Annotated in this window: 104 protein-coding genes, 1 tRNA gene and 1 pseudogene (2 of these 106 running past the window's edge); 56 read left to right on the top strand and 50 right to left on the bottom strand. The window is 66.2% G+C overall.

The window, feature by feature from the left end; all coding sequences use genetic code 11:
• The 4 genes from CFB24_RS06025 to CFB24_RS06010 form a co-directional block, all read right to left on the bottom strand.
• Window positions 1-1,128: the 5' end (the start) of an efflux RND transporter permease subunit gene (locus CFB24_RS06025; RefSeq protein ID WP_088519689.1), read on the bottom strand. 1,218 nt of this gene lie to the left of the window's left edge; only the first 1,128 of its 2,346 coding nucleotides appear in the window; the start codon lies at window positions 1,126-1,128; the stop codon falls past the left edge of the window.
• A gap of 193 nt (window positions 1,129-1,321) precedes the next feature.
• Entirely contained in the window at window positions 1,322-3,091 is a 1,770-nt protein-coding gene (locus tag CFB24_RS06020; RefSeq protein ID WP_088519688.1) for an ABC transporter ATP-binding protein, read from the bottom strand.
• Window positions 3,092-3,173: 82 nt separating this feature from the next.
• A complete protein-coding gene (locus CFB24_RS06015; protein WP_088519687.1) occupies window positions 3,174-4,418 on the bottom strand; it encodes an MFS transporter in 1,245 nt (414 codons plus the stop codon).
• The gene (locus CFB24_RS06010; RefSeq protein WP_088519686.1) at window positions 4,415-4,924 is read right to left on the bottom strand and encodes a PRC-barrel domain-containing protein; all 510 of its coding nucleotides are present in this window, start codon (window positions 4,922-4,924) and stop codon (window positions 4,415-4,417) included. Before CFB24_RS06010 ends, CFB24_RS06015 begins: the two co-directional genes overlap by 4 nt.
• A 107-nt stretch (window positions 4,925-5,031) precedes the next feature.
• Between CFB24_RS06010 and CFB24_RS06005 the strand changes: the two genes are divergently transcribed.
• The 3 genes from CFB24_RS06005 to CFB24_RS05995 are packed head-to-tail and all read left to right on the top strand — an operon-like array spanning window position 5,032 to window position 7,461.
• Entirely contained in the window at window positions 5,032-5,307 is a 276-nt protein-coding gene (locus CFB24_RS06005) for a hypothetical protein (protein WP_244593085.1), read from the top strand.
• A gap of 9 nt (window positions 5,308-5,316) precedes the next feature.
• Window positions 5,317-5,895 carry a type 1 glutamine amidotransferase domain-containing protein gene (locus CFB24_RS06000; RefSeq protein ID WP_088519684.1) on the top strand — a complete coding sequence of 193 codons (579 nt, stop codon included), beginning with the start codon at window positions 5,317-5,319 and terminating at the stop codon, window positions 5,893-5,895.
• 45 nt (window positions 5,896-5,940) lie between these two features.
• Window positions 5,941-7,461 carry a cryptochrome/photolyase family protein gene (locus CFB24_RS05995; protein ID WP_088519683.1) on the top strand — a complete coding sequence of 507 codons (1,521 nt, stop codon included), beginning with the start codon at window positions 5,941-5,943 and terminating at the stop codon, window positions 7,459-7,461.
• On the opposite strand, the gene CFB24_RS05990 is transcribed toward CFB24_RS05995, so the two are convergent.
• From CFB24_RS05990 to ubiT, 4 genes are read right to left on the bottom strand one after another with little or no spacing between them, the layout of a single operon-like run.
• Complete coding sequence (locus CFB24_RS05990) at window positions 7,462-9,003, bottom strand: acetolactate synthase large subunit (protein WP_088519682.1); 1,542 nt, start codon at window positions 9,001-9,003, stop codon at window positions 7,462-7,464.
• A gap of 16 nt (window positions 9,004-9,019) precedes the next feature.
• The gene (gene ubiV, locus CFB24_RS05985; RefSeq protein ID WP_088519681.1) at window positions 9,020-9,928 is read right to left on the bottom strand and encodes a ubiquinone anaerobic biosynthesis protein UbiV; all 909 of its coding nucleotides are present in this window, start codon (window positions 9,926-9,928) and stop codon (window positions 9,020-9,022) included.
• A gap of 18 nt (window positions 9,929-9,946) precedes the next feature.
• Window positions 9,947-10,939, bottom strand: coding sequence for a ubiquinone anaerobic biosynthesis protein UbiU (gene ubiU, locus CFB24_RS05980; protein ID WP_088519680.1), 993 nt, complete (start codon window positions 10,937-10,939; stop codon window positions 9,947-9,949).
• Window positions 10,936-11,490 (bottom strand): ubiquinone anaerobic biosynthesis accessory factor UbiT, encoded by a 555-nt coding sequence (gene ubiT / locus CFB24_RS05975; RefSeq protein WP_170068140.1) that lies wholly within the window; start codon window positions 11,488-11,490, stop codon window positions 10,936-10,938. Before ubiT ends, ubiU begins: the two co-directional genes overlap by 4 nt.
• Window positions 11,491-11,571: 81 nt before the next feature.
• Here ubiT and CFB24_RS05970 point away from each other — a divergent pair, with 81 nt between their 5' ends.
• Both CFB24_RS05970 and CFB24_RS05965 read left to right on the top strand, forming a co-directional pair.
• On the top strand, window positions 11,572-13,095 hold the full coding sequence (locus tag CFB24_RS05970; RefSeq protein WP_088519679.1) for a UbiD family decarboxylase: 1,524 nt from the start codon (window positions 11,572-11,574) through the stop codon (window positions 13,093-13,095).
• Entirely contained in the window at window positions 13,092-13,661 is a 570-nt protein-coding gene (locus CFB24_RS05965; RefSeq protein ID WP_244593086.1) for a UbiX family flavin prenyltransferase, read from the top strand. The genes CFB24_RS05970 and CFB24_RS05965 overlap by 4 nt, the downstream gene beginning before the upstream one ends.
• A gap of 14 nt (window positions 13,662-13,675) precedes the next feature.
• Here CFB24_RS05965 and CFB24_RS05960 read toward each other — a convergent pair whose 3' ends face one another.
• The 11 genes from CFB24_RS05960 to CFB24_RS05910 form a co-directional block, all read right to left on the bottom strand.
• Window positions 13,676-14,188 (bottom strand): MarR family winged helix-turn-helix transcriptional regulator, encoded by a 513-nt coding sequence (locus CFB24_RS05960; protein WP_088519677.1) that lies wholly within the window; start codon window positions 14,186-14,188, stop codon window positions 13,676-13,678.
• Window positions 14,181-15,152: a 4-hydroxybenzoyl-CoA reductase subunit beta gene (gene hcrB / locus CFB24_RS05955; RefSeq protein ID WP_088519676.1), complete on the bottom strand. Its 972-nt coding sequence runs from the start codon at window positions 15,150-15,152 to the stop codon at window positions 14,181-14,183. Before hcrB ends, CFB24_RS05960 begins: the two co-directional genes overlap by 8 nt.
• Window positions 15,149-16,885, bottom strand: a complete 1,737-nt coding sequence (locus tag CFB24_RS05950) for a xanthine dehydrogenase family protein molybdopterin-binding subunit (RefSeq protein ID WP_206605435.1) — start codon at window positions 16,883-16,885, stop codon at window positions 15,149-15,151. Before CFB24_RS05950 ends, hcrB begins: the two co-directional genes overlap by 4 nt.
• Window positions 16,882-17,376: a (2Fe-2S)-binding protein gene (locus CFB24_RS05945; RefSeq protein ID WP_088519675.1), complete on the bottom strand. Its 495-nt coding sequence runs from the start codon at window positions 17,374-17,376 to the stop codon at window positions 16,882-16,884. Before CFB24_RS05945 ends, CFB24_RS05950 begins: the two co-directional genes overlap by 4 nt.
• 122 nt (window positions 17,377-17,498) lie before the next feature.
• Window positions 17,499-18,116: a nucleotidyltransferase family protein gene (locus CFB24_RS05940; RefSeq protein WP_088519674.1), complete on the bottom strand. Its 618-nt coding sequence runs from the start codon at window positions 18,114-18,116 to the stop codon at window positions 17,499-17,501.
• The gene (locus CFB24_RS05935) at window positions 18,106-19,113 is read right to left on the bottom strand and encodes an XdhC family protein (protein ID WP_088519673.1); all 1,008 of its coding nucleotides are present in this window, start codon (window positions 19,111-19,113) and stop codon (window positions 18,106-18,108) included. Before CFB24_RS05935 ends, CFB24_RS05940 begins: the two co-directional genes overlap by 11 nt.
• Before the next feature lie 74 nt (window positions 19,114-19,187).
• Window positions 19,188-19,796, bottom strand: coding sequence for a GNAT family N-acetyltransferase (locus tag CFB24_RS05930; protein WP_425332117.1), 609 nt, complete (start codon window positions 19,794-19,796; stop codon window positions 19,188-19,190).
• 15 nt (window positions 19,797-19,811) lie between these two features.
• Window positions 19,812-20,384: a sarcosine oxidase subunit gamma gene (locus CFB24_RS05925; protein ID WP_088519672.1), complete on the bottom strand. Its 573-nt coding sequence runs from the start codon at window positions 20,382-20,384 to the stop codon at window positions 19,812-19,814.
• Window positions 20,377-23,337 carry a sarcosine oxidase subunit alpha family protein gene (locus tag CFB24_RS05920; protein WP_088519671.1) on the bottom strand — a complete coding sequence of 987 codons (2,961 nt, stop codon included), beginning with the start codon at window positions 23,335-23,337 and terminating at the stop codon, window positions 20,377-20,379. The genes CFB24_RS05925 and CFB24_RS05920 overlap by 8 nt, the downstream gene beginning before the upstream one ends.
• Complete coding sequence (locus CFB24_RS05915; protein ID WP_088519670.1) at window positions 23,334-23,603, bottom strand: sarcosine oxidase subunit delta; 270 nt, start codon at window positions 23,601-23,603, stop codon at window positions 23,334-23,336. Before CFB24_RS05915 ends, CFB24_RS05920 begins: the two co-directional genes overlap by 4 nt.
• Complete coding sequence (locus tag CFB24_RS05910; RefSeq protein WP_088520093.1) at window positions 23,603-24,856, bottom strand: sarcosine oxidase subunit beta family protein; 1,254 nt, start codon at window positions 24,854-24,856, stop codon at window positions 23,603-23,605. The genes CFB24_RS05915 and CFB24_RS05910 overlap by 1 nt, the downstream gene beginning before the upstream one ends.
• Window positions 24,857-24,966: 110 nt before the next feature.
• On the opposite strand from CFB24_RS05910, the gene CFB24_RS05905 reads away from it, so the two are divergent.
• Window positions 24,967-25,935, top strand: coding sequence for a GlxA family transcriptional regulator (locus CFB24_RS05905; protein ID WP_244593087.1), 969 nt, complete (start codon window positions 24,967-24,969; stop codon window positions 25,933-25,935).
• 37 nt (window positions 25,936-25,972) lie between these two features.
• On the top strand, window positions 25,973-26,635 hold the full coding sequence (locus CFB24_RS05900) for a helix-turn-helix domain-containing protein (protein WP_425332116.1): 663 nt from the start codon (window positions 25,973-25,975) through the stop codon (window positions 26,633-26,635).
• Between the two features lie 114 nt (window positions 26,636-26,749).
• Here CFB24_RS05900 and purU read toward each other — a convergent pair whose 3' ends face one another.
• Complete coding sequence (gene purU, locus CFB24_RS05895; protein ID WP_088519669.1) at window positions 26,750-27,616, bottom strand: formyltetrahydrofolate deformylase; 867 nt, start codon at window positions 27,614-27,616, stop codon at window positions 26,750-26,752.
• 43 nt (window positions 27,617-27,659) lie between these two features.
• Window positions 27,660-28,958, bottom strand: a complete 1,299-nt coding sequence (gene glnT, locus CFB24_RS05890) for a type III glutamate--ammonia ligase (protein ID WP_088519668.1) — start codon at window positions 28,956-28,958, stop codon at window positions 27,660-27,662.
• A gap of 300 nt (window positions 28,959-29,258) precedes the next feature.
• Here glnT and CFB24_RS05885 point away from each other — a divergent pair, with 300 nt between their 5' ends.
• The 8 genes from CFB24_RS05885 to CFB24_RS05850 all read left to right on the top strand — a co-directional run bounded on the left by CFB24_RS05885 (window position 29,259) and on the right by CFB24_RS05850 (window position 42,017).
• On the top strand, window positions 29,259-30,155 hold the full coding sequence (locus tag CFB24_RS05885; RefSeq protein ID WP_088519667.1) for a class II glutamine amidotransferase: 897 nt from the start codon (window positions 29,259-29,261) through the stop codon (window positions 30,153-30,155).
• Window positions 30,143-32,092 carry a glutamate synthase-related protein gene (locus CFB24_RS05880; RefSeq protein ID WP_088519666.1) on the top strand — a complete coding sequence of 650 codons (1,950 nt, stop codon included), beginning with the start codon at window positions 30,143-30,145 and terminating at the stop codon, window positions 32,090-32,092. The genes CFB24_RS05885 and CFB24_RS05880 overlap by 13 nt, the downstream gene beginning before the upstream one ends.
• Before the next feature lies 1 nt (window position 32,093).
• Window positions 32,094-34,577 (top strand): FAD-dependent oxidoreductase, encoded by a 2,484-nt coding sequence (locus CFB24_RS05875; RefSeq protein ID WP_088519665.1) that lies wholly within the window; start codon window positions 32,094-32,096, stop codon window positions 34,575-34,577.
• 454 nt (window positions 34,578-35,031) lie between these two features.
• Entirely contained in the window at window positions 35,032-37,260 is a 2,229-nt protein-coding gene (locus CFB24_RS05870; protein ID WP_158255126.1) for a TonB-dependent receptor, read from the top strand.
• 12 nt (window positions 37,261-37,272) lie between these two features.
• Window positions 37,273-38,271, top strand: coding sequence for an ABC transporter substrate-binding protein (locus CFB24_RS05865; protein ID WP_088519663.1), 999 nt, complete (start codon window positions 37,273-37,275; stop codon window positions 38,269-38,271).
• Window positions 38,268-39,329 carry a FecCD family ABC transporter permease gene (locus CFB24_RS05860; protein ID WP_088519662.1) on the top strand — a complete coding sequence of 354 codons (1,062 nt, stop codon included), beginning with the start codon at window positions 38,268-38,270 and terminating at the stop codon, window positions 39,327-39,329. The genes CFB24_RS05865 and CFB24_RS05860 overlap by 4 nt, the downstream gene beginning before the upstream one ends.
• On the top strand, window positions 39,322-40,065 hold the full coding sequence (locus tag CFB24_RS05855; RefSeq protein WP_088519661.1) for an ABC transporter ATP-binding protein: 744 nt from the start codon (window positions 39,322-39,324) through the stop codon (window positions 40,063-40,065). Before CFB24_RS05860 ends, CFB24_RS05855 begins: the two co-directional genes overlap by 8 nt.
• Before the next feature lie 308 nt (window positions 40,066-40,373).
• Window positions 40,374-42,017: a fatty acid--CoA ligase gene (locus CFB24_RS05850; RefSeq protein WP_088519660.1), complete on the top strand. Its 1,644-nt coding sequence runs from the start codon at window positions 40,374-40,376 to the stop codon at window positions 42,015-42,017.
• Between the two features lie 322 nt (window positions 42,018-42,339).
• Here CFB24_RS05850 and CFB24_RS05845 read toward each other — a convergent pair.
• Window positions 42,340-42,416: transfer RNA gene (locus tag CFB24_RS05845), tRNA-Arg, on the bottom strand.
• A 300-nt stretch (window positions 42,417-42,716) separates the two neighbouring features.
• Here CFB24_RS05845 and rpmH point away from each other — a divergent pair.
• From rpmH to CFB24_RS05800, 9 genes are all read left to right on the top strand, one after another.
• Entirely contained in the window at window positions 42,717-42,851 is a 135-nt protein-coding gene (rpmH, locus tag CFB24_RS05840) for a 50S ribosomal protein L34 (protein WP_088519659.1), read from the top strand.
• 87 nt (window positions 42,852-42,938) lie between these two features.
• Complete coding sequence (gene rnpA, locus CFB24_RS05835; protein ID WP_425332118.1) at window positions 42,939-43,316, top strand: ribonuclease P protein component; 378 nt, start codon at window positions 42,939-42,941, stop codon at window positions 43,314-43,316.
• A 2-nt stretch (window positions 43,317-43,318) separates the two neighbouring features.
• Window positions 43,319-45,115, top strand: coding sequence for a membrane protein insertase YidC (gene yidC / locus CFB24_RS05830; protein ID WP_088519657.1), 1,797 nt, complete (start codon window positions 43,319-43,321; stop codon window positions 45,113-45,115).
• A gap of 71 nt (window positions 45,116-45,186) precedes the next feature.
• Window positions 45,187-45,873 carry a ribosome biogenesis GTP-binding protein YihA/YsxC gene (gene yihA / locus CFB24_RS05825; RefSeq protein WP_088519656.1) on the top strand — a complete coding sequence of 229 codons (687 nt, stop codon included), beginning with the start codon at window positions 45,187-45,189 and terminating at the stop codon, window positions 45,871-45,873.
• 65 nt (window positions 45,874-45,938) lie between these two features.
• Window positions 45,939-46,841 carry an acetylglutamate kinase gene (argB, locus tag CFB24_RS05820; protein WP_088519655.1) on the top strand — a complete coding sequence of 301 codons (903 nt, stop codon included), beginning with the start codon at window positions 45,939-45,941 and terminating at the stop codon, window positions 46,839-46,841.
• 52 nt (window positions 46,842-46,893) lie between these two features.
• Window positions 46,894-47,604, top strand: coding sequence for a pyrimidine 5'-nucleotidase (locus CFB24_RS05815; RefSeq protein ID WP_088519654.1), 711 nt, complete (start codon window positions 46,894-46,896; stop codon window positions 47,602-47,604).
• 83 nt (window positions 47,605-47,687) lie between these two features.
• Complete coding sequence (gene dapD / locus CFB24_RS05810; protein WP_088519653.1) at window positions 47,688-48,542, top strand: 2,3,4,5-tetrahydropyridine-2,6-dicarboxylate N-succinyltransferase; 855 nt, start codon at window positions 47,688-47,690, stop codon at window positions 48,540-48,542.
• 1 nt (window position 48,543) lies between these two features.
• Window positions 48,544-49,707: a succinyl-diaminopimelate desuccinylase gene (dapE, locus tag CFB24_RS05805; protein ID WP_088519652.1), complete on the top strand. Its 1,164-nt coding sequence runs from the start codon at window positions 48,544-48,546 to the stop codon at window positions 49,705-49,707.
• 45 nt (window positions 49,708-49,752) lie between these two features.
• Complete coding sequence (locus tag CFB24_RS05800; protein ID WP_088519651.1) at window positions 49,753-50,298, top strand: DUF1003 domain-containing protein; 546 nt, start codon at window positions 49,753-49,755, stop codon at window positions 50,296-50,298.
• A 118-nt stretch (window positions 50,299-50,416) separates the two neighbouring features.
• Here CFB24_RS05800 and CFB24_RS05795 read toward each other — a convergent pair whose 3' ends face one another.
• A complete protein-coding gene (locus CFB24_RS05795; RefSeq protein WP_088519650.1) occupies window positions 50,417-51,385 on the bottom strand; it encodes a polyprenyl synthetase family protein in 969 nt (322 codons plus the stop codon).
• 127 nt (window positions 51,386-51,512) lie between these two features.
• Between CFB24_RS05795 and CFB24_RS05790 the strand changes: the two genes are divergently transcribed.
• Window positions 51,513-52,301: a tRNA1(Val) (adenine(37)-N6)-methyltransferase gene (locus CFB24_RS05790; RefSeq protein ID WP_244593088.1), complete on the top strand. Its 789-nt coding sequence runs from the start codon at window positions 51,513-51,515 to the stop codon at window positions 52,299-52,301.
• Between the two features lie 3 nt (window positions 52,302-52,304).
• Here the strand turns inward: CFB24_RS05790 and CFB24_RS23000 are convergent, their stop codons facing one another.
• Window positions 52,305-52,700 carry a hypothetical protein gene (locus CFB24_RS23000; RefSeq protein WP_425332115.1) on the bottom strand — a complete coding sequence of 132 codons (396 nt, stop codon included), beginning with the start codon at window positions 52,698-52,700 and terminating at the stop codon, window positions 52,305-52,307.
• A gap of 189 nt (window positions 52,701-52,889) precedes the next feature.
• Here CFB24_RS23000 and CFB24_RS05780 point away from each other — a divergent pair, with 189 nt between their 5' ends.
• Window positions 52,890-53,807, top strand: coding sequence for a glycine--tRNA ligase subunit alpha (locus CFB24_RS05780; protein ID WP_088520089.1), 918 nt, complete (start codon window positions 52,890-52,892; stop codon window positions 53,805-53,807).
• A gap of 5 nt (window positions 53,808-53,812) precedes the next feature.
• Window positions 53,813-56,089, top strand: coding sequence for a glycine--tRNA ligase subunit beta (gene glyS / locus CFB24_RS05775; RefSeq protein WP_088519649.1), 2,277 nt, complete (start codon window positions 53,813-53,815; stop codon window positions 56,087-56,089).
• 65 nt (window positions 56,090-56,154) lie between these two features.
• Here glyS and CFB24_RS05770 read toward each other — a convergent pair whose 3' ends face one another.
• Window positions 56,155-56,616 carry an endonuclease domain-containing protein gene (locus tag CFB24_RS05770; RefSeq protein ID WP_088519648.1) on the bottom strand — a complete coding sequence of 154 codons (462 nt, stop codon included), beginning with the start codon at window positions 56,614-56,616 and terminating at the stop codon, window positions 56,155-56,157.
• A 52-nt stretch (window positions 56,617-56,668) separates the two neighbouring features.
• Entirely contained in the window at window positions 56,669-58,264 is a 1,596-nt protein-coding gene (locus CFB24_RS05765; RefSeq protein WP_158255127.1) for an ArnT family glycosyltransferase, read from the bottom strand.
• A 138-nt stretch (window positions 58,265-58,402) separates the two neighbouring features.
• Between CFB24_RS05765 and CFB24_RS05760 the strand changes: the two genes are divergently transcribed.
• The gene (locus tag CFB24_RS05760; RefSeq protein ID WP_244593089.1) at window positions 58,403-59,488 is read left to right on the top strand and encodes a glycosyltransferase; all 1,086 of its coding nucleotides are present in this window, start codon (window positions 58,403-58,405) and stop codon (window positions 59,486-59,488) included.
• 78 nt (window positions 59,489-59,566) lie between these two features.
• Here the strand turns inward: CFB24_RS05760 and CFB24_RS05755 are convergent, their stop codons facing one another.
• A complete protein-coding gene (locus CFB24_RS05755) occupies window positions 59,567-60,856 on the bottom strand; it encodes a DUF3422 family protein (protein WP_088519645.1) in 1,290 nt (429 codons plus the stop codon).
• 103 nt (window positions 60,857-60,959) lie between these two features.
• Between CFB24_RS05755 and modA the strand changes: the two genes are divergently transcribed.
• Both modA and CFB24_RS05745 read left to right on the top strand, forming a co-directional pair.
• On the top strand, window positions 60,960-61,769 hold the full coding sequence (gene modA / locus CFB24_RS05750; protein ID WP_088519644.1) for a molybdate ABC transporter substrate-binding protein: 810 nt from the start codon (window positions 60,960-60,962) through the stop codon (window positions 61,767-61,769).
• An 83-nt stretch (window positions 61,770-61,852) separates the two neighbouring features.
• Window positions 61,853-62,671, top strand: a complete 819-nt coding sequence (locus CFB24_RS05745; protein WP_088519643.1) for an SHOCT domain-containing protein — start codon at window positions 61,853-61,855, stop codon at window positions 62,669-62,671.
• Between the two features lie 16 nt (window positions 62,672-62,687).
• On the opposite strand, the gene CFB24_RS05740 is transcribed toward CFB24_RS05745, so the two are convergent.
• Window positions 62,688-63,074: a hypothetical protein gene (locus CFB24_RS05740; protein ID WP_088519642.1), complete on the bottom strand. Its 387-nt coding sequence runs from the start codon at window positions 63,072-63,074 to the stop codon at window positions 62,688-62,690.
• A gap of 202 nt (window positions 63,075-63,276) precedes the next feature.
• Window positions 63,277-63,735, bottom strand: a complete 459-nt coding sequence (locus CFB24_RS05735) for a nucleoside deaminase (RefSeq protein WP_088519641.1) — start codon at window positions 63,733-63,735, stop codon at window positions 63,277-63,279.
• A gap of 125 nt (window positions 63,736-63,860) precedes the next feature.
• Between CFB24_RS05735 and CFB24_RS05730 the strand changes: the two genes are divergently transcribed.
• The 7 genes and pseudogenes from CFB24_RS05730 to CFB24_RS24045 all read left to right on the top strand — a co-directional run bounded on the left by CFB24_RS05730 (window position 63,861) and on the right by CFB24_RS24045 (window position 69,412).
• On the top strand, window positions 63,861-64,286 hold the full coding sequence (locus CFB24_RS05730) for a DUF2267 domain-containing protein (protein WP_088520088.1): 426 nt from the start codon (window positions 63,861-63,863) through the stop codon (window positions 64,284-64,286).
• Window positions 64,287-64,338: 52 nt separating this feature from the next.
• On the top strand, window positions 64,339-65,991 hold the full coding sequence (locus CFB24_RS05725; protein WP_088519640.1) for a pseudouridine synthase: 1,653 nt from the start codon (window positions 64,339-64,341) through the stop codon (window positions 65,989-65,991).
• Window positions 65,991-66,569, top strand: coding sequence for a 16S rRNA (guanine(966)-N(2))-methyltransferase RsmD (gene rsmD / locus CFB24_RS05720; protein WP_088519639.1), 579 nt, complete (start codon window positions 65,991-65,993; stop codon window positions 66,567-66,569). The genes CFB24_RS05725 and rsmD overlap by 1 nt, the downstream gene beginning before the upstream one ends.
• 15 nt (window positions 66,570-66,584) lie before the next feature.
• On the top strand, window positions 66,585-68,045 hold the full coding sequence (locus tag CFB24_RS05715) for a Stf0 family sulfotransferase (protein ID WP_088519638.1): 1,461 nt from the start codon (window positions 66,585-66,587) through the stop codon (window positions 68,043-68,045).
• A 157-nt stretch (window positions 68,046-68,202) separates the two neighbouring features.
• Window positions 68,203-68,436 carry a 30S ribosomal protein S21 gene (rpsU, locus tag CFB24_RS05710; RefSeq protein WP_088519637.1) on the top strand — a complete coding sequence of 78 codons (234 nt, stop codon included), beginning with the start codon at window positions 68,203-68,205 and terminating at the stop codon, window positions 68,434-68,436.
• Window positions 68,437-68,575: 139 nt separating this feature from the next.
• Window positions 68,576-69,193: pseudogene (locus CFB24_RS05705) on the top strand (tetratricopeptide repeat protein); the annotation flags it as partial.
• Window positions 69,194-69,208: 15 nt separating this feature from the next.
• Entirely contained in the window at window positions 69,209-69,412 is a 204-nt protein-coding gene (locus CFB24_RS24045; RefSeq protein WP_425332095.1) for a tetratricopeptide repeat protein, read from the top strand.
• An 81-nt stretch (window positions 69,413-69,493) separates the two neighbouring features.
• On the opposite strand, the gene CFB24_RS05700 is transcribed toward CFB24_RS24045, so the two are convergent.
• Both CFB24_RS05700 and CFB24_RS05695 read right to left on the bottom strand, forming a co-directional pair.
• The gene (locus tag CFB24_RS05700; RefSeq protein ID WP_088519635.1) at window positions 69,494-69,718 is read right to left on the bottom strand and encodes a DUF2093 domain-containing protein; all 225 of its coding nucleotides are present in this window, start codon (window positions 69,716-69,718) and stop codon (window positions 69,494-69,496) included.
• Window positions 69,719-69,775: 57 nt separating this feature from the next.
• Window positions 69,776-71,191 (bottom strand): serine/threonine protein kinase, encoded by a 1,416-nt coding sequence (locus CFB24_RS05695; protein ID WP_088519634.1) that lies wholly within the window; start codon window positions 71,189-71,191, stop codon window positions 69,776-69,778.
• Window positions 71,192-71,301: 110 nt separating this feature from the next.
• On the opposite strand from CFB24_RS05695, the gene CFB24_RS05690 reads away from it, so the two are divergent.
• On the top strand, window positions 71,302-72,522 hold the full coding sequence (locus tag CFB24_RS05690) for a 6-phosphofructokinase (protein WP_088519633.1): 1,221 nt from the start codon (window positions 71,302-71,304) through the stop codon (window positions 72,520-72,522).
• 53 nt (window positions 72,523-72,575) lie between these two features.
• On the opposite strand, the gene CFB24_RS05685 is transcribed toward CFB24_RS05690, so the two are convergent.
• Window positions 72,576-73,565, bottom strand: a complete 990-nt coding sequence (locus CFB24_RS05685) for a glycosyltransferase (RefSeq protein WP_088519632.1) — start codon at window positions 73,563-73,565, stop codon at window positions 72,576-72,578.
• A gap of 109 nt (window positions 73,566-73,674) precedes the next feature.
• On the opposite strand from CFB24_RS05685, the gene CFB24_RS05680 reads away from it, so the two are divergent.
• Entirely contained in the window at window positions 73,675-74,826 is a 1,152-nt protein-coding gene (locus CFB24_RS05680; protein ID WP_088519631.1) for a UDP-galactopyranose/dTDP-fucopyranose mutase family protein, read from the top strand.
• A gap of 82 nt (window positions 74,827-74,908) precedes the next feature.
• The gene (locus CFB24_RS05675) at window positions 74,909-75,283 is read left to right on the top strand and encodes a COG4315 family predicted lipoprotein (protein WP_088519630.1); all 375 of its coding nucleotides are present in this window, start codon (window positions 74,909-74,911) and stop codon (window positions 75,281-75,283) included.
• 48 nt (window positions 75,284-75,331) lie between these two features.
• Here the strand turns inward: CFB24_RS05675 and CFB24_RS05670 are convergent, their stop codons facing one another.
• Together CFB24_RS05670 and CFB24_RS05665 are read right to left on the bottom strand one after the other, a co-directional pair.
• Window positions 75,332-76,450 (bottom strand): S-(hydroxymethyl)glutathione dehydrogenase/class III alcohol dehydrogenase, encoded by a 1,119-nt coding sequence (locus CFB24_RS05670; protein ID WP_088519629.1) that lies wholly within the window; start codon window positions 76,448-76,450, stop codon window positions 75,332-75,334.
• Window positions 76,451-76,576: 126 nt separating this feature from the next.
• Complete coding sequence (locus tag CFB24_RS05665) at window positions 76,577-76,813, bottom strand: hypothetical protein (protein ID WP_088519628.1); 237 nt, start codon at window positions 76,811-76,813, stop codon at window positions 76,577-76,579.
• Window positions 76,814-76,956: 143 nt separating this feature from the next.
• On the opposite strand from CFB24_RS05665, the gene CFB24_RS05660 reads away from it, so the two are divergent.
• From CFB24_RS05660 to CFB24_RS05630, 7 genes are all read left to right on the top strand, one after another.
• Window positions 76,957-77,865 carry a quinoprotein relay system zinc metallohydrolase 2 gene (locus tag CFB24_RS05660; RefSeq protein ID WP_425332296.1) on the top strand — a complete coding sequence of 303 codons (909 nt, stop codon included), beginning with the start codon at window positions 76,957-76,959 and terminating at the stop codon, window positions 77,863-77,865.
• A 291-nt stretch (window positions 77,866-78,156) separates the two neighbouring features.
• Window positions 78,157-79,959, top strand: coding sequence for a lanthanide-dependent methanol dehydrogenase XoxF5 (xoxF5, locus tag CFB24_RS05655; protein WP_088519626.1), 1,803 nt, complete (start codon window positions 78,157-78,159; stop codon window positions 79,957-79,959).
• A gap of 203 nt (window positions 79,960-80,162) precedes the next feature.
• Window positions 80,163-80,645, top strand: coding sequence for a c-type cytochrome, methanol metabolism-related (locus tag CFB24_RS05650; protein WP_425332097.1), 483 nt, complete (start codon window positions 80,163-80,165; stop codon window positions 80,643-80,645).
• Window positions 80,646-80,649: 4 nt separating this feature from the next.
• Window positions 80,650-81,492, top strand: coding sequence for a quinoprotein dehydrogenase-associated putative ABC transporter substrate-binding protein (locus CFB24_RS05645; protein ID WP_088519625.1), 843 nt, complete (start codon window positions 80,650-80,652; stop codon window positions 81,490-81,492).
• The gene (locus tag CFB24_RS05640; protein WP_088519624.1) at window positions 81,489-82,025 is read left to right on the top strand and encodes a PQQ-dependent catabolism-associated CXXCW motif protein; all 537 of its coding nucleotides are present in this window, start codon (window positions 81,489-81,491) and stop codon (window positions 82,023-82,025) included. The genes CFB24_RS05645 and CFB24_RS05640 overlap by 4 nt, the downstream gene beginning before the upstream one ends.
• 52 nt (window positions 82,026-82,077) lie before the next feature.
• Window positions 82,078-82,872 (top strand): quinoprotein dehydrogenase-associated SoxYZ-like carrier, encoded by a 795-nt coding sequence (locus CFB24_RS05635; protein WP_158255128.1) that lies wholly within the window; start codon window positions 82,078-82,080, stop codon window positions 82,870-82,872.
• A 110-nt stretch (window positions 82,873-82,982) separates the two neighbouring features.
• Window positions 82,983-83,735, top strand: a complete 753-nt coding sequence (locus CFB24_RS05630) for a DUF1236 domain-containing protein (RefSeq protein WP_141098365.1) — start codon at window positions 82,983-82,985, stop codon at window positions 83,733-83,735.
• A gap of 42 nt (window positions 83,736-83,777) precedes the next feature.
• On the opposite strand, the gene CFB24_RS05625 is transcribed toward CFB24_RS05630, so the two are convergent.
• The 6 genes from CFB24_RS05625 to CFB24_RS05600 form a co-directional block, all read right to left on the bottom strand.
• Window positions 83,778-84,131: a hypothetical protein gene (locus tag CFB24_RS05625; RefSeq protein ID WP_170068142.1), complete on the bottom strand. Its 354-nt coding sequence runs from the start codon at window positions 84,129-84,131 to the stop codon at window positions 83,778-83,780.
• Window positions 84,127-84,783, bottom strand: a complete 657-nt coding sequence (locus CFB24_RS05620; RefSeq protein ID WP_141098364.1) for a hypothetical protein — start codon at window positions 84,781-84,783, stop codon at window positions 84,127-84,129. Before CFB24_RS05620 ends, CFB24_RS05625 begins: the two co-directional genes overlap by 5 nt.
• A 60-nt stretch (window positions 84,784-84,843) precedes the next feature.
• Window positions 84,844-85,548, bottom strand: a complete 705-nt coding sequence (locus CFB24_RS05615) for a response regulator transcription factor (RefSeq protein WP_088519620.1) — start codon at window positions 85,546-85,548, stop codon at window positions 84,844-84,846.
• 219 nt (window positions 85,549-85,767) lie between these two features.
• Window positions 85,768-86,373 (bottom strand): hypothetical protein, encoded by a 606-nt coding sequence (locus CFB24_RS05610; protein ID WP_088519619.1) that lies wholly within the window; start codon window positions 86,371-86,373, stop codon window positions 85,768-85,770.
• Between the two features lie 17 nt (window positions 86,374-86,390).
• A complete protein-coding gene (locus tag CFB24_RS05605) occupies window positions 86,391-87,365 on the bottom strand; it encodes a PQQ-dependent catabolism-associated beta-propeller protein (RefSeq protein ID WP_088519618.1) in 975 nt (324 codons plus the stop codon).
• On the bottom strand, window positions 87,362-88,579 hold the full coding sequence (locus CFB24_RS05600; RefSeq protein WP_088519617.1) for an ABC transporter substrate-binding protein: 1,218 nt from the start codon (window positions 88,577-88,579) through the stop codon (window positions 87,362-87,364). Before CFB24_RS05600 ends, CFB24_RS05605 begins: the two co-directional genes overlap by 4 nt.
• A gap of 370 nt (window positions 88,580-88,949) precedes the next feature.
• Here CFB24_RS05600 and gfa point away from each other — a divergent pair, with 370 nt between their 5' ends.
• Together gfa and fghA are read left to right on the top strand one after the other, a co-directional pair.
• Window positions 88,950-89,522: an S-(hydroxymethyl)glutathione synthase gene (gene gfa / locus CFB24_RS05595; protein WP_088519616.1), complete on the top strand. Its 573-nt coding sequence runs from the start codon at window positions 88,950-88,952 to the stop codon at window positions 89,520-89,522.
• 77 nt (window positions 89,523-89,599) lie between these two features.
• A complete protein-coding gene (gene fghA / locus CFB24_RS05590) occupies window positions 89,600-90,433 on the top strand; it encodes an S-formylglutathione hydrolase (RefSeq protein WP_088519615.1) in 834 nt (277 codons plus the stop codon).
• Between the two features lie 11 nt (window positions 90,434-90,444).
• On the opposite strand, the gene CFB24_RS05585 is transcribed toward fghA, so the two are convergent.
• The 6 genes from CFB24_RS05585 to CFB24_RS05560 all read right to left on the bottom strand — a co-directional run bounded on the left by CFB24_RS05585 (window position 90,445) and on the right by CFB24_RS05560 (window position 94,573).
• Entirely contained in the window at window positions 90,445-91,296 is an 852-nt protein-coding gene (locus tag CFB24_RS05585) for a glycosyltransferase family 2 protein (RefSeq protein ID WP_088519614.1), read from the bottom strand.
• A 76-nt stretch (window positions 91,297-91,372) separates the two neighbouring features.
• Window positions 91,373-91,720, bottom strand: coding sequence for a hypothetical protein (locus CFB24_RS05580; RefSeq protein ID WP_088519613.1), 348 nt, complete (start codon window positions 91,718-91,720; stop codon window positions 91,373-91,375).
• A gap of 54 nt (window positions 91,721-91,774) precedes the next feature.
• Entirely contained in the window at window positions 91,775-92,215 is a 441-nt protein-coding gene (locus CFB24_RS05575) for a PilZ domain-containing protein (protein WP_088519612.1), read from the bottom strand.
• Between the two features lie 65 nt (window positions 92,216-92,280).
• The gene (locus tag CFB24_RS05570) at window positions 92,281-92,820 is read right to left on the bottom strand and encodes an adenine phosphoribosyltransferase (protein WP_088519611.1); all 540 of its coding nucleotides are present in this window, start codon (window positions 92,818-92,820) and stop codon (window positions 92,281-92,283) included.
• Window positions 92,821-92,926: 106 nt separating this feature from the next.
• On the bottom strand, window positions 92,927-93,859 hold the full coding sequence (locus tag CFB24_RS05565; RefSeq protein ID WP_088519610.1) for a ribose-phosphate pyrophosphokinase: 933 nt from the start codon (window positions 93,857-93,859) through the stop codon (window positions 92,927-92,929).
• Window positions 93,860-93,988: 129 nt separating this feature from the next.
• Window positions 93,989-94,573, bottom strand: coding sequence for a hypothetical protein (locus tag CFB24_RS05560; RefSeq protein WP_141098363.1), 585 nt, complete (start codon window positions 94,571-94,573; stop codon window positions 93,989-93,991).
• A gap of 101 nt (window positions 94,574-94,674) precedes the next feature.
• Between CFB24_RS05560 and uvrC the strand changes: the two genes are divergently transcribed.
• The 3 genes from uvrC (at window position 94,675) to moaD (ending at window position 97,570) form a co-directional block, all read left to right on the top strand.
• On the top strand, window positions 94,675-96,657 hold the full coding sequence (gene uvrC / locus CFB24_RS05555) for an excinuclease ABC subunit UvrC (protein ID WP_088519608.1): 1,983 nt from the start codon (window positions 94,675-94,677) through the stop codon (window positions 96,655-96,657).
• Window positions 96,658-96,731: 74 nt separating this feature from the next.
• On the top strand, window positions 96,732-97,325 hold the full coding sequence (pgsA, locus tag CFB24_RS05550) for a CDP-diacylglycerol--glycerol-3-phosphate 3-phosphatidyltransferase (RefSeq protein WP_088519607.1): 594 nt from the start codon (window positions 96,732-96,734) through the stop codon (window positions 97,323-97,325).
• On the top strand, window positions 97,322-97,570 hold the full coding sequence (moaD, locus tag CFB24_RS05545; RefSeq protein ID WP_088519606.1) for a molybdopterin converting factor subunit 1: 249 nt from the start codon (window positions 97,322-97,324) through the stop codon (window positions 97,568-97,570). Before pgsA ends, moaD begins: the two co-directional genes overlap by 4 nt.
• Window positions 97,571-97,640: 70 nt before the next feature.
• Here moaD and CFB24_RS05540 read toward each other — a convergent pair whose 3' ends face one another.
• The 3 genes from CFB24_RS05540 to CFB24_RS05530 form a co-directional block, all read right to left on the bottom strand.
• On the bottom strand, window positions 97,641-98,660 hold the full coding sequence (locus CFB24_RS05540) for a class I SAM-dependent methyltransferase (protein ID WP_088519605.1): 1,020 nt from the start codon (window positions 98,658-98,660) through the stop codon (window positions 97,641-97,643).
• A gap of 386 nt (window positions 98,661-99,046) precedes the next feature.
• Window positions 99,047-99,847, bottom strand: coding sequence for a DUF4142 domain-containing protein (locus CFB24_RS05535; RefSeq protein ID WP_141098362.1), 801 nt, complete (start codon window positions 99,845-99,847; stop codon window positions 99,047-99,049).
• Between the two features lie 99 nt (window positions 99,848-99,946).
• Window positions 99,947-103,255: a transglutaminase family protein gene (locus CFB24_RS05530; protein ID WP_088519603.1), complete on the bottom strand. Its 3,309-nt coding sequence runs from the start codon at window positions 103,253-103,255 to the stop codon at window positions 99,947-99,949.
• A gap of 118 nt (window positions 103,256-103,373) precedes the next feature.
• On the opposite strand from CFB24_RS05530, the gene CFB24_RS05525 reads away from it, so the two are divergent.
• Window positions 103,374-104,132 (top strand): BglII/BstYI family type II restriction endonuclease, encoded by a 759-nt coding sequence (locus CFB24_RS05525; RefSeq protein ID WP_244593094.1) that lies wholly within the window; start codon window positions 103,374-103,376, stop codon window positions 104,130-104,132.
• 205 nt (window positions 104,133-104,337) lie between these two features.
• Window positions 104,338-105,672 carry an NAD(P)/FAD-dependent oxidoreductase gene (locus CFB24_RS05520; RefSeq protein ID WP_088519602.1) on the top strand — a complete coding sequence of 445 codons (1,335 nt, stop codon included), beginning with the start codon at window positions 104,338-104,340 and terminating at the stop codon, window positions 105,670-105,672.
• 39 nt (window positions 105,673-105,711) lie between these two features.
• Here the strand turns inward: CFB24_RS05520 and CFB24_RS05515 are convergent, their stop codons facing one another.
• The gene (locus CFB24_RS05515) at window positions 105,712-106,554 is read right to left on the bottom strand and encodes an MT-A70 family methyltransferase (protein WP_088519601.1); all 843 of its coding nucleotides are present in this window, start codon (window positions 106,552-106,554) and stop codon (window positions 105,712-105,714) included.
• A 215-nt stretch (window positions 106,555-106,769) separates the two neighbouring features.
• On the opposite strand from CFB24_RS05515, the gene CFB24_RS05510 reads away from it, so the two are divergent.
• Window positions 106,770-111,824 (top strand): chemotaxis protein CheB, encoded by a 5,055-nt coding sequence (locus tag CFB24_RS05510; RefSeq protein WP_158255129.1) that lies wholly within the window; start codon window positions 106,770-106,772, stop codon window positions 111,822-111,824.
• A gap of 150 nt (window positions 111,825-111,974) precedes the next feature.
• Window positions 111,975-112,083, top strand: the beginning of a protein-coding gene (locus tag CFB24_RS05505) for a response regulator (RefSeq protein WP_158255130.1). Its footprint extends 368 nt past the window's final position; only the first 109 of its 477 coding nucleotides appear in the window; the start codon lies at window positions 111,975-111,977; its stop codon lies beyond the right edge, outside the window.

Genomic DNA, 112,083 nt, shown 5'->3' with positions numbered 1-112,083 from the left:
CGCGATCAGGATCGACAGCGCCCCGGCGTGGCCGAAGGCGCGGATCATGTCGGAATCGGAGAAGAACAGGCCGAACATCGAGAGGCCCGCCGCGCCATGGGTGAGCACGCAGGCGGGGCCGACGATGCGCACGGCGTCGCCGAACGCCTCGCGCGGCGACGCGCCGGCGATGATCCGGTCGCGCGCGGCGAAGGTCATCTGCATGCTGTCGGAAAAACTGATCACCATGATCAGCGGCGTCATCACGTTCAGGAACATGTTGAGCTGGAAGCCGAGCCAGCCCAGCGCCCCCAGCGCCAGCAGGATCGCCGCCAGCGGCGGCGCCGCCGCGATGATCATGAACGAGACGCGGCGGAAGAAGAAAATCGCGATCAGGCAGCCGGCGGCGAGGCCAAGCGCGTTATAGGCGATGCGATCGCGCTCCAGCGCCTTGCGGATCTGCAGCTGCATCACGGGAACGCCGGACAGCTGCGCCGTCACCGGCGCGCCGGCAAGATCCTCGTCGAGCGTTCGTCGGATTTCGTCCACCGCCGGGCCGAGCGCGCGCCCATCGACGATGTCCGGCTCCAGCGACAGCACGATCAGGGTGAAATCGCCGTTTTCCGACAGCAGCTTGCCGCGGATCAATTCGTTGCCGACGACCTTGGCCGTCAGATCCTGGTATGCCGCGCCCTCCGGCAGCGGATCGGGAAACAAGGGCGTGGGCAGGCCGCCGTTGCGCGCCGGCTGGCGCGCCGAAAACATCGAAATGACGCCGCGCGCGCCCTCCACCAGCTGAAGGTCGGTCACAGCGGCGCGCAGTTTCTCCACCGTCTCGCGCTGCAACACGTCCTTGCCGTCGATCACGACGAGCACGTCATATTCGGAGGAGGGGAATTGGCGCGAAATCTGCTCGAACTGGCGGAATTCCGCCGTATCGTTGCGAAAGAGCTGGCTCAGGGAATCGTCGATGGCGATGCGCTGGATGCCGAAGGCGGCGACAATGGCGATCAGGACCGCGGCGACGACCGTCGCCCAGGGCGCGCGCAGGCCGATCAGGCCAAGGCGTTCGAAGCCGAAGGCGATCGAACGCTGCGCCTGAGCGCCCTTCCGCACGTCTCCGGCGGTGTTCGGTTTATCATTGTTCATACCCGGCCGGTCCGGAATGGCGCGGCGTCCGCCGCATCTGAAAGCTAAACGCTGGACACGGGGTTTCGATCCCCGAAACCAATAGTCACCTTATGTTCTCCTGGATTAGAAGGGCAGACTTGGCCTTTGTCAACGCCGCGGATGGCCTTGGTCTTGACTTTTTCAAAAAGCCGTTTTGGACCAATGCCTAGGCTCAGGCCGCGCTTTGTTTCTCGTTGAGACGGTCGATCTCGTCGCGCACCAGGCGGCGATAGAGCCCGTCGCGCGCCATCAGCTGATCCGGCGCGCCGTCTTCGACCAGGCGGCCCGATTGCAGCACCAGAATGCGGTCGAAGGCGCGCAGAGTGGCGATGCGATGCGCGATCATGATCACGGTGCGGCCGGCCATCAGCGTCTCCATCGCGCCGCGAATCGCTTCCTCGGAGGCGCCGTCGAGCGCGGAGGTGGCCTCGTCGAAGATCAGCAGCGGGGCGTTTTTGAGAAAGGCGCGGGCGATGGCGATGCGCTGGCGTTGGCCGCCCGACAATTTGACGCCGCGGTCGCCGACGATCGTGTCCAGGCCCGCTGGCAGACGCTCGATAAAGCCGCCGCAACGGGCGGCGCGGGCGGCGGCCCAGACCTCCTCGTCGCTGGCGTCCGGCCGGCCGTAGCGGATGTTCTCCATCAGCGTCCGGTTGAGCAGGGCGGTGTCTTGCGGCACGAAGGCGATGGCGGCGCGCAAGCTGTCCTCGGTGGCGTGGGCGATGTCGTGGCCGTCGATCAGGATGCGGCCCTGGCGCAGCGGATACATGCGCTGGGCCAGCGCCGCCAGCGTGGACTTGCCTCCGCCCGACGGCCCCGCAAGGCCGACCCGTTGTCCCGGGGCGATGTCGAGGGAAAAACCCTCGAAAACCTGCGCGCCGCCAGGATAGGCGAAGGCCACGTTCTCGAAGGTCATTCGCGCGCCGCGCGCGACCAGCGCCGAGGCTTGCGGATGGTCGCGCATTTCGTGCGGCGACAACAGCAAGCGCAGCGCCTCGGCGAGCCGGGCGAAATGCTGGGCGACGTCAACCAGGGCGACGGCGAGATCGCGCGTGGCGCTGAGCACCGCCAGCCCCAGCGTGCAGACCAGCACGACGTCGCCGGGGCTGGCGCGTCCCGCGCGCCACAGCAGGATCGCCCAGGCCAGCAGCGCCAGCGTTCCCGCCACCACGGTCAGCGCATGGGCGGTGCGCAAGGTTTCGAGATAGCGCAGGCTGCGGCTGCGCGCGCGCATCTCGTCCGCGACGGCGCCGTCGAACCGGCGATGTTCGCGCCCGATGGCGCCAAATGTCCTCACCAGCTGCATGTTGCCGACGACATCCACCATTTCTCCATCGACTTTCGCCGCCGCGTCCGCGAAAGCGCCGTGCAGCGGGGCGCCGGCGGCGGACCCATACAGCATGGCCGCCATCACCAGCCCCGCCGCCGCCGCGACGCAGGCGGCCATGGTCCCGTTGACCGAAGCGAGGAAACCGATGGCGCCGAAGGTGGCGACGCAAGGCGGCAGCACGTTCCAGGCGAACATGGTCTCCATCTGGTAGACGGCGTTGGAGGCGGCGGTGATGCGGCCGGTCAACGCGCCCGGCAGGCGGTCGGCGAAATAGGCCGGCGCATGTCCGGTGAGATGGCGGAACAGGTCTGAGCGCAGATCGCCGGTCACGCGCACGAAAACGGAGCTGGCGATCCAGCCGCCGGCGCGCCACAGCAGATTGTCGCCGGCGATGAAGCCGACCAGCAGCAGGTAAGCCGGCCAGGGGTCGCCGGCCGGGCCGCCCGTGAGGGAATCCACCAGCCGTTTGACGCCATATTGCACGCCGATCGAACAGAACACGGCGCCGAGCACCGCGACGACAATGAAACCGTGAGCGACCGGGCGGCGGGCGATGGAACGGCCGATCAGCGCCAGCGGCCGATCGCGATAGTGGCAAAGGTCTGTCGGCAAAACTCATCGGTCCTTTGCGGCTGGCCGGACACCAATGCGCGATGGCGGCGCGGGTTCCGCGCGGGATTGGCTTCTCTGGATTTTATCGCCCGCGCGGCTTCTGCTCCTCCGGCTCGGTTTCCGCGAAGATCAGGGCGACGGCGGCGACGCCGAGCAGCGCCACAAGCGTCAGCGTGTCGAAGGCGGCGCGCGCGCCGAACTGGTCGTTGATCCAGCCGGCCATCACGGTGCTCAATCCTGCGCCGACGGCCATGGCGCCGCCGGCCAGCCCCTGCGCCAAATTGAAATGCCCGCTCTCGCGGGTGAGATCGACGATGACCAGCGGAACGATCACGGCGAGAACGGCGGCCGACACGCCGTCGAGCGCCTGGACCGCCGCCAGCGCCACCGGATCCCCGGTGAGGGAAAACAGCAGGCCGCGCGTCGTGAGGGCGGCGAAGCCGAGCAGCAGCAGACGCCGGCGGCCCCACAGACGGGCGCCGCGCCCGACGAAAGGCGCCAGCGCCGCCGCGAGGAACTGCGGCGCCAGCAGCGCGGCGGCCACCATCAGCGTCGCCTGCTGGCTGCTGGAGCGCTGCGTCACCAGACCTGCCGCCAACGGCAGCATGGCGGCGTTGGCGAGATGAAACAGCGCGAGGCAGAGGCACAGCGCCAGGAAATTCCGTCGGCCCGCCAGTTGGCGCAGGCCGCGCCCGAAGGCGCGGGCGTTGGTCGGGGCGCCGCGCGCGGCGTCGGAGACGGGGCCGAGTTCGCCGGGCTGGATGCGCCACAGCGCGGCCAGGGCCGGAACGACCAGCGCAGCGGCGAGGAAGAACGCCGCCTGGCTCGAGATGCGAAAGCCCACCAGCCCCATCAGCGCGGCGGCGACGCCCGATCCGGCGGAGGCGAAGGCGGCGTTGCGGGCGAGCCTTTGGTCGGCTCGGTCGGGGCCGGCCAGGCCCAGCGCCAGCGAGATCAGCGCCAGATTGAGCACGCAGCTCGCCGCGCCATGGACGAAGCGCGCGGCCAGCGCGACGCCGAAAATGGGAAAGGCGGCGAAAACCAGCGCGCTGGCGCCGATGGCGACGAGGCAGACCCCGGCGACCAGCCGCGTCGAGCGCACGGAATCCACCAGCACGCCGGCGGGAATTTGCCCGAGCAGCCCGACCAGGGTGCCCGTGGTCAGCAGCAGGCCGATATCGGCTTGCGTCCATTTCTGCTCGGTGAGGAAAACCGCGACGAACGGCCCGAACCCCGTCTGAATGTCCGCGACGAAGAAGATCAGCCAGTCGAGCCCGCGCTCGGCGCCGCGATGGGCGTTTCCCGGTCGGTCTCCGGGGTCGGTCACGGCTTCGGCGGCGCCGGCGCGGCTTCGAGCGGCTGGACCGGGGCTCCGAGCACCACAATGGGCTCGCCCTCCTTGTAAACCGGCGCCGCGCGCAACTGGTCGCGCGGCAGGTCGGCGATCAGCCGGTCCATGCCGCCTTTTTCCGGAAAGTGCAGGGCGCGCCAATCGACGGCGATCTTGCGGGCGCCCACGCCGAGATAGCCGCCGAAGTCGATCACCGCCGCGCGCAACAGGCCGCTGCGGTCGGTGATGACGTCGACGACGCGGCCGAGGTCCTCCGCCTTGAGGCTCTGCACGGGCTTGCCGAGCAGGGCGACCGCGCCGGCGTCGTTCAGCACGGTCGCGGGCGTTTCCGGCGGGGCGGCGTCGTCGGGTTTGGCGGGGGCGGGTCTGGCTTCGTTCGGGGGCGCGACCGCGCCCTCCTGCGCGCGCAGGAGGGCCGAAAGAGGAATAGGCGCGACCCATAACGACAGGACCGCACAGGCGAAGGCGAAAATTTTGCGCAAGGGCGGTCTCCTGTTGCGGCGACAACCGCGCGCCCCGCCGGACGTTCCCGGATACGGAACGAAACCGCCGTTTCCGGGGTTGAACGCATCCCATGTCGAGGTCGCCGATGCGAAGACAAGCTTTGTTGCGCGCGCTGATCGCGCTGGCGTTCGGCTGTCTGGCGGGCGCGGGGGCCTGGGCGCAATCGCAGGCGCCGGGCTCGGAAGCGCCCGCACGCGACGGCGGCGCGCTCAGCGACAGGCTGGACAAATCAAATGGCGTGATCACGCCGGAGCGCAATCTCGATCCGGCCATGGGCCGCAAGCCGCCGCCGGTGAACGATCCCACCGTGATCCCGCCGCCGGGCGCGCCGGGCGGCGACCCCAATGTGCGGCCGAAATAGGAGCAGACCATGACGGGCAGACTTGAGGGACAAAAAATCGCCGTGCTCGCGACCGACGGCGTCGAGGAAGTCGAACTGACCAATCCCGTCGAGGCGCTGAAGCGCGAAGGCGCGGAGGTGCAGGTTGTCTCCAACAAGAGCGGGACCATCCAGGCGTTCCGGCATTATGACAAGGCCGGCCAGATTCCCGTGGATACGGCGCTGGAATCCGCCGATGCGCGCGATTACGACGGACTGGTCTTGCCGGGCGGGGTGATCAATCCCGACGCGCTGCGGCTGGCGCCGCAGGCCATTGACTTCGTGCGGCGGTTCGTCGATGAGAACCGCCCCATCGCCGCGATCTGCCACGGTCCCTGGACCCTGATCGACGCCGGCGGCGTGAGCGGCAAGCGCATCACCTCCTGGCCTTCGCTGAAGACCGATCTCGCCAACGCCGGCGCGACCTGGGTGGACGAGCAGGTGGTGGTCGACGGCAATCTGGTGACCTCGCGCAAGCCCGACGACCTCGATGCGTTCGACGCGCAAATGGTCGAGCTGTTCGCGCAAAGGGTCACGGCGCGCCCCGACCCGGCGACGCTGCAGGGGTGACGCTGCAGGGGTGACGCGTCAGAGAATCGGAATCGAGGACGAAACGTGCGCAATCTGGTTCTCGTTCTCGGCGATCAACTCGACAGCGAATCCGCCGCCTTCGACGGGTTTGACCCGTCGCAGGACGCGGCCTTGCTGATCGAGGCGCGGGAGGAGGCGACTTATGTGCCCCAGCACAAGATTCGCCTCGTCCTGTTTTTCTCAGCCATGCGCCATTTCCGCGAGCGTTTGCGCGCGAAAGGGTGGCGCACGCATTACAGCCGGCTCGACGATCCCGATAATCTCGGCAGCCTTCCCGACGAGTTGCGGCGCTATTACAACAGGTTGAAGCCGCAAGGCGTCGTCGTGCTCGCCCCCGGCGACTGGCGGGTGCAGGCCGCGCTGTCGAGCCTGCAACTGCCGCTCGACATCCGTCCCGACCGCAGTTTTCTGTGTTCGCGCGAGACCTTCGCGGCCTTCGCCGGCGAGCATCCCAACATGGCGATGGAAACCTTCTATCGGCGGATGCGGACGGAGACCGGCGCGCTGATGGACGGCGACCAACCGCGCGGCGGCGAATGGAATTTTGACAAGGACAACCGCAAGCCGTTCCCGCGCAAGGGCGGCCCGCATATTCCGCCGCCATGCTATTTCTCGCCCGATGAAATGACGCGGGCGGTGATGCGGCTGGTCGAGCAGGATTTTGCGCACGCGCCGGGAAAACTCGGCGGCTTCGACCTGCCGGTCACGCGCGAACAGGCGCTGGAGGCGCTGGAGGATTTCACCGCCCGCCGCCTCGCCCAGTTCGGCCCGTATCAGGACGCCATGGTCGGCGGCGCGCCCTTCATGTTTCACTCGCTGCTGTCGGCGCCGCTCAACCTGCATCTTTTGCGCCCGCGCGAGGTGCTGCAGGCCGTGCTGGAGGCCGAGGCGCCGCTCGCCTCGGTCGAAGGGTTCGTGCGCCAAATCCTAGGCTGGCGCGAATTTGTGCATGGATTCTACTGGCTGCTGATGCCCGATTACGCCGGCCGCAACGCGCTCGACGCGCAATTGCCGATGCCGCGCTTCTACTGGACCGGCGAGACCGACATGCGCTGCCTGTCCGAGGCGATCCGTCACACCATCGACCACGCCTACGCCCACCACATCGAGCGTCTCATGGTCCTCGGCCTGTTCGCGCTGCTGCTCGGCGTCAGGCCCTACGACGTCCACCGCTGGCATATGTCGATGTTCCGCGACGCCATCGACTGGGTGTCGCTGCCCAACACGCTGGGCATGAGCCAGCACGCCGACGGCGGCGTGGTCGGGACCAAGCCCTATGTCGCCAGCGGCAATTACATCAACAAGATGAGCGACCACTGCCGCAAATGCCGCTACGATCCCAACAAGGCCGACGGCGACGACGCCTGCCCGTTCACCACGCTCTATTACGACTTTCTGGCGCGGCATAAGCCGCGCTTCGCGCGCAATCTGCGCATGAAGCCGCAATATCTCAATTTCGAGCGCAAGGACGCCGACGAGCTGCAGGCGATCCGCCGCCGCGCCGACCGGTTGAAGGCCGAGCTGACGGCGAAAACTTTTCTGTAATCAGAGACAGACTTCGATCAGCATCGGGCCGGGCTCGGCGCAGGATTTTTGCAGCGCGCGGAAAAACGCCTCGGCGCTGGCGACCTTCAGGCCGGGGACGCCCATGCCCTTGGCCAGCGCGACAAAGTCGAGCGTGGGGCGGTCGATCTCCATCATCGCCGCCGCCCGCGGACCAAGCTCGGGGAACCCCATATTGGCATATTCGGCCTTGAGGATCTGATAGGCGCGGTTGGCGAAGATGATCGTGGTGACGTTGAGGTTTTCGCGCGCTTGCGTCCACAACGACTGGATCGTGTACATGGCGCTGCCGTCGCCGGTCATGCTGATCACCCGGCGGTCCGGGCAGGCCAGCGCCGCGCCGGTGGCGACCGGCGTGGAAAAGCCGATCGAGCCGCCCATGTTTTGCAGCATGTCATGCGGCGCCGCGCCCAGGGTGAAGCCGGCGGCGTTGCGGCCGGTGGTCAGCGATTCGTCGACGACGATGGCGTTTTCGGGCAGCGCGGCGGCGAGCGCCAGGGCGATGGTCTGCGGGTCGAGTTTGCCGGACGGAACCGGCGTTTCGATGCGTTCTTGCCTTTTGGGCGCGACGGTCCGGGCGCCAAGAGCGTCGAGCAGCATGTCGAGCCCCGCCGCGCCGTCCTCGTCCTTTTCCGCGAGGCCATGGACGTCGCAGGATTCGGGTTTCAGCAGGCTCGGGCTGTCGGGATAGCTGAAGAAGGCGACGGGCTCGCCGGTCTCGACCGTGACGATGTGGCGGAAATCTTTCAGAAATTCCAGGGCGGGCGCGACGAAATAGGGAATGCGCTCCAGCGGCGTGCGGCCCGCGCCGCGCGCGATGCGGCCGGTGAAGAATTGCGTGGCGAGCCGGCAGCCGGTCGCCGCCGCCAGTTTCCCCGCGAGCTTCAAACCTTCGCCCTGGCAGGCGCGACCGCCGAGGATCACCAGAATCGGGCCTTCCGGGTTCTTGAAGATTTTCGCCACGGCGTCCACGCGGCCGGGTTTGGGCGCGTGGAACACGGGCGTTTCGATGGGACAGTCCGGCGGGTCGCCGGCCTCGCCCCAGGACGCATCGCCCGGCAGGATCAGCGTGGCGATCCGGCCTTTGCGCGCGGCTGTCGTGGCGCGCGCCACATCCGTCGCGATGGTGTGCGGGCCGTCGGCGCGCCTGAGCCAATGACTATAGGGGCGGGCGAGACCGTCGAGATCCGAGGCCAGCGGCGCGTCATATTTGAGATGGCTTGTCGCGTGGTCGCCGACGACATTGACCATGCCCGACCCGGCTTTGCGGGCGTTGTGGACATTGGCGAGGCCGTTGGCCAGCCCCGGCCCGAGATGCAGCAGGGTCGAGGCCGGCGTGTCGTTCATGCGGAAATAGCCGTCGGCCGCGCCGGTCGCCACGCCTTCGAACAGGCACAGCACGCTGCGCATCGCGGGATTGTCCAGCGCCGCCAGAAAATGCATTTCTGACGTGCCGGGATTGGCGAAACACATGTCCACGCCCTGGGCGAGCAGGGTTTTGACGAGGCTTTGCGCGCCGTTCATGATCCGCCTCGCAAAATCAGGCGGGCGTCAGCTCCGCCGCGCCGCACGACCCGAACAAAAAGCCGTTGGAGAAGGTCGCGTCCGGCGCCGCCGCCTTCAGCCGCGCCAGACCATCCGCGCCGGACATAACGCCGGAGGCCACGTCGGCGAAAGTCTTGCAAACGGCGACGAAATCGCCGGTGTGGGGCGACAACCGCAGCGACTTGACGCCCGCCGACGCCAGCTTGTCCAGGTCGGCGATCAGGTTACAAAAATTCTGCGACATGGTCTGCACGCCGTTGACCGCCAGGAATTGCTGGCCTTCGAGCGTGTTGACCGTCAACCCGTCCGGATCCTTGTCGCAGACGAACTGACAAGAATCCTTGCTCAGGCCATGCACGCGGGCGTGATAGCAGCGGGCGGAAATGGCCAGCGGAATCCGGCCATAGGCCCAGATTTCCGCCACGGCGTCGCATTGGTTCGCGGCGTGAGCCAGCTTTTCCACCGAGGCGAACGGGATTTCCGGCGGCAGGCAGAACAGTTTGGCGCCCTGTCCGGCAAGGTACGCCAGCGTCGCCTCATTATAGACGTTGATCAGCGGCCCGATGGAGAAGGGCGGGCGCGCCCAGTTCATCAGCGTGAGATCGTTGATCTCGACCTCAAGCGCGGTCTGCTCGAACAGTTCGCGCGCGGCGCGCTTTTCGCGCTCCAGCGTCACCATGCCGAGCGAACCGAGCACGACGGTCTTGCCGCCGGCCTGCAGCCGCTCGATGGCGGCGGGGATGCGGTCCTCATAGAACGGCGTGCGCTTGGAGCAGACGGTTTCGCCGATCACCACGCGATCCACCGGCGCCTCGTCGGCGATCCGGGCGTAGAAATCGGAAAAAGCGTCGGCGCTCCAGTTGAACTGCAGCGGTCCAACAGTCAGCGAGAAATTCTTGGTCATTTTACCGCCAAAGTCCTGTCAACGCCACGTCTTGCGATACGAGCCTGCGGTGGTGGTCTGGCCCTCGGTCAGGCCGCGCAGGGCGCCGGCGACGACCGGACGGCCCGCCGCGTAATCGTCCACGGCCTTGCGGAAGTTGCGCACCACCGATTCCGTGTAGGAACGGCTGCGCTGCCGTCCCTCGATCTTCAGCGCGGTGACGCCGGCTTCGGCTAGTTGCGGGATGAGTTCGGCGGCGTCGAGGCTCGACGGATCCTCGAACACATGGCCTTTGTAGTCGCCCGCTTCAAAGCAGCCCTTGCACAAAGTGGGGTAGGGCGCGGCCTCGCCGGCATGCACGCGATGGATGGCGAAGCCGCCGAGGCGCGACACGAGATCGCCGTCCTCCTCGCGATATTCGACATGACTCGCCGGCGAGCAGGCGCCGTTCATATTGGGCGATTTGCCGGTGGCGTAGGAGGACAGCGAGCAGCGCCCTTCCGCCATCACGCACAACCCGCCGAAGATGAACACTTCGGTCTCGATTTCGATGTCGCGGTTCACAGCCGCGATTTCCTGCACGGTCAGCACGCGCGGCAGCACCACGCGCTTGACGCCGAAGGCCTTGGCGTAGAAGCGAATCGCGTCGGCGTTGGCCGCCGCCGCCTGCACCGACAGATGCAGCCGCAGGTCGGGGTGTTTTTTCGAGGCGTAATCCAGCAGGCCGATGTCGGCGAGGATCACCGCATCGGCGCGGAGACGCGCGGCGTCGTCGACGCGCCTGTGCCACAGTTCGACCGCGCCGGCGCGCGGAAACGTGTTGATGGCGACCAGCGCATGCGCGCCCTTCTTGTGGGCGTAGGCGATCGAGGTCGCCAGTTCGTCGGCGGAGAAATTCAGGCCGGGGAAATTGCGGGCGTTGGTTTCGTCGTTAAAGCCGCAATAGACCGTGTGGGCGCCGGCGTCGATCGCCGCGCGGAAGGCCGCGGGCGTGCCGGCGGGGCAGACCAGTTCAAGCTGGGGGCGGCTCATGCGTGGCTCTCGTCTTCGCGGGTCAGGGCGACGCCGAACCAGGCGCCGACGAGCGAGGAAACGCGCCGGGCGGGGGCCGAGGCGACATGTTCCAGCGGGCCGAACAAGGCGGCGACTTCGGAGGCGAGGTCGATCTCCTCGTTGTCGATGGCGTTGCGCAGGGCCAGCACCGCTTCCGTGTCGCCCTCGATCACCAGATCGCGCGAGAAGAACAGGGCGTCGCCGTCATAAACGCCATGCACCAGCCCGAGCAGCGCGGCGAGCGGGCCGCCGATGCGCGCGTCCCAGAAGCCGGCGTCCTCGCGGCGCACGGCTTCAAGGCTGGGGGCCTCGCCATGCGGCTGCAGCCGGAAGGCGAAAGGCAGATCGGTCGGGTCGATCAGGAAGGTCTTCTCCGCCTGCTCGCCCAGCCGCGAAAACAGCGAGGGGTGGCGTTGGACCAGGGTCTTCACCAGATGCGCGCCGGCCATCGACAGGGGCGTGAGCGGCGCGAATCGCAGCACGGCGGCCCCGGCGGCGGGGAAAAGAGGGATGTCTTTAGCGTTCCACATTATCCCACCAAATCAGAAAATGTTCAGCGTCACATTGACTTTTGTCAATGCGAAGGCGCGGCTTTCCAAGCACGACAGGTTATGACTTTTCGAGAACTGCCGCCTTTCCGCGATCTTCGCGCCTTCGCCAAATACCTTGAGCAGGAGCGTCTGTTAGCACGCGTCGGCGAAAAGGTCAGCCTCGTTCACGACATGACCGAGCTGCACCGCCGCGTCCTGGTCGCGGGCGGCCCCGCCCTGATGTTCGACAAGGCTGTTTCGCCCGCAGGCCCCGCCGCCATGCCGGTGCTCACAAACCTGTTCGGCACGCAGGAGCGCGTCGCCGCCGGCTTCGGCGTCGCTTTGTCGCGCATCGGCGAATTGGGCGAAATGCTCGCCGCCTTGCGCGAGCCCGCGCCGGTCGATGGCTTTAAAGACGCGATGAGCCGCTGGCCGATGGTGCGGGCGGCTTTGTCCACCCGGCAGCAGGTGATTTCCCGCCCGTCCTGCCAGGCCGAGGTTTTTAAGGGCGACGACGTCGATCTCGGCCGGATTCCCGTGCAGACCTGCTGGCCCGGCGAGCCGGCGCCGCTGATCACCTGGGGGCTGGTGATCACCCGTCCGCCGGACACCGACGCCGACGAGACCGCCAAGATCAATATCGGCGTCTATCGCATGCAGGTGCTCGGCAAGAATCGCCTGATCATGCGCTGGCTGGCGCATCGCGGCGGCGCGGCGCATCACCGGCTCTGGGCCAAGCAGGGCAAGGACATGCCGGTCGCCATCGCCATCGGCGTCGATCCCGCCACCATTCTGTCCGCCGTGCTGCCGCTGCCCGAAACCGTTTCGGAACTGCGGTTCTCCGGCGTGCTGCGCGGCGAGCGCCCGCATGTGGCGCAGGCGCTGACCGTGCCGATGATGATCCCCGCCGATGCCGAAATCGTCATCGAGGGCCATGTCTCCGTGACCGAGACGGCGCCCGAGGGTCCCTATGGCGACCACACCGGCTATTACAACAGCGTCGAGCAGTTCCCGGTGCTCACCGTAAGCGCGATCACCACGCGGCGCGACCCGATTTACCTCAGCACCTTCACCGGCCGCCCGCCGGACGAGCCGTCGGTGATCGGCAGCGTGCTGAACGATCTGGCGCTGCCGACCATGAAGCGGCAGTTGCCTGAAATCGTCGACGTCTGGCTGCCGCCGGAGGCGTGCTCCTACCGCATGGCCATCGTCGCGATCCGCAAGACGTATCCGGGGCAGGCGCGGCGGGTGATGATGGGACTGTGGGGCATGTTGCCGCAGTTCAACTACACCAAAACCGTGATCGTGGTGGACGAGGACATCAACACCCGCGATTGGAACGATGTCGCCTGGGCCTTGGCGACGCGCATGGATCCCTCGCGCGATCTCACCGTCATCAGGGACACGCCGATCGACTATCTCGATTTCGCTTCGCCGGAATCGGGCCTCGGCGGCAAGCTCGGCATTGACGCCACCAACAAGATCGGGCCGGAAACGCACAGGGAATGGGGCGTGAAGCTCGACACCACGCCGGAGGTCAAGACGCGGGTGGACGCGCTCTGGCCGCAGGTGATGGCGGGGTTCAAGCGCGACGGCGTCAAGTGAATCCGCGCGTCGTCGTTGGATTGAGCGGCGCCTCGGGCGCGGCCATCGGCCTGCGCATCGTTGAAATTCTCGACGAACGCGGCGCGGACGTGCATGTGGTGGTTTCGCGCGCGGCGGAACTCACGCTGCGCGAGGAGGTTGGGCCGGACGCGCTGTCGCGCCTGCGCGAACGCGCCAGCAAAGTGCATGACATCGACAGCATCGGCGCGACCATCGCCTCGGGTTCGTTCCCGACGCGCGGTATGATCGTCGCGCCCTGCTCGATGCGCACGCTGGCGTCCATCGCCAACTGCCTCGCCGACAATCTTTTGACGCGCGCGGCGGATGTGCATTTGAAGGAGCGACGGCCGCTGATCCTGCTGGCGCGCGAAACGCCTCTGCATCTCGGCCATTTGCGCGCCATGACGGCGGCGACGGAAGCCGGCGCCATCATCATGCCGCCGGCGCCCGCCTTCTATTTAAAACCGCAGAGCGTCGCGGACATTATCGACCAGATCGCCCGGCGCGCGGTCGATCTGCTGCGCCTGTTCGAGCCCACCGCCGCGCAATGGCGCGGCGAGGCCTGACGCTCTGACGCGCCTCAGGCGAGGCAGGCCGGATCGGCGGCCCCATGCAGCCGCTCCAGCAGGCCCATCAGGGTTTCGACCTCCTCGGCCGACAGGCGCGCCTGCAGGAACACCGCCTCTTGCGCCAAAAAGCGTTCGCGCAGCCGCGCGCAGGTGGCCCGTCCCGCCGGGGTGAGGCACAGGCGATGCCGCCGCCTGTCGCGGTCGGAGGGCAGGCGCTGGATCAGGCTGCGCGCCTCCAACTGGTCGATCGCCTTGACGATGCTGGAACGGTCGACGCCCATGGCCTTGGCGAGGTCGCTTTGCGCCAGCCCCTCATTGGCGGCGATCACCTCCAGCGCGCCGAACAGGCCGGGGGTGATCGCGTCCTCGGGATTGACGCGATCCATCACATGCGCCGCCACCGCCGTCTGGCTGCGCCGCAGGTGAAAGCCGAGCAACCGCCCGAGCACGCCATAGGAGACGGGCGGGGGCTCGGCGGCGTCGCGATGTTGCGACGCCAGCCGGCCGACGCGTGCGTCAGCCATGGGCCCACACCTGGTCCATCAGCCGGCGCGCCAGCCCCTGCATGGCGCGGCGGCGGTATTTCGGACCGGCGAGGGTGGTGGCGAGCGCGGTCGCCCGGCTGCGCAGCGCGTTCGACAGCAGCGTCGCCGTCTCGTCGTTCCAGGGCTTGCCGATCAGCTTGCTGACATCGACCATCAGCGGCGCCGAATTCATGCCGGTGATGGCGACGCGCAAAGCCGCGATGACGTCGCCTTCGCGCTTGAGAGCGGCGGCGATGCCGGTGAGGGGGAAATCCACGGATTCGCGCACCCGCCCCTTCACATAAGCGGCGCGGCCGTTCAGCGGCGGTAGGGCGATGGCGGCCAGAATCTCGTCGGGCGCCAGCGTGAGGTAATGGGCGCCGTCCTCGCGGAACAGATTCTCCACCGGCAGGCGCCGCAGGCCCCCCGCCCGCGCCACGATGGCGCTGGCGCCGAGCGCCATCAGCACCGGCGCGAGATCGCCGTGATAGGTGGCGTAGCAGCGGTCGCTTTTGGCGACGACGTGGCATTTCTCACCGCAATGCTTGAGGCAATAGGCGTTGCCATCGCGCCACCATTCGCTCTGGTTGTAATAGACGCAGCGCGTGTCCTGGCACAAATTGCCGCCGAGCGTGGCGGCGGCGCGATGGGTGGGGCCGGCGACCGTGGCCGCCGCCTCCGCCAGCGCGGGATAGGCCGCAGCGACGGCGCCGTCGCGGGTGAGCCGCGCCAGCGTGGTCAGCGCGCCGATCCACAACTCGTCGCCGATGCGCTCGATGGCGTCGAGGTCGCGCAGGCCCGAAAGGTCGATCAGGTCGCCGGGCTTGGCGAGGCCGCGCCGCAGATTGACCAGGATGTCGGAGCCGCCGGCGACGCAGGCCGGGTGTTCGATCTGGGCTTTCAGGCGCACGGCCTCGTCCAGCGTGGCCGGCCGGTGCAGGCGGAAGTCGGGAAGAGCGTTCATTTTTTCACCCTGTCGCGCGCGTCGAGGAGATCGCTGACGCGGTCGGGCGACAGCGGCAAAGTGTGCGGCCACACGCCGGCGGCCTCATGGACGGCGCCCATCAGCGCGGGCATGACGGCGGCGCTCAAGCCGGCGGCCCAGTTCGCGCCCGTCCGCGGATCGACGGGGGAGGCGTCGGCGGGGGCGGCGTCGGCGGCGCCGATCACGACGACCTCGACGTCCGGGCTTTCGACCAGGGTCGGCATGCGGTAGTCGAGCAGATTGCCGTGCAGCATCTTGCCGTCGACATAGCGCGTCTCTTCGGACAAAGCCCGGCCCAGGCCCATCCAGACGCCCGTGCGAATCCGGCTTTCCGCCGCGCGCGGGTCGAGCGCGCCGCCGACATGGGCGGCGATCCAGAGCTTGTGCGCCGTCGCCTTGCCCGTGACCTCGTCCACCGAAACTTCCAACGCCAGCGCCGCGACGCCGCCGTCGTCGCCTTCCGTCAACCGCCCGCAGGCGAGGCCGAGGCCGCGTCCTTTGGGCGTCTGGCCGCGCCGCTCGGCCCAGCCCGAAGCCTGCTTGACCGCCTCAAGACAGTCCGCCAGTTCGCGCGGCGCGTTGAGCGCGCGGACAGCCAGCGGATCGAGGCCAAGTTCCCCGGCCATTTCGTTGATCAGCGCCTCGACGCCGGCGATGGATTCGGCCGCGCCCGCCGCGCCGCCGCAGGGCGGCAGGTTGGCGCAGGCGCGCAACAGGTCGTGCTGGCGGGCGTGCAGCGCATAGAGTCCCGGCGCGGCGCCGTCGGCGGCGCTCCGGCTGGCGTAGGCGCCGCCGGTCTGGGTGGTCTGGACCTGGCAGGCGGTGAACCGGCCGTCCTTCATCATGCCGAGCTTGACGGCGACATGGGTCTCGGGGCGACCGCGATGGCCGAGAAACGTTTCCTCGCGCGTCTGCTTTAGGCGCACGCTGCGCTTGGCCTTGCGCGCCAGCAGCGCCGCAATGATCTCAAAAGGCGCGCACTCCGACCGTGCGCCAAAACCGCCGCCGACATACGCGTTTTCGACGCGAATCTGCGCTTCGTCCATGCCGAGGCCTTGCGCTACGCACGCCCGCACGTCCTGCGGCGCCTGCGTCGCGGCGTGCAGGATCAGCCCGCCGTCGCGGCCAACTTCGACCAGCGTCGCGTTCGGCTCCAGCTGCGCCGGATTGACCTCGCCGAATTTGATGCTTTTCTCGCGCGTCAGTTCTGCGGCGGCGAAACCGGCTTCCACATCGCCGGAGGTGGCGTGCGCCTCGCGCAAAATATTGCCGGGCTTGTCGGCGTGGATCGCCTCGGCGCCCTCGCCCATGGCCTTTTTGGCGTCGAAATACGCGGGCAGCTTTTCATATTCGACGCGGATCAGGCGGATCGCCTGTTCGGCGGTGGCCTCGTCGCGCGCGGCGACGGCGGCGACGGCTTCGCCGCGATAGCGCGCCTTGTCGCGCGCCAGCGGGAATTCGGTCGCGGCGCCGCCGAGCGGGGCGGGGCAGTCCGCGCCGGTGCAGACGGCGGCCACGCCCTCAAGCGCCAAAGCCTGCGACACGTCGATCGAGACGATGCGCGCATGGGGAATTTTCGCGCGCAAAATGCGGCCGACCAGCGCGCCGTTGGCGGGAATGTCGGCGGCGTAGCGCGCCTTGCCGGAAACTTTGGCCGCGCTCTTGTCTTGGGAGGCGTCGGCGCGGGGGATACGCATGTCTTGCGTGTTCATCGCGCGCCCTCCATCGCTGTTTCATTCTTGCGGGATTCGGCGGCGGTCTCGACCGCCGCGACGATCTGCGCGTGACCGGCGCAACGGCACAGATTGCCGGACAGAGCCTGCTTGATCTCCTCGCGGCCGGGATGCGGATTGCGGCGCAGCAGCGCCTCGGCCGCCAGGATCATGCCGGGCGTGCAAAAACCGCATTCGGTCCCGAGCTTGTCCTGAAAGGCGCGTTGCAGCGGGGTGAGGTCGCCGTCGCCGGCCAGCCCCTCAATGGTTTCGACGCGGCGGCCCTGCACCTGCAGCGCGAGCGTCGAACAGGCCAGACGCGGCTCGTCATCGACCAGAACCGTGCAGGCGCCGCATTCGCCGCCGTCGCAGCCCTGCTTGGTTCCCGTCAGGCCCAGCCCATCGCGCAGATAATCGATCAGCAGCAGATTGTCAGGAATGGCGTCTTCGCGCCGCCGTCCGTTGACGGTGACGGAAAGGATTGATTTCATTGGCTCAAGAGCGCGAACCCGCGCTTCCTCTCGGCCGGCTTTCGGCCTGTTCAGAATTGTTTGCCTAGGAAACAGTTTTCAATTTTCACCACATTGATCCCCGTCAAAACAGCGGGCAAGCGTCAGACGCCGGCGGAAAAACGCCGCCGCGCCCAATCCTGCGGCGTATCGAGATCGGTCAGGACGCCCGCGTCGTCCGCCTCGATTTCATGCACCCGCCTGGCGAATTCGCCGATCAGCCGTCTGGCGCCGCAATCGCCGGTCGTGCGCGACAACAATGCCGGGAAGAAGGCGCGCGCCCAGAGAACGGGATGGCCGCGCCGGCCCTCATGCGTGGGAACGACGATGGCGCGGGCGGCCGGGTCGAAGGCCGCGATCATCCGGCGGATCAAAGCGGGGCCGACGTCGGGCATGTCGGCGAGGAAGATCATGGCGGCGTCCATATCGTCCGCCAGCGCCCGCAGGCCCGTTTGCAGCGAAGTCGAAAGCCCCTCGGCGAAGCGCGCGTTGACCGCCACCCGCGCCGTCGCGCCCGCGCACAGCGCGCGGGTTTGATCGGCGCAGGCGCCGGCGACCACGACCACATCCGCGAAGCCCACCGCGTCCGCCGCGTCGAGCACATGGCGCAGCAGCGGCTTGCCGTCGAGCTCGAGCGCCGGTTTGTGCGCGCCCATGCGGCTGGAGCGCCCGGCGGCGAGAATGACGGCGGCGACCCGCACCCCAAGCGCGTCAGGAGGCATGCGCGACCGCCGCCGCCGGGACGCGCCGCCGCAGGCTCAGGGTGATCTCGGCCATGATCGACACGGCGATTTCGGCCGGCCCGGCCGCGCCAATGTCCAGCCCGACCGGCGCGTGAATGCGGGCGAGATCGGCCTCGCCAAATCCTTTGGCGCGCAGGCGCTCCCGCCGGGCCTGCGCGCTCTTTTTCGAGCCGAGCGCGCCAATGTAAAAGGCGGCGCTGCGCAGCGCCGCGGCCAGCGCGCGATCGTCGATCTTCGGATCGTGGGTGAGCGCGACCACGGCGCAGCGGGCGTCGAGGCCGCAGTCGGCCAGAAACGCGTCCGGCCAGACGGGCGCCAGCGCCACGCCCGGAAAACGCTCCGGCGTCGCAAAGGCGGTGCGCGGATCGACAATGGTGGTCTGGTAGCCGCAAGCCGACGCCATCGGCGCCAGCGCCTGGGCGATATGCGCCGCGCCGATCAGCATCAGCCGCAGATCGGGGCGCCAGACTTCGACGAAATAATCGCCGGCCTCGGTCGAGACGCGGGCGCCGCTCTGTCGCCGCGCGGCTTCTTGCACGGCGGGCGGCGCGTCGGGGGCGTCGGCGCGCAGCCGCGCGCCGTCCGACAGGCGGGTCGCCAGGAAAACTTCGCCGCCGCGCTGTTGCTCCGCCGCCGCCGCCTCCAGCGGATCGCCGGGGCGCAAGGGTTCGACCAGCAAGGAGATTCGCCCGCCGCAGGACAGGCCGGCGCTCCAGGCTTTTTCGTCGCTGACGCCGAAGTCGAGCGTGCGGGGCCGTCCGTCCGCGATGACTTCGAGCGCCTCCGCGATCACGTCGCCTTCGACGCAGCCGCCGGACACTGAGCCGAGAAAATCGCCGTCCGCGTCGATGACGAGGCGCGCGCCCACCGGGCGCGGCGACGAGCCCCAGGTTTCGATCACCGTCGCCAGCGCCACGCGCCGGCCCTGCGCCAGCCAGTCGAACCCCGCCGCCAGGGTTTCGGTCGTCTCGCTCATCCGCTGTCCTTGAAGTTAGGAACCTTGCGGAGCTGAAACGCGCGGCGGCGGCGGAAGTTTGCGCGGCGTTCAGGTCAGGCGCCGGGCTGCGGCTTGTCGACCTGCCATTGCAGATGGGCGCGAATGGTCGGCCATTCCGACTGAATAATGCTGTAAACGCAGGTGTCGCGCAGCGTGCCGTTGCGCGCGCGCTGGTGATTGCGCAGGACGCCGTCGAGTTTGGCGCCCAGCCGTTCGATGGCCTTGCGGCTTTGGAAGTTGAGCGCGTGGGTGCGCAGCTCCACCGCGATGCAATCAAGTGTTTCAAAGGCGTGGGTCAGCAGCAGCAGCTTGGCCTCGGTGTTGATCCCGGTGCGCTGGGCGCCGCGCGCCAGCCAGGTCGAGCCGATTTCGACGCGCCAATGCTTGCGGTCGATCGCCATATAGCTGGTCATGCCGACGGCCTTGCCGCCGGCGTCGAAGACGGTGAACGGCAGCATGGATTTTTCCGCCAGCAGCCCGAGGCGCCGGTCGACGTCGGCCGCCATCCGCTCCGGCTCGGGCGCGGTCGTGTACCAGTGGCGCCAGATTTCGCCGTCGCGCACCGCCGCGATCAACGCGTCGCAATGGTCTTGCGACAGCGGCTCCAGCCGGACGGCGCGGCCCGTCAGCGTCGCCGGCTCGACCGGCATCAAAGTCGTCATCTGTTGCGCTCCGCTTCAGCCGGCCCAATCCAGCCCATATTCGGCCGCTGCGCAAGCGAAGGCGCGCAGGAACGCCGCGAAATAAGAGCGGCCGAGCGCGAAACGCCAGTGCGTCGCGTCATGCCGCCACAGCGTCAGATTGATATGGGCGGCGGTGACGGTCGCCGCGTCGTCGTCGGCGAAAGTCGCGAGATCGAGCGGAACCAGTTTCGCCAGCACGGCGGGCAGCGTGGGGCCGGAGGCTTCCAGCACGACGAGGCCGCCGCCTTGTTCGAACGTGGACGCTTCCGGGGCGAATGCCGCCTCCAGCCGTGCGGCGAGGCCGCTCGCGGACGACAGGACCAGCCAGCGGCCGGGGCCTGTTCCGATCAAGGCGCAATCGTCGCCGCCGCTGCGGCGCGGGCCGTCGCACAGATCGACGCCCAAAACCTTGGCCTTTTCGATCACGGCCGCGACGTCGCGGCCGGCGACCAGAGCGCAGGCGTCCACGGGCAGGCGGCACAGGGCGACGCGCTCAAAATTTTGCGCGCCATAGAGGCCGGCGGGCAGCGGCTTGCCGAGCGGCAAAGCGGCGAGAAAATCAGCCATGGAGACGCTCTCCCTTGGGGTCGTAGAAGGCGGGGGCGCAGATTTCGACCGGAATATCCGTTCCGCGCACGCCGTCCCAGGCGCGGACGATCTCGCCGATTCGGGCGGCGCCCCCCTTGATGAAGCCGAGCGCGATGGCGCCGCCGAGCGTGGGCGAAACCGTGGCGCTGGTGAGATAGCCGAGGTCGTTGGCGGTGGTCGCCGCCGCGCCCTGGGCCAGCACATGCGCGCCGGCGCGCAAAACCTCTTTCGGGTTCACCGGCTTGAAGCCGACGAAACCCATGCGTTCCGGGTCGGTCAGCGCGGGGCGGCGCGCCATCACCGCGCCGATATAGTCCTTCTTGGTCGAGGCCATACGGCCGAAACCCAAATCCGCCGCGCTGGTCTGGCCGTTGAGTTCGGGGCCGGAGACATGGCCCTTTTCGATGCGCATGACAGCCAGCGCTTCGAGGCCATAGAAAGTGACGTCCCATTCGGCGCCGGTTTCGAGCAATTTTCGCGCGAGTTGCTCCGCTTCATGGGCGGGGACAGCGATTTCAAAACCGAGTTCGCCGGAGAAGGACAGCCGGAAGATTCGCGCCTTGACGCCGCCGAGCACGCTGGTTTCGACCGCGCCCATATAGGGCAGGCTGTCATTGCTGATCGCGGCGGGGTCATCGACGATTTGCGCGATCAGGCCGCGCGAACGCGGGCCGGCGACGGCGATCTGACCCCATTGCTCGCTGACCGAAACCGCGCGCACGTCGAGATCGGGCCACAACACTTGCAGGCAGAAGTCGAGGTGCTGGCTCACCTTGGCGGCGTTGGCCGTGGTGGTGGTCATGATCCAGCGGTCTTCGCTGAGACGCGCGGTCGTGCCGTCGTCCATGACAAAGCCGTCCTCGCGCAGCATCACGCCATAGCGCGCCTTGCCGACCGGCAGCGTCGAGAATGTGTTGATGTAAATGCGATCCAGAAACTTGCCGACGTCGGGGCCTTGCAACTCAATCTTGCCGAAGGTCGAGACGTCGATCACGCCGACATTTTCGCGCACGGCGCGGACCTCGCGGTCCACCGATTGCTTCCAGTCGGTCTCGCCCTGGCGCGGGAAATAGGCGGCGCGCAGCCACGGGCCGGCTTCGGTGAAGACCGCGCCCAGTTCTTCCGCCAGCGCGTGGGTCGGCGTCAGCCGCGCGGGACGAAAATCCTTGCCGCGATGATGACCGGCGAAGGCGCCGAGCGTCACCGGCGACCATGGCGGCCGGAACATGGTGGTTCCCGTCTCCGCAATGGTCTTGCCGCGTTGTTTCGCCATGATGGCGAGGCCGGGGACGTTGGACAGCTTGCCCTGGTCCGTCGCCATGCCCATCGTGGTGTAACGCTTGAGATGCTCGACCGAAACAAAACCTTCCTGGTGGGCGAGGACGATGTCCTTGGCGCAGACGTCGTTTTGGAAATCGACAAACGCCATGCCTTTTGACGCCTCGACATGCCAGAAGGTTTTGAGCGCCCGCGGCGTGTCGTGGGTTTTGGGCGTGTCCGGCGCGGTCGCCTGGAAACCCGCTTCGGTCGCCGCCAGCGCGCCCTTGGCCGCGCCTTGGGCGAGGCAGTCCGACAGGGCGTAGGCGCCGGCGGCGGCGCCGGCGACATGCAGGCCCGGCGGGCATTTTCCGGGCACGAAGGCGGCGAGGCTCTCGTCCCAGACCGGCTTGCCGCCGTGGTGGCAGGTGAGCGCGACATTGGGCGAGAAGCCGCTGGACATGGCGAGGCCGTCCACCGCGAGGCGCTCCGTGTGACCGTTGGCGCGGATCTCGATGCTCTCAAGGCATTTGCCCTTGGTGGCGAACACCTCGCCGCCAAGGATGACGCGCAGGTTTCGCTTCTGCGCGGCCTCGGCCAGCGCCGGCGCCACGGCGTCGCGCGTGTCGATTAGCATGGCGATTTCGGCGCCGGAATCGTGGGCGTCGAAGGCGGTGGTCCAGGCCGCGTCATTGTTGGCGAACACAGCCATGCGTTGCGCCGGCGCGACGGCGAAGCGGTTGACGTAGCTTTGCACCGGCGCGGCCAGCATCACGCCGGGGCGGTCGTTGCCGCCGAACACGATGGGGCGGTCGAGCGCGCCCGCCGCCAGCACCGCGCGCTTGGCGGCGATGCGCCAGAGGATTTGGCGCGGCTTGTATTTTTCCGGCGTGCGGAGGTGGTCGCCGACGCGCTCCACCGCCGCATAGCAATCGTCGTAGATCGCGACGACGGAGGTGCGCCGCATCAGCCGGACGTTGGGCAGGGCGCGCAATTCGGCGAGGGTCTTTGCCACGAACTCGGTCGGCGCCGCGTCGTTGATGGGCGTGCGTTCGCTGAGCAGGCGGCCGCCGAATTCAAAATCCTCCTCGGCGAGGATCACCCTGGCGCCGGAGCGGCCCGCCGCCAGCGCGGCGCTCAGGCCGGCTGGGCCGGAGCCGATCACCAGCACGTCGCAAAACGCGTTGCTCTTTTCGTAGGCGTCGGGGTCGGCCTCCAGCGCGGCGCGTCCCAGGCCGGCGGCGCGTCGGATCGCCGGCTCATAAAACTTTTCCCAGGCGGCCTTCGGCCACATGAAGGTTTTATAGTAGAAAGCCGCGCCGAAGAACGGCGACAGCAGGCCGTTGATCGCGAGCACGTCGAAATCGAGCGAGGGCCAGCGGTTCTGGCTGAACGCCTCCAGGCCGTCGTAAAGCTCGGTGGTGGTCATGCGGGTGTTGGGCTCGCGGCGGGCGCCGGAGCGCAGTTCGACCAGGCCGTTCGGCTCCTCGGTCGCGCCGCCGACAATGCCGCGCGGGCGGTGGTATTTGAACGAGCGGCCGACCAGCTTCACGTTATTGGCGAGCAGGGCCGAGGCGAGGGTGTCGCCCTGAAAACCCTCGAAATATTCGCCGTCGAAGGTGAAGCGGCGGGTTTGCGCGCGGTCGATCAGGCCGCCTTTGTCGAGCCGGCTCATGCGCGCCTCCCTTCAGCGGAGAAGCGCGTGGCTTTGATCTCGTGGGTCAGCGTGTCGCGCTCGACCTCGACCCAGCGGCGGCAGCCGGCGCTGTGATGCCAGATCTCCTTGAACGCGCCGGCGGGGTTGTCGCGCAGATAGACGTAATCGTGGAATTTTTCCTCGGCGTCGGGCGCCGCCGGATCGGGGCGGACCGGCATAGCGTCGCCGCGGTACGAAAACTCCTGGGCGTCGCGGACGCCGCAATAGGGGCAGGGGATCAGCATCAGTGCAAGTTCGGCTGGGCGCCGACTCCCTTTTCGTCGATGACGTGGCCGGTGCGGAAACGGTCGAGACGCATGGCGGCGGTGAGCGGGTGCGGCTCGTCCCTGGCGATGGTGTGGGCGAAGCACCAGCCCGAGGCCGGCGTGGCCTTGAACCCGCCATAATTCCAGCCGGCGTTGAGGTAGAGGCCGGGGAGGGGACCGATGTCGATGATCGGGCTGCCATCCATGCTCATGTCGCACAGGCCGGCCCATTGCCGCAGCAGGCGCAGCCGGCCGAGCAACGGCAGCAGCGCCATGCCGCCTTCCATCACGTCCTCGATCACCGGCAGATTGCCGCGCTGGGCGTAGGAATTGTAGCCATCGAGGTCGCCGCCGAACACCAGGCCGCCCTTGTCGGACTGCGAAATGTAGAAATGGCCGGCGCCGAAGGTGAAGACGCCGGGAATCAGCGGCTTGATCGCCTCGGAGACGAAGGCTTGCAGCACGAAGCTTTCGATCGGCAGGCGCAGGTCTAGTTTGCTCGCGAGGCGCGAGGAGGAGCCGGCGACGGCCAGCGCCACCTTCTTCGCCCGGATCGGGCCGCGCACGGTTTCGACGCCGGTCACCGCGCCATCGGCGCCGCGCAAAAAGCCTGTGACCTCGCAGTTTTGCAGAATATCGACGCCGAGCTTGTCGGCGCCTCTCGCGTAACCCCAGACCACGGCGTCGTGGCGGGCGGTGCCGGCGCGGGCCTGCAGCAGGCCGCCCTTGATCGGGAAGCGGGCGTCGTCATAATTGAGGAAGGGCAGCAGCTTGCGCACCTGCGCCGCGTCGAGCAATTCGGAATCGGCGCCGGCGAGGCGCATGGCGTTGCCGCGCCGCACATAGGCGTCGCGCTGGGCGTCGGAATGGATGAGATTGACGATGCCGCGCTGGCTCGCCATCACATTGTAGTTCAGCTCCTGCTCCAGGCCCTCCCACAGTTTGAGCGAATGTTCGTAGAACGGCTCATTGCCGGGCAGCAGGTAGTTGGAGCGGAAAATCGTGGTGTTGCGGCCGGCGTTGCCGGAGCCGATCCAGCCTTTTTCCAGCACCGCGACATTGGCGATCCCGTGGTTTTTCGCGAGATAATAGGCGGTGGCGAGGCCGTGGCCGCCGCCGCCGATCACCAGCACGTCATAGGCGGGGCGGGGGTCGGGATCGCGCCAGGCGCGCTCGGCGAAAAGGTTCTTCGTCAGTCCGTTGACGATTACGTTGAACAGCGAATAGCGCATCGAAGTGTCCAAAGCGGCGCGCGGCCATAGCGACATCATGGGCGCCGGCGGCTTTGCTTTCATGGCTGTTTGCGACTAATCTTGGTCTGTTTGCGACAGGGGGCGGCAGTTTGGAAAATGCGCGGCGCATCGGCTTTCTGCTGCTGCCGGATTTCCCGCTGATGTCTTACGCCTCAGCCATAGAGCCGCTGCGCGCCGCCAATGTGCTGGCGGGCGAGGCGATCTACCAATGGTCGCATCTCACCGTGGACGGCGCGCCGGCGCGCGCGTCGGTCGGGCTGGAGATTGTTCCCGACCTCCCGCTGGAATCGGCGCAGGATCTCGACGCCCTGTTCGTTTGCGCCGGCGGCAATCCCGCCGGCTTCGATCACAAGCCGACCTTCGCGCGGCTGCGGGCGCTGGCGGCTGCGGGCGTCGAGATCGGCGGCATGTCCGGCGGCGCCTTCATCCTGGCGCGCGCGGGCCTGTTGCGGCGGCGGCGCTGCACCATTCATTGGGAGCATATTCCGGCGCTGCTGGAGGAATTTCCCGACCTGCTGCTGGAGCGCACGCTCTATGTGTTCGACGGCGACCGCTCCGGCGGCGGCGGAGGCCTCGCCACCTGCGCGGGCGGGCTCGCCGCTTTCGACATGATGGTCGACCTGATCGGGCGGCGCCATGGCGCGCGGCTCGCCATGGCCGTGGGCGAATGGTATTTGCGCACGCAGTCGCGCTCGGGCGAGCAGCCGCAGCGGGTTTCGCTGCGCGAGCGCACCCGCGTCGCCAATTCCAAGGTTTTGAAGGCGCTGGCGCTGATGGAGGAGCGGATCGAGCGCCCGCTGGCGCGCGGCGCGCTGGCGCGGGCGGCCGGCGTCTCGCTGCGCCAGTTGGAGCGGCTGTTCGCCGATCATCTCGGCGAAACGCTCGCCGCCCATTATCTCGGGCTTCGCCTCGATCGCGCGCGAAACCTGCTGCGGCAGACCAGCCTGCCGGTGGTCGAGGTCGCGCTGGCCTGCGGCTTCGCCGCCAGCGGGCATTTTTCCAAGCGTTACAAGGCCCGCTTCGGCTGCGCGCCCTCGGACGAACGGCGCCGGTCCTGATTGCGGCGGCGCAATGAAACATTGCGCCGGCCGGCGCATGTTTCCTATAATGAAACAAAAGCAAGGCGATGCGATGAAGGCGAACAAGGACCAGGACCCCCATTCGACGTCCGGCGCGAAGGAGAACCAGCTTGAAGTCGCCATCGGCCGGCAGGTGCGCGAATATCGCGTCAAGCTGGGCATGACCGTGGCCGATCTGGCGCGGCAGGCCGGGTTGTCGGCGGGCATGTTGTCGAAGGTGGAGAACGGCGGCGCCTCGCCGTCGCTGGCGACGCTGCAGGCGATGTCGCGGGCCTTGAACGTGCCGGTGACGGCGTTCTTCCGCAAGTTCGAGGAACAGCGCGACGCCACTTTCGTGCAGGCGGGGCAGGGGCTGGCGATCGAGCGGCGCGGCACCCGCGCCGGGCATCAATATCACCTGCTCGGCCATTCCATCGGCAAGTCGATGGTGGTGGAGCCTTATTTGGTGACGCTGACCGAAACCGCCGATGTGTTCCCGATCTTCCAGCACGCCGGGCAGGAGTTCATCTATATCGTCGAAGGCGAGGTCACCTATCGCCACGGCGACAAGCTCTACCACATGCGCGCGGGCGACAGCCTGTTTTTCGACGCCGACGCGCCGCATGGGCCGGAAGAACTGACGAAGCTGCCGATCCGGCTGCTGTCTGTGATCGTGTATTCGCGCGCCGGCGACAATTAGTTTTCCACCGCCCGGATTCGTAATCGCGGAGCGCCGGGACAGCGATGTGCGCAGCCTGCGCCAGCCCGCCCAAGCTCAGTCCGAGCTGGCGGCGGCGCCGGTCCGGCGCGGCGGCTATTGCCGGAACACCACGGTTTTCGAGCCGTTGGGAATCACCCGCCGCTCGACATGGAATTTCACCGCGCGCGACAGAACGAGATTTTCGATGTCGCGGCCGATGGCGACGAAATCCTCGGCCGTGTGGTTGTGGTCGATCCGCTCCACCGCCTGTTCGATGATCGGCCCCTCGTCGAGGTCGCTGGTCACGTAATGCGCCGTCGCTCCGATGATCTTGACGCCCCTCGCGTGCGCCTGATGATACGGCTTGGCGCCTTTAAAACTCGGCAAAAAACTGTGGTGGATGTTGATGGTCTTCCACGCCAGCGCCTTGCACATGTCCGCCGACAGCACCTGCATGTAGCGGGCGAGCACCACGAGGTCGATGTTGAGGCGATCCACCATTTCGAGAATCTTGGCTTCCTGCGCCGCCTTGGTTTCTTTGGTCACCGGCAGGTGGAAATAGGGGATGCCGTGCCATTCCACCACGCGCTGCAGGTCGGGATGATTCGAAACCACGGCGGGAATCTCCACCGGCAGCGCGCCGATCCGGTAGCGGTAGAGCAGATCGTTGAGGCAATGGTCGAATTTCGACACCAGGATCATCACCCGCGATTTCTTGGCGCTGTCGTCGATGCGCCAGGTCATGCCGAATTTCTCGACCACCGCGCCGAAGGCGTTCTTCAATTCGGCCAGTCCGGCGGCGTCGGCGGGGCCTTGAAACACCGTCCGCATGAAGAACCGGTGGTGCTCGGGATCGCCGTAATGCGAGGATTCCGAAATGAACAGATTGCGTCCGGACAGAAAGCCGGCGACCGCCGCGACAATGCCGACGGCGTCCTGACACGAAATGGTCAGGACATAGTTTTTCGTTTGGGGGTCCATCGCGGAACTCCAGAGGGGCGTGCGCAGGTTTTGGAAAACGGGTTCAGCAGTCGAGCGTGTGCAGACGCTCCCACTCGGTGGCGTGGCTCATGAAATCGTTCCAGGATTCCATCTTGAGCTTCACATAGGAATCGACGAAGCGGTCGCCGAAGCCGGCGCGCGCCACCTCGGACTTGTCGAACATGCGCAGCGCGTCGAGCAGGTTGAGCGGCAGTCTTGGCGCGTCGCTGATTTTGTAGCCCTCGGCGTACATGTCGATGTCCAGCCGCTTGCCGGGATCGCGCTTGTTGGCGATGCCGTCGAGGCCGGCCATCAGCACGGCGGCGGCGCCGAGATAGGGGTTGGTGGCGCCGTCGAGGATGCGGAACTCGAAGCGGTTGGGTTCGGGGATGCGCACCATATGGGTGCGGTTGTTGCCGCCGTAAGTGATGGTGTTGGGCGACCAGGTCGCGCCGGAGGCGGTGCGCGGCGCGTTGATGCGCTTAAAACTGTTCACCGTGGGGTTGAACAGCGCGCAGAGCTGCGCCGCCGAATAGATGACGCCGCCGAGGAAATTATAGGCGAGCGGCGACAGGCCGAGTTCGCCGCGCGGGTCTTCGAAAACATTGACCCCGTTCTTCCACAGCGAGGCGTGGATGTGACAGCCGGAGCCGGTCAGATTGTTGAACGGCTTGGGCATGAAAGTGGCGCGGAACCCGGCGTTTTCCGCATAGGTTTTGACCATATATTTGAAGAAGGCGTGGCGGTCGGCGGTGACGAGCACGTCGTCATATTCCCAGTTCAGCTCGAACTGGCCGTTGGCGTCCTCATGGTCGTTCTGATACGGCTTCCAGCCCAGCGTTTGCATGGAGTCGCAAATGCCGGTGATCAGGTCGTATTGCCGCATCAGCGCTTGCTGATCGTAGCAGGGTTTGGGGTAGAGGTCGGCGGGGTCGGCGATGGTCTTGCCGTCCTTGGTCAGCAGGAAGAATTCGCATTCCACGCCGGTCTTGAGTTGGTAGCCGAGCGCCTTGGCCTTGGCGATCTGCTTCTTCAGCACGCTGCGCGGGGAGTCCTGCACTTCGACGCCATCGCAATAGAGATCGGCGGCGAGCCAGCCGACCTCCGGTTTCCACGGCAACTGAATGAGGCTGGCGGGATCGGGAACGGCCAGCATGTCGGAATGGGCGGGGGTGTGGTCGAGATGCGAAGCGAAGCCGGCGAAACCCGCGCCATTCTTCTGCATGCCCGCGATGGCGCAGGCCGGCGCCAGCTTGGCGCGCAGCACACCGAACAGATCGACGTAGGAAATCAAAAAGTACTTGATGCCGCGCTCGGCGGCGATTTGGGCGAGATCCGTCATCTGCTGTCCTCATGACGCTGGCTCAAGCCGCGACTGCGCTTGGCTGTGATAGGGAAAACGCGCCGCCGCCTTACTGTCAAGAAACAAAGTTGAACGAGGTTATATTTGGCTGTTATTTGCGCATTTACGTGCGTTGTCGCCTAAGAGACGAGCAGGGATGCGTAAGTTTTGAGCGAAATTCCCCCCGCGCATCGTCTTGTTTCGGCTCAAAAATTCATATCAGGAAATTTTGTTTCATCGTGTGTTGACAGATCCTCCGCGCGCCCCTTAGGGTCAACACAACATCAAGGAGGCGGCGACATGTGCGGCATAGCCGGCATTTTCTTCAAGAAAGCCGAGACCAATCCAACTCTGGGGCAGGCGCTGGTCGATATGCTCGACGGCTGTCAGCACCGGGGTTTGGACTCGACCGGATTCGCGCTTTACGAGAACACGTTCAAGGGCTTGCGGTTGCGCTTCATCGTCGATGACGACGCCGGCGCCACCGTGGCGCGCGTCAAGGCCGCGCTGGCCGAGCAGGGCGCGAAGCTGGTGAACGAAAAGCGCGAGGGCGCCAGCTTCGTCGTCGAGGTCGAATATGACGGCGAAATCCGCCCGTTCGCCTATGCGATGGAACATGCGGCCAAGCTCGTCTCGATCGGTTCGGCGCTGGACATCATCAAGGATGTCGGCACGGCGCACGATCTTGACCGAATCTACGGCATCAAGTCCATCGCGGGATCGCATGGCGTCGGCCATGTGCGGCTCGCCACCGAATCGGAGGTGAAGCCGGAGGCCGCGCATCCGTTCTGGGCGACGGGGTTTAGTGATGTCGCCATCGTCCACAACGGCCAGATCACCAATTACTGGAAGATGCGCCGCCGTCTGGAAGCGCGCGGATTCGAGTTTCGCACCGACAATGACAGCGAGCTGATCGCGGTCTATCTCGCCGACAAGCTGGCCCAGGGCGAGACGCTGGAGCTGGCGCTCGAACAATCCGTGGACGATCTCGACGGCGTGTTCTCCTTCCTGGTCTCGACCAAGGACGGCATCGGCTTCGCCAAGGACCGCCTCGCGGCAAAACCCATGGTGATGTTCGAGAACGACGACCTCGTCGCCATCGCCTCCGAGGAAGTCTCGCTCAACCGGCTCTTCCCGGGCCGCCCGCTTTCCACCACCGAGCCCGCGCCGGGGACGTTCCGCACATGGTCACGCTAGATCTCGCCCAAATCCCAGTTCGCGACGCCAACGAAGCTTTGCGCGCCGCCGCCGCGCGCGGGGAAGACATTGAAATCGTCAACCCCGACGCGCGCCATCATCTCGGCGTCGGCCTCGTCGCGCCGGTTACGGTGAAAATCCGCGGCTCGGCCGGCTATTTCTGCGCCGGCCTGTCGCATGGCGCCCGGTTCGAAATCGAGTCCAACGTCGGCTGGGGCGTCGGCGACAGCCTCTACGCCGGTTCGGTCGTGGTCGGCGGCAACGCCAGCGCCATCGCCGGGGTCGCGTTGCGCGGCGGCGAAATCGTCATCAAGGGCAACACTGGCTCGCGCGCCGGGCAGGTGATGAAGGCCGGCACGCTGCTGTGCTGCGGCAATGCGTCCTTCCTCGCCGGCTATATGATGTATGGCGGCCGTATCATCATTCTCGGCGATTCCGGCGAGCGCGTCGGCGAGGACATGAGCGGCGGCGCCATTTATGTCGGCGGCAAGGTGCAAAGTTTTGGGGCCGACGCCAAGCTCGGCGAAATGACGCCGGAAGAAGACGCCGATATCCGCGCCTTCCTGAACAAGTATGGAATCGCCTTCGAGGGCGAATTCCAGAAAATCGTCAACGCCGGGACCAAGCTGCGTTACGGCGTCAACGAGCCGATCGCGCGCCCGTTGCCCTATACGGTGGCGGAAGGGACGTACTGGAACGCCAAGGTCGCCGAGGATATTCACGCCAAGGCGATGATCGGGCGCTATCGCATTCGCGGCTATGGCGCGGCCAAGACGGTGCCGCATTTCAACGACATCGCGCTCAAAATCGACCCTGAGCGCATCCAGGCCGCGTCCGACGCGCTGGCGAGCGTGAACCTCAAGACCAAGCTCGGCGACCGCAGCGGGGCCAAGCCGCTGGAACTGTCGATGCCCGTGCTGATCGCGCCGATGAGCTATGGCGCGCTGTCCAAGTCCACAAAAATCGCGCTGGCGCGGGCGTCAAAGCTGGCGGGCGTGGTCGAAAACACCGGCGAGGGCGGCATGTTGCCGGAGCAGCGCGCGGAAGCCGGGCAGTTGATCTATCAATGCCTGTCGGGTCGGCTCGGCTGGAACATCCACGACATGCTCAAGGCCGACTGTCTGGAGATTTATATCTCTCAGGGCGCGAAACCCGGCCTCGGCGGCCAGCTCATGGCGAAGAAGGTCACGAAAGAACTGGCGGCGGTGCGCGGCATCCCCGAAGGCATCGACCTGCGTTCGCCCTCGCGCCATCCCGACATCATGGGCGCCGACGATCTCGTCATCAAGGTCGAGGAGTTCCGCGAGGCCACCGGCTACAAAAAGCCGATCTCGATCAAGATGGGCGCGGGCCGCGTCCGCGACGATATCAAGATCGCCTACAAGGACGGGTTCGATTTCGTCCAGCTCGACGGCATGCAAGGCTCGACCGGCGCCGCCTCGACCGAAGTGCTCGAAAACATGGGCATCCCCACGCTCGCGGCGATCCAGGAGGCGCTCGACGGCTTGAAGGAGATCGACGCCGGCGACGACATGCCCATCGTGTTCATGGGCGGCGTCAAGGATGGCGTCGATGCGGTCAAGGCGCTGGCGCTGGGCGCGAGCGCCGTGGCGATGGGCACGGCGGCGCTGATCGCCGGCGGCTGTATCTCCTGCATGCAGTGCCATGTCGGCAATTGCGTGGTCGGCATCGCCACCCAGGACCCCGAGCATGAGGAGCGTTACAAGATCGACGTGCAGGCCAAGGCCATCGCGCGCTATCTCGAAGCGGTGCGCTGGCAGATCGCCACGCTGACCAAGGCGCTCGGCTACACGGATTTTCGCCAATTGTCGCGGAAAGATCTCGTCGCGCTGACGCCGGAAGCCGCCGCCATCACGGGACTGCCGTACGACCCCGACTATTTCCCCGTCGAACATTTGCTGACCGAGGTCGCCTGACATGACCTGCAAACCCTTCTCCGTCGATCTGTCGCAGGACGAAAGCGGCCTGCCGCATTACCAGCCGCCGCCCTGCCAGGTGGCCTGCCCCATTGGCACCGACGTCGCCTCCTATGTCGGGCTGATCTGGGACGGCAAAATGCCGGAAGCCCTTGAGGCGATCACGGCCACCAATCCGCTGTCGGGCGTCTGCGGCTATGTCTGCGACGCGCCCTGCGAGCCGGCCTGCCGCCGCGCCAGTTCCGACGGCGCGGTCGCCATTCGCGCGCTAAAACGGCATGTGCTCGACAAGCTCGGCCACGACTACCGCCTGGCGCCGGTGCGGCCGGACAAGGCGAAGAAGGTGGCGATCATCGGCGCGGGGCCGGCGGGGCTTACCGCCGCTCAGGACATCGCGCTGGCGGGCTATCATGTCGATCTCTACGAGGCGCATTCAAAGCCGGGCGGCATGGCCTTGTGGGGCATTCCCGATTTTCGCCTGCCGCAAGATGTGGTGCAGGACGATATCGACCGGGTTCTCTCGCGCTGCCCCGGCATCGCGCTGCATCTCGACAGCCCGCTCGGCGACAAGGTGAAGCTGGACGAACTGCGCGAAACCCATGACGCCGTGCTGCTCGCCATCGGCGCCTCCGGCGGCAAGAAGCTGGGGGTATCAGGCGACGACGGCGCGCATGTGATCGACGGCGTGACCTTCCTCAACCGGATCAACGGCGGCGAGCGCCCGATCCTGCCGAAAAAGGTTGTGGTGATCGGTGGCGGCGACGTCGCCATGGACGCCTGCCGCGCCGCGCTGCGTCTGCCCGGCGTGGAAAAGGTGATTGTCGCCTATCGGCGCGGCCCCGACGAAATCCCCGCGCGCGCCCATGAGTTGCAAGCGGCCAAGGCCGAGGGCGTCGAAATTCTCTACAACATCGCCCCGGTGGCGCTTGAAGACAAGAATGGCGGCGTCGCAATCAAGTGCAAGAAGACCGCGCTGGGCGCGCCCGGCGCCGATGGCCGCCGCGCGTTTTCGCTGGTCGAAGGCTCGGATTTCGATCTCGACTGCGGCCTCGTCATCGCCGCCGTCGGCCAGAAATCCGTGAGTCTCGAACTGGCGCAGCACGGCCTGATGGACGGCGACAAGATTTTCACCCGCGCCTCGGACATGGGCACGCGTCTGCCAAACGTGTTCGCGGCGGGCGACGCGGCTTTCGGGTCTTCGACGCTGGTTCAGGCGATGTTCCAGGGCCACAAGGCCGCTTATTACGTGCTGGCCGCGCTGGAAGGCGTGGCGCATCCCGCGCCCTACCGCACGCCCTATCGCACCCGCAATGTGCCGGTGGCGCAGGATCCGTTGTGGGAGAAGCTGGCGCCGAAACACGCGCCCTTCCTCGGTCTCGACAACAGCGATCCGTTCGGGCCGGCCGAAGCCGATTACGACGACAAGACCGCGCATGAACAGGCGGCGCGCTGCTATCGCTGCGACACGGAAACGGGATCGTCGGATTATTCGGTCAAGGCGCGCGAAAGCATCTTTGCGCTGGCGCGGCCCGAAGCCGGCCCGGTGGATTTCGCCGCCGCCACCCGCGCCAAGCTGGCCAAGCGCCCCGATCCCCAACTTGCGGGCCCCGCCACGTTCGACGAACTGGTTTTCCTGCCGGCCAATCTCACCCGCCTTGTGATCGACCCCTATCGCGAGGCCTGCAAGAGCGCCACCGTTCTGGCGGGCATGAAGCTGGCGCAGCCGCTTCTCGTCGCCGGTTTCGAGGACGCGCCCGAAACCATCGCCGCCGCCGTCGCCAGAACGGTGGCGGAAACGGGAACGGCCTATCTCGGCCGCCGCCCGCTGCCGGGCCTTGGCGCGCCCTGGCTGCAAATCATCGATGGCGCGGAGGCGGCGGACCCCTACGCGAACGCGGTGCTGCTGCGGGTGCGCGAAGCGGCTGTTCTGCCCGAAGCGCGCCCGGGACAGTTGCGCGGCCTGATCGCCACCGCCGCAACGCTGGAAGCGGCTCTGGCCTGCGCGCTGGCGGAAAAGGCGGATCTTGTCGTGCTCGACGGCTCCGGCCATCTCGGCGACGCCTGGGCCGATCTCGCCGGCGCGCCCGATCTGTCGCTGCTGCCGCGCGCGGTCGACATCCTGCGCGCCGCCGGCCAGGAGGAGGCGTTTCCGCTGGTCTGGTTCGGCGGCCTGCGTTCCGGCTCCGACCTCGCCAAAATGCTGGCGTTGGGGGCCAATGCCGGCGTCGTCGACGTCGCGTCGGGCCTGGCCGCCGGCGGCGCCATCGCGCCCCACGGGCTCGATTTCGCGGCGGCCGACGCCGAGGAAGCCGGCCCGCGCCTCGCCGCCTATCTCAAGGCGGCGACATCGGAATGTTCGATGATGGCGCGCTGCTGCGGCAAGACCAATGTCCACAATCTCGAACCCGAGGATCTGCGCACGCTGTCGCTGCGCGCGCAAGCCGCGCTCGGCATTGTGATGGCGGGCCGCAAGAAAATCGCCTGACGTTCACGCGGGTCCGGCGCGGATGATCGCCGGACCCGCGCTTTTTTTGGCGCGCGGGTGTGAACGCGCGCGGACGCCCGGGCGCGGGAACGTACGTTCTTGAACGAATTTTTCCGGCGCGACCGGCGCTGTGGGCAGGCTCGCCAAGGCTTTGCGCCCGTTTGGCGCGCTGGCGCGGCAATTGCTAAGTTTCCGTTGACGAAGGCCGTCGCCCGCGACGGCGCCTCGCGCCCGTCTCCTCTATCTTGAGGCGACCGATTGCGGCCTGAGCCGCTTCCTTGAGCCGACCGACATGCGCGGCGTCGCCGAAGACGCCGCGCGTCCGGTCTTGGAGGCGCGATGGTCCGAATGTCTGCTTGCTCCTGAAAATCCTTCATGCACGGCCGCCCGCGCGGCCGGCGTCACCCTATTGGCCGCGCTGTTCGCGCCGGCCCGATCGCCCGATGGAATGCCCATGCCCTTGTCATCCCCCCGCGCCGCTTCTTTCCCCGCCCGTTCGCGCCGTGGCGCGCTGCTGATCGCAACCGCTTTGCTGGCCTGCCCGCACGCCGCCCCCGCGCTGGCCGAAGACGCGCAAGAAGTTCCGCCTCTCGACGTCAACGCCGCCCGCGCCGCGGAGTCTGCGGCGGCCGCCAGGCCGCTGACCGGCAAGGCGGAGGAGGGCTATCGCCAGACGCGCGTCAATATGGGGCCGCTGGGCGACCGCAAGGTTCTGGACCTGCCGTTCACGGTCCACACCATTCCCGAGGCGCTCATCGTCAACCAGGACGTCCAGACCTTTTCCGAACTGACCAAATATATTCCCTCGCTGCAGCAGCAGGGCCATCCCGGCCTCGAATTCGGCCCGCCGGTGATCCGGGGCCTCGTCGCCGACGACACCTCCGCCAACACCCGCGTGGACGGGATGAACGTGCGCGGCGACACGCAATTGCCGATCAGCCTCTACCAGAGCTTTGAAGTGCTCACCGGGCCGTCGGGCGCGCTCTACGGCTTCTCCTATCCCGCCGGAACGCTCAACGGCGTGCTCAAGCGGCCGACCGCCGCGCCGCAGTTGAACGCGACGCTCGGCTATGTCTCGGCGGGGCAGGCGGAATTCGGCATCGACTTCGGCGGCCCCGTTCCCGAGACCAACGGCGTGCTCGGCTATCGCCTCAACCTGCTGCACAGCGCCGGCCCCGCCTATGTCGATGGAAGCGCGCTGAAGCGCGACGCGCTCGGGCTGGGCGTCGACGTCAATCTCACGCCCGACACCAAGATCGAGCTGAACGCCAACCGCTACCGCTACGAGCAGGACGGGCTGCCCGCCGGCTTCGCCTACAAGGGCGGGGCGGTGGCGCTGCCCGCCGCGCTCGATCCGACCAAACAGGGCTATGGCCAGCGTTGGAGCGCGCTGATCGCGCAGACCGACATCACCGACGCCAAGATCATCCACCATTTCAACCAGGACTGGAGCGTGGAAGCCGGCGTGTTGCGGCAGCAGGCGGACCGCTGGTTCAACAACCGCCTCACCAACACGCTCAACGGCGACGGCACGTACAAGGCGACCTATTCCAGCAGCGCCAGCCTGTCGACCGTGGTCAGCAATCTGCTCAACGTCAACGGCGTCGTTTACACCGGGCCGCTCAAGCATGAGCTGGTGTTCGGCACCAACGGCTTCCGCCTCGACGCCTATTCGCTGGCCTCTTCGGCCACCAATACGCTCGGCGCGAAAATCCCGCTCTACGATCCGCAGGTTTATTCGACCTTCACGCCGAACTGGGCCGGCGCCAAATATCTCGCCTCGACCATCACCCAGCAATCCCTGGTGCAGAACGACACCGTGCATTTCAACGACCAATGGTCGCTGATGCTGGGCCTGAGCGAAAGCTGGCTCGACACCGCCAGCTATGGCGCCGCCGCCCCGCACACGCGGCAAAGCGAATATGTCGAGAACGCCGCGCTCAGCCCGGTGACGGCGCTGATGTTCAAGCCGCGCGAGGACGTCTCCACCTACGTGTCCTATTCCTCGTCGGTCCAGTCCAACACCGCGCCCTCCACCGGCGTCGCCAATCCCAACGCCGCGCTGGAGCCGCTGCGCAGCTGGCAGGTCGAGGGCGGCGCCAAGGCCGAACTGCGCAACGTCGATCTGACCAGCGCGATCTTCTATGTCGAACGGCCGTATTCGGCGACGGATGCGGACGGCTATTACAAGAATCTCGGCAATCAGGACGATCTCGGCGCCGAATTCACCGCGCGGGGCAAGGTGACCGACGACCTGACCCTGGTCGGCGGCGTCACTTGGCTCGACACCAAACTGACGGACATGAAGGGCGGCAACGCCCTCAACAACGGCCATCAGGTCGTGGGCATTCCGCGCTGGCAGGGCAATGTGCTGGCCGAATACGCCATTCCCGAATTGCGCGGCCTGACCGGCGTGCTCAACCTGCATTACACCGGCAAGCGCGCCGCCGACGCGGAGAATTACAGCTGGGCCGCCGGCTATTTCACCACCGATCTCGGCGCGCGCTACGAGACTCATGTCGGCGCGCAGACGCTGACCTTCCGCTTCATGGTCGAGAACCTGTTCGACGAGAAATATTGGGCCTCGATCAACGGCGACATGAGCGGCGTCAATGGCGCGACCAACACCGCCTATCTCGGCGCGCCGCGCACCTACAAAGCCTCAATGTCCGTGAATTTCTGAGAGGACGCCGCGATGATCCGCCCGCTCTGTCTCGCCCTGCTGCTCTGCGTCGCTTCCGGCGCGCGCGCCGCCGATATTGTCGACATGTCCGGCCGCACGGTTTCGGTTCCCGACGAAATCCATTCGATCTACGCGATGACCCACGCCATGCCGCTGGTCGTCGCGCTCGCGCCGGACAAGCTCGCGGGCTTCGCCAGCCCGCGCGCCATGAGCCCGGAGGCGTTGCGGCTGTTGCCGCCCGACCTCGCGCGCTTGCCCAATCTCGGCGGCGGTCCCGACGCCAATCTGGAAAAGCTGAAGGACATGAAGCTGGATATCGCGCTGGGCTGGACCAGTCCGGGCGAGCAATATCCGGCGCGCCAGATCGAGCGCATCGGCCTGCCCGTGGTCAATATCGACGTGGACCGGCTCGACCAATATCCGGCGACGTTCCGTTTTCTCGGCAAGCTGCTGCATCGCGAGGCGCGCGGCGAGGCGCTGGCGGCGGCGCTGGAGCGGGAAATGGCCGAGGTGAAGGCGGCCGTCGCCGATGTGAAGGACAAGCCGCGCGTCTATTACGCCGAATCGCTCGACGGCCTGACCACGCAATGCGACACGTCCGACCGCGTCGAGGTCATTTCGCGCGCGGGGGGCGTCAATGCGCTGCATTGCGAGTCCGGCGCGCCCTTCGCCGCCAATTATCCGCTCGGCCTGGAGCGGCTGTTGATGCTCGACCCCGATGTGATCGTCACGCGTTTCCCCGCCACCGCGCAGGACATTCGCAAGGACCCGCGCTGGGCGCGGCTGAAGGCTTTGCGCGACAACCGGGTGTTCGCCGCGCCGAACGGGCCGTTCAACTGGTTCGATCGTCCGCCGTCGTTCCTGCGCGCTTTGGGCGCCCGTTGGCTGGCGGGCAAGCTGCATCCCGAGGCCAAGCTGGGCGATCTCCGCGCCGACGCGCGGGCGTTCTATGCGCTGTTCTTCGGCGTCACGCCCTCCGAGGATGACCTCGACCGGCTGCTCGCGCCATGACCGTGCTGCTGTCCGCCGCGCCGCCCCGGCGCGCCAACCGGCTGCGGCGTCTCGCCGACTGGCGGCTGATTTTGCCGCTGGCGTTGGCGGGCGGCGTGCTGGCCGCGCTGAGCCTGGGCAAATTCGCCATGGCGCCGGGGGAAGTCCCGAAATTGTTCTGCGCCATGGCCGGCGCCTGCGCCATGTCGCCGGAGCGGATGGCGGCGCTGGCCAATGTCGTGATCGACATCCGCCTGCCGCGCGTCGCCGCCGCCGTGCTGGTCGGCGGGGCGCTGGCGAGTTCGGGCGCGGCGTTTCAGGCGGTGTTCCGCAATCCGCTGGCCTCGCCGAGCCTGCTCGGCGTGCTCGCCGGCGCTTCGTTCGGCGCGGCGCTCGGCATCGTGCTGGGCGCGCCCTGGGCCGGCGTGCAGGCGCTGGCCTTCGTTATGGGGCTGGCGGCGGTGGCGTTCGGCGGAACGGTGGCGGCGGCGTTTCGCGGCGCGCCGGTGGTGATGCTGGTGCTCGGCGGCATGATCAGCAACGCTTTGTTCGCCGCGCTGCTGTCCATCGTCAAATTCGTCGCCGATCCCGTCAACCAATTGCCCAACATCGTCTATTGGCTGATGGGCAATCTCGGCCAGTCCGATCTGGCGCAGGTGCTGGCGCTGGCGCCGCTCATGCTCGGCGGCGTCGTCCTGCTGTGCGCGCTCGGGCGCGGGCTCGACCTGCTGGCGATGGGCGACGACGAGGCCCGCAGCCTCGGCGTGCCCGTGTCGGCGTTGCGTTTCGCCGCGCTGGCGCTGGCGACTTTGGTGTCCGCGCTCACGGTGTCGCTGGCGGGCATGATCGGCTGGGTCGGCCTGATCGTGCCGCATGTGGCGCGGCTGGCGCTGGGCGCCCGCAACGACCGGCTGATTCCGGCCAGCGCGCTGCTCGGGGCGATTTTCCTGCTCGGCGCCGACGCGCTGGCGCGCACCTTGGCCGATGTCGAAATTCCCATCGGCATCGTCACGGAATTGTTGGGGATTCCCGTGTTCATGGCCGTGCTCGGCCGAGTCAGGCGAGGCTGGAATGGATGAGGCGCGGCTGGCGGCTCATGCGGTCGGTTTTGGGCGCGGCGGGCGAGCCATTCTCGAGGGCGTCGATTTCAGTTTCGGCCCGGGCGAACTGGTGTCGCTGCTCGGCGGCAATGGCGCGGGCAAGACGACGCTGCTGCGCATCCTGCTCGGCCTGCTGGCGCCGCTGCGGGGCGAGGCGACGCTCGGCGGCGCGCCGGTCCGGCGGATGAACCGCCGCGCCTTCGCCGAACAGGTCGCCTACGTGCCGCAGGCCCATGTCGCGCCTTTCCCCTATCGCGCCCGCGAAATCGTCGCGCTGGGCCGCGCGCCGGCGGTCGGGCTGTTCGGGCGCATGGGCGCGCGCGACGCGCAGGCGGCGGACGAGGCGCTGGCGATGCTGCGCATCGGGCATCTGGCCGAGCGCGACTACACCACTCTTTCCGGTGGCGAGCGGCAATTGGTGATGGTCGCCCGCGCGCTGGCGCAGGGCGCGAGGCTTCTGGTGATGGACGAACCGATGGCGGGGCTCGATTACGGCCATCAACTGCGCCTGCTCGGCCATTTGCGCCGGCTCGCCGGGCAGGGCTGGGGCGTGCTGATGACCACCCACCATCCCGATCAGGCGCGGCTGGCCTCGACGCGGATCGCGACTCTGGTGGCCGGCCGCATTGACAGCGACGGCGCGCCGGACGCGGTGCTGACGCCCGAGACGCTGCGGCGGCTGTACGGCCTCGAACCGGGGGATATTCCCGCGTGAGGGGGCGGCGCTGACCGGCGGCAAGCGCCGCGCGCCCCCTTTTTCGCCCGCATGTCGACGACGCCCTTGATGCTCGCGCCGCGAAAGCCGGACATTTGGCCATTTGACGCTATTTCCGTCGTTGAAATTTCAGCTTAACATCGCCGGACAAGAAACAAAGACGATTGCAACAGGCGGAGGCCTGCAAAAAATCTAAGATATTTCAAGCTGAACCGATGTTTTGGCGGCGATGGCGCGCGTCTTGGCGAGACTTCGCGAAAGGTTATCATCCGCAAGCAATCGGAAAACCGGGTGGGAGACGTTCAGCCATGTCAGTCGAGCCGATCGAGCGCGCGCGCGAAGCCTATGCCTATCCTCTGCTGATCAAGCATCTGCTGCACACCCCGCTGGCCATCGCGCCGGATCGGGAGATCGTCTATCGCGATCATGTCCGCCTGACCTATCGCCAGTTGCGCGACCGCATCGGCCAGCTCGCCAGCGGGCTCGCCAAAATGGGTGTGAAGCCTGGCGACGTGGTGGCGGTGATGGACTGGGACAGCCATCGCTATCTCGAATGTTTCTTCGCCGCGCCGATGATGGGCGCGGTGCTGCAGACCGTGAACATCCGGCTCACCCACGAGCAGATTCTCTACACGCTCAATCACGCGCGGCCCAAAATCCTGCTGGTCAACGCCGAATTCCTGCCGATTGTCGAAGCCTTGGCCGACCGCATCGAATCGGTGGAAAAATACGTGCTCCTCAGCGATGAGCCGCACGCCGCGCCGAGCGCCGTCCCGTTCGACTGCGAATATGAAATCCTGCTGCTGTCGGGCGAGGCGGATTTCGCGTTTCCCGATTTCGACGAGAACGCCCGCGCCACCACTTTTTACACCACCGGCACGACCGGGCTGCCCAAGGGCGTCTCGTTCAGCCACCGGCAACTGGTGCTGCACACGCTGGCCGAGACGGCGGCGCTGGCGCTGGCGCCGGCGCAGGGGCGGTTGCACCGCGACGACGTCTATATGCCGATGACGCCGATGTTCCACGTCCACGCCTGGGGCGTTCCCTATGCGGCGACCATGGCCGGGCTGAAACAGGTCTATCCCGGCCGCTACACGCCCGAAAGTCTGATGCGGCTGAAGCAAAGGGAGGGCGTCACATTCTCGCATTGCGTGCCGACCATCCTGCACATGATTCTGTCGCACCCGGACTCCGCGGCGTACGACCTCTCGAACTGGAAGGTGATCATCGGCGGCTCCGCCCTGCCGACCGGGCTGGCGGAAGCCGCGCTGGCGCGCGGGATCGACGTCTTCGCCGGCTATGGCATGTCGGAGACCTGCCCGATCCTGACGCTGGCCCATGTCAAGCCCGAACTGCTGAAGGACGCGGCGGACCAAGGCGTGGGCTTGCGGGTCAAGACCGGCCTGCCGATTCCGCTGGTCGATCTGCGCATCGTCGATTCCGACATGAAGGACGCGCCGCATGACGGCAAGGCCACCGGCGAGATCGTGGCGCGCGCGCCCTGGCTGGCGCAGGCGTATTTGAACAATCCCGAGGCCTCGAACGCCCTCTGGGCCGGCGGTTGGCTGCACACCAACGACATCGCCAATATTGACGCGCAGGGCTATGTCCAGGTCACGGACCGGCTGAAGGACGTGATCAAGACCGGCGGCGAATGGATTTCCTCGCTGGAAATCGAGGATTTGATTTCCCAGCATCCCCTGGTGAGCGAAGTCGCGGTGATCGGCGTGAAGGACCCGAAATGGGGCGAGCGGCCGAAGGCGCTGGTGGTGGCCAAGTGCGGCGCGGCCGTCGACGCCGAGGCGATTCGGGCGTTTCTCGCCGGATTCGCCGAGCGGGGACTGATCTCGAAATATGGCGTGCCGCAGGAGATCGAACTGGTCGAGGCGCTGATCAAGACCAGCGTGGGCAAGATCAACAAGCGCGCGCTGCGCGAGCTTTTTGGCGGCTGACCCGCTCTCCCGACCCGGATATCGGCCAAGAGGGGAGTTTACGTCGCTCGCCTGCGTTCGCCGTTCACGCAGCAGCGTTTGACGCTGGGCGAACCATTGCTCGATTGGATTGAGGTTGGACTCAGCGCGATTGGGCGTCCCTGAGCAATGAGGCGCGGGCGCCGCGCGCCCGTGATCAACGAAGACGAGACAAGCCGGGGCCCCAGATGTGAGCCTTCCGATCTGCAGGTCCGCCAGCGACGCCGGCCGCTATGCCAGCCGCCTCTGCGACGACGCCGACTAGCGAAGCCGTCTTTGCTTGAGGTCTTGTTTGTTTTTAGAATGGCGCGCCCGAAGAGATTCGAACTCCTGACCCCCAGATTCGTAGTCTGGTGCTCTATCCAGCTGAGCTACGGGCGCCTTTCGCAACGGGCTTGGCCGCCGCGACTGAGGCGGTGTTTAACGGCTCCATTTTCGTTTGGCAAGGGCGTTGTCGCAATTTTTTCACGCATCCTTTCGCGCGCCGCCCGCGTTGACTTTAGGCGTCCCTTGCCCCTATAAGGCCGCTCGCGATTTCGGCTTCGCGCCGACGTCGACGGGCGTTTGCATCCTCATCGCGGGCCAAGCCTGCGCATGACGCAAACAGGAACCGGCGAAGCGCGAAACCTTGAACACTTCGGCGTCGGCTGAGTCCGGCGCCTCGGACAATCGGAGTTCACCGTGAAGCGGACCTATCAACCCTCCAAGATCGTGCGCAAGCGTCGCCATGGTTTTCGCGCCCGTATGGCCACCGTCGGCGGCCGCAAGGTGCTCAACGCTCGCCGCGTTCGCGGCCGCAAGCGCCTCTCCGCCTGATTTTCGGCGCGGTTTCGCGCCATGTCCCGTCCCGGCGACGGCGAAATCGAATCGCGCCGCCCTTCGGCTCCGGTCGAAGGCGACGCGATTTCTTTGTTGCGGCCTGAGCGGTTGAAGAAACGCGCCGAGTTTCTCGCCGCCGCCAAGGGGCGCCGCCAGCATCAGCGCGGCTTCGTGCTGCAGGCCCGCAGCCGCGCTCAAGGCGAGGGTGGTTCGGCCCCGCGATTCGGATTCACGGTCACGAAAAAGACCGGAAATTCCGTCGTCCGCAACCGTATCCGCCGCCGCCTGCGTGAAATCGTCCGTCTTCATGCCGCGGGCGCCGGCGCCCGGACCAAGCCCGGAACCGATTATGTCCTGGTCGGCCGAATCGAGGCGCTGACCACGAGTTTCGACGAGCTGCGCGGCGAATTCCTCCGCGCCCTGCAGAAAATCCATTCCGCCGAACGCAAGTCAGACCGTTGAACATGCAGAACGATCAGAAGAACCTCCTCCTCGCCATGGCCTTGTCGGTCATGGTCATCGTCGGCTGGAATTATTTCTTCGCCGCGCCGAAAGTGCAGCAGGCCCGGCAGACGCAGAGCCAGCTCGAACAAATGGGCGGCAAGACGCCCGATCCCGCCGCGCCGCAACCCGAAGCGGCCGCCGTCGCGCCCTTGCCGCCGGCCATCGCGCGCGGCGAAGCGCTGGCGGCCAGCCCGCGCATCGTCATCGACACGCAAAAGCTCTCGGGCACGCTGGCGCTCAAGGGCGCGCGCCTCGACGACCTTTCGCTCAAGGCCTATCGCGAGACCACCGACCCGACCAGCCCGAACATCGTGCTGCTGTCGCCCTCGGGCGCGCCCGACGCTTATTTCGTCGACGTCAATTATGTCGCGCCGCGCGGCGCCTCGGTCGATCTGCCGAAGTCCGATTCCTTGTGGAAGGCCGACGGCCAGCGCCTGACCGAAACGACGCCGGTGACGCTCACCTTCGATAACGGCAAGGGCCTCGTCATCAAGCGCAAGATTTCGGTGGACGAGAATTACCTGTTCACGGTCGCCGACACGGTGGAGAATCACGCCAAGGAGGCGGTGAACTTCTTTTCCGACGCCTCCGCCACCCGGCAGGGCGAGCCGAAAACCTCCGGCTACGCCGTGCTGCACGAAGGGTTCATTGGCGTAGTCGGCGCGGACCAGGCCTCGACCGAGTTGACTTACGCCCAGATCGCCAAGGAAACCAACAAGGCCAAGGTTCTGCCGGTCGACGCCTTCGCGACCGGGGGCTGGCTCGGCTTCACCGATAAATATTGGGCGACCGCGATCATTCCCGACACGGCCCAGGGCTACAAGGGCTGGTTCCGCGAGTTTTCGGGCGTCAAGCCGCAATATCAGGCCGACGCTTTCGGCGAATCGAAGACGCTCGCGCCCGGCGAATCGCTGACGCTTTCGACCCGGATTTTCGCCGGCGCCAAGGAAAGCAAGGTTCTTGAGCACTATCAGAACGATCTTGGCGTCAGCAAGTTCGACATGCTGATCGACTGGGGCTGGTTCCATTTCATCACCCGCCCGATGTTCTGGCTGCTGGAAACCCTGTTCAATCTGGTCGGCAATTTCGGCGTCGCCATTCTGCTGATCACCCTCGTTGTGAAGGCCCTGTTCTTCCCGCTGGCGAACAAGTCTTACGCCTCCATGGCGAAGATGAAGGTCATTCAGCCGAAGATGAAGGAGATCCAGGAGCGCTTCGCCGACGATAAGCAGAAGCAGCAGGAAGAGATGATGAAGCTCTACCGCGCGGAAAAGGTGAACCCGGTCTCGGGTTGCCTGCCGGTGCTGCTGCAAATCCCGGTGTTCTTCTCGCTCTACAAGGTTCTGTTCGTCGCCATCGAAATGCGGCAGGCGCCGTTCTTCGGCTGGATCCAGGACCTTTCGGCGCCCGATCCGACCAATGTGTTCAACCTGTTCGGCCTCATCCCCTTCGATCCCACGGTCATGCCGGTGTTCGGCCACCTGCTGCATCTCGGCGTCTGGCCGCTCGTCATGGGCGTGTCCATGTGGGTGCAGATGAAGATGAACCCCGAGCCGACCGATCCCGTGCAGAAAACCATGTTCGCGTGGATGCCGGTGATCTTCACCTTCATGCTCGGCTCGTTCCCGGCGGGTCTGGTGATCTACTGGACCTGGAACAACGTGCTGTCGGTCGCGCAGCAGGGCCTGATCATGAAACAGGCCGGCGCCAGGATCGAACTGTTCGGCAACATCGCCGGCACGTTCAAGAAAAAGTAGCGGCCTCGCCCGCAGCGAAAGCGCCGGAGCCCCGCTTCGGCGCTTTCGCGCGTTAAGGAAACGGACCTCGCGTGACAGAACCGGACACTCCCGACTTTGCCGAAATCGGCCGCTGGCTGTTTGCGCAGAACTGCGAATTCGTCTGGGCGGCCGACAAGATCGACGGTCTGCCGCCGATGGGGCCGTTGGAGATCGCCTTCGCCGGGCGCTCCAACGTCGGCAAAAGCTCGTTGCTCAACGCCCTGACGACGCGCAAGACGCTGGCGCGCACCTCGCACACGCCGGGACGCACCCAGCAGCTCAATTTCTTCGATCTTGGGCCGGAGCCGGCCGCGCCGTTGCTGCGGCTGGTGGACATGCCCGGCTATGGCTATGCGGCGGTCTCCAAGGAGAAAATCGCCAACTGGACCCGCCTGATGAAGGATTTTCTGCGCGGGCGGGCCACGCTGGCGCGCGTCTTCGTGCTGATCGACGGGCGCCACGGCGTCAAGGACGTGGATCACGAAATGCTGACCGCGCTGGACCAGGCGGCGCTGTCCTATCAAGTCGTCCTGACCAAGCGCGACGAGGTGAAGAAGTCGCTGGTGGACAAAACCCTCGATGACGCCCGTCGCGCCTTGAGCAAGCATCCCGCCGCGCATCCCGACGTCATTTTTCTGTCGTCGCATTCGGGCGAATCAGTCGAAGATCTGCGCGCGGCGGTCGTGCGGCTGATGTCCGAGCGGGACCGCGAAACTTTCGCGCGCCTGCGCGCTTGAGGGGCGCGGCGGACTCAAGCTAATAAGTCCGCGCATCCATTCCAGCCGGTTCAAAAGGCGGTATCATGAGCGATCTTCCCACCTCGCAGCCCCTCGACACCGCCGAAGCGGTGAATCAGGCGCGCATCCTGATGCAGGCCCTGCCGCATATGCTGCGCTACGACGAATCGGTCGTGGTGGTGAAATATGGCGGCCACGCGATGGGCGACCAGGACACCGCGCGCAATTTCGCCCGCGACATGGTTCTGCTGGAGCAATCGGGCGTCAATCCGGTGGTGGTGCATGGCGGCGGCCCGCAGATCGGCGCCATGCTGGCGAAACTCGGGATCAAGTCGGAATTCGCCGACGGCCTGCGCATCACCGACCAGGCCACCGTCGAGGTGGTGGAGATGGTGCTGGCCGGCGCCATCAACAAGCAGATCGTCGGCATCATCAACAACGAGGGCGGCCACGCCATCGGCCTGTGCGGCAAGGACGGCAATCTCGTCACCGCCAAGAAAATCCAGCGGGCCGAGCAGGACGGCAAGCCCGCCGTGGATTACGGCTTTGTCGGCGAACCGGAAAAGGTCGATTCGACCGTGCTCGAACAGGTGTTGGGCCGCGAGTTGATTCCGGTGCTGGCGCCGATCGCGCTGGGGGCCGAGGGCGAGACGTATAATGTCAACGCCGACACGTTCGCGGGCGCCATCGCCGGCGCCATCGAGGCCAAGCGCTTGTTGCTGCTCACCGACGTGCCCGGCGTGCTCGACAAGGACAAGAAGCTGATCAAGACGCTGAAGATCGGCGAAATCCCGGCGCTGATCGCCGACGGCACCATCACCGGCGGCATGATTCCCAAGGTCGAGACCTGCATTTACGCCATCGAGCAGGGCGTCGAGGGCGTGGTGATTCTGGACGGCAAGATTCCGCACGCCGTGCTGATCGAGCTGTTCACCGACCACGGCGCCGGCACGCTGATCACCCGTTAATGCGACGGCGAAGCCTCGTATTCCTGTCATGCGGCGCCCATATGGGAATCGCATGACGATTTCTGTTCCGATCAAACGCGCGTTGAGCCATTTCGCCCAGGTCGAAACCTGGGTGTTCGATCTCGACAATACCCTCTATCCGCCGCACAGCGACCTGTGGCCCAAGATCGACGCCCGCATCACCGCCTATATGGCGGCGATGCTCGGCCTCGACGGCCTGTCCGCGCGGGCGTTGCAAAAGCACTATTACCGGGCGTTCGGGACGACGCTTTCGGGCCTGATCCACGAATATCAGGTCGATCCCGCCGATTTCCTGCGCTTCGTCCACGACATCGACCGCAGTTCGCTCGACCCCAATCCGGCTTTGGCGGCGGCGATCGCGGCGTTGCCGGGGCGCAAGCTGATTCTCACCAACGGCTCGCACGCCCATGCGCTGGCGACGGCGAAACAATTGGGGATCGACCATCTGTTCGACGATTGTTTCGCCATCGAGCACGGCGATTACCTGCCGAAACCGCATTTGCAGACGTATCAGCGGTTTTTCGACCGCCATGCCGTCGATCCCGCCCGCGCCGCCATGTTCGAGGACATCGTTCACAATCTGGAGGTTCCCCACGCCAGCGGCATGTTGACCGTGCTGGTCAAGCCGAAGGAGGGGGCTGAGGATTTTCGCGAAGACTGGGAGAAGCACGAGGTCGCGCCGCCGCATGTGGATTTTGTGACCGACGATCTGGCGGGGTTTTTGGCGGGGCTTGTGCGCTGAACATCCCTGTTGTCCGCCCGCAACCTTGACATCCCCGCCCCAAACCCCGAAACCAAAAGCCATAAACCTGACGGGGGAACCCCATGCCGCACGCGCTTGCGACCATCATCGACGCCGCATTCGAAGATCGCCTGAACATCAACGCCCAAACCGGCGGCGACATTCGCCACGCCGTTGATTCGGCGCTTCATCTGCTCGATTCCGGCAAGCTTCGCGTGGCCGAAAAGACTCCCGGCGTCGCCGGCGCCGAGGCCTGGAAAGTCAACCAGTGGCTGAAGAAGGCCGTGCTGCTGTCGTTCCGCCTCAACGACATGACGGTGATTCCCGGCGGCCCCGACGGCGCCACCTGGTACGACAAGGTGCCCTCGAAATTCGAGGGCTGGGGCGTCAAGGATCACCTGCAGGCCGGCTTCCGCTCCGTGCCCGGCTGCATCGTGCGCCGTTCCGCCTATATCGCGCCCGGCGTCATCCTGATGCCGAGCTTCGTCAATCTCGGCGCCTATGTCGACACCGGGACCATGGTGGACACCTGGGCGACGGTCGGCTCCTGCGCCCAGATCGGCAAGAACGTGCATCTGTCGGGCGGCGTCGGCATCGGCGGCGTGCTGGAGCCGCTGCAGGCCGGTCCCACCATCATCGAGGACAATTGCTTCATTGGCGCGCGTTCCGAAGTCGTTGAAGGCGTGGTGGTCGGCGAGGGTTCGGTGCTGGCGATGGGCGTTTTTATCGGCGCCTCGACCAAGATCGTGAATCGCAAGACCGGCGAGGTCCATATCGGTTATGTGCCGCCCTATTCCGTGGTGGTGCCGGGCAATATGCCCGGAAAAATCATGCCCTATGGCGAGCCCGGCCCCTCCACCTATTGCGCGGTGATCGTGAAGACGGTGGACGCGCAGACGCGCGCGAAGACCGCCATCAACGAGCTGCTGCGCGACTGACATGGATGAATTGAGCCCCGGCGTCGCGCTGGCGCGCGATCTGATCCGCAAGGCTTCGGTGACCCCCGCCGACGCCGGAGCGCTCGATGTATTGCAGCAAAGACTGGAGGCGGCCGGGTTTTCCTGCCGCCGCCTGCCGTTTTCGGAACCCGGCAGCCCCGATATCGACAATCTCTACGCCCGCATCGGGTCCGGCGCGCCTTATCTCTTGTTCGCCGGCCATACCGACGTCGTGCCGCCTGGCGACCCCGCCAAATGGCGGGCCGATCCCTTCGCCGGCGACATTGTGGACGGCGAGCTTTTCGGGCGCGGCGCCGCCGACATGAAGGGCGGCATCGCCGCCTTCGCCGCCGCCGCCCTGGCTTATCTGTCGGAAAACCCGCTGCGCGGCTCGATCGGCTTCCTCATCACCGGCGACGAGGAGGGGCCTGCGGTCAATGGCACCGTCAAAATGCTGGCCTGGATGGCGGAGCAGGGCGAAAAATTCGACCATTGCATCGTCGGCGAGCCGACCAATCCCAATGAACTCGGCGACATGATCAAGGTGGGCCGGCGCGGCTCGCTCAACGGGCGTCTGAGGGTGATCGGCCAGCAGGGCCATGTCGCTTATCCGCAGCGCGCGGACAATCCGGTTGGCCATGTGCTGGCGCTGTGCGCGGCGCTGAAAGAGACGCCGCTCGACGCCGGCACGGCCTGGTTCGACGCCTCCAACCTCGAAATCACCTCGATCGATATCGGCAATGCCGCGACCAACGTGATTCCCGGCGAGGCGCTGGTGCGCTTCAACGTGCGCTTCAACGACCGGTGGACGCCGGACACGCTGAAGGCCGAAATCCTGCGCCGTCTGGAAAGCGCGCGTCCCCCGGAGAAATTCGCGCTGGAATTCGACCCGTGCAACGCCGTGTCGTTCATCACCGAACCGGACGATTTCACCGCGCGGGTGGCTTCGGCCATAGCCGCCGAAACGGGGCGGCGTCCCGAATATTCCACCTCCGGCGGCACGTCGGACGCCCGCTTCATCGCGCAGCACGGCAAGGTGCTGGAGTTCGGGCTGGTCGGCAAAACCATGCACCAGATCGACGAGCGCGTTCCCGTCGCGGACATTGATGCGCTGACGCGGATTTACGGGCGCATCTTGCAAAGCTATTTCGACGCGGCGTCGTGACGTTCGTCGCCGCCGGAGCCGAATGATTCGGTGTCAGGAGATAGCATGAGCGAGCGCGCGCCCGAAAAACATCATTGGCGGTTTCACGCCGCGCACGCCCATTTGAACGCCGTTTTTGGCGACGACTGGTTCGCGCACAAGGCCGAGACCTTCGCCCGATTCTTCGGCACGCCGACCTTCCTGATCGCGCAGACGTTCATCGTGCTGGTGTGGATAGCGGTCAATCTGGCGGGCTGGACCAGCTTCGACGTCTATCCGTTCATCCTGCTCAATCTCGCCTTTTCGCTACAGGCGGCCTATGCGGCGCCGTTGATCCTGCTGGCGCAGACCCGGCAGGCCGAGCGCGACAAGGCCAATAGCGAGGCGGATGCGCTGCATCGCGAGGATTTGGCCCGGGCCAGCGCGGAGCGCCAGGCGCAGATGAAGCTGCAAAGCGACTTGCTGCTGAAGATGCTGGGGCAGAACAACGATTTGACCGAGCAGGTCAGCCAGTTGATGCAGCAGAACATCGACCTGACCAAAACGGTGGGCGCGTTGAGCGCGCGCATCGAGCAGATGACCGCCGAGATGCGCAGCCGCATCTGCCAATAAGGCGCTCGCGCCTAAGGCTTCCGGCTCGTCGCAGCCCCCGCAGATCGCGTCGAGGCCGGCCACACGTTTTGCGACGACTTAAAGCGCGATGCTCGTGAGAGACGCGCCGGCCAAAGCCTCAATGCGCGCGGCTAATACAAAAATCCACCACGTCGAGCAGGGCGCGCTTCCACGGCGAATCCGGGAAAATGCCCATGGCGTCGCGGGCCATGGCGCCATAATGGCGGGCGCGCTCGATCGTGTCTTCCAGCGCGCGATGCTTGGTCATCAGCCCCTGCGCCTTCTCCAGATCGCCTTCCGCGATTTCACCCTGTTCCAGCGCCTTTTTCCAGAAGGCGCGCTCGGCCTCGTTGCCGCGCCGGAACGACAGCACCACCGGCAGGGTGATCTTGCCCTCGCGGAAATCGTCGCCGACGTTCTTGCCGAGCTTGGCGGCCGAGCCGCCGTAATCCAGCGCGTCGTCGATCAGCTGGAAGGCGACGCCGAGATTCATGCCATAGGCGCGGCAGGCGGCGATTTCCGCCTTCGGGCGCAGCGCCACGGTCGGGCCGACTTCGGCGGCGGCGGCGAACAATTCCGCGGTCTTGCCCCGGATCACCGCGAGATAGGCGTCTTCCGTGGTTTCCGTATCCTTGGCGGCGGCGAGCTGCATCACCTCGCCCTCGGCGATCACGGTGGCGGCGACCGACAGCACGTCGAGACAGGAGAGCGAGCCGACCTCGACCATCATGCGGAACGCCTGGCCGAGCAGGAAATCGCCGACGAGGACGCTGGCCTCGTTGCCCCACAGCTTGCGCGCGGCCTGCTTGCCCCGGCGCATGTCGCTCTCGTCGACGACATCGTCGTGGAGCAGGGTGGCGGTGTGCATGAATTCGACGGCGGCGGCCAGCTTGACATGGCCCTCGCCCTGGTAGCCGCACATGCCGGCGGTGGCCAGCACCAGCATCGGGCGCAGGCGCTTGCCGCCGGAGGAAATCAGGTGGTTGGCGACTTCCGGAATCATGGCGACGTCGGAGCCGGTGCGCGACAGGATGGTTTGATTCACCCGGTTCATATCCGCCGCGACCAGGGCGACCAGCGCTTCCATGCCGGGATCAGCGGATTTTTCATCGAAGGAAACGACTACACCCAAGATAGAACCCCCTGCGGCGCAAGCGCCAAGCTTTCAAAGGCGACCATAGGTCCTTAACCGGGCGGGAGCAAGGAGGCAAGGATTGGACTTACCGACAGGGCCGCCGTTATTGTCCTGGATCATGCCGGAAGAAAAGTCTCCTGACCTGCTGCTCGATGGGCGTCTCAAGCTGTTTCAGCGCGGCGGGCACCGCGCCGGAACCGACGCGGTCCTGCTGGCGGCGGCCGCGCCTCCGCTCGGGTCCGGCTTGGCCGTGGACGTCGGGGCCGGAGCCGGAACGGTGGGGCTGCTGCTGGCGCTGGCCCATCCCGGCGCGCGGATCGCGCTGCTGGAGAAAAATCCCGTGGCGGCCGAGGATTCCCGGCGCAATATCGCGGCCAACGCGCTGGGCGAGCGGGTCCGGCTGGCGGAGGCCGATCTGTTCGACGCCGTTGCGCGCAAGGCTAAAGGACTGGTGGAGGCGGCCGACGTCGTCGTCACCAACCCCCCCTTTCTTGAAGCGCGGGCGGCGCGCGTCTCGCCGGACGCCCATCGCGCCATGGCCCATGTGCTGGGGGCGGGCGGTCTGGCGGGCTGGCTGAAGGCGTCGCTGGCGCTGCTGCGTCCCGGCGGCTCCTTCGCCATGATTCACCGCGCCGACGCGCTCGACGACATTCTGGCCGGTTTTGAGGGGCGGCTGGGCGGGCTGGAGGTTTTTCCGATTTTTCCGAGGGAGGGTCGGCCGGCGATTCGGGTCATCCTGCGCGGAAAAAAAGGGTCGAAAGCGCCGCTGGCGCTGCTGCCCGGCCTTGTCCTGCATGGCGCGGACGGCAAGTTTACGCCCGTGGCGGAGGAGGTCCACCGCCACGGGCGCCGGTTGTTCGCGGATTAGCGCTCAGTAGCAGTAGCGCACGGTCCGCCAGCGCAGGCCATAGGCGGTTTGCACCGTGACGCGGCGCAACTGGCAACTGCTGTCGTAATAGCCGTCGTCATACCAGCCGCCATAATAGGGGGCGCCGAAGCCGACGCCGACATAGGGGCCGCCCCAGCCCCATCCGCCGCCGCCCCAACCATGGTGGCCGCCATGCCACCCGCCGCCGTGCCACCCGCCGCCGTGCCATCCGCCTCCGCCGAATCCTCCGCCGTGGAAGCCTCCGCCATGGAAGCCTCCGCCGCCGAAGCCGCCATGGCCGAATCCGCCGTGGCCGCCAAACGCGAATGCGGGTTGCGCCGCCAGGGTGAGCGCGCCCGCCACCGCCGCCGTCTTGAGAATGTCGCCCATCGTGGTCATGACTGACCTCCTTTGTTGACGATTTGTTAACACTCCCCGGCTGAACAACGCTTGAACGCGGACGTTGTTCGGCCCGACCGGTCGGAAAATTCGGCTTTCCCTTTCCGGTCCGCGCCTTTAGTTTGCGCGCGCCGTCGCACAACCTTCAGAGAAGAAATGACACAGACGCCTTCCGCCCCATCTTCGGCGCTGGACCCGAAGAAGAGTTTTCAGGGCCTCATCCTCACGCTGCAAAAGTTCTGGGCGAGCCAGGGCGCCGTGGTGCTGCAGCCCTATGACATGGAAGTCGGCGCCGGCACGTTCCATCCGGCCACCACGCTGCGATCGCTCGGGAAAAAACCGTGGAAGGCCTGCTATGTGCAGCCCTCGCGCCGCCCCAAGGACGGCCGCTACGGCGAGAACCCCAACCGCTTGCAGCACTATTACCAGTTTCAGGTGATCCTGAAGCCGAGCCCGGACAATCTGCAGGATCTCTATCTGCAATCGCTCGCCGCCATCGGCGTGGATTCGTCTCTGCACGACATCCGCTTCGTCGAGGACGACTGGGAAAGCCCGACGCTCGGCGCGTGGGGCCTGGGCTGGGAATGCTGGTGCGACGGCATGGAAGTGTCGCAGTTCACTTACTTCCAGCAGGTCGCGGGCGTGGAATGTTCTCCCGTCTCGGGCGAACTCACGTTTGGCCTCGAACGCCTCGCCATGTACGTGCAGGGCGTCGAGAATGTTTACGACCTCAATTTCAACGGGCTGGAGGGCGCCGACCGCATCTCCTACGGAGACGTGTTCCTGCAGGCCGAGCAGGAATATTCCCGCCACAATTTCGAGGCCGCCGACACGAAAAAACTGTTCGGCGATTTCGAGCGCGCGGAAGCCGAATGCAAGGCGCTGCTGGCGTTCGGCGACCGGGGCGAGGGCAAGCACCAGATGGTGCTGCCGGCCTATGACCAATGCGTGAAGGCCAGCCACGCCTTCAACCTGCTCGACGCGCGTGGGGTGATTTCGGTCACCGAGCGCCAGTCCTACATCCTTCGCGTGCGCGAACTGGCCAAGGCCTGCGGCGCCGCCTGGATGAAGACGGACGGCGCGGGTTTCGCCGCCTCCAAGGAATAAGAAAAATGTCCGATCTCCTGCTCGAACTCTTCTCCGAGGAAATCCCGGCGCGCATGCAGGCGCAGGCGGCGGCCGACCTGAAAAAGCTCGTCACCGACGCTCTGGTCGAGCGCGGCCTGTTGTATGAGGCGGCCACCGCTCTTGCGACCCCGCGCCGCCTGACGCTGCATGTCGTCGGCCTGCCGACCAGCCAGCCCGACCAGCGCGAGGAGAAAAAAGGCCCGCGCGTCGGCGCGCCCGAGGCGGCGCTCGCCGGCTTTTTGAAAAGCTCGGGGCTGGCCTCGCTGGATGACGCCCGCATCGACACCGACAAGAAGGGCGGCCAGTTCTATGTCGCGGTGATCGAGAAGAAGGGCGCGCCCACGCTGGACGTGCTGGCGGACATCCTGCCGGCGATCATCAAGAATTTCCCGTGGCCGAAGGCGATGCGCTGGGGCGCCGGTTCGTCCGAGCCGAACCCGCTGCGCTGGGTGCGTCCGCTGCACGCCATCGTCGCCACGTTCGGGCCGGAAACCGAGGAGCCGGACATCGTTCCGTTCGAGGTCGGCGGCGTCAAGGCCGGCAATGTCACTTACGGCCATCGCTTCATGGCGCCCGGCGCGATCAAGGTGCGGCGGTTCGACGATTACGTCACAAAACTCTACGACGCCAAGGTCGTGCTCGACCCGGCGCGCCGTCGCGACATTATCCTGCACGATTGCAAGGATTTAGCCTTCGCCCAGGGGCTGGAGCTGGTCGAGGACGAGGGATTGCTGCACGAAGTCGCCGGCTTGGTCGAATGGCCGGTCGTGCTGATGGGCGCGTTCGACGCCAGCTTTTTGGACATTCCCGCCGAGGTGATCCGCGCCACCATCCGCGCCAATCAAAAATGCTTCGTGCTGCGCGATCCCGCCACCGGCGGGCTGGCCAACAAGTTCTTGCTGGTGTCGAACGTGGTCGCCACGGACGGCGGCAAGGCCATCGCCGCCGGCAATGGCCGCGTGGTGCGGGCGCGGTTGTCCGACGCGCTGTATTTCTGGAAGACCGATCAGGCGCCGCTGCCGGATTTCGCCGATCAGGGCAAGCCGCTCGACCAGCGGCTGGCGAAATTGCGCGCGCTGAACATCGTGTTCCACGCCAAGCTGGGCACGCAGGGCGCGCGCATCGTTCGTATTATTGAGGCTGCGCGCGAATTGGCGCCGAAGGTCGGCGCTGACCCCGCGAAGGCGGCGCGCGCGGCGGAACTGGCCAAGGCCGATCTGGTGACGGAAGTGGTTGGCGAGTTCCCGGAAACGCAAGGTCTGATGGGCCGCCGCTACGCCGAATTGCAGGGCGAGGATGCGGAGGTCGCTGCGGCAATTGAGGAGCATTATAAGCCGCAGGGGCCGACGGATCGCATCCCCAATGCGCCAGTGAGCGTGGCGGTGGCGCTGGCCGATAAGCTGGATACGCTGGTCGGCTTTTGGGGCATTGATGAGAAGCCGACGGGCTCCAAGGACCCCTTTGCCCTCAGGCGCGCAGCTCTCGGGGTAATTCGGATCATTTTGGAAAACGGGCTGAGGCTGCGTCTCATAAACGACGCCTTTCTTCTCCCCTTCATCTTTGCGAATTCTGATATTGCAAAGGCAAAAGTTCAGCCAGCCTTCGATCATTTAGCAGCAGCTCAAGGCGCTCTTGGCCGCGCGGATGAGAATCTAGATCAAGCTTGGCAACAGTATAGCAAGCGCATCCAGCACCCTATCTCGCGTGAGGAACTTTTAGCAAAGACAGACCAGTTATCGGACCTGCTGGCTTTCCTTGCTGATCGTCTTAAGGTCTACCTCCGCGACCGGGGCGCCCGCCACGATCTGCTCGACGCCGTTTTCGCCCTTGGCGAGGACGATCTCGTCCTGATCGTGCGCCGCATCGAGGCGCTCGACGCGTTTCTCAAAACCGAGGACGGCGCCAGCCTGCTGGCGGGCTACAAGCGCGCCGCCAACATTCTTAAAGCCGAGGAGAAAAAGGACGGCGCCGGCGCCTTCGAGGCCGCGCCCAACGCCAGCCTGCTCACCGACGCGGAAGAAAAGGCTCTCTTCGCGGCGATGGAGACGGCCACGGCCGAAGCCGATTCCGCGCTCAAGGCGGAAAATTTCGAGGCGGCCATGCAGGCCCTGTCAACGCTGCGCGCGCCAACTGACGCGTTCTTCGACAAGGTGACGGTCAACGCCGAAAACCCGGAGATTCGCAAGAACCGCCTGAGCCTGCTGGCCCAGTTGCGCCGCGCGATCCATCTGGTGGCGGATTTCTCGAAAATCGGCGGGTAGTGTCGAACCTGTCCCCTCTCCCCGCGTGCGGGGAGAGGGTTAGGGTGAGGGGCAAAACCCCAAGCTCAATCTTGACTGTCGGGGCGACCGCAGGCTGACCCGGGCGAGCCAGCGCCGGCGTCCCCCTCACCCCCGCCCTCTCCCCGCGTGCGGGGAGAGGGAGTTGGCGCCGTCGGGGGAAGCAGGGCGTGCAGGATTGTCTCGCATACGCCCGCAATATTTTCGAAGACGTAGGCGTTGGTCACGCGCAGGACGCGAAACCCTTGTTCGACGAGCCACATATCCCGGCGGTGATCATGGGCGCGCTCGCGCGGGGTCGAATGCGTCGCTCCATCGACCTCGACGATCAGCTTTGCCTCGCGGCAGACGAAATCGACGTAATAGACGCCAATGTTCTCCTGCCGGACAAATTTGAAGCCATTCAGTCTTCGCGCGCGCAGGCGCGACCAAAGTTTCGCTTCGGCCGAAGTCGCATCGCGCCGCAGCAGACGGGATCGGTCCGTTCGGGTGGGCGTCGCGCCGCGCATTTTGCCCTCTCATCGGTTCCGCGGCGCAGGCTGAGGCGCAAAACGACTCGGGTCAATGTGGATCGTTGGGACGCGCCGCCCGCGCGTGAACCGGCTTCAGCCCCAGCGTGAATTCTGGCGCGGGGTCGTGGAAGTTGCGGCCCCGGTAAAGTTTGAGTTCGAACGCCGGCGCGCCATTGGCCGTGATCGCGATGGGCGCCAGCGGCTCGATCGAATCGAAATGATCCTCGTAAAGCTGATGCGCCTGTTCGAGCGTGAGATAACGCCCGACGAGGATCGCGTCGCGGCCCAAAAATCGTTGCGGATCGCGGGTGGCGCCGAAGCCGCGCGGATCGTCGGACAGCGCCAGCACCGGGAGACGTCCGCCCAGCGCCGCGTCGATCTTGCCCGCTTCAAACCAGCGGGAGGCGCCGACGAACGCGCCTTCGCGCGCCAGAACCCGCGCGAAAAAAGCGTCGGAAACGTCCGTCCAGTCGAGCGTTTCCAGCAACGGATAGCGCGCGCCGCTCAGGGCCGGCAGGCGCAGGTTGGCCAGCCCGGCCAGCAGCGCGATCAACACCGTGACCACGACGCCGGCGCCGGTCACGGCGGGGCCAATCCATCGGACGCCCTGGGCGAACGCTTCCGCGATTTCCCGGCCGAGCAGCGGCAGCAGCAGCAGGTAGCCCGGCGCGGCCCAATGCGGCAGCACGCGGCTGGCCGACCACAGCGCGGGCAGGGTAAAGGCGACCACCGGCCCCAATGCGAGACAGGCCAGCAGAAAATCCCTCTCCTGCGCCGGGCCGCGCCGCAGCGCGCGCGCCAGCAGAAAAACGCAAGGCAGAAAAATCCACGGCAGCAGGAACAGGGCCTGCATGCCCAGCAGGAGGAACGGCGCCTTCAGATTGAGGCGGGGATCGCCGGTGCGGCCTCCCTGGAACAGGAACGAGGCCCAATCGTGCTGCGCGTTCCAGATCAAGACCGGCGCGAACAGCGCCAGGGCGAGCAGGCCGGCGAGCCAGGGCCATGGCGTCTTGAGCCAGGCGCGATGGCGCGGGCTGCACAGCATGAACAAAAACGCGCCCGCCGGCAGAAATACGCCGTGATATTTGGACAGCAGCGCGAGGCCGGAACACAGGCCGGCCAGCAGCCACCACAGCGGCGCCCGGGATGCGTCCTCATCGAAAAACACATGCGCCAGCGCCCAAGCGCCGCCGAGCAGGGCCGGCAGCAGCGGCGCGTCAGGCAGCACCCAACTCGCGTCGATCACACCGAGGACTGGTGCGCAGCACAGCGCGAAACTCGCCCAGAACCCGGCCTCGGCGCCGTAGAGCCGCCGCCCCAGCAGGAACATCAGAACAGTGGTCAGTCCCGACAGCAGGATGAAAGGCAGGCGCAGCGCCAGATCGCTCTCGCCGAACAGGCGGTGGCCCAAAGTCGCCAGCCACCAGCTCAGGGGCGGGTGGTCGAACGCGCTGAGCACGAAATCCCGGCTGGTGGCGACGGTGTAGGCCTCGTCCATGCCGAGGCCGAGTGACGTTGCGAAAATAATTCTTAAACCGAGGGCGACTAGGATCAACCCCGCCAGCCGCCGTTCCGGTGTGAAGCGCGCGCCACTGCGCGCGGAGGCCGACGCGAGGCCATCGGGAGCAAGGGAAAGGCGGTCCATACAAGCGTTCCATCTCGAAAGCGCGCGTTGCGAACCGGCGGCTCCGCGCGGGCGGCGCATCGGCTCGCTGGACTGCGCGGCGCAATGCAGCTAGCAGAGTTCCCTGCTGAAAAGATAGCCCAATCGAAAGCTTGTTCCGTGGCCGCCGAACTGACCCTTGTCATTCCCACCTTCAACGAAAGCGCCAACCTGCGCGAACTGATCCGTCGCGTCGATGTCGCGCTCTCGGGCGTCGCCTGGGAAATGATCGTGGTGGACGACGATTCGCCGGACGGCACCTGGACGCTCGCCAAGCAGGTTTCGCGCGAGGACTCGCGGGTGCGTTGCCTGCGGCGCGTCAACCGGCGCGGCCTCGCCGGCGCTTGCATCGAGGGCATGCTCGCCTCCGCCGCGCCGATTGTGGCGGTGATGGACGCCGATCTGCAGCATGACGAGAGCATCCTGCCGAAAATGCTGGAGAAAATTCGCGGCGGGGCCGAACTCGTCGTCGGCAGCCGCCATGTCGAGGGCGGCTCGGCCGACAACGGCTTTTCGGCGCGGCGCGCCGCCATCAGCCGGATCGCCACCGCTCTGGCCAAGCGGGCGCTGCGCGCCGAATTCAGCGATCTGATGAGCGGATTCTTCATGATCCGCCGCGAGATCGTGGAGGAATGCGCGCCGCGCCTGTCCTCCGCCGGATTCAAGATTCTCGCCGATCTCGTGGCCTCCGCGCCGCGCCGGCTCAAGGTCGAGGAGGTCGGCTACATGTTTCGCGAGCGTCTGGCGGGCGAATCGAAGTTCGACATCAAGGTGGGGCTGGATTTCATCGGCCTGATGCTGAACAAAGTGTCGGGCGGGCGCATTCCCGTGCGTTTCATCTTCTTCGCCCTGGTGGGCGCGACCGGCGTCGGCGTGCATATGGCGACGCTTTACGCCGCCCTGGCGCTGGGCCTGGATTTCGACTTCGCCCAGAGCGCGGCGGTGGTGGTGGCCATGACCACCAATTTCTTCATCAACAACGCGATCACCTATCGCGACGCCAAGATCCGGGGCTTCGGCCCGATGCTGTTGGGTCTGATGTATTTTTACGGCGTCTGCGCCATTGGCGCGGTCGCCAATGTCGGCATCGCCGATCTTCTGTTCAACCGCTACGGCTTCATCACCTTCGCCGCGCTGGCCGGCGTGGTGATGGGGTCGGTGTGGAATTTCGCGCTCAGTTCGCTGTTCGTCTGGCGCAAGGACTGAGGCGGGGCGAGTTGATTGGATGATCGCGCGTCAAGGTAAGGTCCCCGCGTTTTGGCGCGAGGACCTTGGCGCCTTCAATCACTCCTCGAAGTGCCGCTTGCGGATTTGCCGCACCGTCCACCAGACGAAACCGGCGATAAAGGGGATGGCCGCGCCGGTCCACACGGTCGGGTTCAGTTGCGCTCCGGCTTCATGGGCGCCTTCGAGAACCTTGAGCAGCACGCTGGAGATATAATAGGTGATCGCGGCGACGGACAGGCCTTCCACCGTCTGTTGCAGGCGCAGTTGCAATTGCACGCGCTCGCCCATCTGGCGCAGCAGGTCGCCGTTTTGTTGCTCCACCTCGGTGTCGACGCGCGTCCGCAACAGTTCGGCCGCGCGCGAAAGCTTGCGCGACAGGTCGGCCTGGCGGCTCTCCACATTGAAGCAGGTGCGGATCGCCGGCTGCAGGCGGCGGGTGAGAAAGCCGTTCCAGCTGGGATAGTCGGGCAGGGCGGTTTCGTCGATCGCCTCCAGCCGCTCCTGCACCAGATCGTTATAGGCGTGGGTGGCGCCGAACCGATACAGGCTGAGGGCGGATTCGGTTTCGAGTTGCGCGGCCAGCCCGGTGATTTCGTCGAGCAATTCGCGGTTCTGCGCCACGCCCTTGGACTGGTTGAGCGTGGCGAGCAGGCGCGGCAGTTTCGTTTCGATCTCGCGCATCGACGGCCCGAGCCGCTGCGCTTCCGGCAGGCCGAGCAGGGCCAGGGTGCGATAGGTCTCGATTTCCAGCAGCCGCTGCGTCAGGCGTCCCGAGGCCATCGCCGGCATCGAGCGGTTGATGACGACGAGGCGCACGAAGCCGAATGTGTCGGGCGCGAAATCCGAGGCGATCAGGGCGCGGCCGTGGTTGGCCTCGCTGACCGCCGGCTGCAGCGGTTCAAACACCTGGCTTAGAATGGCCGGGTCGGTGTCGCCGGACAGCAGGTGCAGGTCGGCGGCGACCAGCAGCGGGCCGGGCTGCGGCAGCAATTGCACCTTCTGCATGAGGGCGGCGGGCGTGGGGTCGAACAGGTTTTCCTCGCCGGAGAATTCCCAGCTGTGGGTGACGAATTCGCCGTGCCGCTCCCAGGTCAGGCTGACGCCCGCCATCTCCACCCGATATTGCCGCGCCGTGGCGTCCGGCCCCGGCAAGCCCCTGGCCAGGGCGGCCGAAACGACGGCTTCGCGGTCGGCTTCCGCCTGTCCGGAGTCCAGCAGGAAGCCGAAATGCAGAACGCGCGCAGGGCTTTCCAGAGGACGTGTCGGTCTGGCGTGCAATTCGCCCAAAATTCGGGCGCGTAATTCATGTTGTTTGAATGCCGCGGCGCCCAGGTTTGCTTCCAGCATACTATCCTCTATGCGATAAAGCTTTTACATATTGGCTTGCGGCCACGCGTGCGGCGCCGCAAACCCCTTATGCCATGAAACCAGTTTAAAGGATAATCCGTCCATGCGTTTCTCCAGCTTTCTCCCTGGTTTTCCGCGCGGCTTTCTGCTCGCCCTGACGCTGGCGGCGACGCCCGCCTTGGCGCTGGACTCCGCGCCGCCGGCCGCCGCGACCTCCAGCCTCACGGTGTTCGCCGCCGCCAGCCTGAAAAACGCGCTGGGCGAGGCGAGCGCCGCCTGGAAGGCCAAGACCGGCGAGGACATCGCCGTGTCCTACGCCGCCTCCTTCCCGCTGGCGCGGCAAATCGAGGCCGGCGCGCCCGCCGACATTTTCATCGGCGCCGATGAGGAAAGCATGGATTATCTGGCTGGAAAGAAGCTGGTGAACCCTGAGAGCCGCAAGGATTTCCTGTCCAACGACCTTGTGCTGGTCGCGCCGACCGCCGGGCCCGACAAGGTGGAGCTGACCGCCGCCGCGGTGACCGGCGTGCTGAAGGACGGTCGTCTGGCGATGGGCGATCCGGCCAGCGTGCCCGCCGGCAAATATGGCCAGGCGGCGCTGACCAAGCTCGCCATCTGGGACTCGGTGAAGGATCATCTGGCGCTGGCCGACAGCGTGCGCTCGGCCTTGCTCTACGTCTCGCGCGGCGAAACGCCGCTGGGCGTGGTCTATCTCACCGACGCCAAGGCGGCGGCCAAGGAGACCAAGGTGGTCGCCACCTTCCCCGAAGCCAGCCACGCGCCGATCCGCTATCCGATCGCGCTGACCGCCGCCGCCAAGGCGTCGGCCGGCAAGTTTCTGAGCTGGCTGGTCGGGCCGGAGGGCGCGCCCTTCTTCAAGAAGCAGGGGTTCGGCGTGCTCACCGCAAAATAAGCCGCAAAGTCCGCCCCCGCGCGAATCTGTGTATCGCGCGGGGGCGATGTGCTTTACGGTCGGCTGCGACACAGGAGCGCGCCATGGAATTGACCCCGCAAGCTCGCCAGATCGTCGAATCCCTCGCCCAAACCCATGGCGTGAGCGTCGGCGCCGTCGAATCGCTTTTGTACGCGGTGGCGGCAGGGCAGGGGACGCAGGCGCAGTTCAATCATCCCGAACTCGGCGGCATGGGACAATGGTCGCAGGGCGGGATGATCATGGTCGGCGACATGTTCAACCAGGGCCTGAAATACAAGGTCGGCGCCCTGTGCGACGAATTGTCGGGCCTGTTGCGCGCCCAGCCCTTTGTTCCCGCGCCACAGCAATCCCAGGCGCAGGGATGGGGGCAGAGCCAGCAACAGGGATTTGGACAGGCCATGGGCCAGGGCGTCAGCCTGTTCGTCCAGGGCGGAGGCTTTGGCTCGGGCTGGCCGGCGGAACTGGGGACGCCGACCTCATCCGGCGCGCAAAACGACATGAGCTACGCGTTTTTTCCGTCGACCCGCCGTCTGGCGATCCGCGTCGGCGGCGAAACCACGATTTACGACACCGGCGACCACATGATCGGCGGCGTGTCGCAGCAGCAGAGCGGCGGCGCTTCGCTCACCTTCACCAGTCAATATGGTCTGGTGCGGCTGGCTGACTTGCCCGTGGTTGGGCCGGTCGCGCGCGACCGCGGAGACTCGGGCGTCGCGGCGCCGTCCGCCGCCCCGCCCGCGGCGCCTTCGGGCGCCCCGACTTCGGGCGCCGCCGTCGACATATTTGGTCTGATCGAAAAGCTCGCCGCGCTCAGGGATAAGAATATCCTCACCGATGAGGAGTTCGCGGCGAAGAAGACGGAATTGCTGAGCCGCCTTTGAGACAACGGTCGGCTGCTCAGTTGCGGTGTTGGCTGTGGAAGGGCGAGGCTTCGCTCAGGCGCGTACGAAGATAAAACAGCGCCATCTCGACGCCCATCTTCCCGTCGGACGCGAACAGCGCCAGCGGTGAGCGCCAGTGGAACGGCGCGTCGGCGATTTGTTCGCGCAGCCAGGCCACAGTGGCTTCGGGGGTGCGGAGGAATTCGAGCGCGGCGGTGATGGTTTCAAGCGCCAGGATCGCCCGCGAGGGGTCGCGCGTCTCCCCAAACAGGAGCGAACGTTCGTGTTCGGCCAGGCCGACCAGATTTGCGACCTGGTCGAACGCGTGGGCGATGGCTTTATCCTCCATGGCTGTATTGAACGATGCTGCGGCGGCGTGAATCGCGGCGATGAGCTTGTTCATGGGATTCGTCCTTCACGAAAAAGGACAGGACGACGCAAGGAGACGCCCACATTCAGCATTCCCGAATCTTTCACGGCAAGAGTGTTGGCATTATCAAAAACAAGAACATTGCGTTTGCGATTCAGGAGCGGCGCCTGCCGCACGCGCCCCAACGGGTTAGCGTTCCGAGCTTGTCTGGAGCTTTAAACGCGGCTGGGCCTGATCAGCGTTTCGACCGGAAGAAATCGCGCAGGAGCGCGGCGGCTTCGCTGGCGCGGATGCCGCCATAGACTTCGGGACGGTGATGGCAGGTCGGTTGCGAGAAGAAGCGCGGGCCGTTCTCCACCGCGCCGCCCTTGGCGTCGTCGGCGGCGAAATACAGCCGCCGCAGCCGCGCGTGGGAAATCGCCCCGGCGCACATGGCGCAGGGCTCCAGCGTCACATAGAGGTCGCAGCCGGTCAGGCGCTCGTCGTTCAGTTTTCGCGCGGCGGCGCGGATCGCCAGCATTTCCGCATGGGCGGTCGGGTCGCGGTCCTCCAGCGTGCGGTTGCCGGCGCTCGCCACAATCTCGCCGTCCTTGACGAGGCAGGCGCCGATCGGGGCCTCGCCGCGCGCGGCGGCGGCGCGCGCTTCCGAAAAGGCGCGGTCCCAGGCGGCGTTCAGGCGGACGGTTTGCGACACGACGCACTCACAGGTTCGACAGGGCGGGGGCGGCGAGTTTCGCGGCAAAACGGGCTGACGCGCAAGAGGTTGGGTTGTTGCGGGCGGCGCGGCCCGATAGGCTGCGCGGGATGGCGGAGCCGCGCATGCCCATTCCGATGGACTATCAACACGCCTCCGAGGATTTCGAACGGTTTCTCGGCGAGGTGGTCGCGCGAACCGGGTTGACGACGCGCAACCAGGCCTTCACCACGGCCGAAGGCGTGCTGCTGGCTTTTCGCCGGCGGTTGCCGCCGCGCGACGCCCTGCGCTTCGCCGGGGCGCTGCCGCCGGTGCTGCGCGCCATTTTCGTCGCGGATTGGGATATGGACGCGCCGCGTCCGGCCTTTGGTGGGCGCGCGGATTGGACGCGGGACGTTCGGGCCCTGCGCCAGGATCACAATTTTTCCCCCGACGGCGCGGTCGCCGAGGTCGCGGCGGCGTTGCGCGCCTGCCTCGGCGATTCGCGGCTTGACGCCGCCTTGGCGGGGATGCCTGCGGAGGCGCAAGATTTCTGGTCGGTCGCGCCCTGAAACTCCGAGCAAAACGCTTCGAAAAAATCCGCGCCTCTGTTATCAGAGCGGAATGACAAGCGACAAAGACAAGAATTTCGGCAAGAAGCCGGCGAAGCGCCCGCCTGCGCGCGGCAAAGTGCTGGAGGCCAAGGCCTTTGAGGGCGAGCGCATCGCCAAGGCGATGGCCCGCGTCGGCCTGTGCTCGCGCCGCGACGCCGAGGAGTGGATCGCCGCCGGCCGCGTGTCGGTCAATGGCAAGGTTCTGGACACCGCCGCGCTGAACGTCACCGAAGCCGACACGGTTCTGGTGGACGGCAAGCCGCTGGCGGCCCGCGAGCGCACCCGGCTGTTTCTGTTCCACAAGCCGCGCGGCCTCGTCACCACCGACCGCGATCCCGAGGGCCGCGCCACCGTGTTCGACTATATCGCCGAGCACAATCCGGACCTGCCGCGCCTGATGTCGGTGGGGCGGCTCGACATCAACACCGAAGGTTTGCTGCTGCTGACCAACGACGGCGGCCTCGCCCGCGTCTTGGAATTGCCGGCGACCGGCTGGCTGCGCCGCTATCGCGCCCGCGCCAATGGCGAGACCGATCAGACCCGGCTCGATTCGCTGAAAAACGGCGTGACCATCGAGGGAATCGATTATGCGGGCGTCGAGGCTCGGCTCGACCGCGTGCAGGGCGCCAATGTCTGGATCACGCTGGGGCTGCGCGAAGGCAAGAACCGCGAGGTCAAGCGCCTGCTCGAACATTTGGGGCTGGCGGTGAACCGGCTGATTCGCTTGTCCTACGGCCCGTTCCAGCTCGGCGAATTGCCGGAGGGGACGGTCGAGGAGGTCAAGACGCGGGTGCTCGCCGACCAGCTCGGCGAAAAGCTGGCGGCGGAAGCCAATGTCGATTTCGAGGGGCCGGTGATCGACCGGACGCCCGAGCCCGAGCCCGAGCCGTTCGCCCGGGGGCCGAGGCCGGCGCGCCCCGCCGAAAAGGTGCGGCCGCATCGCGCCGCCCCGGATGAGCCGCGCGCGGGCGTGCGGAAGGCGGGAGCGGACGCGCGCAAGCCGGGGACGGAAAAAGCCGGGCCGCGCAAACACGTGTCGGCGTTGCGCGACGACCGCGCCAAGGCGGTGAAGGGGCCGCGCCGCCGCGTCGAGACCGGCGCCACCGCCGACCGCAACGGCCGCGCCGTCACGGTCGAGCGCGTCAGCGTGGCGCGCAAGCCGGACCTCGCGCCCGACAACCGCAACGCCCGTCGCTTCCGCGCCGAGCGCGAGATGCAGGCCGCGCCCGAGGGCAAAAATTTCTCCGCGCGCGGCGAGGCGGGCGAACGCAAGTTCAGCCGTCCCCGCGCTGAGGGCGGCCGCGATTTCAAGCCGCGCGAGGAGCGCGGCGGCAGGTCGTTCGGCGCTTCGCGTGGCGAGAGCGGCGGCGAGCGGCCCTTCAGCCGGCCGCGGGGCGAGGGCGGCGGCGGCCGGGACTTCAAGTCGCGCGACGACCGCTCGCGCGAGGACCGGGGCAAAAGCTTTGGCGCGCCGCGCGGCGAGGCGGGCGAGCGCAAGTTCAGCCGCCCGCGCAATGAGGGCGGCGGCGACAAGAAATTCGGCGGTCCGCGCGGCGACGCCGGAGCGGCCAAGACGTTCCGCCGTGGGCCAAAACCTGTGGGCGGCGCGCCGGGCAAGCCCGGCAGGCCCGGCGGCGGACCCAAAGGGCCGCGTAAGAGCTGATGCGGATCGTCGGCGGCCGCTTCAAGGGCCGCGCGCTGAACGGTCCGCGCGGGGAGGGGATTCGTCCCACCTCCGACCGGCTGCGCGAGAGCCTGTTCAACATTCTCGCCCATTCGTACGGCGATCCCGTTCCGGGCGCGCGGGTGATCGACCTGTTCGCCGGCACGGGCGCGCTGGGGCTGGAGGCCGTGTCGCGCGGCGCGGCCTTCGCGCTGCTGGTGGACGACGGCGCCCAGGCGCGCGCGCTGATTCGCGAAAACGTCGAGACCCTGGGACTCGGCGGCGTCACGCGGATTTTTCGCCGCGACGCGCGCCGGCTGGGCGAGGCGCCGCCCGGCCCGGCCTATGATCTCGCTTTTCTCGATCCGCCCTACGATCGCGGCCTCGCCGAGCCGGCGCTGACCGCGCTGGCGCGCGGCGGCTGGCTCAAGCCCGATGCGCTCGTCGTGGTGGAGGAGGCCGTCGCCGCCATGTTCGAGCCGGCCGCCGGCTATGACGTTCTTGAACGTAGGGATTATTCCGAGACCGAGCTGATCGTCTTGCGCTTTTGCGGCGGCGGACCCATCATCCCGGTTTGAATTGCGGTTCGGCCGATGAGTTCTTGCGCGAAGTCCGAAGCACAATCCTCCGGCGTCGAGGCGGGCGGCGACTGGCGCGCCGCGCTCGACATTTTGCGCGAGGTCGGGGCGTTGGCGCATCTCGACGCCATCGCCAGCCGGCAGCCGATCCGAATCGCCTGCCGCCCGCAGGACGACGCCTTCCTCCGCGACTCATTGCCGCATGCGCTGTCGCCCATCGAGGCGGCGCGTCTGGCGCCCGGCGCCTGCGTGACGCTCGATTGTTTCCCGCTCAACGAATCCGCGCCGCGCCGGGCCGGCGCCCCGCCGCCGCCGCGCCTTGGCGCCGACGGGCTCGCCCTGTTTCTCAGCCACGGCGACCGGCTGCCGGCCGAGCGGCCCGCCCCGCTGTCGCGCCGGCGCTATTACCTGTTCAGCACGCCCCGGTCCGGCAGCACCTATCTCAGCGCGCTGTTATCCTCGTCCGGCGCGCTCGGGACGCCCGGCGAATTCATCAAGGACTGGCTGAAGCCCTATCTCGCCGCCTCCGGTCTCGGCCTGCCCGCCCTGTTCGACCTGCTGCACGGCTACAGCCAAAGCGGCAATGGCGTTTTCGGCGCCAAGACGATCATCAACGACCTGTTCGCGCTGCTGCCCGAACATGACGAAGCGTATTTTTCCGAAATCCGCGACAAGCCCTGTTATTTGCTGGTGCGCGGCGACAAGGCGGCGCAGGCGCTGTCGAACGTGCGCGCCAACAGCCTGTCGCTTTATCATGTCTATGCGGCCGATCTCGACTCCGCCGCCGCCCGGTTGCGCGACTTCCGCGCCTCCGTCGCCGATCTGTTCGAAAAAGAGCGTTGGCTGCTGCGGCAGGAGGCGGATTTCATCGAACTGGCGCGCAACCGGGGCGTGCGGCTGCGTTTGATTTCTTATGAGGCGCTGGCCCAGAGTCGCCAGGCCGCCCGCCTGATCGTCGAGGGCATCGCCGCCGACCTCGGCGTGACCGAGACGTTGCGGCCGCCGAGCACCGATCTGGTCAAGATCCAGGCTTTGTCCGGCGACGACGGTCTGGACGCCTATCGGGCGTTTCGCAGGGGCGCCGTGCTGTGCTCGACCCGGTCCGAACCGCATCTCGGGCTGGCGCTCGGCCAGGGGTGGGGGCGCGTCGAGGCCTGGGGCGCCAATGCGTTGGCCGAGGCGCGAGAGCTGGAGATCGTCGCGCCGCGCGGCGCCCGGGCGCAGGCCGTGGAGTTGCTGTTGTCGTTCGAGGACCGGCGCCCGCCGGCGGGACTGGCCGCCGATGGCGCGCCCGTCGCGATTCGCGACCCGGCCGCCCGGCCGGCGCATTGGCGGCTATTGGCGCCGATGGGCGACACGCAGAGGCTGCGTCTCGCCCTGGAGGCCGGGCTGGTGAAAATCCAGGAGGCGGTGTTCCACCGCACGCCCCCGGATGAGGCGGCGCCCGACGGCCCGCCGACGCTGTCGCCCGCCTGAACCTCTGCAAACGCGCTGGACAGCCGTGCGGCTTTCTGTTATCGGAACCGCCAACGGTACGGCGCTCCGCAAGCGTCCGAATTTGCTTTCACAATCCGGCTTTCGGGCCCAGGCGTTTATACGCTGCGGCGGAGGCCTCTTTATACAGGATGACGGCGTGCAGGTTCTGGTTCGCGACAACAATGTCGATCAAGCGCTGAAGGCGCTCAAGAAAAAGATGCAGCGCGAAGGTATTTTTCGCGAAATGAAGCTGCGCGGCCATTACGAAAAGCCGTCCGAGAAGCGCGCCCGCGAGCAGGCAGAGGCCGTTCGCCGCGCCCGCAAGCTGGCCCGCAAGAAGCTGCAGCGCGAAGGTCTGCTCCCGGTCAAGGCAAAGCCGGCTGCCCGCTGAGACGGCGGGTTCGTCGTCAGTCAGGCGCCCGCGCCCTCCGGCTGCGGGCGTTTTTGCTTTTGCCTCTTGTCGCCGCGTTTCCGCCGCAATCTCGACTTATGCGGTCGCGCTTGGCGAATTTCCATGCGGATTGCACAAAATGGCCCGATTTGGTTCTCCTTTGATCGCGCTCGCGGTATTGACCGCGCCGCTCGCCGGTTGCGAGTCGATGAGCGGAGTGTCGACGCGGGCTCCCGCTTATGCGGAAATGTCCAAGGCCGATCCCAAGGCGGTGGAGGCCAATATCGAATCGCTCGACGCGGTGGTGGCGAATCACCCCAGCGATCCCGAGGCCTACAACACGCGCGGCGTCGCCCTGGCGAAAATCGGCCAGTACGCACGCGCCATCGGGGATTTCAGCCAGGCCATCAAGCTCGATCCGCGCCACGCCGCCGCCTACACCAACCGGGCCTTGGCCGAGCGCCAGACCGGAGCCAATGAGGCGGCGCTGACCGACTTCTCCCACGCCATCGAATCCAACCCGAATCACGCCCCGGCCTATCTTGGCCGCGCCAATGTGCTGCGCGCCCAGGGGCGGCTCGACGACGCCCTGCGCGACCTAGACCAGGCGATTCGGCTTAATCCGGAAAACGCCCAGGCGTTTCATGCGCGCGGCCTGATTTATCAGAAGAATGGCGACAACGCCCGCGCCGTGAAGGATTTCGACAACGCCATCGACCGCGATCCCTTCGCCGCCGCGCCCTATCAGGCCCGCGGCCAAAGCCAGCTGGCGCTGGGCAAGGCGGACAAGGCGATCGAAGACTTCAACGCCGCCCTCAACGTCGACAATCGCAATGCGGAAGCCTGGGCGCTGCTCGGCCTCGCCTATGAAAAGAAGGGCGACCGTCGGCTGGCGTCGGAAAACTACCGCCGCGCGCTGTCGCTGAACGGCGACCAGCCGTTGGCGCGCCAGGGGGCCAGCCGCGTCGGCGGCTGAGCCTTCGCGGGCGGGATCGAATTTTATAAGAATTAGTTCATGAGCCCCGCCGGGCGTCGCCCGGCGGCTAAGGGTGCTCGCTTACTTGATCTGGCCGAGCTGTTTCATGCGCAGGATCTTGGCGTCCGGGCTGGCGTAAGCCTCCTGGCGATCGACGTTCCAATAGGTCAGACGGTCGAGCGGGATCTGCGCGCCGGTTGCGGCGCAGACCACGAAAGCGCCCGGCTTCCGCACGCGAAATTCGCCGTCGAGATAATCCACATCCGCCGCGCCATTCGGCGGCGGGCGGCGGTCCAGCCGATTCATCGCCCCAGTCTCCCTGAATTGCTCAACCCATGTAATGCCGTCGCGGTCCGGCTTCAATCAAATTCCAAGCCCTTCGCCCGGCTCGGTCGCATCTGTCGCGGCTCCGGGCGGGGGCGGCCGCAGCAAAGTGACGGCGCAGGGGGCGCGCGCGGCGATTCGCTCGGCGACCGGCCCGAGGCCGGAACCGCCCGGCAGAGGCGCGCGCGCGAGCAGCAGAATGTGATCGACATGGTTTTCGCGCGCGAAATCCAGCAAGGCGTCGGCCGGGCGGTCGGTCTCCAGCACATGGACCGTGGCGCGCGCCTGCGGCAGGGCGAGGCTCTCGGTCCAGCGGCGCAGTTCGACCAGCCGCCGCCGGTGGGTTCCGTCACTCGCTTCGCCGGAGGGGCGCCGGGGGATCGCCGTGACGCAGGCGAGCCGCGCTTCGGGCGTGGCGCGCATCAGCCGCCCGGCGTGGCCGCGCAGCAGATCGGTCGCGGCGAGCCCCGCCGAAAAATCCACCGCCGCCATCACGATGGGCGCGCTGGCCCGCCGCGTCGCCAGGCTTTGCGGAAAACGCGTCGGGGCGAGTTTCAGCGCCCACCAGCGCCGCCGCACCTTAAGCCATGAATCGGCCTTGCGCTTGTCGGCGCGCGCGGTCAGCGCGATCTGCTCGGGGGCGGCCAGGGCCAGCGCCAGTTGCGCCGCCGAGGCGACGCGCTTGGCGGCGTCCGGCTCCAGGCAATGCAGGACGGTCTCCTGCAGCCAGGGCGGGCAGTCCGGCCGCAGGGCGCGCGGCGGCGGGGGATCGCGCCACAGCCGCCGCGTCAGCCCCCTGCGGCTGTGGGGGATGCCGAACGGCCGCGCGCCGGTGAGCAGAAAGTAGAGCAGGACGCCCACGGCGAAAATGTCGCTGCGGGGATCGCTGCGGTCGCGCAGGATTTGCTCGGGCGCGAGATAGGGCGATGTGCCCAATGGCACGCGGAATTCCTCGGCGAGCAGGTCCGGCAGATGCTCGTGCCGCGACAGGCCGAAGTCGATCAGCGTGTAAACGCCGTCGGGGCGGCGGATGACGTTGGACGGTTTGACGTCGAGATGCAGCACGTTCTGGGCGTGGAGCGCCGCGAGCGCCTGGGCGAGGCCGCGCCCGACGGCCAGAATTTCCTCGATCGGCAATGGCCGCGCGCCGACGCGGCGCAGCAGGCTGTCGCCCTCGACCAGCTCCATGGCGAGATAGGGCCGCCGGCTGAAATCGCCGGAAGCGATGAAGCGCGGCGCGTGGGGGCCGCGCAGCAGCGGGAGGATCATCTGCTCCATCTCGAAGCCGACGAGGGCGCTGGCCTCGTCGCGCCCGACCGGCGCCTTGAGCGCGACCGGCGGCGACATGTCCTCGCGCGTCGCCTTCCAGATCTCCGCCATGCCGCCGACATGCAGGCGCTCGACCAAATGAAAGCCGTCGAGCGCGTCGCCGGGTTGCAGGGGGGAGTCGGTCATGAGTCTGGCGCTCCGGCGCGATCAACTTAAATGCAAAAATGACGTTGGGGCCGCTGATTTCCGCTCAAACTTGGGCTAGAACGGCGCATCTAACATGCGCGGAGGAAATTATGACGACGCCGACCAAGATTCTCGTGGCCCAGGGGGGCGGCCCGACGGCCGTCATCAACCAGTCGCTGGCGGGCGTCGTGCTCGAAGCGCGCAAGTTCCCGCAGGTGGCGAAGGTTTACGGCGCCCATCACGGCGTGCGCGGCATCGTCAACGAGGAACTGCTCGACCTCACCCAGGAGACCAGCCACAATCTGGAAATGGTCGCCCGCACCCCGTCCTCGGCGCTCGGTTCGACCCGCGACAAGCCCGACGCCAAATATTGCCACGAAATCTTCGAAGTCTTGCGCGCGCATGAGATCGGGGCCTTTTTCTATGTCGGCGGCAACGATTCCTCCGACACCGTGCGCATTGTGGCGGAAGAGGCCGAAAAGGCCAATTATCCGCTGCGCTGCCTGCACATCCCCAAAACCATCGACAACGACCTCGTCCACAACGACCACACGCCGGGCTTCCCCTCGGCGGCGCGTTTCGTCGCGCAGGCCTTCGCCGGCGCCAATCTGGACAATGCCGCGCTGCCGGGCGTCTATGTCGCGGTGGTGATGGGCCGCCACGCCGGCTTCCTGACCGCCGCCTCGGCGCTGGGCAAGAAATTCCCCGACGACGGCCCGCACCTGATTTATGTGCCGGAGCGCACCTTCGACGTCGATCAGTTCCTCAAGGACGTCAAGTCGACCTATGACCGGCTCGGCCGTTGCGTGGTCGCGGTGTCCGAAGGCATTCACGACGCCTCCGGCGCGCCGATCATCACCAAGCTGGCCAGCCAGGTCGAGCATGACGCGCATGGCAACGTGCAGCTGTCCGGCACCGGCGCGCTGGCCGACCTGCTGTGCGAGGAAGTCAAGAACAAGCTCGGCATCAAGCGCGTGCGCGGCGACACGTTCGGCTATCTGCAACGCTCGTTCATCGGCTGCGTCTCCGACGTGGACCAGCGCGAGGCGCGCGAGGTCGGCGAAAAGGCCGTGCAATACGCGTTCTGGGGCGAGACCAACGGTTCCGTCACCATCAAGCGCACCGGCTTCTATTCGGTGGACTACGAACTGGCGCCGCTGCGGGCGGTGGCCGGCAAGACCCGCGTGATGGACGACGCCTTCCTGAACGAGGCCGGCAATGACGTGACCGACGCGTTCCGGCTCTACCTGCGCCCGCTGCTGGGTTCGGGCATGCCCGACGCCTTCCGGCTGCGGCCGAACGCGGTGCCGAAGGTGCTGAACAAGGATTGATTTTTGAGGCCCCGGAAGCGATGAGTTTCCGGGGCTTTTTCAACGTGGCGCGATCACCGTTTCCACGGCAGCAGTTTTTTCGACAGTTTCGGCCAGACCGGCGGCTTTTGGTGCAGCGTCTCGCCGCCGAGAATCTTTTCGTAGAGACGCAGGTAGCCCTGCGCCATTTGTTGGGAATTGTAGGTTTCGCGCGCGTAATCGTGCAGTTTCTTGCGGTCGAAGCGCAGGTCGCGCACGGCGCGGGCCAGTTCGCCGCAGGAATCGCTCAAATAGCCGAACTCGCTTCCCACCAGTTCCGGCAGCGCGCCATAGGGCGTGGAAAACACCGGGCAGCCGAAATAAAGGCTCTCGGTCACCGCCAGGCCGAACGGCTCGTGCCAGCGCATCGGGAAGATCAGGCCGCGCGAGGCGTTGAGCGCCGCGAATTTTGGGGCGCCGCCGACCATGCCATGAAAATGGGCGCGGCGCGTCAGGGTGATGCGGAAGCCACGGCGGAAGTTGAAGCGGTCGCCGCCGAGGATGTCGATGTCCACGCCCGCCTTCTTCGCCACGTCGATGGCGCCCTTGACGTTCTTGGCGCGCCATTCCGCCTTGCCGAGAAAATGGAAGTTTTCACGCGGCGCCATCAAATCGACCGGGCCATACGCGTCCCAGTTCAGGCCGTTGAGCACGTAAACGTCGGATTGGTGGCGGCGGGCGTGGTCGGCGGAGACGAAATTGCAGTTGAGCGGACGGGTTGGATTCTTGTTGTAATTGCCGTGCTCGGTCATCAGATAGGGCCGGCCGAACGCGCGGTCGAGGTCGAATTTCGGCTGAAACTGGAAATGCGTGATGTCATAGCCGGCGGGTATCTGCGGCAGCAGATCCTGCTCGGGGTCGAAGGTCAGGACTTCGCCGAAATCGCAGCTGGAGCCGGGCGGGGTGAGAAACGCGATCTCGTGGCCGAGCCGATGCAGTTCTTGCGCGAGATCCCAGATCACGCGTTCCGTACCGCCATAGGCGAAAACCGGGACCGTCGCCCAATTGACGAAAAGAATGCGCATGTCCAGAACTCCACAGCCTCGCGCCGGGCTATAGAGCAAAGCCGCCGAAATTGCCATTTCCGCGCCGGCGGCTTAATGGGCGCAGGAGTGCGCGCGGCGAGGAAGAGTGATGAGATATTGCATTGTCGGCGCCGGATTTTCCGGCGCGGTGATTGGGCGGGCCTTGGCCGAGGCCGGCCACAAGGTTTTGGCGATCGACGATCGCGCCACATTGGGCGGCAATTGCCATTCCGAGCGCGACGCCGAAACCGGCGTGATGGTCCATATCTACGGGCCGCACATTTTCCACACCGGCAATGAACGCGTCTGGGACTATGTGCGCCGGTTCGGCGACTGGATTCCCTATAACCATCGGGTGCAGGCGGTGTCGGGCGGGCGGGTGTTTTCGCTGCCGGTCAACCTGCTGACCATCAACCAGTTCTTCAACAAGGTGATGAGCCCCGCCGAGGCGCGCGCCTTCATCGCCGCGCAGGCGGAAAAAATCGCGGAGCCGAAGAATTTCGAGGAACAGGCGCTGAGCATGATCGGCCCCGACCTCTATCGCGCCTTCTTCCGCGGCTACACCCGCAAGCAATGGGGCGTCGAACCGACGCAATTGCCCGCGTCGATTCTGAAGCGCCTGCCGGTGCGCTTCACCTATGAAGACAGCTATTTCGCCCATCCCTATCAGGCCATGCCGCGCGAGGGCTATACCGAGGTGGTCAAGGCGATCCTCGCCGTGGATGGCGTGGAGCTGCGGCTTTCGACCCGGTTCGAGGATGTGGACGAGAAATTCGCCCATGTGATCTACAGCGGGCCGATCGACCGCTATTTTGATTACGAGTACGGCCGGCTCGGCTATCGCACGCTGGATTTCGAGCGTTTCACCCACCGGGGCGATTACCAGGGCACGGCGGTGCTGAATTATTGCGACGAGGAGGTTCCGTTCACGCGCATCACCGAGCACAAGCATTTCGCGCCGTGGGAGCGCGACAAGCTCGAAGGCTCCGTGCTGTATCGCGAGTTCAGCCGTCTCTGCGGGCCGGAGGACATTCCCTATTATCCGATCCGCCAGACCAACGAGGAGGCCATGCTGCGCCGCTATGTTTCGCGCGCGGAATCGACGGGTGGCGTGAGCTTTGTCGGACGCCTCGGCTCCTATCGCTATCTTGACATGGACGTGACCATCGCCGAGGCGCTCGACGCGTCCAGCCGGATGATCGCAGCGATTCGGGACGGGGCGAAACTACCGGCTTTCTTTGTCCCGCCGCTGGGCGCCTGAAGAAAAATTTCCATTCGCCGGGAATAAAATCGCGCGCGAAACGTATTTCCTCCACGGTCGCAAGGGACCGTGGAGGATAGCCATGTTGAAGAAGACACTCGCCATCGCCCTTATTTGCGTGGCCGCTCCGGCCTTCGCCGATCCCGTCGGCATGGGCAAGACCGCCAAGGGCGACACCCTGGTCGATCCCAAAGGCATGACGCTCTACACGTTCGACAAGGATACGGACGGCAAGTCCGCCTGCACCGGCGTCTGCGCCACCAACTGGCTGCCGCTCACCGCGGCCGCCGACGCCAAGCCCACCGGATCCTGGACGGTGATCGACCGCGGCGACGCCAGCCAAAACAAGCAATGGGCCTACAAGGGCAAGCCGCTCTACACCTGGTCGAAGGACACGGTTCCCGGCGACATCGGCGGCGATGGTTTCAACGGCGCCTGGCATGTGGCGCAGCCCTGAACCGTTTTGCGCGGCGCGACGTTTCGTCGCGCCGTCAAGCTCGCCCGCTCAGTAAATCACCACCGACCGGATCGATTCGCCCTTGTGCATGAGGTCGAAGGCGTCGTTGATCTTGTCCAGCGGCATGGTGTGGGTGATGAGATCGTCGATGTTGATCTTGCCCTCCATGTACCAATCCACGATTTTGGGCACGTCGGTGCGCCCGCGCGCGCCGCCGAACGCCGAGCCGCGCCAGTTGCGGCCGGTGACCAACTGGAACGGCCGGGTCGAGATTTCCGTGCCCGAGGGCGCGACGCCGATGACGATCGACGTGCCCCAGCCGCGATGGCAGCATTCCAGCGCCTGCCGCATGGTGTGGACATTGCCGATGCACTCGAACGAGAAATCCGCGCCGCCGCCGGTGACGTCCACGATGGCCTCGACCACCTTGTCGCGGCCGACGTCGTCGGGGTTGATGAAATGGGTCATGCCGAATTTTCTCGCCATTTCGACTTTGCTGGGATTGAGGTCCACGCCGACGATCTTGTCCGCCCCGACCATGCGCGCGCCCTGGATCACATTGAGGCCGATGCCGCCCAGGCCGAACACCACCACATTGGCGCCGGGCCAGACTTTTCCGGTGTAAACCACCGCGCCGATGCCGGTGGTGACGCCGCAGCCGATGTAGCAAATCTTGTCGAACGGGGCGTCCTCGCGCACCTTGGCCACGGCGATTTCCGGCAGCACGGTGAAATTGGAGAAGGTCGAGCAGCCCATATAATGGAACACCGGCTTGGCGCCGCTGTCACAGGAGAATCGGCTGGTTCCGTCGGGCATCACGCCCTGGCCCTGGGTGGCGCGGATCGACGTGCAGAGATTGGTGCGTTGCGACAGGCAGCTCTTGCACTGCCGGCATTCCGGCGTGTACAGCGGAATCACATGGTCGCCCGGCTTGACCGAGGTGACGCCGGCGCCGACCTCGCGCACGATTCCCGCGCCCTCATGGCCGAGAATGGCCGGAAACTTTCCTTCCGAATCGAGCCCGGACAGGGTGTAGGCGTCGGTATGGCAGACGCCGGTCGCCATGATTTCGACCAGGACTTCGCCCGCCTTCGGACCGTCGAGGTCGATGGTTTCGATGGTCAGGGGAGCTTGGGCTTTCCAGGCGACCGCTGCGCGCGTTTTCATGAGTCTGACCTTTGCTGGAGGGGTTGTTCCCCGCCATAAAAGGGTAAGCCTCACGACGAAGCAACGACGGCCCGGCTCCTTAAGAGCAATTTCAGAAACGCCCCGTTGCCCGCGTCGAAACCCGCGTTATTTTTGCAGCAGCAGCGCCGCATGCGCGCTCTTGCGGCACAGCGTTTTCACATAGAGCGTTTCGCCAATGCCTTCGCGCAGGGCGCCGCGGGCCACCGCCTCCTGCGAGCCGTGCATGCAGGCGAGTTCGCTTTCCACATGGGTGGAGATCACATCCACCGCATGCGCCTCGTCGCAGGCCTGCGGCGGGGTGGAGAGCTGACACACGAGGATGATGGCTGTGAATGCGGACATATCGCTTTCCTTTGCGCGAGACGACAAGGTCTCCTGAGGCCACGCTACGCAATGCGTCGTCGCCGTCCGGCCAAGCGGCGCATGACCACAAGGCGCGGCGCAGAACAAGGGCATTCCTCTCTGTCAGTCTCGCAGCTTTTGTTATCCTGAGGCTTGACGTTTTCTCGCCGGCTTGCGCCGGGACGGAGAAAACGCCGCCGTCCGCTGCTGTTGAAATCGCGCCGGGGGCGTTCGTGCTGCCGGGCGTCATTGCTCTGGCCAACGAGCAAAACGCGGGCCAGATCAGCAACTCCGGCTTTATCGTCGGCCGCGATGGCGTGGCGGTCGTCGATACAGGCGGCAGCATGACAGCAGGCAGACGATTGCTTGCGGCGATCAGGGCCGGAACCAATCTTCCCGTGCTTTATGTCATTTTCACGCATGGCCATCCCGACCACGCGCTGGGCGCCGCCGCCTTCCAGGACGGCAATGCGGTTTTCGTCGGTCATCGCGCGCTGCCCGAAGCGCTGGCGAGCCATGGCGAGGATTATTTGCGCGCGACCCGCGCGCTGGTCGGCGAGGCCAATTTCGCGGGAACCCGCATCGTCGCGCCGACCTTGCTGGTCGATGGCGAAACGGAGCTGGACCTCGGCGGCCGCAAGCTGAAGCTGGAATCCTGGCCGTCGGGCCACACCAATTGCGATCTCACGGTCACGGATGAGGCAAGCGGCGCCATTTATTTGGGCGATTTGCTGTTTTCCGGTCACGTTCCAGCTTTGGACGGCAATCTGGCGGGATGGCTCGCCAATCTGGCGCGGCTGCGGGCGCGATCCGCCGCAATGGTCGTTCCCGGCCATGGGCCGGCCGCGATGGCCTGGCCGCAAGCCGCCGACGCCCAGCTCGCCTATTTGCGCCGTCTGCGCGACGATGTGCGCGACGCCCTGGGCAAGGGAGAAACCCTGCGGCAGGCGGCCGGCGCCGCCGCTGCGTCCGAACGGTCGAACTGGCGGTTGTTCGACGATTTCAACCCGCGCAACGCCACCACAGCCTATCATGAACTGGAATGGGATTAGAATATGTGGCGCCGCAACATGAAATCGGCGACGCTTCTAAGTCAAATCTAATGACCGGCGCGATTTTGCCATGTTGCCGGCGCCTCGCGCACAGATTAGCTTTTTCCAGTCATAAACATAATGACCATGCTCAAGCGCAGCTGAGACTGTGCGTTTCACAAGTTCTGCTGGCGGCGGCATAGAAAAGCAAAAGAACCCGAACCACACCGACGGCGACGACCTCGCCGCGGGCGCGGTTGGGCGTTGTCGGAGGCCCGTTGAACGACGGGCTGTGGCACTGGAGGCAAACCCATGAAGAGGCTCGTCACATCTCTTATTTCGGTCAGCGCCCTCGCGCTGAACGCTACGGCCTTCGCCAATGAATCCGTAATGAAAGGATCGCAGGACCCCAAGCAATGGGTCATTCAGGCGGGTACGTACGACAATCAGCGTTATTCCAAGCTCGATCAGATCAACGAAACCAACGTCGGCAAGATGGCGCCGGCCTGGAGCTTCTCCACCGGCGTTTTGCGCGGCCATGAAGGGTCGCCGCTGGTCGTCGGCGACATCATGTATGTCCACACGCCGTTTCCGAACATCGTCTATGCGCTCGACCTCAACGACGAGGGCAAGATCATCTGGAAATACGAGCCGAAGCAGGACGCCAATGTCGTGCCGGTGATGTGCTGCGACACGGTCAATCGCGGCCTCGCCTACGCCAATGGCAAGATCTTCCTGCATCAGGCCGACACCACCGTGGTGGCGCTCGACGCCAAGACCGGCAAGGTGACCTGGAGCGTCGTCAACGGCGATCCCAAGAAGGGCGAGACCAACACCGCCACGGTGCTGCCGGTCAAGGACAAGCTGCTCGTCGGCATTTCCGGCGGCGAATTCGGCGTGCAATGTCACATCACCGCCTATGACATCGAGAGCGGCAAGAAGGTTTGGCGCGCTTATTCCACCGGGCCGGACGACCAGATCCTGTTCGATCCCGAAAAGACCACCTCGCTCGGCAAGCCGGTCGGCAAGGATTCCTCGCTCAAGACCTGGCAAGGCGACCAGTGGAAGACCGGCGGCGGCTGCACCTGGGGCTGGTATTCCTACGATCCCAACCTGAATCTGGTCTATTACGGCTCGGGCAATCCCTCGACCTGGAACCCGAAACAGCGCCCCGGCGACAACAAATGGTCGATGACCCTGTTCGCCCGCGACCCCGACACCGGCGTGGCCAAATGGGTCTATCAGATGACCCCGCATGACGAGTGGGATTATGACGGCGTCAACGAAGTGCCGCTGGTCGATCAGAAGATCGACGGCAAGGATCGCAAGCTGCTGGTGCATTTCGACCGCAACGGCTTCGGCTACACGCTCGACCGCACCAATGGCGAGCTGCTGGTGGCGGAAAAGTACGATCCGGCGGTGAACTGGGCCAGCAAGGTCGATATGGACAGGTCCAGCCCGACCTATGGCCGGCCGCTGGTGGTCGCCAAATATTCGACCGAGCACAATGGCGAGGACGAGAATTCGCAGGGCATCTGCCCGGCGGCGCTCGGCTCCAAGGACGAGCAGCCCGCCGCCTTCTCGCCCAAGACCGGCCTGTTCTACGTGCCGACCAATCATGTCTGCATGGATTACGAGCCGTTCCGCGTCAGCTATACGCCGGGGCAGCCCTATGTCGGCGCGACGCTCGCCATGTATCCGGCGCCCGGCGGCGCAAATATGGGCAATTTCATCGCCTGGGACGCCACCAAGGGCAAGATCGTCTGGTCCGACCCCGAACAATTCTCGGTCTGGTCGGGCGCTCTGGCCACCGCCGGCGACATCGTGTTCTACGGCACGCTCGAAGGCTATCTGAAGGCCGTGGACGCCAAGACGGGCAAGCTGCTCTACAAGTACAAGACCCCGTCCGGCATCATCGGCAATGTGATGACCTACCAGCACAAGGGCAAGCAATATGTGGCCGTGCTGTCGGGCGTCGGCGGCTGGGCCGGCATCGGCCTCGCGGCGGGCCTCGCCGATCCGCACGCCGGTTTGGGCGCGGTCGGCGGCTATGCCGCACTCAGCAACTACACCGCGCTTGGCGGCACGTTGACGGTCTTCGCCCTCCCCGATTGACCGTCGGGCCGCCCATCTTGCCGGGCGAGCGCAAGCCTGCCCGGCATTTTGCTTCCGACATCGCGCAACGTCTTGCGAGCCCGGCTGGTCAACGCCGGGAGAGCCTGTGCGCCGCAAAGCCGATTGGACTCATTGTCGTGACTGATTTCGCCGAACACTCCAAAAGCCGCCGCGCCGGGAAACGTCGCCGTGTCGTCCTGCTGCTGGCGCTCTGCGCGGCGGCGTCTGGCGCCGGCGCCGAGCCGCGCGCCGCCGCCTCCAGCCAGGACGGGAAATATTTCGACGCCGAGGGCGAGCCGACTTACAAGGTTGACGCCAGCGGCAAGGTGGACTGGTACACCTATTCCGGCTTCCTGCGCTACAGCGCGGAATGTCTGCGCTGCCACGGTCCGGACGGGCTGGGCTCGTCCTATGCGCCGGCCCTGGCCGATTCCTTGAAAAAACTGTCTTACGCCGATTTCCTCTCGACCGTCGCCAACGGCCGCAAGAACCTCGAAGGCGGCCAGGAAAAGGTGATGCCGACGCTCGGGCTCGACAAAAACGTGATGTGCTTCATCGACGACATCTACGTCTATCTCAAGGCGCGGTCGGACGAGGCGGTGGGCCGCAACCGGCCGCCGGCGCACGATCCCAAGCCCAAGGCGTGGGAGGACGCCGAAAACGCCTGCATGGGCGCGCCGAGCTGACGCCATGGCTTTGCGCGCGATGGGCGCCGTCGCATTGGCGCTGATTTCGACGGTCGCGCTCGGGCAGACGCGGCCGGATCTGGTTTCGCGCGACCGGTTGCGCGTCTGCGCCGACCCCGCCAACATGCCGTTTTCCGACAAGGCCAAGGCGGGGTTTGAAAACCGGATCGCCGAGATCGTGGCCGACGAGCTGAAACTGCCGCTCCGCTATTTCTGGATGCCGCAGGGGCCGGGGTTCGTTCGCAACACGCTGGGCGAGGGCATGTGCGACCTGATCGTGGGTTACGCCTCCGATTCCGACGTGGTGGATCATTCCAACCCCTATTACGCCTCGACCTATGTGCTGGTGTCGCGCGCCGGCTCGGGGCTGGACAACGTGCAAACGCTCGACGATCCCCGTTTGTCGCACATCAAGCTTGGCGTGATCGCGGCGACGCCGCCGACGGACCATCTGCTGCGGCTCGGCCTGCTCGAAAAGGCCAGGGCCTATGCGCTGCTGGTGGACCATCGCTTCGCCTCGCCCGCCGAGGAGGCGGTCCACGACGTCGAGACCGGCGTCACCGACGCGCTGGCGATCTGGGGGCCGCTCGGCGGTTATCTGGCCAAGAAGGCGCCGAAGCCGCTGGCGGTCGCGCCGCTGCGCGCGGACCGGCGGCCGGCGCTGGCCTATCGCATCGCTTTCGGCCTCAGGCGCAACGAAATTGAATGGAAGCACCGGCTCAACGACGTGATCCGCGCGCGAAAACCAGAGATTGAGGCGGTGTTGCGAGATTATGGCGTGCCGCTGGTTCCGATCGAGGCGGCGCCGATCGGGCCGAGCGTCCAGGGCGGGGAGGGCGGCGAATGAGGGCGGGATTTACCGGCGCGCTCCTGTTCCGCCTCACGCTCGCGGCGGGGGCGGCGCCGGCCGAGCCGCCATCCTATCGGCTCGACGATTATCAGGCGCCGGTTCCCGCGACCCTCAACGGGCGGCCCGCGCTGACCGTCGCCGAGGCCAGGGCGCTGTGGGAGGGCAAACAGGCGCTGTTTCTCGACGTGCTGCCGCATCCGCCGCGCCCGGAAGGGCTGATGGCGGGGACCGTGTTTATGGAAAAACCGCATCTGTCGATCGCGGGCGCGATCTGGCTGCCCGAGGTGGGGCGCGGCGAACTGGCCGCGACGACCGAAACCTATTTCCGCCAGTCTCTCGCCGCGCTCACCGGCGGCGATAAATCGCGGAAGATCGTCATCTTCTGCAAGCGCGACTGCTGGATGTCCTGGAACGCCGCCCGTCGCGCGCAGGGTTACGGCTACACCTCCGTGCTTTGGTACGCCGACGGGATCGAGGGCTGGCGCGAGGCCGGCCTGCCGACGCAGGACATCAAGCCCTATGGGAGCTGACCGGGCGAACCCGAGGTCGCCGAACGCGTTGTTCTGGCTGGGAGAAGACGTCATGCCAAGCCGCCGCCTTATGCTGCAATGCGCCTTGCCCTTGCTCTGGACCGTGGTGGCGCAAGCCGAGAGCGGGCCAAGCCAAGACACCTGGACCGGCCTCAAGCCAATGTTTTTCGGCGACCGGACCATTGACGAGGCGCCGGGCTATGTGGCGTTGGAGGCGCCCAAGCGCGCGGAGGACGCCGCGCTCGTGCCGATCGACCTCAAATTCCCCCGGCGTGAAACAGGCGACCGCGTGGTGGCGGCGACTGTGATCGTGGACGAGAACCCGTCGCCGCTGGCGACCACGCTGCGGCGCGGCGCGCTCGACGGCGCCTTCGATTTCGGGTTGCGGCTGCGGGTCAATTCCTATTCCTACGTCCGGGTGATCGCCGAGACCGAGACCGGCGCGCTGCACATGGCCAAGGCGTTCGTGAAGGCGGCGGGCGGCTGTTCGGCCCCGGCCTCCAAAGACCCGGAGGAGGCCACGGCCAATCTCGGCAAGATGAAGTTCCGCAGCTTCGCCGGGCAGGGCATGGCCGAGGCGCAGGCGATGATCCGCCATCCCAATTATTCCGGCATGCAGATGGACCAGATCACCCGCCTGTACACGCCGGCCTGGTATGTGACGCAGGTGGCTGTGCGCCAGGGGGACCGCCTGTTGTTCTCGCTGGAGAATGGCATTTCGCTCAGCGAGGACCCGACCTTCCGCTTCACCTATGCCGCCAACGGCCAGCCCGTGCGCATTGAGGCGAAGGATTCCAAAGGCGCGGATTACGCGCAGACCTTTTCCGCCGACGGCGCCGCCTACTGACGCCGTTCGGAGCGGATTTATTGAGCAATTTCTGCGGTTAAGCTGAATGCGCCGGCGGAACTTCTGGCAAGCTTACGATTTAATCCCCCACAAACTGTGTGGAGGAAAACATGCGTAAGTCATTCCTGACGGCGACCGCGATTGTCAGCCTCACGCTGGCGCCGGCGGTCTGGGCTCAGCAAAGAGGCGAGGGCGGCGGGGCCGCGCCGGGCGCCGGGGGCGCTCCCGGAGCTGGCGCGCAATCTCCGGGCGGGTCGCATGGCGATATGCGGTCGCCCGGCGGCGAGTCCGGCGGTCCGCGCGGCGAAGCGCCTCAGCCGGGCGGCGGCATGCGTCAGGGCGCGGGCGATGACATGCGCGGCGACAAGGCGAAAGGCGCCGAACGCGACCGGGGCGACGCCAGCAAGGGGGCCGAGCGCGACCAAAACACAACAAAGGGCGCGGAACGCGACCAAGACAAAACAAAAGGCGGGGAACGCGACCGCAACGACGCCACCAAGGGCGCGGAACGGGATCGCGGCGAAACCACCAAAGGCGCGGAGCGCGACCGCGACGCACGCGAACCGGGCCAGCGCGAGGGCGCCCGCGAGCATGGCGGCGGCGCCGCCAGCCTTTCGACCGAGCAGAAGACCCGCGTGCGCAGCGGTTTCCACGGCGCCAGCGTGCGCGAGGCGCGCGATATCGCCATCACCCATGTCACCATCGGCGCCAGCATTCCGCGCAAGGTGGTCGAATATTGGGAGCCGGTGCCGGCCTCCATCATCGAAGTCGTCCCGGCCTGGCGCGCCTACAAGGTCGTGCGCGTTCACGACGAAATTCTCGTGATTGATCCCGATACTTTTGAGATCGTCTATATTCTCTGACGACAAAAGCCGCCCGCGTCCCGCGCGGGCGGCGGGCTCGCGTCAGTAGAAGCACCTGATTTCGCCTTCGGCCTGGGCGCGGCGCAGATCCGCCACCATTTCCTCGAAATTGGCGGCGCGGAACATCGAGGCCTGCCGCCCGACGCCCAGGCGCATCGACAGCACCGTTTCGGCCTCGACATAGCGGTCGTAGGGCAGGATCGAGGCGATCACGTCGATGGAGCAGGCGCATTTTTTCAGCGCGTCGGGCGTCTGCCCGTTGGCGGCCATGCAGGCGAACACATAATCGGCCCGCGCTTCCGTCGGAAAATCATTGGCCGGGGCCTGCGCCAGGGCGGCGCCGGCCCAGGTCCAGAGCAGCAGCAAGGCCGACGCCTTGACGGCGGTCGCCTTAATGCTTGCCGGCATAGCGGGTGGTCTCCTCGAACAGCACGTCGCCTTTGGCGTCACGCGCGGCGATGTCGATTTCGGTGATTTCGCCGGGCGCCGCCGCCGACACCCGGAACGTGTAGGTCAACGTGTCCAGCCCGTGCATCCGCGCCTTGTGGGGATCGTTCTTGAACGGCGCGACCTCGACGCGCCAGCCGTCTCCCGCTGAATCGGGCGTGGCGGCGGCGTCGCGCAGGGCGAGCCGGATGGCGGTCTTGATGTAGCGCGGATTGGCCTGGAACACGGCGGCGAGACGCTGCAGGTTCTCCTCCAGCATCAGACTGAGCAGCGGATTGCCGCTCATGTCTTCAAACGGGCCGGCGGCGCGGCGGCGCTCGGCCGAAAACATCTCCACCGCCACCTTCTTCTTGTCGGGGGCGGCGCCCGGCTCGACGCGCAGACCGATGCGGTCGTCGAACGACGGCCCGAACAGATTGGGGTCGGCCGAGCGGAAGCTGTAGCTGTAATCGACGCCGTCGCCGGGCTTGAGCGCCTGCAATTGCGGGCGCTCGAACAGAATGTCGGCAGCGGAGGGCGGCTCCTGCGCCGCCGAGGCGGCGCCGGCGACCAGCGCGCAGGCCAAAGCCGCCGCGCCGCACACGGATGAAAGTTTTCGCATGGGAACCTCGGTGGGGCGCGCCCGTTTGACGCGCCGATATCGGGACGGGGGTTCAGGCCCTCAGCGCGCCGCGCATTTGTAGCCGTTGATGTCCAGCATGAAGCCGCGCCCGCGCACCGTGCTGATGAACGGCCCGCCGACGCGGGTGATCTCCGTGAATTTGGTGCGGAGATAGCCCAGATAGACGTCCACCACATTGAGCGAGGTGCAGCCCTGGTCGCCCCAGAGCTGGTCATAGATATCGCCCCGGCACACCGGCTGGTTGGCGTTGTCCATGAGAATGCCGAGCAATTCCGACTCGCGCTGGGTCAGGCGGATATGCACCTTGCCGAAATGGGCCTGCCGCGTGTGCATGTCCAGGATCAGCTGGCCCACCTTGCGCCGCTCGCGCGCATCGTCGGAGATGGCGCGGTGCATCAGATGCGCCCGCAGCCGCTCGACAAACTCATCGAAGGCGAACGGCTTGGCGATATAGTCGTCCGCACCCGCCATAAGACCGTTGGCGCGGTCGGCCGGGTCGCGGCGGTCGCTCAGGAACAGGATCGGCTCGGTGCGGCCGTTGCGGCGCATGGCCCGACAGGTTTCGAGGTCGCTGCCGTCGGCGGAAGGCGTGTCGAACACCACCGCGCACGGGTTGAGCGCCTTGACCGTCTCCACCGGATCTTCCGCCTGTTGGACGAAAGTGACGTCAAATCCTTCGGCCTTCAGGCCTTCGGCGAGCAGCCCCCCGGCAACCAAATCATTCTCGATGATCAGAACATTCATGTGTCATGCCCTGCAGTGCGCTTCCTCCCGCATCCTTGGGTCTGACGCCCGGATTGCGGCGATGGCGAGAGTATGTTCTCCCGCATCGTCAAACAACGAAATAAATTTCCTTCTGTTCCGCTGAAGCCGCCAAATCTTATTATTTTATTCTTAGAAACAACTGTTTCTCAAATGAAAGCGGTTGTCTTTCAACAAATTGTCTCTAAGAACTGGTTTCGCTCACAATTTTTCTTGAAGGGCGCGCGCCAGGGCGAAGGCGCGTTTTTCCAGCAGCACCGGGCTTTCGCAGACATAGGTCAGCGCCTGCGCGCGGTCGTCGAAAATCCGCTTGTCCCATTTGAGTTCGGGATGCGCCTTTTCCAGCGCCTCCGGCGTGGTGATGTCGCCCTGTCCCTGGCTGTCCTGCGCGTCGGCGGCCTTGTCGGCGTCGTCTCGCACGCGCGCCGCCAGCGCCTTCTGCCCGCGCGCATAGCGGGCGATGGAGGCCATCACCTTGGCGCGCTCGCTGTTGATCAGGTCCAGCGTTCCCTCGAAAACCAGGGTGAGGCGCTTGTCCTTGTCGGCGCCGGCCTGGTTGGCGAAGGCCGCGATCAATCCTCCGGCTTCGTCAATCGGGGTGCGGCGCGAGGCCAGCTTGCGCGCCAGAGCGGCGGCCGCGTCGTCGTCCTCCCAGCGGCCCTGCGCCTCCGGTCCGGCCCAGATCGCGGCGCGGCTGATGGCGCCGGTGCGGCGCTGCGGGCAAGGCCAGTCCTCGTCGGCGGGCGGGCCGCCGGCCAGGGCGGGCGAAACGAGCGCGAGCAGGAGCAGGGCGGACAATCTGGGCATGGCGGTCGCCCCTGGGGCTAGTTGGGAGAAGACGCGACGCCAAGCGGCGCCTGTCCGACCGGGAGGGACTTGATCGCCTTGAGGCTGGCGACGTCGATGACCGTGACGTCGTTGGAATTGCCATTGGCGGTGAACAGATATTTTTCGTCCGGCGTCAGCGCCATGTGCCAGACCCGCTGGCCCACCAGAATATATTTGCGGATTTCAAAGGTTTCGGCGTCCACCGCCGCGACGCGGTTGGCAGGTCCCAGCGCGACGAACACGGTCTTGCCGTCGCGGGTCGCGCGCAGGCCCACCGGCTGCACCTCCTCGGCGGTGAGGCCGGGCACGTCGAAGCGCAATTTCTTCACCAGCTGGCGGGTGCGCGCGTCGATCACCGACACCGTGCCGCCGACCTCCGAACTCACCCACAGCTTGCCGCCGTCGGGGGTGAACAGGGCGTAGCGCGGCCTTTTGTCCACCAGCACATTGTCGATGCGCTTAAAAGTTTTGGCGTCGATGAAATGCGCCATATTGGTGGTTTCCGACGTGTTGACCAGCACGGCGCCGTCCGGGCTGAGCGCCATGCCCTCGGGCTCGACGCCGACGGGGACATTGGCGACGATCTGGTTCTTGACCACGTCGAGCACGGTGACCTGGGCGTTGTCCTCATTGGCGATATAGAGCAGGTCGCCGGCGGCGTTCATGGCGAACTGCTCCGGGTCCGGGCCGGAATCCAGCGTGCGCAGCAGCTTCATGGTCGCGGTGTCGAACACCTGAATGCCATCCTCGTCGCTGGCGCAGACATAGAGCAGTTTGCCGTCCGGGCTGACCCGCACGCCGCGCGGGCGGCGGCCCGCCTTGACCGTCTGGAGCACGGCGAGGCTGTCGCTGTCGATCACGGTGATGTCGTTGGATTTCTCGTTGGTGATGTAGATGCGGGCGGCCTCGGCCGGGCCGGCGAACAGGGCGGCGAGCAGGGCGAGGCGGAGCGCGTTGCGGAGAGTCGTCATTTCATTCCCTGCTTGCAGGCGCTTTCGCTTTCGTCCGCGCCCAAAGAATCCAGCGTGTTGCGCTGATGCAGAAATTCGGGCTGGGGGCTGAGGCCGATCAGCGATTTCGGCTGGGCCAGCAGAATGGCCTGGCGCAATTGCCGGTCCCACGGCCGGAAACTCGCCGCCGCGCCCTTGAAAATCGCCAGGTTGAAATTGGGCGACTGCAGGTCGGCGGCGATCTTGTCGGGGTCGGCGGCGCGCAGTTCGGTCACGGCCTCGCCGATGGCGCGCACGGCGATCCAGGCCTGATAGTCGATCGGCCGCATCCGGCGCTTGGTCAGGCGAATGAAGCGGTTCTGCAATTGCTCCGCGCCATAGGCGGTGTGGGTGGGATGCCACGAGGTCGGCGTCAGGCCCTGCGTGCCCGCGACCAGACGCGGTTCGGACGTGCGATAGAGGATGTAATCGCCGAAATCCTCGGCCTCGTCGGCCACCACGATCAGGTCGGCGTCCACGCCGCGCGCAAAGGTGAGGGCTTCGGATTGGGTGATGGCGTCGGCGCGGGCGCGGGCCAGCGGGCCGAAGCTCCAGGGCTTTTCCGCGACGATCTTCACGGCGAATTTCTTCGCCGAGGCGCGGAACGCCTCGGCATAGGCGGCGTCGCCCGCGCCGGGGCCGGCAACCAGCAGAATCTTGCTCCAGCGGCGCGCCGCGAGATATTGCGCCAGCGCGTCGGTGAGCATGGCGCGGCTGGGCGCGGTGTGGAACAGGTTTGAACGGCAGGCCGCGCCGCGCAGGGAATCGTCGGCGGCGCCGGCGTTGAACAGCAGCGCGCCCGAGGGTTTCAGCGCATCGGCCAGCGCCTGCGTCTCCTCCGCCGGCAGGGCGCTGACGAACAGTTTTACGCCCTGAGCGAGCAGCGGCTTGACCGCTTCGGCGGGCGCGTCGCCTTCGGCGAGTTCGATGTTTTGCAGTTCAAAAGTCTGGTCGAGAAAGGCGCCGGTGGTGGCGTTCTCCTGCAGCGCGAGCCGCGCGCCATCGGCGCCTTCGCCGGGGGGCGGCGGATCGAGCACATAGGGCGGGGAGGGCGCGCGGGCGCGGGCGATGAAGGCGATCTCCACCTTGAGCGGGTCGCTCCAGGCCGCTGCGGCCGGGCCGAGCAGACATCCGGCGAGCGCCAGGGTTCGGCCGAGGCGCCGAAGGGCTGGGAGACCGGGCGTTACTTGCGTCATGATAAGAATTGAGCCGATTATTTCTAAGCCGTCAATTTGAAAATCATAAGAGAGAACTAAGACGTCCGCCCATGCAGCGGCAGAGCCTCCGTGGCATAATCATCGAACCGTCGTTTTTCGGCAAGACTTGAATTTTGTTTGCGGAAGTATACGCGGGAATTGTTTGCTGGGCTCAAGAATGCTTGCGGCCAAGCCGCGCGCCAAAGTGGAGGCTTCTGCGATGCTGCGACAGCTTATGAAATTCTTCAACAGAAACGCCGGGGCCGATGCGGGTCCGGCGGCCGGCCAAGTCTCACCCACGTCAAAAGTCTCACCCACATCAAATGTCTCACCCTGGTCAAACGTCTCCCAGGCGCGCAAGGAGGTACATATGGCGCTCAAACTGCATCCGTCGATCGACCATGGCCTGAGAAGGGGCAGCTCCAATTTCGCGGGCGGGACGCTCACCTGCAAATGCGCCAGCAATCCCGTGCAGGTGCGAATCACCGGCGACGTGCTGCACAACCACGCCTGCGGCTGCACCAAATGCTGGAAGCCCGAAGGCGCGGTGTTCTCGGTGGTCGGCGTGGTTCCGCGCGACAATGTCCAGGTGGTGTCGGGCGCGGAAAAGCTGCATGTCGTCGACGCCTCGGCGGTGATCCAGCGCCACGCCTGCCGCGATTGCGGCGTGCATATGTATGGGCGGATTGAGAACGCGAATCATCCGTTCTACGGCCTCGATTTCATCCACACCGAACTGTCGCGCGACGAAGGCTGGCAGGAGCCGCAATTCGCCGCCTTCGTGTCGTCGATCATTGAGGCCGGCTTCCCGCCGGCGCAAATGGGCGAGGTGCGCGCGCAGCTCAAGTCGGTCGGGCTGGAGCCTTACGATTGCCTGTCGCCGCCGCTGATGGACGCCATCGCCACCCATGTGGCCAAGGCGTCGGGCCGACTGGCGGCGTGAGGCTTGCACGTTTGCGTTACGATGACCAAGGCCGGGCGTCGGCGCATGCGCCGACGCCCTCTTTTTGCGGAGCGTTCATGGAAACCGTTTCGACCAATAAATCCCACGGCGGCGCGCAGGGCGTCTATCGCCACGACTCGCGTGAGACGCGGACGCCCATGACTTTTTCGGTGTTCGTCCCGCCTCAGGCCGAGGCGGGCAAGGTTCCCGTGCTGTGGTATCTGTCCGGCCTCACCTGCACCCACGCCAATGTCACCGACAAGGGCGAGTTCCGGGCGGCGGCGGCGCAGCATGGCGTGATGATCGTCTGTCCCGACACCTCGCCGCGCGGCGAGGATGTGCCCGACGAGAAGGACAATTGGCGGTTCGGCTCCGGCGCCGGCTTCTATCTCGATGCGACCCAGGCGCCCTATGACCGCAATTACCGCATGTATTCCTACATAGCGCTGGAGCTGCCGCAACTGATTGCGGAACAGTTTCCCGCCGCCGACCTGTCGCGGCAGGGGGTGATGGGCCATTCCATGGGCGGCCATGGCGCCCTGACCCTGGCGCTGAAACATCCCGAGCGTTTCAAGAGCTGTTCGGCCTTCGCGCCGATCGTGCAGCCCTCGACCAGCGACTGGTCGATTCCGGCGCTCACCAAATATTTGGGCGCCGAGGAGGCGGCGTGGCGCGATTACGACGCCACCTTGCTGATCGCGGACGGCAAGCGGTTCAAAGAATTTCTGGTCGATCAGGGATCGGCCGATTCGTTTCTGGACAAGGGTCTAAAACCCTGGCTGCTGCGCGAGGCGTGCGACAAGGCCGGAATCCCGCTCACGCTCAACATGCGCGAGGGCTACGACCATTCCTATTATTTCATTTCGACGTTCATGGCCGATCATATCGCGTGGCATAGCGCAAGATTGTAGCCGCGCCGTCGCTAGAACGCGTGTTCGCCCGGCTGTAAAACGCCCAGGCGCCGCCGCAGATTGGCGCAGGCCAGCGCGAGTTCGGGCAAAAAGGGCGCGGCGCTGTCGTCGCGTTCGTCGTTCAGGTCGTGGTGCGCGAACAGGGCGTCGGTGTATTTGTCGTATTTCTCGGGGTCGTCGGCGCCGCGATGCACGTCGCCGCGCGCGCGCTTGATCCGGTATTCGGCCAGGCTCTTGCAAAAATAATGGTTCACCTGCGCGACCGACCAATCCACCGTCGTCGCCAGCCCGTGCGGCGCCATTTCCAGCGGCGCGCCATTGGCCAGAACCGCGCGGCCCTCGCGCAGCGCGGGGGCGTGCATGTGGACTTCCGCGATTGTGTTGGGGCGGAACACGCTTTTGACATGGCGATTGACCGGCGCCTCCGGGCGCGCCGCGCGCCGGAACCGCTCCATCACCAGGCCGGGCGCATAGTCCGTCTGGCCCGCCGAGCCGAACACCCGCCAGTTCACCCCGATGCAGGCGACATCGGCGGGAAAGGACGCGATGAAGTCGTTCACCCGCCGCGCCGTCTTGAGCATCAGGAATTCGTCGGCGTCGAGAAACATCAGCCAGTCGGTGGGACAGCCGCGCGCCGCGTCGGAATAGGCCAGCAATTGCGGCGAGGCCGCCACCGTCGGCCAGGGGATGTGGGCGTCGATCAGGCCGACACGCCGCATGCGGCCAAGCAGACCGGCGGTCTGGTCGGTGGAATCGTTTTCGTAAACGGCGATCATGTCGAAACCGATCGCGCGGTGCCAGGCGACCCATTCGACCAGATAGGGCGCTTCATTCTTGACGATGACGCATAGCATGCTCGACATGGCCGGCTCCGGCGGAGACCGGTCTGCTTACCTTGCGTGCGGCCGGCGCTCAACCGGCATCGCGCCGACTCGCCAGTTATTTCAGCAGCATCAGCCAGCGCTGGTCTTCGCCGGGGCGCGCCGCCTCCAGCCGGCTCAAGCCGATATAGCGCAGGATGCGCAGCTTGTCGCCCTTGTAGAAGCGCACGCAGCGGCCGGCGTTTTCCTCGGTCGTCAGATATTCCTCAGCCTTCTGGTGGCTTTCATCGACGAAAATCTCCACCCATTTCTTCAGCGGTTCGCCGTCCTTGCAGCCGAACAGCGGGAAGGTGAGTTCGCATACGTCGCCGACGGCGCAGCGGACCTTGGCTTGGGCGTAAGCGGGCGTGGGCGCCAGCAGCGGAAGGCAGACGAGGGAAACGACAAACAGGGCGGGCTTGACCATGGGGCGAATCCAGACTTTTCACCATTATTCCGCGCGAAACTCGCGCGAAGCCTGTCAGCCGATGATTTTTTTCATCAGCGCCTTGCGTCTGAGATTGCTGACGCCGTCAAAATAGCGCAGGCCGAGTTCGCCCTCGCCCATGCGGCGCACCTCGCATTCGATGGCGCGGTCGTCAGCCTTGACCGCCACTTCGATGTGGCTGCCGACCTGCAACGAATGGGGCAGGGGATGCTTGTCGGTCTCGTCGAGCACGAGGCGCAGACCGTCGTCAGAAATATCCGCGATGGTGGCGCGGATTTGCCGCTCGCCGTAGAAGATCACGGCTTCGACATGGTCGAAAATTTTGTGGCGCACCGAGGCGCGGCGCTCATAATACATCGGGTCTTCCCTGGCCCGCCGCGCGGGTTCGCGGACATCCACAGTCTGGCCGAGTGTCGCCGGGTTGGCTTGCGCGGGGCCTTCGGGGCCGGAAAGCCATTTGAGCGCGTTCGGCAAACACAAAGTTTGCCAACGCGCCCAAAAGGGTGCGTTAACAGGATTTCACGCTTTTTAAGAGCCGCTCAATGGCCGTCGAACGCGACCAGCGCGCGCACCGGCACGTCGAGCGCGCGGATTTTCGCGGCGCCGCCGAGTTCGGGCAGGTCGATCACGAAACAGGCGGCGACCACATCGGCCTGCATCTGACGCAGCAGCTTGATCGCGCCGGTGGCGGTGCCGCCGGTGGCGATCAGGTCGTCGATCAGCAGCACCTTTTCGCCGGGCTTGACGGCGTCCGAGTGCATTTCCATTTCGTCGAGGCCATATTCGAGGCTGTAGGCGACGGAAACCGTGGTGTGCGGCAGCTTGCCCTTCTTGCGGATCGGGATGAAGCCGGCGGACAGCTGATGCGCGACCGCGCCGCCCAAGATGAAGCCGCGCGCCTCCATGCCGGCGACCGCGTCGATCTTCTGGCCGGCGAAGGGCTGCACCAGCTCATCGACTGCGCGGCGAAAAGCGCGGGCGTCGCCAAGCAGGGTGGTGATGTCGCGGAACATGATGCCCGGCTTGGGATAGTCGGGAATCGTGCGGATGATGGATTTGAGATCGTTTTCGAAGGTCATTGCAAACTCACGGGACGGAACGGGGCGGCTTAGCCATATCGCGCGATTCGCCGGAAGCGCAACCGCTTCGTGAGGGCGGGGCCAAGCGGCCTCCGCCCGGCCGGGTTTAGTTGAACAGGCTGGAAACGCTCTCTTCCTTGGCGGTGCGGTCGATGGCCTCGCCGATCAGCGGCGCGATCGAAACCACGCGAATGTTCCTCGCCACGCGCACGGCTTCGGTGGAGGCGATGGAATCGGTGATCACCAACTCCTTGAGCATGGAGGCGGAAATGCGCGCCACCGCGCCGCCCGACAGCACGCCGTGCGTGATATAGGCGCGCACGTCGGTGGCGCCCTTTTTGAGCAGGGCCTCGGCCGCATTGCACAGGGTGCCGCCGGAATCGACGATGTCGTCGACCAGGATGCAATTCTTGCCCTTCACCTCGCCGATGATGTTCATCACCTCGGATTCGCCGGCGCGCTCGCGGCGCTTGTCGACAATGGCGAGCGGCGCGTTGATGCGCTTGGCCAGCGCGCGGGCGCGCACCACGCCGCCGACGTCAGGCGAAACCACCATGACGTTGCTCAGGTCCAGCTTGTCCTGAATGTCGCGCACCAGCACCGGCGCGGCGAACAGATTGTCCGTCGGAATGTCGAAAAAGCCCTGGATCTGGCCGGCGTGGAGATCGACCGTGAGCACGCGGTCGGCGCCGGCGCGGGTGATCAGGTTGGCCACCAGCTTGGCGGAGATCGGGGTGCGCGGGCCGGGTTTGCGGTCCTGCCGGGCATAGCCGAAATAGGGCATGACCGCCGTGATGCGGCGCGCCGAGGCGCGGCGCAGGGCGTCGATCATGATCAACGCCTCCATCAGATGGTCGTTGGTGGGGAAGGACGTCGACTGGATGACGAACGTATCCTGCCCTCGGACATTTTCGAGAATCTCGACAAAGACTTCCATATCGGCGAAGCGCCGCACCTGACATTTGGTCAGGGGGACCCCCAGATAGGCGGCGATGGCCTCGCTCAGGGGCCGATTGGAATTGCCGGCAAGGATTTTCATGACGCCAGACATCTCATGTCATTTCGGTGAACGGACGGCCGCGTCTTAGCAGCGCCGGCGCCGATGAACAATGAAAATGCCTGCGCTCAATGTGATTTCGTTAAAATCCTGCGTGGTTTAGCGTCGCACCTAGCGGATCGGCGCGTAGGACAGCGCCGAAACGGAGGCTGTCGCGGCGGGCGTCGTCGGCTGCGCCGCCGCCAGCGCTTCCGGCGTGTTGGAGAGATAGGCGGCGAGTTCTCCGGCGCTGCGCTGGGCCAGCGCGGACAGGGCGGCGGCGTCCACCAGCGTCCAGGGATCGGCGGCGACGCCCTTCAGGGCGATTTCGTCGTTGAGACGCTGGGCGCGGTGGGCGTCGCCGTCGTAAATGTCCCAGACATAGGTGAGTCGGGCGCCGTCCTCGACGGGATAGGCGGAAATATAGCCGCGCGCGAGATAACGGGCGCCGGCGCTGTTGGTGAGGGCGACATCCTGCTGGGCGACGTCGGCGTTGAACAAGGCCATGAACTGCGATTTCAACGGCTCGGGCGCATCCATCTGCGTCACCGCCACCGTGGCGGGGCGCGGGCTCAGGCCCGAGGGACGAATCACGTTGGACGGCGCGCTCTGCACGCTGGCCGTGGCGGTCGGGTCGAGGCCGCCCGAGCAACCGGCAAGGATAAAGGGAAGGGCGCAAGTTGCAGCCAAGCTGAAGCAAGCTCGCGGCGCGGCCATTGTAAACTCCCCGTGCGTCTCGTTGACGTTTTCTTAACCACATTGCTAACGGTAAAATCGCGAAAGGTCCAGCAGCAGGATCAAACCCCAGATATGAGGACATGATTCCAAATTCCGGCCCGGACGATCTTCCGGATATCGCCAGTGTGGACGACGAAGACGACGCGGAGCTTGCGCCCGACACGGGCGTGGAGCTGGATTTCGACGCCGAGCAGGCGGCGGATTCGCTCAAGCGCGGCGCCCGCGTCATCCGCGACCACTGGAAACACGCGCCCGCCGGCCCCGGCTGCTATCGCATGCTCGGCGCCGACGGGGCGGTGCTCTATGTCGGCAAGGCCAAGAGCATCAAGAAGCGCATCGCCTCCTACATGCGGGTGGGCGGCCACACCAACCGCATCGCGCGCATGATCGCGCTGACCGCGACCATGGTGTTCGCCTCCACCGAGACCGAGGTCGAGGCGCTGCTGCTCGAAGCCAATCTGATCAAGCAGCTCAAGCCGCGCTTCAACGTGCTGCTGCGCGACGACAAGAGCTTCCCCTATATCCTGCTGACGAAGGACGAGCGCGGCGCGCAGATCGCCAAGCATCGCGGGGCGCGGGCGCGCAAAGGCGATTATTTCGGGCCGTTCGCCGGGGTCTGGGCCGTCAACCGCACGCTCGACGTGCTGCAGAAGGCGTTCCTGCTGCGCACCTGCGAGAATTCCTATTACGACAACCGCACCCGGCCCTGTCTGCTGTTCCAGATCAAGCGGTGCTCCGGGCCTTGCACCGGCGAGATTTCTCGCGAAGACTACGCGGCGCTGGCGAGCGAGGCCCGCGATTTCCTGTGTGGAAAATCGCGGGCGGTGCGCGAGCGGCTGGCGGCGGAAATGAACGCCGCCGCTGAAGATCTGGAGTTCGAGCGCGCCGGCCGGCTGCGCGACCGCATCGCCGCGCTCGCCGCCATCCAGGCGCAACAGGGCGTCAATCCGCGCAACACGCCGGAGGCGGACATTTTCGGGCTGCACCAGGAGGCCGGCGCCTTCTGCGTCGAGGCCGTGTTCATCCGCGCCGGGCAGAACTGGGGCAACCGCGCCTATTATCCCCGCGCCGACAAGGCGTTGTCGCCTGGCGAGGTGTTGGGCCCGTTCGTCGCGCAATTTTACGCCGACCGCCCGGCGCCGCGCTGCGTGCTGCTGTCGCACGAGATCGACGAGGCCGATCTGCTGGCGGAGGCGCTGTCCGCGCGGGCGGGGCACAAGGTTGAAATTCTGGTTCCGCAGCGCGGCGAAAAAGCCGAACTGGTGGGCCATGCGCAACGCAACGCCCGCGAGGCTCTCGGCCGCAAGCTGGCCGACGCCGCCGGCCAGCAACGGCTGCTGGAGGCGCTGGGCGCAGCGTTTGGCATGGAAAAGCCGCCGCGCCGGGTCGAGATTTACGACAATTCGCACATCATGGGCAGCGCCGCCATCGGCGCCATGGTGGTGGCGGGGCCGCAGGGCTTTGTGAAGAATCAGTACCGCACGTTCAACATCAAGTCCGACGTCGCCCCCGGCGACGATTACGGCATGATGCGCGAGGTGTTGGGACGGCGATTTACGCGCATCCTCAAGGAGGGCGAGGCCGAAAGCAGCGATCCCGACGCCTTCCCGCACAAGCCCGATCTGATTCTGATCGACGGCGGCCGGGGCCAGTTCGCCGCGACGCTGCAGGTGATGACGGAATTGGGCGTGGAGGGAATCACCCTGGCCTCGATCGCCAAGGGCGTGGACCGCGACGCCGGGCGCGAGACGTTTTTTGTCGTGGGGCGCGAGCCGTTCCGGCTGCCGCCGCGCGATCCCGCGCTCTATTTCGTGCAGCGGCTGCGCGACGAGGCGCACCGCTTCGCCATCGGCACCCACCGCGCCAAGCGCAAGAAGGAGTTTGTCAAAAATCCGCTGGACGAGATCGCGGGCGTCGGCCCCGCCCGCAAGCGGGCGCTGCTGCAGGCGTTCGGCACGGCCAAGGCGGTGGCGGGCGCGGCGTTGGCCGATCTCGAGAAAACGCCGGGCTTGTCGGCGGCGACGGCCAAACTGGTTTACGATCACTTTCACGAGAAGGGGTGACGCGTGCGTCCGATCAGCCCGCTGCGACCGTTTTCTGCCTTGACGCGATATGGAAAAAAGGTGTTCCTCCCGATATGACCGTCAACGCCGCCCGCTCGCGCGCCCGCACCTGGAACCTGCCGAACATTCTCACCTTCGGCCGGGTGCTGATCGTTCCGGCCGTGGTGGCCTGCCTGTTCTGGCCCGACGAATATTCGCTGCGCTGGACGGCGCTGGGCCTGTTCACAGTGGCCGCCGTCACCGATTTCTTCGACGGCTATCTCGCGCGAATCTGGGACCAGCAATCGGCGCTCGGGCGCATGCTCGACCCGATCGCGGACAAGCTGCTGGTGTCGGCGGTGCTGATGATTCTGGTGGCCGACGGCACGATCAAGAGCTGGTCGTTGTGGGCGGCCATCGTGATTCTCTGCCGTGAAATTCTGGTGTCCGGCCTGCGCGAATTTCTGGCCGACCTAAAAGTGCCGGTGCCGGTTTCGGCCGTGGCCAAATGGAAGACCACGGTGCAGCTGGTCGCGCTGGGCTTTTTGATCGCGGGACGCGCGGGCGAGCTGGTGCTGCCCGGCACCGTGCATATCGGCCTGTTCCTGCTGTGGATTTCGGCGCTGCTCACGCTTTACACCGGCTTCGATTATTTCAAGGCTGGTCTGAAATATGTGGTGGACGAGTGAAGGTCGTCTATTTCGCGTCTTTGCGCGAACGGCTCGGCGTGAGCGAGGAGGAGGTGGCGCTGCCGCCCGAGGCGCGCAGCGTGGCCGATGTGATCGCGTTTCTGGCGCGGCGCGACGAGATTTCCGAGGCGGTGTTTTCCAGCGGCGTTTTCCGCGCGGCTCTGGACAAGAGGCACGCCAAGCTTGAGGCGCCGATCGCCGGCGCGACCGAGATCGCCTTTTTCCCGCCGATGACCGGAGGGTGAGCGTTTCGCGGGGACGGGCGCGGCTTGAACGCCAGTCCTTTGCGACGCGGCGACTTTTCCGCGGGCGGGGTCAGCCCGGCGCTGGTTCGGCCTTCCTCAGGATGAAGCCGGCCTGATCGCCTCTTTTTGCCGCGTTGTGAGCCGCAGCGCGCCGTTCAAAGGCGGCGATCTCGTTATCCCGAAAGTATTTTCTGTAATCATGCTCGACCAATGGAATGGCGCGCGCGTAAAGCTCGCTCGACATCATGGTCCAGCCTTCTTCGTCGTCAATCGTGTCGGCGATGCGGAAGCCGCATCTTTGAGCCAATTGCTCCATCCCGCGCCGGGATATCAGGGTGAAATGCCGGGGCGCGTCCAGTTGCACCCAGTTTGTTCCATAAGCGTCCCATGCGTCAGACGAGATCGTCGGAATCCGAATCAAGCAAACGCCGTTGGGAGACAAAAGCTTTCGCGCGCTCGAAAGATCGGCCAAGGGCGAGGCGACATGCTCCAGCGAATGATTGAACATGATCAAATCATATGCGCCGCTGAAATCTTGTATGTTGCTCTTGTAAAGCGGAACGCCATGACTCGTCGTTGCGCTGGCTTTGATGAACGGGTCGATTCCCGCCAGGTTCAAAAAGCCGACTTGCGAGAAATAGTCGAGAATGGCGCCGTTGCCGCAGCCGACATCCAGGATGGCGTCATGCAGGCCGACGCCCGCCGAGGCGACCATTGAAAACAGCGAATTCGGCTTGTTTGGCCTGATCAGGGAGAGAAACGCGCCGAGTCGGTTGTGGTCGAATTGCGCGCGCTCCCTGGCGAACAGCGCGGCGGCCCGCATTCTCTTGAATTGGGCGCGGAGTCCCAAAGGTTTTTCATGTTTCCCGGAGTCGTCATCGGCGACAGGATGCATTCTGTATGAATAATACGTGTCCGGATAAAACTGTTTTATCTGCTCATCGCTGGGGATGTCTCGAATTTGCAGGCTGCCGCATGCGCCGCATTCGTCATAAATAAATTCGGCGCCCAGACCAAACATCATTTCTTTTGCGGCATAGGCTTTTTGGGACTTGCCTGCGCCACAAACCCGACATGCATATAAGCTCATGGAACGTCTCCGAAACCGCCATCGAAAACCTGGAAATTTGCGCCTGTGCGGACGCCGCCCGGCGCCGTTCGGGGCGGGGGAGGTCCGCTGCGGATTCAGGCCACGGTCGGCGCGCCGCGCTGAGGCCGGCCGCTGCTGTGGGGAATCCCGTGATATGGAAAATGCGGTGTGCGGCAGGGCTTACGCGCTGCGCCCCAAGCCGCCGCAGGCCCAGGCAAGCCGCCGCAGGCCCAGGCACGCTGTCGCAGGCCCGGTCAAGCTGCCGCAGGCCTGGTGATGCGAAGTCATCCAGACGTAACGTCAACGCAAGGATTGTCGCATCGCCCGTTCATGTCAAGGGCGCCATCCGACGCGATCCGGCGGAGGCCGCTGCGATCGCGCGGCGCTTACGGCTTGTCCCCGGCCGGCTTGATCGCCTTGGCCATGTCCAGATGTCCTTTGAACGCGTTCTGGATCGCCGTGGCCAGGCGACGCACCCGGTCGTCGTCGGCGCTCTTGATCGCGTCGTCGAACTTGCCGAGGTTTTGGCTGTGGTAATCGACCTGCTCGGCCATGAAGGCGGCGTCGAAATCCGCGCCGCTCCTGCCCTTGAGCCGGGAGATCTTCGCCGCCTCGGACTCGGCGGGCGGCTGGACGCCCGCCGCTTGGGCGGAGCCTGACGACGCGGGCGCGGGCGCGTGCGGCGCCGGTTGCGCGGGACGCGGGCGGGCGTGCGCGACATGCGCATGGGCATGCGCGTGGCGAACCTTGTGGCGCTTGTGCGCGGCCGCATGTTTTGCGCCGACAAGGCCGGTCAGTTGCGCGCCGACGCCGCTGTGGTCCTGAACCATCAGCCGCGCGAACGCCTTGATCGCCGGCGCCTGGGCCTTGTCCGCCGCATAGCGGCACAACTCGATCTCATCCCTGTTGACCTTGGCGACATAGCGGAGAAACGCCCGGTCCTTTTCGCTGAGCTTCTGCCGTCGCCCCGCGTCGCTTTTCTTGTCCGGCTGCGCGGCGGCGGGCGCGTGGGACGCGTGGGGCGGCGCCCCGCCCGACGCGGGCTTCGGCGCGTCGCCGGGGGCGTTTCCGCCGCCTTTGTTCTCTTGCGGCGCGGCGCCGGGAGCGTTGGGCGCGGGCGCCGGTTGCGCGAAGGCGGCGCCGGCCATCAACAGCAGCAGCGCGGGGGTGAGGCAAGCCTTGTTCACGTCGACCTCCTGGGTCGATGCGATCAACTGCGATCAGGCCGGGGCCGTTCCCAGCCGACGGTCACGCAAGTTGTTGAATGCGCCGCGCAATGAGCGCGATCACACCCCTCTTGGACGTCTCAAATCCAGCGTGGTCGGGAAATCGCCGGATGTCTCGTCCTGCGGCAGCCAGATCTGGCCGGGCGTGTGGCCGTGGTCCTGGAAGCGGGCGAGGCGCCGCGCCTCGGCTTCGTAGGAATTGACAGGAAACGTCTCGTAATTGCGGCCGCCCGGATGCGCCGAATAATAGACGCAGCCGCCGAGCGAGCGTTGGCTCCACTTGTCCACGATGTCGAAAGTGAGCGGCACATGCGGCCAGATGGTCGGGTGCAGGCCGGAATACGGCTGCCACGCCTTGAAGCGCACGCCCGCCACCGCCTCGCCGCGCACGCCGGTCGAGCCCATCGGCAGTTTGCGGCCGTTGCAGGTCACGACATGGCGGGCCTCGTTAAACCCTTCGACGCGCACTTGCAGGCGCTCGACCGAGGAATCGACATAGCGCACGGTGCCGCCGATCGCCCCTTCCTCGCCCATCACGTGCCAGGGCTCCAGCGCCTGCCGGATCTCCAGCTTGACGCCGGAATGTTCGACCTGGCCGTAGAACGGGAAGCGGAACTCGAACTGGGCGCGATACCATTCGGGGTCGAACGCGTAGCCGGCGCGCTTCAAATCGTCGAGCACGTCCAAAAAGTCGCGCCAGACATAGTGCGGCAGCATGAAGCGGTCGTGCAGGCTGGTGCCCCAGCGCGCGAGGCCGCCGTCCTGCGGCTCGCGCCAGAACCACGCCACCAGCGCCCGCAGCAACAATTGCTGCGCCAGCGACATGCGCGCGTCCGGCGGCATTTCGAAGGCGCGGAACTCCACCAGCCCGAGCCGCCCGGTCGGCCCCGAGGGGGAATAGAGCTTGTCGATGCAGATTTCGGAGCGGTGGGTGTTGCCGGTGACGTCGGTCAGCAGGTTGCGATAGAGCCGGTCCACCAGCCACGGCGGCGTGTCCGCGCCGCCCGGAGGCGGGGTCATCGCCAGGGCGATTTCCAGTTCATAGAGCGCGTCGTGGCGCGCCTCGTCGACGCGGGGGCTTTGCGAGGTCGGGCCGATGAACAGGCCGGAGAACAGATACGACAGCGACGGGCGGCGCTGCCAGTACATCACTAGGCTTTTCAAGAGGTCGGGGCGGCGCAGGAAGGGCGAGTCCATCGGCGTGGCGCCGCCGATCACCACATGGTTGCCGCCGCCGGTCCCGACATGGCGGCCGTCGATCATGAATTTTTCCGTGCCGAGCCGGCACTGGCGCGCCTCTTCGTACAGCGTGCGCGAAATGGCGACGAGCTCATCCCAATTGTCGGTGGGGTGGACGTTGACCTCGATCACGCCGGGGTCGGGCGCGACGCGGATCACCTGCAGGCGCGGGTCGACCGGCGGCGGGTAGCCCTCGATGTGGACGGGCAGGTTCAGCGCGGCGGCGGCGTGTTCGACCGCCGCCAGCAGTTCCAGATAATCCTCCAGCGCGCTGACCGGCGGCATGAACACATGCAGGCGCCCGTCGCGCGGCTCGATGGCCAAGGCCGTGCGGACGTCGGCGGTAAAACCGATGGTCTGCTCGTTCTGCTCGACGCGTTCGGCCCCGTCGCGGGCGCCGCGCTTGAACTTTTGCGCGATCTCCGAAGCGGCGGGCAGCGGCGGCAGCGGCGCGGTCACATCCTGCTCGACGATGAACGGATAGGAGGCCGGGGCGACATAGGGCAGCGAGGCCAGCGGCAGGCGATAGCCCACCGGCGAATCGCCCGGCTTCAGGAACAGCGCGCCGCGGCGCAGCGGCCATTTCTGGCTGATCCAGCTGCGCCGGTTCGGCTGGCTGTTCCAGCGCTGCACCGGCAGCACATAGCCTGAGGGAACATGAAGGCCGCGATCGAACACCCGGGCGTAGCGGGCGCGCTCTTCCGGTTCGGCCAGCTTGCTGTCGCCCGGCGTGACATTGACGGGCAGTTCCGCCTCTTTCAGCAGCCATTCCGCCGGGTCTTCATAGGCGGGAATCACGTGGTCGGGCGTGATCTCGAGAATGTCGGCGATGGCGGCGCAGATCGCCTGCGCCTGCTCGGGCGTGGCCTGTTCCGCCGGATTTTCGCGGGCGATCAGGTTGACGTCGCGCCAGATCGGTTCGCCGTCCTTGCGCCAGTACAGCGCAAACGTCCAGCGCGGCAGGCTTTCGCCGGGATACCACTTGCCCTGGCCGTAATGCAGAAAACCATTGGGAGCGAAACTGTCGCGCAGGCGGCGGATCAGCTCGTCGGCGGCGCCGCGCTTGGTCGGGCCGACCGCCTCGGTGTTCCATTCCGGCGCCTGGTAATCGTCGATGGAGACGAAGGTGGGCTCCCCGCCCATGGTCAGGCGCACGTCCTGGGCGCGCAGATCCGTGTCCACCAGTCGGCCCAGGGCGTTGAGCCGCTCCCAGGCTTCATCCGAGAACGGGGCGGTGACGCGGGGCTTCTCGTCGACCCGGTCCACCCGCATCTCGAAGCCGAAATCGGCGCGGGCGTCGCCGGTGTAGGAGCCGTCGATGGGCGAGGCGGAGGCGTAATGCGGCGTGGCCGCGATTGGCAGGTGGCCTTCGCCGGCGAACAGGCCGGAGGTCGGGTCGAGGCCGACCCAGCCGGCGCCGGGAATATAGACTTCGGCCCAGGCGTGCAGGTCGGTGAAATCGTGGTCCGTGCCGGAGGGGCCGTCGAGCGCCTCGAGATCGGGCTTGAGCTGGATCAGGTAGCCGGAGACGAAGCGCGCGGCGAAGCCGAGATGGCGGAGAATCTGCACCAGCAGCCAGCCGGTGTCGCGGCAGGAGCCGGAGCCGAGTTCGAGGGTCTGCTCGGGCGTCTGCACGCCCGCCTCCATCCGCACCACATATTTGATCGTGTGGTGCAGCGCCTGGTTCAGCGCCACCAAAAAATCGACCGTCGGGGTTTCCGCGCGGGGGATCGTGGCGAGATAGGCCTGCAGCCGCGGGCCGGCGGGTTCGGCGCCGATATAGGCCGAAATGTCCTTGGTCAGGCTGTCGGCATAGCGGAACGGGACTTTTTGCGCGTAATCCTCGATGAAGAAGTCGAACGGATTATAGACCGCCAGTTCCGCCAGCAGATCGACGGTGATGGAAAATTCCGTGGTCGGCTCGGGGAAGACCAGCCGGGCGAGATAATTGCCGTGCGGATCCTGCTGCCAGTTGATGAAATGATTGGCCGGCTCGATGGTCAGCGAATAGGCGTGAACCGGCGTGCGGCAATGCGGCGCCGGGCGCAGCCGCACCACCTGTGGCCCCAGCATCACCGGGCGATCGTAGCTGTATCGCGTGCAATGATGCAGTTTGGCGAGAATGGCCATGGCGCCCCGTCCTTCTTGATGCCGTGGGGCTTTATGCGGGGGCGGGGCGGGGCTGTCACGTCCTAAATCTGGACATTCCGGCTGTCGGCGCGAGGGATCGCCTAACGATTAGGCAGTCGTGGCCGCGCGCCTTGCCCGCGCCGGCGCCCTCGGGCATGGTTCGGCCATGTTCGAGACCTTTACTTACGACAAGCCGTCCGTGCTCGGGCCGGAGGCGCGCGACCACTGGGAATTCATGGAGACCAATTCCGCCGCCGCCGTGATGCAGGCGGTGTGTCCGCAGGAATGGGACGACATTGTCCATGTGCTCTCGACCTATCGTCTCAGGCCGGCCGCCTGGCTCAAGGCCGGCGGCAACCGGGGCGACATCGCCGCGCAGATCGATTCCGCTTTCGCCGCGCGGGGATGGCGGGAGGCGCGTCTCGACCTGGAAACCCGGGGCGTGCTCTATTCCAAGGCCAACGAGCGGATCGAGACGCTGCCGGTGGTCCGGCAGGAGGGCTATCTGGTCGACAATTTCAAGGGCCGCGTCGTGCTCGACGTCGAGTGGAACGCCAAGGACGGCAATCTCGACCGCGATCTGGCGTCGTATCGGTCCTGGCACGAGGCCGGCGTCATTTCGGCCGGCGTGGTCATCACCAAGGACCGGCTGTCGCTGCTGACGCTGGCGCGGCGGCTGTGGGCGGACCATCAGGCGACGTTGCCGGACGGCCAGCGCCATCCGAAATTGCCGATCGACCTGGAGACCTCCACGACCACCACCTTTGACAAGGCGCAAATGCGGGTGCGGCGCGGGGTGATGGGCGCCTGCCCGGTGCTGATCGTGGCCGCCAACGAAAAAACCTGGGACGGCAGTCCCTACGCGGAAAGTTTTTAACCAAGCCGGCGCGTCGGCGGACGTTCCCGGCCGCGATCCGATCCTCCACTTCCAGGCAAGGGTGCGCGGGCTTATTATGGCGGATAAACCGTCGGCGAGGTCTCCCGATTGGGGTGCGACGACGACAGCCGTCCATGCAAAATTTCGTTGCGGCTCACGGGCGGGTTCAGGGGAGCCGGCGCCGCAGGGGCCATCGGAGCGCGACATGCCCCATGCAGGAACGCATTTGGAACCCGGTCATCGTGTGGTCATCGTCGGCGGCGGCGCCGGCGGCCTCGAACTGGCGACCCGGCTCGGCGACAAATATGGACGCAAGGGCGTTCTGGACATTTCGCTGGTCGAACGCGACCGCACCCATGTCTGGAAGCCGAAGCTGCACGAAATCGCGGCGGGCAGCATGGACATGTCGGCGCATGAGGTGAATTACCTCGCGCATTCGCACTGGCACGGCTACCGCTATCGCATCGGCGAAATGATCGGTCTCGACCGCGCGCGGCGCGAGGTCCATGTCGCGCCCTTTCTGGATTCGGAGGGACGGGAAGTCACCCCGGAACGCGTGATCGGCTATGACACGCTGGTGCTCTCGATCGGCAGCCAAAGCAACGATTTCGGCACGCCGGGCGTCAAGGACTTCGCGATGAAGCTGGAAAGCCAGGCTGACGCCGCGCGTTTCCACGAAGCGCTGATCAACGCCTGCATTCGCGCCCATGTCCAGCAGGCGCCGCTGCGGCCGGAGCAGATGAAGGTCGTCATCATCGGCGCGGGCGCCACCGGCGTCGAACTGGCGGCGGAGCTGCATCGCACCACGCGCGAAGTCGTCGCCTATGGCCTCGACGGGGTGGACCCGGGCAAGGACATCAAGATCACCCTGCTGGAAGCGGCTGAGCGCGTGCTGCCCTCGCTGCCGCCGCGACTCTCGGCGGCGACCGAACAGCTGCTGGGCCAGCTCGGCGTCCAGACGCTCACGCGCGCCAAAGTCGCCAGGGTGGCGCCCGATGGCGTCGAACTCGCCGACGGCCGCGCCATTCCCGCCGAGATCGTGGTGTGGGCCGCCGGCGTCAAGGCGCCGGAATTCCTCAAAGACATCGACGGGCTCGAAACCAACCGCATCAACCAGCTCGTCGTCAGGCCGACCCTGCAAACCACGCGGGACGAGGCCATTTTCGCGCTCGGCGATTGCGCGGCCTGTCCATGGGTCGGACGCGACGCGATGGTGCCGCCGCGGGCGCAGGCGGCGCAGCAGCAGGCGTCCCACCTATTCGCCCAATTCGGGCGCCGCATGGCCGGCGAGCCGTTGCAGGATTACCAGTACCGCGATTTCGGCTCGCTGGTCTCGCTCGGCAAATTCAGCACGGTCGGCAATATGATGGGCGGGTTGATCGGCGGCAGCATGATGATCGAGGGGATTTTTGCGCGCATCATGTATTTGTCGCTCTACAAGATGCACGAGTTGGCGCTGCATGGCGCGGCCAAGGCGGCGCTCGATTCGATCGCGCGCCTGATCACCCGGCGCACCGAGCCGCATGTGAAGCTTCACTGAAGCTTTTGACGCCGCGCGCGTTCACGAACCGACGCCGCGTCAGGGCGACTTGCGCCCGCGCGGCCGCATCTCCACCTGGGCCAGATTCAGCAGCGACCGGATGCGCTGGATCGAATAGCCGGTGTCCTCCGCCAGATCGCGGATGCTGCTGCCCTCGCAATAGCGCGCCTTCAGCGCCTGGCTCAACGCTTCCGCCACGGGTTCGGCGATATGTTCGTTCGGCAGCAGCGGCGGCAGGATCGCGCCGCCCTGATAGCCCTTGTGAACCTTGCCCCTGGGGGTGATCTCGGCGGCGGATTCGTCGCCCCAGACGGTCCATTTCGGCCGGGGATGGCGGGCGAACAGCTCCAGGAACGGGCCGGGCGAACAGGCTTCGATCAGCTCGTATTGTTCGTCCGGCTTGCGCGAATGTTCGCGCTTTCGGGTCTCGATCATGTTGACCTGGGAGCGTCCGGGGCCGAGCGTGCGCATCGAGCCTTTGACGCCGAACAGCAGCAGTTCCGTGACATTGCGGAAATAGAATCCGACGCCGCGCCCGTCGGGACCGCCGTCCTTGCGCCGCTTGGCCCAGACGATGTTCGAGACATAGCGGAAGCCCCAGGCGTTCAGGACGTCGAGCCCGTCCGGCAGCAGGGCGTTGGGGACCCAGAGGTAAAGATGCGCGTTCTTCGCGGCGGCCTCGCTGACGGGTAGGGCCTTGATCGCCTCGAACGACATGGTGGAATAGCGGTCGAGCCGGCGGTGCTCGGGCGCCACCTTGCCGGTGCGGTTGGAAAAGCGCCAGGGCGGATCGGCGAGAATCGTCGAGAAGCCGCCCACCGTTCTCGGCAGGGGATCGAGGCCGTTGTCGGGCCGCAGCGGCGCGGGATGCGAATCGGTCATGCCGGACCCTGGCATGAAATCGGATCTCTTGAAAGATCTTAGCCGAACCAAGTCGTGGACTATCCACGCAAATGGCGGAGCGGCGCGACAATCCGGCCGCGCCGCCGGCGCATCTTCCGGTTGATTCGGCGTCTTGCCTCGCTATCCTGCGTGCCCGTGGGAATCGACCGGTCCTCATTCGGCGGGGCGGCGATGAGGAATGCACGGGTCACTCGATGGCGAAAAGGGCAAAGGCCGCAACCGAGCCGCAGCGCAGCGCGGGCCACGCCGAATCCGAAGCGGCGCCCCGGGCCGTGATCGCCATCGGCGCCAGCGCCGGCGGCCTCGACGCGCTGGAGAAATTTTTCGACTTCGTGCCCAACGACACCGGCGCGGCCTATGTCGTCATCCAGCATCTCGACCCGAACTTCCGCAGCATGATGGACGAGCTGCTGTCGCGCCATTCCAGCCTGACGATCCGCAAGGCCGAGACCGGCATGCCGATCGAGCCGAACGTCATCTATCTCAATCCGGCGCGCCAGGAAATGACGCTGGACCAGGGGCGGTTCCGGCTGCACGCGTCGGAAAAGACCGGCGGGCTGAGCCTGCCGATCAATTGCTTCTTCGCCTCGGCGGCGGCGGAATTCGCCGAGCGCGCCATCGGGGTCGTGCTGTCCGGCACGGGGTCGGACGGCGCCAAGGGCTGCGAGGCGATCAAGCGCGCTGGCGGCGGCGTGTTCGTTCAGGAGCCCGCCAGCGCCAAATTCGATTCCATGCCGGCTTCGGTGCTGGCCAAGGGGCTGGCCGACGGCGTGGCGCCGCCGGAAAAACTGCCGGCGCTGATCGCCGGGCGCCTCGCGGGCGAGTTGCGGCCGCAGCGCCGCGATCTCGTGCTGGAAACCGATCCCTATTCCATCATTTTCTCGATTCTCAAGACGCGCTACGACATCGACTTCAGCGTCTACAAGCACGGCACGATGGAGCGTCGCATCAGCCGGCGCATGGGGCTGGTCGGCTGCGCCAGCCTGGTGCGCTACGCCGATCTGCTGGTGGTCGACCGCGACGAGGTCGCCAAGCTTTTCAACGACCTGCTGCTCGACGTCACCGCCTTCTTCCGCGACGCCGACGCCTTCCAGACCTTGTCCGGGCAGGTGGTCCAGCCGCTGGTGGACATTATGGGCGAGGATCGCGAGATCCGGGTCTGGGTCGCCGGCTGTTCGTCGGGCGAGGAGGCCTATTCGCTGGCCATTTGCTTCGCCGAAGCGGCGGAGGCGGCGGGCAAGCGCCTGAACCTCAAGATTTTCGCCACCGACATTCACGCCGATACTCTGGCCGTGGCGTCGGCCGGCCTCTATCCGGCGGAGGCGCTGGCGCCGATCGCCGCCGAGAAGGTGGAGCGCTATTTCGAGCGCGAGGACGATCACCTGCGCATCCGCAAGGCGATCCGCCGGCTGATCGTGTTCAGCCCGCACAACATCCTGAAAGACCCGCCCTTCGCGCGCATCGACCTGCTCTCATGCCGCAACGTGCTGATCTATTTCGACGAGAGCGCGCAGAAATTCGCGCTCAACCTGTTTCATTTCTGCCTCGTCAAGGGCGGCGTGATCTTTCTGGGGCCGAGCGAGTCGCTGGGCGATCTCGCCAGCGAATTCAACACGGTCAGCCAGAAGTGGCGGATTTTCTCCAAAATGCGCGACGCCCGGCTGCTGCCGCCGGGCGTGCTTGTCTCGCACGGGCTTCACGCCAATCACGGCGTGTTCCGCGCCGCCGACCCCGGCGCCCGCCTGACGCCCGTGCGCGACTTGTCCCGCGCGACGTTCGAAGCGTTGAAGGCGCTGCTGGCGCGGTTCGCGCCGCCCGGCTTCCTGCTGACGCGCGAGGGCGCGCTGCTGCATATTTTCGGCGACGCCTCGAAATTTATCGAGCTGCGGCCGGGCCTGTTCAGCCAGAAGATCACCGACATGCTGCCGCGCGAACTGGCGCTGGTGGTGGCCAACGGCCTGGGCGTGCGCGCGTCGTCCCCGGACGGGCGGCTGACGACGACCATGCCCTATGTGCGCGGGCCGTTCCCGAAATTTCGCCGCAGCATCAAGCGCCCGACCGACCAGGGCGAGCGGCTGGAAATCGTCTCGATCGAGCCGGTGTCGGACGCCGAGGAGGTCAGCGATTTTCTGCTGCTGACGATCGAAACGGCGCAGGAGGCCTCGCCGCCGCGCGAGGCGACCCCGGCGCTCGACGCCGCGCCGACCGCCGATGAAGTGCTCGAATTGCGCCGCCGCAACCAGGGCCTGCTCGACGAGTTGCAGTCGACCGAGGAGAATCTGCAGTCGGCGATCGAGGAGCTGGCCACCAGCAACGAGGAGCTGCAATCCACCAACGAAGAGCTGATGGCCTCGAACGAGGAATTGCAGAGCACCAACGAGGAGCTGCATTCCGTCAACGAGGAGCTTTATTCCGTCACCTCCGAGCACCAGCGCAAGATCGACGAGCTGATCCAGGTGACGCTGGATATGGAGCATCTGCTCAAGGCGACGGAGATCGGCACCATCTTCCTCGACGAAAAGCAGCATGTGCGGCGCTACACGCCGGCGGCGGCGCAGGCGTTCAACCTGATTCCCCATGACGTGGGGCGGCCGATCTCGCACATCACCGTGCGCTTCGACGGCGAGGACTTTCAGACGCTGCTCGACCATGTCGGCGAGACGCGGGAAATGTGCGAGCAGGAGGTTCTGGTCGGCGGCCGCGCCTATCTGCTGCGCATCCTGCCGTATCGGGTGGACGGCGAGGATCTCCAGGGATCGGTGATCACGCTGGTCGATATCGACAAGCTGAAACGCGCGCAAGCCCAGGTGCGCGAACTCGACCGGCGCCAGCGCACCATTCTCGCCTCGATCCAGGATTCGATCGTGAGCTGGGACGCCCGGTCGAACCGGATCACCTTCTGCAACCACGTCTTCGCCTCAGTCTACGACACGACGCCGACCGCGCTGGTCGATCACGACATTTTCGCGGTGCTGGGGGGCAATTCGCCCGAGGCGATTTCGCACGTGAGCGAGGCGGTCGAAAAGCTGAAGACCGAATGCAAGTTCGAGACGCTGGTGCGCACCCCCCGCGCCGGAGGCGGCGAGATCTGGCGCACCATCATCTACACCTCCGTTCAGGACGATGACGGAACCGTGCTCGGCTATGTCGCCTGCGGCCGCGATGTATCCGAGCAGGTGCGCCATGTCGCGGCGCTGAAGGAATTGTCGGCGATCGAGGGCGATCTGAACCGGCCGGTGCAGGAGGCGGTGCAGCCCGCGCTGGACATTGGCCTGCGCCTGCTCGGGCTTGACCGGGCGCTCGCTTCGGAGGTGGTCGGCGACCGCCATCGCGTCATCGCCGCCGCCGGGATCGCCGGCGCGCAATTGCCGCCGGGCGCGATGATCCGGCTGCCGCAGGATTTGTGCGACCGCAGCTGCGGGATGCCCGAAGCTGGCGTCTGTCATTTCGAGCCGAGCGACGACGTGCGCTGGCCCCCGGTCGCGGCGGGCGCGCAGGCCCGCTCCAATGTTTCGGAGGACGGCGACTTTTGCGAATTCGCGCTGTGCGGCGCGCAGCTTGAGGGGTTGGCGACCTATATCGCCATGCCCGCCCATGCGCATGGCAAGGTCTATTCGGTCAGCTTCTTTTCGGAAAAAGGCCCGAAATTCGGGCCGCTCACCAGTATTCAGCGCGGCTTCGTCAAGCAGCTCGGTCAGTGGATCGGCCTCAAGGTCGAGGCGCATCAGGCCCATCACGCGCTGTTGCGCAGCGAGGGCAAGCTGCGGCTGCTGTTCGACAGCGTGCCGCAATCGATCTGGCTGGTCGATTCGGATCGTCGCGTGCTGCGCGCCAACCGCGCTGCCGCCGTCACATTGGGGAAGACGCCGGACGAGCTGGCGGGCGCCTCGATCGACAGCATGGCGGCGCATCCCGATCCGCAATGGCGCGCGCATAACGAGGCGGCCTTCGCCTCGGGCCGCGCGCTGTTCAATGTGGTGGCGCAGGAGACCGGCGCCGATGGCGCGACGCGCTGGACCTCGACGGACCGCATCCCCTATCGCGACCCCGCCAGCGACGAAAGCTCGATGCTGATCGTCACCACCGACATCACCCAGCTCAAGGCGCGCGAGAACGCCCTGTCGGCCGCCAATGCGGCGCTCGACGCCAGCCAGGTTCGCTTCGAGCGGCTCTACCGCCATACGCCGGTGATGATGTGCTCCTTCCTCGGGGATCGCCGCATCGCGGTGGCGAGCGACGCCCTGCTCGCCAAGACGGGGCGTGTGCGCGACGAGGTCATCGGGCGCGACGTCTGCGATCTGCTCGACCCGGCCTCGCGCGGCGTGCTGACCGACGAAATCCTGCCCTCGCTGGCTGAGGCGGGGCATTGCCACGCCGTGCCGCTGCGCCTGATCGGGGCGGATCATTCGCTGGTGGAGGTGGAGTTTTCCGCCTTCGCCGAGACCGAATCCGACCAGCAGCGGTCCTATCTCTGCGTCCTCGCCGACGTGACCGCGCGCAACCGCGCGCAGGACGAGCTGCAGCGCGCCAACCAGCGTCTGGCGACCGCCAACGAGGGGCTGGAGAAATTCGCCCATGTCGCCTCGCACGACCTGCAGGAGCCGCTGCGCAAGATCAGCGTGTTCGGGAAAATCCTGCTCGACGAGCACAGCGCCGCGCTCGACGGCGACGGGCGGCATTGCCTGGACGTGATGACCGACGCCGCCGTGCGCATGCGCGATCTCGTCCATAACATTCTGGCTTTTTCCTACGCCAACAACGCCAAGGCCGATGTCGAGGACGTGGCGCTGGAGGGGATCGTCGGCGAGGTCGTCAACGAGCTGGACGCCGCGATCAAGGCCAACGGCGCCGTGGTCGATCATGGCCCGTTGCCGGTCGTGCGCGGCGATCCCACCGGCATCCAGCAATTGCTGCGCAATCTCGTGTCCAACGCGCTGAAATACCGTCGGCCCGAGGCCGATCCGCGCGTCGCCATCGCGGTCGAGCGGAGGGCCGACGGCGATTGCGTGCTGTCGGTGCGCGACAACGGGCGCGGCATCGACGAATCGCAGCAGGCGTTGGTGTTCCAGCCCTTCACCCGGCTGCAGCCCCGCAGCAAGATCGCCGGGTCCGGGCTGGGGCTGGCGATCTGCAAGTCGGTGTGCGACCGTCGCGGCTGGGCCATATCGGTGGAAAGCGAGCCCGGCGTCGGCACCACGTTCTCGGTGCTCCTGCCGGCCCGCGACATTGTCGCGGCGGCCGCCGAATAGAGGGCGTGCGCGCGCAATTGCAAACGGCGCGTAAACAACCGTTGCGTGTGTTAACATTTCATTTACTATTTGACACAGAAATATGAGTAAGGGTGATTCGCTTGTCTGTGGCTTGCGTGGGCGGCGATGTTCAATGGGGGCAAGTGCGCAATGTTCGACGCCGCCGGACTGTCGCCTCCTCCGTCGATCCTGATCGCGGATGACGACGACGACGACGTTTATCTGATCAGGAGCGCCTTGAAGGCGGTCGGTCAGGGCG

This window comes from Rhodoblastus acidophilus (assembly GCF_900187365.1).
Lineage (GTDB): Bacteria > Pseudomonadota > Alphaproteobacteria > Rhizobiales > Beijerinckiaceae > Rhodoblastus > Rhodoblastus acidophilus.
This window is presented reverse-complemented; position numbering and strand designations above follow the sequence as displayed.

What these genes read in the sequence shown, in the direction of transcription:
- CFB24_RS05990 (WP_088519682.1), bottom strand. Translation starts at nt 9,003, where the DNA reads ATGAACGGCGCGCAAAGCCTCGTCAAAACCCTGCTCGCCCAGGGCGTG.
- CFB24_RS05850 (WP_088519660.1), top strand. Translation starts at nt 40,374, where the DNA reads ATGTCAGTCGAGCCGATCGAGCGCGCGCGCGAAGCCTATGCCTATCCT.
- CFB24_RS05875 (WP_088519665.1), top strand. Translation starts at nt 32,094, where the DNA reads ATGACCTGCAAACCCTTCTCCGTCGATCTGTCGCAGGACGAAAGCGGC.
- CFB24_RS05935 (WP_088519673.1), bottom strand. Translation starts at nt 19,113, where the DNA reads ATGAGCGAGACGACCGAAACCCTGGCGGCGGGGTTCGACTGGCTGGCG.
- CFB24_RS05670 (WP_088519629.1), bottom strand. Translation starts at nt 76,450, where the DNA reads ATGAAAACGCGCGCAGCGGTCGCCTGGAAAGCCCAAGCTCCCCTGACC.
- CFB24_RS05860 (WP_088519662.1), top strand. Translation starts at nt 38,268, where the DNA reads ATGACCGTGCTGCTGTCCGCCGCGCCGCCCCGGCGCGCCAACCGGCTG.
- CFB24_RS05585 (WP_088519614.1), bottom strand. Translation starts at nt 91,296, where the DNA reads ATGTCGAGCATGCTATGCGTCATCGTCAAGAATGAAGCGCCCTATCTG.
- CFB24_RS05565 (WP_088519610.1), bottom strand. Translation starts at nt 93,859, where the DNA reads ATGAAAATCCTTGCCGGCAATTCCAATCGGCCCCTGAGCGAGGCCATC.
- CFB24_RS05855 (WP_088519661.1), top strand. Translation starts at nt 39,322, where the DNA reads ATGGATGAGGCGCGGCTGGCGGCTCATGCGGTCGGTTTTGGGCGCGGC.
- CFB24_RS05915 (WP_088519670.1), bottom strand. Translation starts at nt 23,603, where the DNA reads ATGCTGATCCCCTGCCCCTATTGCGGCGTCCGCGACGCCCAGGAGTTT.
- CFB24_RS05580 (WP_088519613.1), bottom strand. Translation starts at nt 91,720, where the DNA reads ATGGTCAAGCCCGCCCTGTTTGTCGTTTCCCTCGTCTGCCTTCCGCTG.
- CFB24_RS05740 (WP_088519642.1), bottom strand. Translation starts at nt 63,074, where the DNA reads ATGAACAAGCTCATCGCCGCGATTCACGCCGCCGCAGCATCGTTCAAT.
- CFB24_RS05770 (WP_088519648.1), bottom strand. Translation starts at nt 56,616, where the DNA reads ATGCGCGGCGCGACGCCCACCCGAACGGACCGATCCCGTCTGCTGCGG.
- CFB24_RS05675 (WP_088519630.1), top strand. Translation starts at nt 74,909, where the DNA reads ATGTTGAAGAAGACACTCGCCATCGCCCTTATTTGCGTGGCCGCTCCG.
- CFB24_RS05755 (WP_088519645.1), bottom strand. Translation starts at nt 60,856, where the DNA reads ATGCTGGAAGCAAACCTGGGCGCCGCGGCATTCAAACAACATGAATTA.
- CFB24_RS23000 (WP_425332115.1), bottom strand. Translation starts at nt 52,700, where the DNA reads ATGACCACGATGGGCGACATTCTCAAGACGGCGGCGGTGGCGGGCGCG.
- xoxF5 (WP_088519626.1), top strand. Translation starts at nt 78,157, where the DNA reads ATGAAGAGGCTCGTCACATCTCTTATTTCGGTCAGCGCCCTCGCGCTG.
- CFB24_RS05945 (WP_088519675.1), bottom strand. Translation starts at nt 17,376, where the DNA reads ATGAAATCAATCCTTTCCGTCACCGTCAACGGACGGCGGCGCGAAGAC.
- CFB24_RS05925 (WP_088519672.1), bottom strand. Translation starts at nt 20,384, where the DNA reads ATGGCTGATTTTCTCGCCGCTTTGCCGCTCGGCAAGCCGCTGCCCGCC.
- CFB24_RS05765 (WP_158255127.1), bottom strand. Translation starts at nt 58,264, where the DNA reads ATGGACCGCCTTTCCCTTGCTCCCGATGGCCTCGCGTCGGCCTCCGCG.
- CFB24_RS05870 (WP_158255126.1), top strand. Translation starts at nt 35,032, where the DNA reads ATGCCCTTGTCATCCCCCCGCGCCGCTTCTTTCCCCGCCCGTTCGCGC.
- CFB24_RS05960 (WP_088519677.1), bottom strand. Translation starts at nt 14,188, where the DNA reads ATGGCTGACGCACGCGTCGGCCGGCTGGCGTCGCAACATCGCGACGCC.
- CFB24_RS05515 (WP_088519601.1), bottom strand. Translation starts at nt 106,554, where the DNA reads ATGACCGATTCGCATCCCGCGCCGCTGCGGCCCGACAACGGCCTCGAT.
- CFB24_RS05645 (WP_088519625.1), top strand. Translation starts at nt 80,650, where the DNA reads ATGGCTTTGCGCGCGATGGGCGCCGTCGCATTGGCGCTGATTTCGACG.
- purU (WP_088519669.1), bottom strand. Translation starts at nt 27,616, where the DNA reads ATGGACCCCCAAACGAAAAACTATGTCCTGACCATTTCGTGTCAGGAC.
- CFB24_RS05900 (WP_425332116.1), top strand. Translation starts at nt 25,973, where the DNA reads ATGTTTCCTATAATGAAACAAAAGCAAGGCGATGCGATGAAGGCGAAC.
- CFB24_RS05730 (WP_088520088.1), top strand. Translation starts at nt 63,861, where the DNA reads ATGCCCATTCCGATGGACTATCAACACGCCTCCGAGGATTTCGAACGG.
- gfa (WP_088519616.1), top strand. Translation starts at nt 88,950, where the DNA reads ATGGCGCTCAAACTGCATCCGTCGATCGACCATGGCCTGAGAAGGGGC.
- CFB24_RS05540 (WP_088519605.1), bottom strand. Translation starts at nt 98,660, where the DNA reads ATGAGCTTATATGCATGTCGGGTTTGTGGCGCAGGCAAGTCCCAAAAA.
- CFB24_RS05880 (WP_088519666.1), top strand. Translation starts at nt 30,143, where the DNA reads ATGGTCACGCTAGATCTCGCCCAAATCCCAGTTCGCGACGCCAACGAA.
- CFB24_RS05920 (WP_088519671.1), bottom strand. Translation starts at nt 23,337, where the DNA reads ATGAGCCGGCTCGACAAAGGCGGCCTGATCGACCGCGCGCAAACCCGC.
- CFB24_RS06005 (WP_244593085.1), top strand. Translation starts at nt 5,032, where the DNA reads ATGCGAAGACAAGCTTTGTTGCGCGCGCTGATCGCGCTGGCGTTCGGC.
- CFB24_RS05605 (WP_088519618.1), bottom strand. Translation starts at nt 87,365, where the DNA reads ATGACGACTCTCCGCAACGCGCTCCGCCTCGCCCTGCTCGCCGCCCTG.
- CFB24_RS05665 (WP_088519628.1), bottom strand. Translation starts at nt 76,813, where the DNA reads ATGTCCGCATTCACAGCCATCATCCTCGTGTGTCAGCTCTCCACCCCG.
- dapE (WP_088519652.1), top strand. Translation starts at nt 48,544, where the DNA reads ATGGATGAATTGAGCCCCGGCGTCGCGCTGGCGCGCGATCTGATCCGC.
- CFB24_RS05510 (WP_158255129.1), top strand. Translation starts at nt 106,770, where the DNA reads ATGGCGAAAAGGGCAAAGGCCGCAACCGAGCCGCAGCGCAGCGCGGGC.
- CFB24_RS05690 (WP_088519633.1), top strand. Translation starts at nt 71,302, where the DNA reads ATGACGACGCCGACCAAGATTCTCGTGGCCCAGGGGGGCGGCCCGACG.
- CFB24_RS05610 (WP_088519619.1), bottom strand. Translation starts at nt 86,373, where the DNA reads ATGCCCAGATTGTCCGCCCTGCTCCTGCTCGCGCTCGTTTCGCCCGCC.
- rsmD (WP_088519639.1), top strand. Translation starts at nt 65,991, where the DNA reads ATGCGGATCGTCGGCGGCCGCTTCAAGGGCCGCGCGCTGAACGGTCCG.
- CFB24_RS05970 (WP_088519679.1), top strand. Translation starts at nt 11,572, where the DNA reads ATGACTTTTCGAGAACTGCCGCCTTTCCGCGATCTTCGCGCCTTCGCC.
- CFB24_RS05560 (WP_141098363.1), bottom strand. Translation starts at nt 94,573, where the DNA reads ATGGCCGCGCCGCGAGCTTGCTTCAGCTTGGCTGCAACTTGCGCCCTT.
- CFB24_RS05620 (WP_141098364.1), bottom strand. Translation starts at nt 84,783, where the DNA reads ATGCGAAAACTTTCATCCGTGTGCGGCGCGGCGGCTTTGGCCTGCGCG.
- CFB24_RS05745 (WP_088519643.1), top strand. Translation starts at nt 61,853, where the DNA reads ATGGAATTGACCCCGCAAGCTCGCCAGATCGTCGAATCCCTCGCCCAA.
- CFB24_RS05520 (WP_088519602.1), top strand. Translation starts at nt 104,338, where the DNA reads ATGCCCCATGCAGGAACGCATTTGGAACCCGGTCATCGTGTGGTCATC.
- CFB24_RS05815 (WP_088519654.1), top strand. Translation starts at nt 46,894, where the DNA reads ATGACGATTTCTGTTCCGATCAAACGCGCGTTGAGCCATTTCGCCCAG.
- CFB24_RS05700 (WP_088519635.1), bottom strand. Translation starts at nt 69,718, where the DNA reads ATGAATCGGCTGGACCGCCGCCCGCCGCCGAATGGCGCGGCGGATGTG.
- fghA (WP_088519615.1), top strand. Translation starts at nt 89,600, where the DNA reads ATGGAAACCGTTTCGACCAATAAATCCCACGGCGGCGCGCAGGGCGTC.
- CFB24_RS05685 (WP_088519632.1), bottom strand. Translation starts at nt 73,565, where the DNA reads ATGCGCATTCTTTTCGTCAATTGGGCGACGGTCCCGGTTTTCGCCTAT.
- CFB24_RS05570 (WP_088519611.1), bottom strand. Translation starts at nt 92,820, where the DNA reads ATGACCTTCGAAAACGATCTCAAATCCATCATCCGCACGATTCCCGAC.
- pgsA (WP_088519607.1), top strand. Translation starts at nt 96,732, where the DNA reads ATGACCGTCAACGCCGCCCGCTCGCGCGCCCGCACCTGGAACCTGCCG.
- CFB24_RS05800 (WP_088519651.1), top strand. Translation starts at nt 49,753, where the DNA reads ATGAGCGAGCGCGCGCCCGAAAAACATCATTGGCGGTTTCACGCCGCG.
- dapD (WP_088519653.1), top strand. Translation starts at nt 47,688, where the DNA reads ATGCCGCACGCGCTTGCGACCATCATCGACGCCGCATTCGAAGATCGC.
- CFB24_RS05680 (WP_088519631.1), top strand. Translation starts at nt 73,675, where the DNA reads ATGAGATATTGCATTGTCGGCGCCGGATTTTCCGGCGCGGTGATTGGG.
- CFB24_RS05910 (WP_088520093.1), bottom strand. Translation starts at nt 24,856, where the DNA reads ATGCGCTATTCGCTGTTCAACGTAATCGTCAACGGACTGACGAAGAAC.
- CFB24_RS05630 (WP_141098365.1), top strand. Translation starts at nt 82,983, where the DNA reads ATGCGTAAGTCATTCCTGACGGCGACCGCGATTGTCAGCCTCACGCTG.
- ubiU (WP_088519680.1), bottom strand. Translation starts at nt 10,939, where the DNA reads ATGAGCCGCCCCCAGCTTGAACTGGTCTGCCCCGCCGGCACGCCCGCG.
- ubiT (WP_170068140.1), bottom strand. Translation starts at nt 11,490, where the DNA reads ATGTGGAACGCTAAAGACATCCCTCTTTTCCCCGCCGCCGGGGCCGCC.
- CFB24_RS05600 (WP_088519617.1), bottom strand. Translation starts at nt 88,579, where the DNA reads ATGACGCAAGTAACGCCCGGTCTCCCAGCCCTTCGGCGCCTCGGCCGA.
- argB (WP_088519655.1), top strand. Translation starts at nt 45,939, where the DNA reads ATGAGCGATCTTCCCACCTCGCAGCCCCTCGACACCGCCGAAGCGGTG.
- CFB24_RS05615 (WP_088519620.1), bottom strand. Translation starts at nt 85,548, where the DNA reads ATGAATGTTCTGATCATCGAGAATGATTTGGTTGCCGGGGGGCTGCTC.
- CFB24_RS05865 (WP_088519663.1), top strand. Translation starts at nt 37,273, where the DNA reads ATGATCCGCCCGCTCTGTCTCGCCCTGCTGCTCTGCGTCGCTTCCGGC.
- CFB24_RS06000 (WP_088519684.1), top strand. Translation starts at nt 5,317, where the DNA reads ATGACGGGCAGACTTGAGGGACAAAAAATCGCCGTGCTCGCGACCGAC.
- modA (WP_088519644.1), top strand. Translation starts at nt 60,960, where the DNA reads ATGCGTTTCTCCAGCTTTCTCCCTGGTTTTCCGCGCGGCTTTCTGCTC.
- CFB24_RS05640 (WP_088519624.1), top strand. Translation starts at nt 81,489, where the DNA reads ATGAGGGCGGGATTTACCGGCGCGCTCCTGTTCCGCCTCACGCTCGCG.
- CFB24_RS05930 (WP_425332117.1), bottom strand. Translation starts at nt 19,796, where the DNA reads ATGACGACTTTGATGCCGGTCGAGCCGGCGACGCTGACGGGCCGCGCC.
- CFB24_RS05950 (WP_206605435.1), bottom strand. Translation starts at nt 16,885, where the DNA reads ATGAACACGCAAGACATGCGTATCCCCCGCGCCGACGCCTCCCAAGAC.
- CFB24_RS05530 (WP_088519603.1), bottom strand. Translation starts at nt 103,255, where the DNA reads ATGGCCATTCTCGCCAAACTGCATCATTGCACGCGATACAGCTACGAT.
- CFB24_RS05725 (WP_088519640.1), top strand. Translation starts at nt 64,339, where the DNA reads ATGACAAGCGACAAAGACAAGAATTTCGGCAAGAAGCCGGCGAAGCGC.
- CFB24_RS05885 (WP_088519667.1), top strand. Translation starts at nt 29,259, where the DNA reads ATGTGCGGCATAGCCGGCATTTTCTTCAAGAAAGCCGAGACCAATCCA.
- glnT (WP_088519668.1), bottom strand. Translation starts at nt 28,958, where the DNA reads ATGACGGATCTCGCCCAAATCGCCGCCGAGCGCGGCATCAAGTACTTT.
- CFB24_RS05695 (WP_088519634.1), bottom strand. Translation starts at nt 71,191, where the DNA reads ATGACCGACTCCCCCCTGCAACCCGGCGACGCGCTCGACGGCTTTCAT.
- glyS (WP_088519649.1), top strand. Translation starts at nt 53,813, where the DNA reads ATGTCCGATCTCCTGCTCGAACTCTTCTCCGAGGAAATCCCGGCGCGC.
- CFB24_RS05940 (WP_088519674.1), bottom strand. Translation starts at nt 18,116, where the DNA reads ATGCCTCCTGACGCGCTTGGGGTGCGGGTCGCCGCCGTCATTCTCGCC.
- uvrC (WP_088519608.1), top strand. Translation starts at nt 94,675, where the DNA reads ATGATTCCAAATTCCGGCCCGGACGATCTTCCGGATATCGCCAGTGTG.
- hcrB (WP_088519676.1), bottom strand. Translation starts at nt 15,152, where the DNA reads ATGAACGCTCTTCCCGACTTCCGCCTGCACCGGCCGGCCACGCTGGAC.
- CFB24_RS05715 (WP_088519638.1), top strand. Translation starts at nt 66,585, where the DNA reads ATGAGTTCTTGCGCGAAGTCCGAAGCACAATCCTCCGGCGTCGAGGCG.
- CFB24_RS05635 (WP_158255128.1), top strand. Translation starts at nt 82,078, where the DNA reads ATGCCAAGCCGCCGCCTTATGCTGCAATGCGCCTTGCCCTTGCTCTGG.
- yidC (WP_088519657.1), top strand. Translation starts at nt 43,319, where the DNA reads ATGCAGAACGATCAGAAGAACCTCCTCCTCGCCATGGCCTTGTCGGTC.
- ubiV (WP_088519681.1), bottom strand. Translation starts at nt 9,928, where the DNA reads ATGACCAAGAATTTCTCGCTGACTGTTGGACCGCTGCAGTTCAACTGG.
- CFB24_RS05795 (WP_088519650.1), bottom strand. Translation starts at nt 51,385, where the DNA reads ATGGAAGCGCTGGTCGCCCTGGTCGCGGCGGATATGAACCGGGTGAAT.